Raw genomic sequence first — 113,283 nt, 5'->3', positions numbered from 1 at the left:
ACCATTTCGCCGCCTCCGTCAATAGGCAACAAGATATCCACTCCGCTCGGAAGAGCGGAAGAGGAACGGTAATGCCGTGTCGTGAATGAACCGCTGCCCGGTGTTGTCGGGTGGATGCGGAAGGATTCCGCCCAGTCACCGTTCTGGATCAAGGCTTCTCGCCCCTGAGCTGCGCTCCCAAACACTCGTCGGTTGCCATCGTGCCGTCCAGGTGCCCGCGATGCGGCGCACAGATGCCTGATCTCACCCGAAGGGGATCAACCCAAGAGGGCTCGGACGATGGGCGGTTTCCTCCAACACGGGCGCCGGCGAGGATCGCTATTCAGAGTCCGGGCTGGACGCCAACCCCGTTGCGAGCGGATCGCCGCCGGCATGATCGGATCATCCGAACGCGCGCTGCACGTCGAAGCGGCCGCCGTCGCGCATCAGGAAGTAGCCGGCTCGTGCGAGCTTGTGCGCTACGGCCTTGCGGGCGACGACCTTATGGCATCGACTGGCCTTGCGATCGAACCAGCGCTGGATGGGCGGGCTGAATCGCGTGGCAAAGTTCGCCGCTTCGATCCATGCCCAAGCCAGGTAGCGATTGCCGCACTTGCGGTTGCCGTGGCCTTTCTTCTTGCCGTTGGAAATGCGCTCACTCTTGACCATGCGGCAATACGAAGCATACCCGTTACCCAAGAGTATTACGAGCGCGTCGGTTATCGGTACTGGCCTCGCAAGACATGAGGCTGCCAAAGCTCGCGCAGCGGCTCGCGCCGCTGCGCACCCGTGCGCGTGAAAGTCACGCCGAGCGAGGCGGCTAATGGCGTCGATGGATCGCTTTACAGCATCGAAAGCCGCTTGCGTGCTGTTGTACCCGCACTCCTGCGCAATGTCGGAGAACGTTCGGCCTTCCTTGCGAAGTTCAAGCGCCTTTGCGGCTCGCTCTTTCGCTTCGATGGTTTCCGGCTTCGTTTTCTGGCCGTTTCTTGACTTTCCTGCGGGCATAAAAAAAGCCGCTTTCGCGGCCTCCTGTTGTGGTGTGAGTGATATATTGCATTTTCACAATATGATGCTACAATGCAACGCATGGAAGCGAAACCCATCATCAACGACAAAACCGTCACCGACGCCCTGATAGTTCAGCGCGTTGTCTGGTTGCTTCCCGCGAAAACCGAGGAAAGGCCACACGGGTTGAAGTACCGGCTCTACTGCGGAACGACCGAAGGCGTGTGCATCGTGCGCTACGACAACGAGGCGGGGAAAGGCGATCACCGGCACTACGGCGAACGCGAGGAAATCTACACATTCACAACGCTTGCCGCCCTGATCCAAGACTTCCACGCCGACATTGCCCGACTCACCGGAGAACCCAAACCATGAAAGCCATCATCGATATTGCCACTCGCAGCGAAACCTTCGATCACGCCCTAACCATCGCTCGTCGCGTGGACGCGGGGGAACCCGTGCCCGCAGCGGATTACCGGCTACACTTCGATTCGGCCCGACTGCTGTTCTCCAAGCTCACGCCATCCCGCGTCGAACTGCTCGATACCCTTCGCAAGGTAGGCGCGTGCAGCGTGTACGCTCTGGCGAAGGCCGCGAGCCGCAACTATTCCAACGTGCACAGTGACGTGGCCGCACTGGAAACGCTCGGCTTGATCGAACGCGATGCCGTAGACGCGGTTTTCGTGCCGTTTGATTCGGTGGAAATCCACCTTGGCCGCAACCGGAATGCAGTAGCGGCCTGAATAAGTGCCAGCCCGAAGGCTGGCGGGGGATTACGAACCGGAAGTGCGCGAAGCGGCCCTGGATGCAGTGTTGCGACCGCCGCCCTTCTTGCCGCCAACCTTCGCCTTGATTTTCCCGGTCACTTTCTTCTTCGTAGCCATTGTGTGTTTCCTCACGTCATAGCGGCCCAATCAGGATCAATCCTTGGAGTCGGGTTGTACGGCACTTCTGCCGATGGCAATTCGATTCCAAGCCGTTTGGCGACAAGCGGGCCGTCCAAATACTTGTCGCCAATATCCAAGATTCCAAGCGCGGACAGAAACGCTTCCTTCTGCTCCCGGTTCTGGAAACAAAGACACGCCCAGTATTCCGAATCTGTCGCAGCAACGAATCTCTCTTGCCGCAGGCGGAAATCCAGCTCTTGCTCATTGCTCTTGCTGTTTTCGGAGCGTTGAGCGGTTTTCATCCATGCCCGAAGAACTGGATCGACTCACCGCATCCGCGGCTGGCGCGGCAGCCTCCAGTTCCTTCAGCGCCGCATTGAACTCGTAGCGCGTGTACAGCTCGCGCAGCGTTTCCGTATCGGCGTCGCGCATCACAAGATCGGCCGGCTTTTCCGCCAGCGCGACATCGGTCTTGATGACCGTCAGCGTGCGTGACAGCGGCAACTGCGGGAGTGCCCGGCGCAAGTTCTCGCCGATTTTGCCGCCGACCTTGTCGGCGTTCGCGATCACGCCGTCCAGCGTGCCGTACTCGGCCAGCCATTTCGCCGCCGTCTTCGGTCCGCATTTCTCCACGCCGGGCACGTTGTCGACCGCATCGCCCATCAAGTTAAACGGTGAGTCAAACGAGTTAAACAGTCAAACGGTGCCAGAGACACTTTTGTCGAGACACTTTTGTCGGGGAGAGAAGGTAGGGTTGCGTCGCCTTCGCGTGTTTCGATCTAGATAGGTTTCGCACAAACGTGCTGTTTTCACTGCAACCCCTCGCATTTTCTAGGGTTTCCGCGGCGCCGGCCATTGACACTAGCTTGAGCTAAACAGAATATTGATATGCCGTAGCGGAGAGCGAGGGGCGTCAGCGTGTCGAAGTCCTGGGCCGAATGGGCAGAAGCGCCGCCATGCGACGCCGGGGTCGACGCCTTCGTGCGCGAGAACCAGGCCGACCTGCTGACCTTCTTCCGCGACCGCGGCGCGCAGCCGCAGGATGCCGCCGACCTCGCGCAGGAATCCTGGAACCGGCTGATGCGCTACCGCAGCGATCAGTCGCCCGCGTTGCTGCGCAGCCTGCTCTTCACCATCGCCCACAACGTGCTCAAGAACCATTGGCGCTGGAACGCGCTGCATCAGCTCGAACAGCCCACCGATTTCGCCGAGTTCGATGTGGCGTCCGAAGCGCCCGCCGTGGAGCGCCAGTGGCAGGCGCGGCGCTGCCTGGAATCGCTCGAAGCGGCCGTCGCGCGCTTGCCTGACAAGTGCCGCACGGTGTTCCTGCTCAGCCGCATCGAAGGGCTGAGCAATGCCCAGATCGCCCAGCGCTGCGGCATTTCCGTGAAGATGGTCGAAAAGCATCTCGCCAAAGCGATCCTGCAATGCCGCGCCCAGGTAGGGAACATCGACCCTTGAGTGTTAGTAGCAGCATGAGCCCCGCGCACGACGCCATCCAACAGCAGGCCGCCGACTGGTTAGCCAAGCGCCGCGACGGCGCCCGCAGCGCCGGCGAGGAAGCGGCCTTCGAGGCGTGGCGCCGGCAAAGCGAAGCGCATGCCGGCGCCTACGCCGAGACCGAACGCGCATGGGAGCAGTGGAAAGGGTTGCAGCACTCCGCACGTCTGCGCGAGATGACCGCCGCGGCGATGGCCGCCACGGCGCCGCGCCGACGCCGGACAACCCGCCGCTGGCGGCCGCTGCTGGCGGCGGCAGGTCTGGCGGCCGTGGCCCTGTTCGGCGCCGGCCTCTGGCAACTGCGGACGCCGGCGCCGCCGGCGCTGGTATACCGCACCGGCCTGGGCGAGCAGCGCACCGAACGATTGACCGACGGCACCCGCATCATCCTCAACACCCAGACGGAAGTGTTGGTGCGCTACAGCCGCGAGCGGCGCGAAGTCACGCTGCAACACGGCGAGGCGATGTTCGAGGTCGCGCACGACGCCGACCATCCCTTCACGGTGATCGCGGGCCAAGGCACCGTCACCGACCTGGGTACACAGTTTCAGGTTCGCAACGAAGATGGCATGGCTACGGTCACTCTGTTGCAAGGGAGCGTGGAAGTCGCTGCGCCGGCCGAGCGCAAGCAATTGGCGCCGGGCGAACAGGCCCGGTACGGCGACAACATTGTCGGCATCCGCGTGCGCCAAGTGGATACGAGTTTGGTCGACACGTGGACTCACGGTCGCATGGATTTCAGCGGCCTGCCGCTGGCCAAAGCCGTGGCCGAAGCCAACCGCTATTCCGCGGTCAAGTTGCGCGTGGGAGATCCGCGGCTGGCCGATCTGCCCGTGGGCGGCAGTTTCCGCATTGGCGACAACGCCGCTATCGCCGCGGCATTGGCCAGCGTCTTCCCCGTGCGCGTGGCGCGCAGCGATACGCATGAGATCGTGTTGATGCCGCGTTGAACGGCTTCCTCCCCTGCGAAACCGTTTCCTGCCGCAAACCCCACTTCATTTATTCGAGACGGGATTGAAGAAGAGGTATCGATCTGGACGGCGCGTTGTTTGCGCTCCCCAGCGGGAATGCGCGAGCCTCGTTCGGCGTCGGGTGGCGCGAAGTAGCGTTCGAGCAAAAAAACCTCATCACCGGTAACGGGTCGGTTCCAGAAGTAACAAATTCGGATCGGTACGTTTACAGCGAAATCAGTCTTCCCGTCCTTACGAAATTGTCATTCAACGGCGCCCTTCGCTACGACGATTACAGCACTTTCGGCGGTACGACCAACCCGAAGATCGGGGCGATCTGGAACGTAACACCGAGCCTCGACATCCGGGCAAATTGGGGCAAGAGCTTCAAGGCACCCACACTTACCCAGCAATACGGGGCGTCTAGCGTGGCGGTATACAAAGCGAGTGCAGTCGGAATCGCGGGTGCGCCAAGTGATGCAACAGTGCTCGCCGCAAGCGGAGCGAATCCCGATCTCGCTCCAGAACGGGCCGACGTCACTACCGCTGGCATCGCATTCCACCCACAGTTTCTGCCGGACGCTACCGTCGAACTCGGGTGGTTCGACATCGACTATGTTCGGCCGAGTCCATGCCGCTCGCGCGAGACGAGTACACGCCAACTCGATACCGAGCTTTGCGTGTTGGCGGTTCCAAACCAAAGTACGCGGTAGAGTCGGTCGCGGCAATGCGGTTGAGGCACGCAAGATGCGTTGCATACCAGATGAATGCATCCGCCCCGCTTTGTGTCATCATGCTCTCTGCTGCGCGTTCGCCGTCCAATGTTGGAGCCAAGCTTCGATGTAAAGATGATGCATTAACGCTCCCGTTCTAGACGGTTCTTTCGTGGGCACAGTTGGCAGGGCTGCTTCGATCTGTTTGGGGTCGAGCAATTTCTCCTTCACGAGAATGCCATCCAGAAGCATTTCTCGGATCAGCAAAACGTTTTTGTCGATAACCTCGCGTATCGTCCGTGAAGGGCCGCCTTTGGTGTTCCGTCGAATAACATCCGCCGGCAGGTCGTTGGCGAATGCCAAGCGTGCAACAGCACGGTCCCAGCCGCCAGCCACATTCAGAAACGATTCGACGCGAAGACTGCATTCGACCAGCGGCTGTCCCGTAAGAGGTCGAACGATCGGGGGATCGGTCCGGCAAATAAAAGGCAACTCGTATGGCATTTCCAGTGTCAGGATTGAAATCAACATCAGGTTTCCGATCGAGAGCTGCTCGGCCCTTTGAAGCCACGGATGCACGAAGCGCTGGAGCTCTCGCTCGAATTGCGAAACAGCTTCCGGGGTGAGCATACGACCATGCAAGTATGAGTCGTGAGACGATCGCGACTTTTCATACATGTAGTGACTCCACGGTCCACGCGGTGGCCTTAGAAGACCGGCATATAAGGCGAAACCGAGTACGCGCCACACCGACAAGCGTTGCCGCAGAGCGACATCGTATGCCACCCGAAAGAGGCCGGGCCGAATGCCATGCCGGCGGACGTACTCGGCCGCCGCCAGCAGCGGCTCAGCGCGGCCGAAAACGGCGTCGCCCATTGAGCCCGAGAATATGGCTGTGGCGCCCCGCTGTTGTGCAAGGTTGATCACGCTGCGAAATGAGTTGGGGAAAACGGTGTCAGAGACACTTTCCGGAGACACTTTCCGAAACACTTTCTGATGGTTGCGGAAAGTGCCTCTGACACCGTTTTCCAGACACCGTTTTCCCACGTCGGGCTCGCGCGCCCGCAGGAGCGCTCGCTCGTGCGCGTCGCCGTCGCGTTGCTGCTGCAGGATCCCGGTTTGTTTCGCCACCGAAATCGAGCCGCCGCATACGTTCTCGGCGCTGCGTCAGCCGGGCATTCCCTGCAAACCGCAGAGCGGAATCGAGCCCTGAAGGCGGCTCAACTCAGTCATGACGATATGCCGAGAAAGTCGACTCCTACCCCCTGCTCTCAGCCGGGGTCGGGCCAGGACTTGCGATCGCGCGGCAGCAGGCCGTCTGGATCGTGCACCTCGAACAGGTCGTCGGCCGTCAGCATATCCGGATACACCACCAGGTTGCCGCCGCCCGGTTGCTGCGTCGACGGGAACGCCAGGCCGACCGCACCCGACGCCAGCACCCGGTCGGCCATCTCCCAGGTCGGCGGTTCGATCCGCTGGCGGAACCACAGAATCCTTCCACGCGCAGTCCCAGTCCCGCCACAGCGCGTCCCACGCCGGCGAGTAGCCGGCGCTGAAGTCGACGATGCGGCGGAGCGTGACGCGATAGGCCGCCACGGTGCCGGGCGAGAACAAGCGTTGCGCCTGCCCGTATTCGGCGACGGCAGTCTCCGGCGCGGCCGACAGATACACCGCGTGCGTGCCGGGGCGATTGAAGCGGCCGCCCTTGGCCGCAGCGCCGGCGCCGCTGCGGGGCTGGAACGCCCAGTTCGGCGTCAGCACGCGGTAGTACGCCGCCTCCGGTCCGACGGCAGCGTAGATCATCCGGTGGCGCCAGCCGACAGGTTGATCAGGTAGTCGCGCACGCTCTCGGCGAGGCCGTCGGCCACCAGTTGTTCCGCCGTCCGTCCATCCAATTCCAGCAGCGGCACGTTGCGGAACCAGAACACGGCCCGCTGCCGATCGCCGCCGGTCAGTTCCACCGCGATCGCGAGCACGTTCGCCGCATCGCGCAGGAAATCCTGCAGCTTCTCGGCGTCCGGCGAACGGGTGGTCGTGGTCCGGTGCACCTTCGCCAATTCGGCCAACCGCTGGATCGTAATGTGCAGCGTTTCACTGAAGGCGGACGGGGAAAAATAGGCCGCCCCCGGCTCCCGCAGTTCCTCCAGGAACCGGGCGGCATGGTCGTGGTTCAGGACGGCATTCATAGGCGGATAGCTGGCTATAGAATGACGCAATTATGATGCAATTTTGACGCTTGTCAAGCGAAAACCCCGGAAAACGGGAAAACGAAAAACGAAAACAAAACGAAAACGGTGTCACCATTTCGCCGCCTCCGTCAATAGGCAACAAGATATCCACTCCGCTCGGAAGAGCGGAAGAGGAACGGTAATGCCGTGTCGTGAATGAACCGCTGCCTGGTGTTGTCGGGTGGATGCGGAAGGATTCCGCCCAGTCACCGTTCTGGATCAAGGCTTCTCGCCCCTGAGCTGCGCTCCCAAACACTCGTCGGTTGCCATCGTGCCGTCCAGGTGCCCGCGATGCGGCGCACAGATGCCTGATCTCACCCGAAGGGGATCAACCCAAGAGGGCTCGGACGATGGGCGGTTTCCTCCAACACGGGCGCCGGCGAGGATCGCTATTCAGAGTCCGGGCTGGACGCCAACCCCGTTGCGAGCGGATCGCCGCCGGCATGATCGGATCATCCGAACGCGCGCTGCACGTCGAAGCGGCCGCCGTCGCGCATCAGGAAGTAGCCGGCTCGTGCGAGCTTGTGCGCTACGGCCTTGCGGGCGACGACCTTATGGCATCGACTGGCCTTGCGATCGAACCAGCGCTGGATGGGCGGGCTGAATCGCGTGGCAAAGTTCGCCGCTTCGATCCATGCCCAAGCCAGGTAGCGATTGCCGCACTTGCGGTTGCCGTGGCCTTTCTTCTTGCCGTTGGAAATGCGCTCACTCTTGACCATGCGGCAATACGAAGCATAGTCGCCCACCTCGGCGAAGCGCGCGACGTCTCCGGTTTCCAGCGCGATCGTCATGGACAGAATCGAACCGACGCCCGGTATCGAACGCAATACGCGCTGTTCGCTATGGCGGACGGGCGAGGCGAGGACCCACTTTTCCACCTGCCGAATCTGCTCTTCCACGTGCAACCAGACCTGCAACTGAGCCAGCACGCCATAGCGCACCGACGGATCGGGCAAGGCCCGCTCGATGACTTCGCCCGAGAGCTGGCGCACCGCATTGGCCGAGATGCGCTGTCCGGTATGTCTGGCCCAGCTCGATTGCACCGACAACATCAGACCGACGGCCATGCGCACCAACTGGAAGCGGCGACGCAGCAGGTCGCGAATCGCACGCTGATCGCGCGGGTAGATATACCCTTCGGGCAGAATCCCCAGACGCAACAGATGCGCCAAGTGCCGGGCATCGGATTCGTCACCGCTGTACTTGAGTCCGTCGTACTGCGGCACGGCCGCGGTGTTGGCCAAGTGCACACGATAGCCATGATCCTTCAGGCCATCGACGAGCCAATACCAGTTGTAGGTCGATTCGACAACCAGACCGGCAATCTCCTCTCGAAAAGGCTCCAGCGTTTTGAGGATTGCCGGCAATTCATTGGGTAAGCGGCATTGCCGCAAGGGCCGATCGGTTTCGTCGATCACGGCCAGCACGCTATTGCTGGAATGCAGATCGATGGCTGCGTAAAGTGACATGGCTGCCTCCTGTCGCGGGGGGGATGTTCAGAACTTCGCAAGTCCGAACATACCGCCACGCGCAGGCGGCGGCGACATGAGTCTTCAGAGTCGAGTTTCTTCGATCTCCGCGTATGAAACCTCAGGTTCGGATCAGCGCGGTAGGTTGGGATGAGCGCAGCGAACCCCAACGCGCATAATGGGCCTGGAACGCTTGCGAGCGGCAGGTTTTCGGGGTGGTTGATTGTTGGGGTTCGCTGCGCTCACCGCCAACCTACGGGCCACGGGCCGATCACCTTTACGTTCCGCATCAGCCGCCCACTTGTACGTGGATGCGTATCGTCACGCTCTTGCGCCGCAAACCCGTTCGCGGTTCTCGAGATCGCAGGCGGTCGCCGCGTTCGTGTATCCGTTCGCGCCGAGGATGTCGCGCACGCTGCGGCCTTGGTCGTGCCCGTGTTCGACAAACAGCCAGCCGCCCGGCGCGAGATGGTGCCTTGCCTCGCGCGCGATCGTGCGGATCGCGTCGAGGCCGTCGGCGCCCGACGACAGCGCGAGCGCCGGCTCGAAGCGCAGGTCGCCCACGCCGAGATGCGCGTCGCCGAGCGCGATGTACGGCGGATTGCTGGCGATCAGGTCGAATTCGCGTCCGGCGAGCGCGGCGAACCAATCGCTCTCGACGAACTCGACGTTGGCGATCGCGAGGCGCCGCGCGTTCTCGCGCGCGACCGCGAGCGCGGCGGCGCTGGCGTCGGTCGCGAGCACGCGCGTCCGCGGGCGCGCGTGCGCCAGAGCGAGCGCGATCGCGCCCGAACCCGTGCCGAGATCGGCGATACGCAACGCGGCATGCGGCGGAATCCTTTCGAGCGCGAGTTCGACCAGCAGTTCCGTTTCGGCGCGCGGAACCAGCACGGCGGGCGTGACGAGCAGGTCGAGTCCGAAGAATTCGCGCCGCCCGACGATATAGGCAATCGGCTCGCCGGCCGCGCGGCGCGAAGCGAAACAGCGGAACTGCCCGGCCGGCGCCGCGGCGACCTCGTCGTCGGCGTGCGCGAACAGCCACGCGCGGTCGACGCCGAGCGCATGCTGCAATAGCACTTCCGCTTCGCGTCGGAATTCGCCCGTGCATTCGCCGCCTTCGCCGCGACCGCCCAGCGCAGCGAGGCCATCGGCCAGCAGCGAGCGTACAGTCGCCGCGCTCACGCTTTCTCCGCACCGGGCTGCGCGGCGACGGTCGTCGCCACGCGTTTCGTCTCGGGTCGCGCCTGCCAGTAGCCGCCGCGCGTCCACGCGGTCCAGGCGTCGCGCAGCCAGCCGATCAGCGCATTCGCCAGCCACAGCGCCCAGGCGAGCATCAGCATTTTGTATACCCACAGCGGCAACGAGTACGCGCCCGCCTGCGGCAGCGCGTCGGCGGCCCGGTCGGCGAACCACGTCAGCGTCTGCGCCCCGGAACCGTTGCCGGCGACGTGCATGTCGGGCGCGCCGAGCAGGCCCTGAGGAATCGCCGAAACGAGCGCGACGAGCGCGACGACGGTCAGCGCGGCCAGGGCGACCTGGACGAGATCGAAGCGCCACCACGGTTCGTTCGTCGCGCAGCGTGCGCGCGCATCGAACGCGAACAGCCAGGCGACGACGACGAGCAACGCGATCCACGAAAACGTCGAAAAGCCGAGGCCGAGCAGCAGCCAGTCGCGGAACTTCAGCGACGTGCGCCGCGTGCGCGCCAGCGCCCAGGCGACGGCGATCATGACGACGAGTTCGCCCCAGTACAGCACCGCCGGGCCGACCGCGGGGCCGGACGTGGCGAGCAGCCAGCGATCCGCCGGCAGTTGCTGCGACAACGCGACGTTCGCCGCGGGCAGGCCGAGCGCGACGGCCGGCGTGCGCGCGGCGAAACCGAGCGCGGCGGCATCGCGGAACGCCACTTCGTAGCGCTGCACGCCGGGCTTGACCGGCAGCGCGAGCTTGCCGTCCCGCGCGCGCTGGGCCAGCGTTTCGCCGTCGCGCCGCACGGCGGTGACGTCGGCGCCGGTCGGCAGCGCGATCGTCTGCTCGCCGCCCTCGCTCGCGCGCAGCGTGAAATTCAGCGTGTGCGAGGCGCCGCGCTGGCCCGCCTCGCTCGTCAGCGCCACCGCGTCGATCGCGCGCGTCGCGCCCGCGACCGGCGCGGGTCGCGTGACTTTCACGGTCAGGGTTTCGCCGGGCAGCGGATGGAATTCGAAGTTGCGGTAGTCGTTCGCGTCCTCGTCCGCGTCGAGGCCGACGCCGGGCACGCCGGAAAACTCCGCGTGCCAGGTCGGGCTGACGAGCACGCGCCAGACCTCGGCGCGGTCGGCGAGCGCGGGCGCGGTCAGGGTCAGCGTGTCGGCCTTGTCCAAGGTGCCGCTCCACGCCGCCTCCGCGGCGCCGTCGGCGATCGCGACGGTCGCCGTGGAATTCTGTACTTTTATACCCGGCGTCGACACGTGCTCGCCGGCGAGCACGGGAACGGAGACGGTCATGCCGCCGCTTGCCGGCGACAGGCGTTGCGCCTGCATGCGCACGCTCCAGTCGAGGCCGAGCGACAGCGAGCGCACGACGCGCACGTACGCCGGGAACTGCTGCGCGCCGAGTTCGGGCTTCGCGCCTGCCCCGGCGCGCGCCCGGGCGAGGTTGACGCCGGTGCCGAGCAGGCGGTCGTCCTCGATGCCGCTCGCGGTCCAGCCCTTGCCGCCTTCGAACAGCGCGCGCGCCGGCACGAGGGCGAAATTCAGCGCGAGGCGATCGGCGTGCGCCGCGTAGGCGACCTCGACGCGGTGCACGCCGCGGTCGAGCGCAATCCAGTCGCCGCCGTCGGCGGCACGGGCGACAGGCACGTCGACGCCGTTGTCCACTTTTACACTTTTCAGCGTGGCGCCCGCGTCCGCGCGCGGCAGCGGCACGGCGAGGCGTTCGCCGGCGTGCATCTCGAGCACCGCGGTTATCGCGTCGTCGCCGGCGGACAACTGCATCTGCGCGACGCTCGCGCAGGCCGGCGCGCATTTCGGCGCTTCGGTCAGGCGCGCGCGCAGTTGCTGCAGCAGTTCGTCGGAGGGAAGGTCCTGCGCGCGCGCGGCCGGCGCGGCGCACAGGCATGCCGCGATCGCCAGCGCGGCCACGCCGGCCGCCGCCGTGCGCGACGCCCGCGGCCATTGCGCGCGGCCACGCCATGCGTTCCACGCCAGCCAAGCGAGCAGCGCGACGAGTACGCAGCGCAGCGGCCGCACCAGCCACGGCGGCGCGATGACGAGGCGCACGTTCTGCGCCGGCGCGACCGGCCCGCTCCAACCCAGTTGCGCGGTGCTGCCGAGGCTCCAGTCCGGCTCGCCCGCGCCGGTCTGCATCACGGTGGACCGGCTGTAGTGGTCGATCAGCCGGGACTGCGCGATCCTGCTGCCGGTGACGGCGACGGATTCCAATCCCGCGGAATTGCGTTGCGGGCCGGCATCCATGCGTTTCTCCATGATCTTCGGCGCCGGACTCGGCAGCGGAGTGGCCATCGCCGCGGCCTCATCCTCCAAGGCCGGCGGCGCAGCTGCAGGCGCTTGCGCAGGCATGATCCGATGAAACTTGTGGCGATACAGCGTGCCGTTGTCGGCGGGCGCGCCACCGACCACGCGCTCGGCATCGCCCGCGACGTAGTACGCGTAACCGCCGCCCTCCTCCAATTGCGGATACAACGCATAGCGCACCTGGTCGGCGACGAACGGCAGCGCGACGAGCGCGAGCGCGAGCAGCGCCGTGCGCCGCAGCCATTGCGTGGCGATCTGCAATTTCCCCGCGGGCAGCACGCGCAGGATCAAGCCGAGCGCGAGCACGGCGACCAGCGTCCACAGCGGCGACCCGGACTCCTGGTAGCCGAGCGCGAGATACGCCGTCGCGGCCAGCGCGCCGACGATGCCGAGCAGGCGCCACGCGAGCAGCGCGACGATCGCGGCAACGAACACGTCGAGCAGGGTCCAGCGCGACATCCAGCTGCCTTCGACGCGGTCGGCGCCCGGCGCGGCGAGCAACCGGTAACCGAATGGGAAATGCAGCGTCGCGTCGATGCGGTCGAAGGTCTGCTGCCAACCGGCCGCGGGCAGGTTCGCCACGGCGTCGATGCGGACGCTGCCGGCGAGATCGACGTTCGGCGTGCGCCATTCGACGCCGGACAGCGCCTCGTTCGCGCCGCGCGTGACCAGCAACGCCTCGCCTGCTTTGTCTGCGACGGCCGCGTCGGCGCGTTCGAGCTTGAACGGCGCGGCGACGTCGAGGCGCCAGCCCTGCACCATCGACCCCGCGACGACGTCTTTCGCGTACCAGCCGCCGCCGGCGAAATCGAGCCACGCCTCGCGACGCAGCGTGAGCCGGTTGGCGTCGTCGGGCGACAGGCCGCGCGAGCGTTCCTCGATCGCGAGCTTGTCGCCGTCGCCGAGCGCGAACGCCGGCAGGCCGCGCCACTCGTCCGGCACCTGCGCCTGCTGCGGGTCGACCGACAGCGGCGCGACCGCGTTCGTCGCGCGTAGGCGCGGCGCGGCCTGGTAGCTCCAGATTTCCTGCCGCGGCCATGGCGCGGCGGCGATGCGCGCGACGAACGCGGCGAGCGGCGCGACGGCGCGCGCGTCCAACGCCAGCGTCGCCGCGCCCGGCTGCACCTGCACGTGCAGGCGGCCGTCGTCGTCGAGTCGAGCCGGCCAGTCGCCCACGAGCGCGGTCGCGACGAAGCCTTCGGGCAATACCGGACCCAACGTTTCCTCGCGCGCCTGGCCGGAAACGGCGAAGCGGATCCGGGTGGTCAACGTCGCCGGCACGCCGTCGCTCAATTCGCGGAACACGTGCAGTTCGACGCTGTCCGCCTCGGCCGTGGCGGCGCCGCCACGGCCGAGCGTGAGCGCGTCGCCGTCGCGCTGCACGGGCGCGACCGCGTTGCCGTCGACGCTCAGTGCGACGAGTCCGATCGCGCCCGGCACGCGCAGCGACTGCGGGCGCTCGCGCCAGGCGATCGTGCCGGCGACGTCGTAGTTTCCCGCGCTCAGCCACAACGCCGGCACGCCATCGCGATCGAGCGCCGGCTGCGCCTGGCCGTTGACCCTGACCTGCTGCGGCCAATGCTGCGCATCGCCCGGCAGCGCGACCCACGACGGCGCCTCGACGCGCCAGCGCAGCGCGAACGCGGCGCCGTTCGCGTCGGCGTCGAGCCTGAGGCGGCCCGGCCAGGCGCAGATGCGGCCGTTCGCGTCGTCGGACATCGGCGTGGCGAGGAACGGGCAGGCGCGGAAGTCGAGATCCTTGAGCACCCAGCCGCGCCAGTCGCGCAGCGGCGCGGGAATCGCCGCGTCGTCCGGCGCCGACGTCGCGGCGAACGCGAGATTGCAGATCATCAACGACGCGAAGCAGCGCAGCAGGAATCCGGACACGGAGTTCTCCTCGATCGACGGTCGATGTGGCGTGCAACGTGCGACGACCCGGCGCGGGGTTGCGCATGCGGCGATGATAGCCGGCGGCGCGGCTTCAGGCGCGCGCGGCGAGATCGCAAGCGGCCGCTTCGAGACGCCGCGCATGTTCGGCAGCGTCGATCGACGCAGGCAGCGCGGCGTCGCCCGCGACCAGCGCCGCCGCGCGCTCGAACGGCAGCTTCGCCGTCGCCACGTCGATGCGGCCGAACAGGCCCCACGCGGGCACGCGATGCACGCGCGCGAGTTGCGCGAGGCGATACGGCGCCTTGCCGTCGAGCGAGGTGGCGTCGAACGCGCCCTCGCCGGTGACGACCAGATCGTGCGCGCGCACCAGCGCATCGAGGCCGATTTCGTGGCGCAGGATGTCGAAACCCGAGTCGAGGCGCGCGCCGCAGAACGCCATCAGACCGAATCCGCAGCCGCCCGCCGCGCCCGCGCCGGGAATGCGCGCGAGGTCCACGCCGAGATCGCGCTCGACGATGCGCGCGAGCCGGCGCAGCGCGCGGTCGAGCGTGCGCACCGTCGGCGCATCGGCGCCCTTCTGCGGCGCGAACTGGAACGCCGCGCCACGGCGGCCGAACAAGGGGTTGTCGACGTCGCACGCGGCGAGGATGCGCACGCGCGGGCGCGGCTTCGGCGCGACGATGCGCTGCAACTGCAACAACCCCGCGCCATTCGAATCGATCGCCTCGCCGTGGCGGTCGAGGAATTTCCAGCCGAGCGCCGAAGCCAGACCGACGCCGCCCTCGTTCGTCGCGCTGCCGCCAAGGCCGACGACGATGCGCTTCGCGCCGGCCGCCAGCGCGCGCCGGATCAACACGCCGCTGCCGAACGTCGATGTGCGCGACGCATCGCGCAGGGCTGGCGGCAACTGCGCGAGGCCCGATGCGGCGGCAAGGTCGAGCACCGCGGTCGCGCCGTCGCCGAGCAGGCCCCAGCCGGCGACGCAGGCGCGTCCCGCGGCGTCCGTCGTGCGTGCGCGGCGCCACGCGCCGCCGGTCGCGGACAGCAGCGCACGCGCGAATCCCTCGCCGCCGTCGGCGAGCGCCTGCGTCGTGAAATGCGCGTGCGGCCACGCGCGCTTCAGTCCGCGCACGATCGCGCGCGCGGCCTGCGCGGAAGTCAGCGTGCCCTTGAACTTGTCGGGCATCACGAGCACGCGCAGCGCGGAAGTCGTCATCGCCCGCCCTGTCGCGACGCTCATCCCGCCGTGGCGAAGTCGCGCGCCAGTTCGAGCGCGCCGACGACGCCCGCCCGACCGCCGAGCCGCGCGGGCACGACGAGTTCGTCGAGCCCGATTCCGTATGCGGCGAAGTCGAGATAACCGTTGAGCAGTTCGCACAGGCTCATCCGCACGCGCGCGAACAGATGCGCCTGCATCATCACGCCGCCGCCGAGGATGATCCGCCGCGGCGCGCAGGTGACGAGCAGGTTGACGCACAGCGCGGCGAGATAGCGCGCCTGCAGCGTCCAACCGTGATGTTCGGGCGGCAGGTTCTCAGCGCCGGTGCCCCAACGTTCGCGCAGGGCCGGCCCCGAGGCGAGGCCCTCGATGCAACGGTCGCCGTGGAACGCGCAGACTCCGGCGAACGCCGCGTCCTCGGCGAGCTTGGGCACGTGCATGTGACCGACTTCGGGATGGGCGAAACCGTAGACGATGCGGCCGTTGGCCATGAGCCCCGCGCCGATGCCGGTGCCGACGGTCACGTAGACGACGTCGTCGCAACCGGCGCCCGCGCCGTGGCGCGCTTCGCCGAGCAGGGCGACGTTGACGTCGGTGTCGATCGCCGCCGGCGCGCACGCGCCGCGCGAAATTTCGCCGAGGATGTCCACCCCCTCCCAGCCCGGCTTCGGCGTGCGCGCGATGCGCCCGTACTGCGGCGCGCCGCGGCGCACGTGCACCGGCCCGAACGAGCCGATGCCGACCGCCGCGACCGCGCCGTGGCGCACCCGGGCCTCGACGAAAAAATCGGCGACGCGGGCGAGCGTCTCGTCGGGCGTCGTCGTCGCGAACGAAGCCTCCGCGACCAGGCGGCCGCCGGGCTCGCCGAGCGCGCAGACGAACTTGGTGCCGCCGGCCTCGACGGCGCCGTAAAGGGAATGCGGGGAATTCGACACGGGCATGAATCCGCGAAAATGCTCAGGACGAGTACAACAGTCGCCACGCCTGCGCGAACAGGGCGAGCACGAAACCGGCGAGGAAACTCAGGTAAGCCGCGCGCAGATAGCGGTATTTGTGTTGCGCGAGATAGGTGCCGAGGCTGTAGATGTCGTTCGCCATCGTGAAATACACCGAACCGTCCGTGCGCATCGAGCGCGCGATCTCGGCGAGGAAACGCTCGCGCGGCAGCGCCGCGAAATGGCCCATGAACAGCAGGTTGAAGCCCGCGGGCAATTCCTCGCTCGTCAGCTTGAACGGCCGGTATTTGGGCAACACGGCGACGACGGCGAGCAACAGCGCCAGCAAGGTGAAGGCGTCGAGCATCAGCATCGACCAGCGCAGGTCCGGATCGTTGAACTTGCCCAGGCTCAGGGTCAGCACGATCGAGGAGACGGTGATGACGATGCTCGCCTTGGTGTCCGCCATCACGCTCAGCGAAACGTGGTGCTGCTGCGCCGTGCGCAGAAGCATGTCGCCGGTGTTGCGCTCGGGGATGTCGGCGAACCATTCCTTGCCGCGTTGCGTAGACGAATCGACCATGTCCGTTTCCCACCGCCCCTGGATACCTGCAACAATCGCCGGATGATAGGAACGAAGCCGCGCCTTGGCAATTTCCGCGAACGCGTGCGCCGCGCCGCGCGCGTGCTGACCGCGGCGCTGGCGTCGGTCTTCCTCGCTTCGTGCGCGCAGATCTGGTACGCCACGATCGGCAGCGCCGACAGCGCCCACGACCTCGTCCTGAAGCGCGGCATCGTGTTCGACGCCGGGCACGACCTGAAGCTCGACGTCTACGCCCCGCACGCCGCCGCGGGCGCGCCGGTCGTCGTGTTCTTCTACGGCGGCAGCTGGGAGGAGGGGCGGCGGCGCTGGTACCGTTACGTCGGCGAGGCGCTCGCAAGCCAGGGCATCGTCGCGGTGGTCCCCGACTACCGCAAGTTTCCCGACGTGCGTTTCCCGGCCTTCATGGCCGATGCGGCAAATGCGACAAAGTGGACTTTTGCGCACGCCGCGGAATTCGGCGGCGATGCCGCACGCACCTTCGTCATGGGCCATTCCGCCGGCGGCCACATCGCCGCGCTGCTCGCCTGCGACAAGCGCTACCTCGCCGCGGTCGGCCTCGCCCCGCGCGACCTCGCCGGCATGATCGGCCTCGCCGGCGCCTACGCGTTCCTGCCCTACGTCGACGACGAAGCGGAAATCTTCGGCGACGACGCGAAAGGCCGCTACGATTCGCAACCCATCAACTTCGTCGACGGCGACGAACCGCCGATGCTGCTTTTGCAGGGGCTCGACGACGACGAAGTGACGCCCGACAACGCCGAGGCCATGGCCGAGCGCGCGCAGGCGATGAAGGGCACGGCCGTGCTCAAGCTCTACCGCGGCGCCGACCACGGCGATGTGCTCGTCGCACTCGCGCACGGACTCGAGGGAAAGCCGCTGGTGATGCGCGACCTCCTCGATTTCGTCGCCATGCCGCCGACGCGATAGCTTGCCTTCTCCCATCGGGAGAAGGCGGCGCGAAGCGCCGGATGAGGGAAGGGCCTTCAACTATTGAAAGGCTGTCGTCAATCGTCAGGTATTTCCCTCATCCGCCCTTCGGGCACCTTCTCCCGGTGGGAGAAGGAAAGCAAAAAAGCTAGCGCGCCGGATGCGCCTCCGCCCATTGAGCGAGCGCCTTCGTGCCGACGTGCTCGCGCAGCGCGCCGCAGGTGTCGACGCTTTCGAGCGACTGCGCGAGCTTGCGCTCGCCGCCGATCATGTCCTTGATCCGCGGCGCGAACCATTCGCGCATTTCCTCGCCGGAATCCTTGCCGCAACGCCCCGCGCTCGCGAGCCCGATCGCGAGCGGTTGGTGCGAATCGGGAAGGCGACGGCGCAGCGCGTCGAAGTTGGGCTTGAGCCAGGTCCAGAATCCGGCGCGGTTTTCCTCTTCGCCGACGTGGCTGTAGTAGAGGTACTGGATTTCGCCGACCGCGACCGCCGGCGTCAATCCGTAGTTGCGCACGTCCTCGCCGAGCTTGGCATCGTGCGTCGCGCCGAGCGCGGCGAGCAGCTCGTAGCGCTGCTTGGTCTGCGTGTTGGTCTTCAATTCCTGCTGCACGGCCTTGTAGGCGGCTTCGCCCGAATCCTGCACGGCGACCTTGAGCGCGACGCCGCGGATGTCCGGATCGAGCTTGCCGAGATCGACCTTGCCGCCGTCGAGGCCAAGCGCAGCGCGCGCCTCGCGGTCGAGCTGCGCGCGCAGGTCCTTGTCGCGCACGGTCAGCGCGAGCAGATCGACCAGGCCCAGGCGCAGGCGCGTGGTCGCGTCGCCGTCGTTCGGCCGCTTGTGCAGGCCGAGTTCCTTGAGGCGCGGCGCGTACAGCGATTTCGCATAGGCATCGAGCGCCGGCCGCGTCGTATCGGTGGCGAGATGTTCGCGAATCCATTCGAACGAACCGACCAGCGCGGTGGCGATCTGCGGGCTACTCGATGCGGCCAGTGCCGGCATCGCCTCGAGCACGACCTCGGGGCCGATCGCACCCTGCTCGAACGCGGCGGAAATCGCGTCGGCGTAGACCAGCTGTTCGGCCGGCGCGAGCGTGGCGACCTGGCTCTTCAATGCGCCGAAATCGGCGGCATCGAGCGCGAAGCGGTAGTAGCCCGCGGCATCGGCGTTCGGCATCGTCCATTGCGCACAGCCGCCGGCCAGCGCGAACTCCTTCTTCGGCGCGTCGAGCAGAAAGCACTGCCTGTCGCTCTTGCCGTCGCGGCCGAAGCGGGCGCAGACCGGCGCCTGCCACAGCGGATTGCCTTCGCCGAGCACGCCGTACGGCAGGTAGCGCGACTGGCTCAGCGCGACGGCGCCCTTGCCGGCGTTGCACTTCAGCTCGGCGTGCACGAGCGGCAGGCCCGGCTCGTCGAGGAAGCTGCGCATCGCCTTGCTGAGCGCCTCGCCCTTGCCGCTGACGCGCGCGATCGTCGCGATGAGGTCGTCCGAATTGCCGCTGCCGAACTTGTGCTTGGCGAGATAGTCGCGCATCGCCTCGCGGTAGACGTCCTCGCCTACCCATTCCTCGAACATGCGCAGCACGGCCGCGCCCTTCTGGTAAGTGATGCCGTCGAACGCATTCTCGATGTCGCCCTGGTCCCCGATCGGCTGGCGGATTCGACGCGCGGACAGCTGGCTGTCGCTGTCCATCGCGTGCAGCGTGCCTTCGAGCCGCGACAGGTCGCCGAGGTATTCGGGTTTCAGCGCGACCGTCGCCTTGCCCTGCGCCCAGGTGGCGAACGCCTCGTTGAGCCAGATGTCGTCCCACCACGGCACGGTGACGAGATCGCCGAACCACTGGTGCGCGACCTCGTGCGCGTTGACGTTGAAGCTCGAACGGTAGCTCGACGCCGGCGACTTGGCGTCGATGCGCAGCAGCGCGTCGCGGTAGACGATGAAGCCGGCGTTCTCCATCGCGCCCGCCGAGAAGTCCGGCGCGCCGACGAGATCGAGCTTGTCGAACGGATACGGCTGGTTGGTGTAGTCCTCGTAGTATTTCACCGTTTCGGGAGTCTGGTCGAGGATCCACTTGAGCTGCGGCCCGGTGCCGCGCGGGCCGACGCCGCGCAGCGGGACCGGATCCTTGCGCACGGCGTTCGCCGGAATGGTCGGCCCGTCGACCACATCCCAAGGCCCGACCGCGAGCGCGACGAGGTAAGTCGGCAACGGTTGGGTCCGGGCGAAGGTCAGCGTTTTCCGCTTCTTGTCGTCCGACTCCTTCGCGCCGGTCTGCAGCGTGTTCGCCAGCGCGACTTCGTCTTTCGGTACGGTCAGCGTGATGTCGAACGGGGTCTTGAAGCGCGGTTCGTCGAACGAGGGGAACGCGTAGCGCGCGCTGATCGACTCCATCTGCGTGGTCACGTAGGCGTCGCCGCCGACCTTGACCTTGTAGATGCCCTGCAGCTTGGCGTTGAACGGCGCGGAATAGTCGAAGGCGAGTTCGACGTCCTGCGCGGGCAGCGTGGCGCCGAACGCGACTTCGGCGACGCCGGACCGATCGCGCACGGTCAGCCTGGCGTCGCGCGCATTGCCTTTGGCATCGATGACGACGGCCTTGGCGACGTCGAGCTCGCGCGCGTGCAGCCAGAGGTGATCGGCCGGCTTGGCCAGCCTGACCTTGATGCGCACGCGACCGTCGAAACGATCGGCTTTCGGATCGATCTTCAGATCGAGCGCATACGAAAGCGGTTTCGCCGCGTCGGGCAGCTTGCCGGTCGGCACCGCTTCCGCGCCCGCGGCGTGAAAGGACAACAAGGCCAGTGCGGTCGTGGCTGCGCGGAACCAATGCGTGATGCGCATGTATCGCTCCTGAAATAGGCAAACGCGAACCTAAACATGGCACGCGCGGCCTTGGCAAGCGACGGAAGTCATGCGCGCCGGGACATCGTGCCCGCACAGCGCATGCGGCCTGCCCGCGCTTGAATTTCCCCATGCCGGCCAAATAATAGTCAAAACCTATCGATAGAATGGATTAAATCAATTTTACAAATATCGTGCATCGCACTACAGTGCACGCCATCCCTTCACCACCCACCAAAAAGGAAGCAAGCGATGTCCCTTATCAACACCTCCGTCCAGCCGTTCAAGGCGCAGGCCTTCCACAACGGCAAGTTCGAGGAAGTCACCGAACAGTCCATCAAGGGCAAGTGGTCGGTGTTCATGTTCCTGCCGGCGGCGTTCACGTTCAACTGCCCGACCGAGATCGAAGACTCGGCCGACAACTACGCCGAATTCCAGAAGCTCAACACCGAGGTCTACGTCGTCTCGACCGACACGCACTTCGCGCACAAGGTGTGGCACGAAACCTCGCCGGCCGTCGGCAAGGCGCAGTTCTACCTCGTCGGCGATCCGACCCATGCGCTGTCGAAGGCGTTCGACGTGCTGATCCCGGAAGAAGGCCTGGCCCTGCGCGGCACCTTCGTCATCAATCCGGACGGCGTCATCAAGACCGCCGAGGTTCATTCCAACGAGATCGCCCGCGACGTCAGCGAGACCCTGCGCAAGCTCAAGGCCGCGCAGTACACCGCCGCCCATCCGGGCGAAGTCTGCCCGGCGAAGTGGAAGGAAGGCGCGAAGACGCTGAAGCCGTCGCTGGAGCTGGTCGGCAAGATCTGAGCCGGCGAAGCCCTCTCCCCCGACGGCTTCATCTTCGGGGGAGAGGGTTGGGTGAGGGGGCCTTTGATCTTGATCTTCCGCTCTTGCTCCCGGGTCCCCGTTTGCCGCGGCGAGGACACGTCGGAAAAGCCCGCAGGGATGCGCGCAAGTTCGTTGCACGCACACGGGCGAGGCGGAGCTTTCGCGAGATGCGTTGAAGCGCATCTCGCGCCGCTGAGCGCCGAAGCCATGGATGGCGAAGGACGGCTTTGGCTGCGGAGCCGGAGGCATAGCAGCCAAAGTGCGTTCAACGAATCCCGACATGGCCTCGCGCACCGCCGCAGGCGGCGCGGCATCCGGGGGGGGGTGTTCTCTTTGGTTACTTTCTCTTGCACAGGCAAGAGAAAGTAACCCGCGCGCCGGACGCGCGCGGAAAGGCGAACGGGCGCGGTTGCAGGCTGCAAGGACATTCGTTCAATGGCATCCATGCAGTCTGGATTCCGGCATTCCCTGCCGGAATGACGAGCCAAGAGCAAGAGCTGGATTCCAGCGTTCGCTGGAATGACGAGCGAGAAGCAAAGTCACTGGATTCCCGCCTTCGCGGGAATGACGAACAAAAGGCACAGCCATCATGTTGGACAACGACATCCAATCCCAATTGCGCGAACACTTCGCGAAACTCACGCGCCCGGTCGAAATCCGCGCCGCGTTCGACGCCGGCGAAAAGTCGCAGGAGCTGCGCGAGTTGCTGACCGACATCGCCGGTCTGTCGCCGCGGTTCTCGTTGATCGAGGAAAACAACGGCGGCATGCGCACGCCCTCGTTCGCGCTGACCACGCCGGAGCAGGACATCCACCTGCGCTTCTCCGGCATTCCGATGGGCCACGAGTTCACCTCGCTCGTGCTTGCGCTGCTGCAGGTCGGCGGCCACCCGTCGAAGCTGTCGGACGAAACGATAGCCCAGATCCGCGCGCTCGACGGCGAGTACAAGTTCGAAACCTACGTCTCGCTGAGCTGCCAGAACTGCCCGGACGTGGTGCAGGCGCTGAACCTGATGGCGACGATCAACCCGCGCATCGGCGTGGAGATGATCGAGGGCGGCGCGTTCGAGCAGGAAGTCACCGAGAAGCAGATCCTGTCCGTGCCGGCGATCTTCCTCAACGGCGCGGAATTCGGCCAGGGCCGCATGGGCGTCGAGGAGATCCTCGCCAAGCTCGATACGGGCGCGGATGCGCGCGAAGCCGAGAAGCTCGACGCGCGCGCGCCGTACGACGTGCTCGTCGTCGGCGGCGGCCCCGCCGGCGCCGCGGCGGCGATCTACGCCGCGCGCAAGGGCATCCGCACCGGCGTCGTCGCCGAACGTTTCGGCGGCCAGGTACTCGACACGATGGAGATCGCCAACTACATCTCCGTAGCCCACACCGAGGGCCCGCAATTCGCCGCGGCGCTCGAAGAACACGTCAAGGACTACGAAGTCGACATCATGAATCGCCAACGTGCCGACAAGCTCGTCGCCAACGGCGATCTGGTCGAGGTGAAGCTCGCCAACGGCGCGACGCTGAAGTCGAAGACGATCATCCTCGCCACCGGCGCGCGCTGGCGCAACATGAACGTGCCGGGCGAGAACGAATACCGCACCAAGGGCGTGACGTATTGTCCGCACTGCGACGGCCCGCTGTTCAAGGGCAAGCGCGTCGCCGTGATCGGCGGCGGCAACTCGGGCATCGAGGCGGCGATCGACCTCGCCGGCGTCGTCGCCCACGTGACTGTGCTCGAGTTCGACTCGAAACTGCGCGCCGACGAAGTCCTGCAGCGCAAGCTGCGCAGCCTGGCGAACGTCGAGGTGATCGTCAGCGCGCAGACGACCGAAGTGCTCGGCGACGGCAACAAGGTCACGGGCCTGAAGTACACCGATCGCACGAGCGGCGAGTCGCACGAGATCGAACTCGCGGGTGTGTTCGTGCAGATCGGCCTGCTGCCGAACACGGATTTCCTCAAGGGCACGCTGACGCTGTCGCCGCGCGGCGAAATCGAAGTCGACGCGCACGGCCGCACCTCGCTGCCCGGCGTGTTCGCCGCGGGCGACGCGACGACGACGCCGTTCAAGCAGATCGTCATCGCCGCGGGCGAAGGCGCGAAGGCGGCGCTGTCGGCGTTCGACTATTTGATTCGCGCACCGATCGCCGTCGCAGCCGCGGAAAAAATCGCGGCGTAAGATAGGCTGGTCATGCCGGCATGGATTGCCGGCATCCAGACTGCATGGATGCCATTGTGAATCTGAGGCTGCCCTCCTTGGCACTGGATTCCGGCAGTCCCTGCCGGAATGACTGCCTATGAACCTGCGCGACCTCAGTTACCTCGTCTCGCTCGCCGAGCACAAGCACTTCGGCCGCGCCGCGCAGGCGAGCTTCGTCAGCCAGCCGACGCTGTCGACTCAGATCAAGAAGCTCGAGGACGAACTCGGCGTCGCCCTCGTCGAGCGCACGCCGCGCAAGGTGCTGCTGACCGAGGCGGGGAAGGAAATCGTCGCGCGCGCGCGCGAGGTGCTGACCGAGATCGAACAGATCAAGGCGATCGCGCGGCGCACGGTCGACCCCGAATCGGGCACGCTGCGCCTCGGCATCTTCCCGACGCTCGGCCCCTACCTGCTGCCGCATGTGGTGCCGCAGGCGCGCACGCGTTTTCCGCGGCTCGAACTATTGCTGGTCGAGGAAAAGACCGATGCGCTCCTGAAGCAACTGCGCGAAGGCCGGCTCGATGCGGCGGTGTTGGCCGAACCGATCCACGACGACCAGCTCCACCCCGAGTTCCTGTTCGAGGAACCGTTCCTGCTCGCCGTGCCCGAGCACCACGAACTCGCCAAGCGCAAGACGCTCAAGCTCGACGACCTCTCCGACCAGAGCCTGCTGCTGCTCGAGGACGGCCACTGCCTGCGCGACCAGGCGCTCGAAGTCTGCGAGCTCTCGGGCGCGAGCGAGAAGTCCGGCTTCCGTGCGACCAGCCTGGAGACGCTGCGCCAGATGGTCGCCGCGAACGTCGGCGTCACCCTGCTGCCGACGCTCGCGGTGAAGCCGCCGGTCGCGCGCTCGGAGAACATCCACCTCGTGCAGTTCCGCGGCAACGCGCCGAGCCGGCGCATCGCGATGTTCTGGCGCAAGAGCTCGGCGCTCGCGCCGTTCCTGAAGAAATTCGCCGGCGTGTTCCGCGAATTGCCGCGCACGCTGCTCGATCCGCACACGCTGCCGCAATCCCCCGCGCAGCAGGCGGCAACCAGGCCGCGGGCGTCGCATGCGAGGGCAAGTCGATAGAATTTGCCTATCGAATCCATTGCGACAATCAATTTCACCGAGGCATGCCCTTGCGCTAGGCTCACGGCATCCGCAACGAAAGTTGCGGTCGTCCGTTTCCTCCAGCCATACAGCAAGAGGTGTGTCATGAGCAATCTGAAAGGTTCCAGGACCGAGGACAGCCTGAAAGCCGCGTTCGCAGGCGAATCCCAGGCCAACCGCCGCTATCTCTACTTCGCCTCGAAGGCCGATGTCGAAGGCTACAACGACGTGGCCGCGGTGTTCCGCTCCACCGCCGAAGGCGAGACCGGCCACGCGCACGGCCATCTGGAGTATCTCGAGGCGGTCGGCGATCCCGCCACCGGACTGCCGTTCGGCGGCACCAAAGACAATCTCAAGTCCGCGATCGCCGGCGAGACGCACGAATACACCGACATGTATCCGGGCATGGCCAAGACCGCGCGCGACGAAGGCTTCGGCGAAATCGCCGACTGGTTCGAGACCTTGGCCAAGGCCGAACGCTCGCACGCGAACCGGTTCACCAAGGCACTGAACGAACTCGCCTGAGCCCTGTTTCCCTTCTCCCGTCGGGAGAAGGTGCCCAAAGGGCGGATGAGGGAAAGATCTCCACGCCTGAAACGACGATACAAACCGCAGCGCTCTTCCCTCATCCGGCGTTGCCACGCCATCTTCTCCCGACGGGAGAAGAGAGGCATGCGCCTACGGAACCCCGATGAGCACCGTCCCCACCGCACCGCGCGAAGGCAATCTCGAAGCGCCCACGCGTCATCCGCTGGACTGGAAGAACCCCGAGTTCTACGACCAGGCCGCGATCGACAAGGAGCTCGAGCGCGTCTTCGAAATTTGCCACGGCTGCCGCCGCTGCGTAAGCCTGTGCCAGGCGTTCCCGACCCTGTTCGATCTGGTCGACGAATCGAAAACGATGGAAGTCGACGGCGTCGCCAAGTCCGACTACACGAAAGTCGTCGAGCAGTGCTACCTCTGCGACCTTTGCTACCAGACCAAATGCCCCTACGTGCCGCCGCACGCGTGGAACGTGGACTTCCCGCACCTGATGCTGCGCGCCAAGGCCGCGGCGCACCGGCGCGGCGAAACCAAGCTCGCGGCGAAGATCCTGTCCTCGACGACCGCGGTCGGCAAACTGTCGACGATCCCGGTCGTGGTCGAAGCGGTCAACGCCCTCAATCGCGCGCCCGCTGCGCGCAAGCTTCTCGAGAAATCGCTCGGCGTCGATCGCAACGCGCGCGTGCCCGAGTACACCGCGAACACGGCGCGCAAACGCCTCAAGCATCTCGACGGCGCCGCCGCCACGCAGCCGGCCGGACGTACGCGCGGCAAGGTCGCGATCTTCGCGACCTGCTACTGCAATTATTCGACGCCGCAGCCGGTCGAGGACCTCGCCGCCGTGCTGCGCCACAACGGCGTTGCGGTCAAGCTGATCGAGCGCGAGGTCTGCTGCGGCATGCCGAAGCTCGAACTCGGGGATCTCGCCGCAGTGGAAAAGTATAAAAAGGAAAATATCCCTGCGCTCGCGAATGCCATTCGCGACGGCTGGGACATCAGCGCGACGATCCCGTCGTGCGTGCTGATGTTCAAGCAGGAGCTGCCGCTGATGTTTCCCGACGACGAGGACGTGCTGCTCGTGAAGCGGCACATCTTCGATCCGTTCGAATATCTGTGGCAGCGCCATCAGGCCGGTCTGCTCGACACGCGATTCAAGCAGGGGCTCGGCAAGGTCGCCTACCACGCGCCCTGCCACCAGCGCGTGCAGAACATCGGACCGAAGACGCGCGAGATACTCGGCCTGATTCCCGATAGCGAGATTCAATCGATCGAACGCTGCTCGGGCCACGACGGCACCTACGGCGTCAAGGCGAAGACCTATGCGTTCGCGCGCAAGATCGCCAAGCCCGTCGAGGCGCGCGTCGAACAGATCGCGCCCGCGCACTTCGCCAGCGACTGCCCGATGGCGGCAAGCCACATCGCCCACGGGCTCGGCGACAAGCCCCCCGCGGAAAGCCCGATCGGCCTGCTGCGGCTCGCCTACGGTATCTGACATGCGGAAATTGGCGCAAGAAGACCTGTATACCCTCGAAGCCTACGCGCGCGAACGTCCCGCGTTCCGCGCGCGCGTGCTCGAGCACAAGAAGTCGCGCATCGTGCACGTCGGCGGGCACGTGACCCTCGTATTCGAGGATGCGCTGACGATCCGGTACCAGATCCAGGAGATGCTGCGCGTCGAGCGCATCTTCGAGCCGGCCGGCATCGCCGAGGAACTCGACGCCTACAATCCGTTGATCCCCGACGGCCGCAACCTCAAGGCGACGATGCTGATCGAATATCCCGACGAGAACGAGCGAGCGCGCAAACTCGTCGAACTGCACGGCATCGAGCGCCGCGTCGCCCTGCAAATCGGCGATCTCGCGCCGATCGTCGCGATTGCCGACGAGGACCTCGAACGTAGTACGGACACCAAGACCGCCGCGGTGCATTTCCTGCGTTTCGAACTCGATGCGGCGCACGTCGCAGCGTTTGCCACAAGCGTAGTCGCCATCGCGATCGACCATTCCGCCTATTGCGCGCGCAGCGTGCTTGCGGTGGAGGCACGCACGGCACTGGCGCACGATTTCGACCGGGCATAAATCAAGGAGCGGCCGTCGTCGCGACGACGAGTGCCAGGCGACCGTCGGTATGGAACGGATCGCCGCCGCCGTTGCGCCCGCTGCGCACCGGCTGGAAGCCATCGACCCATGCGCTCATTACGCCGCCCGCGCGCCGGAGGTCGGCGAGCAGCTTGTCGCGCTCCGCATCGATGTCGGCGGAAATATGATGGGTGACATGATCGGTGACGTGGCCATTGGCACGACTGAGGCCGATGCTCGTATCGTAGGTCGCCGCCGCCATCCATTGCGCGGGTCCCGGCGCATCGATCCGCCAGAACCTCACGTGATGGCGCTTCGACGGATTGTTCGCGGCCGGCTGTTCGAAGGCCAGGTCCTGCCGCCTGCCGTGGACGTAGAGGCCGCTCACCGGCGCGTCGATGTACGGCCGGCGTACGATGCTGTCCATCGTGATGCGCAACGAACTCCTGAGCGTGACCGGATCCGCCGGATACCAGCCCGCCTTCGCCATCAGGCGCAACAGGTCGTCCTCGCTGCCGACGAAGGCGAGGTTCAATGGGTCGCCCGGCACGCCTTTCAATGTGAACGAGTGGCTGCCGGCCGCCGCGAGGGCCGGATAGCGGCTGGAGAAATCCGGCAGCGCCAACTCTTCGTCTGCAAGCGCCGGAAACGGACGGCAGCCGCACAAAGCGGCCAGAAACAGCAATGCGCGCGCCATGCACGCGACAATGCGCGACTTCGTCGAATTCTCTTTCGCCATCATCGATTCCGGCACGATGCAAAGGCATCGCGAACCCGCGATGCGGAAGTCTAGAATACGCACTTTGCCACGACACGTGCCGCATCCATGATCCTGCCCCGCCACCGCGTCGCCGATTCGAACATTCCCGGCGCCGGCAAAGGCCTGTTTCTCGACGAGGCCGTCGCGCGCGGGCGCCTGATCACGGCGCCGGACGACATCCGCAAGGTCTATCGCTGGAGCGAAGTCGAGGCGCTGCCGAATTCGCACGAACTGCTCGCCGCGACGGTGCGCTGGTTCGAGGATCGCTACACGGTGACGCCGGAGTGGCCCGACGAGTGCTACATCAACCATTCGTTCGCGCCGAACGGGCTATGGCACTTGGGCTTCGTTTTCGCCTTGCGCGATCTCGACGCGGGCGAAGAGATCACGGTCGACTACCGCCACCTGCTCGCGCCGGGCCAGAAGGAAGACTTCCGCGATTCGGCCAGCGGCGGGGAAATCGTAGGCTATTCCTGGGCGGAAAGCCTGGCGCTGTCGAGCGCGCACCTACACGAGATCGCCGCCGCGCCGCGCTTCGCGCAGACCGCGGCGGACTGCGACTGAGCGCCGATGCGGATCCGGCATCTCCGAGAGAGCGACTACCGCCGCATGCGCTGGAAGAACGGCGGCGGCTGGACGACCGAGCTGTACAGCCATCCCGCGCCCGAAAGCAGCGAAGGATTCGGCTGGCGCGTCAGCATCGCCGAGATCGAAAGCGATGGCGCATTTTCCACTTTTCCACAATGCGACCGCTGGATCGCCCTGCTCGAAGGCAACGGCATGCGCCTGGATTTCGACGGCGCATCTCCGGCCTCGCTCGAACGGCGGCTCGATTTCGTGCATTTCTCCGGCGACGCGAAAACCCATGCCCGCATGATCGACGGCCCGATGCGCGACTTCAACCTGATCGCACGCCGTGATCTTTGGCGCTGCAAGATTCGCCACCGCCCGCTGGTCGGCTCGATGCTGTTCGCCGCGAGCGCGGCCGACCTGTGGTTCGTCTACATGCCCGCCGGTTCTGCCCGGATCGAACGCCGCGGCGACCTGCCACCCATATCGGCAGGCGACTCGCTGTTACTGGAAGCGGACGCGGAATCCGGCAGCGTCGTGGTCGATGGCGGAGGCGAACTCGTCGTGATCCGGCTCTGCGCACTGTAAGAACTGGATTACAAACTGCATCCGCAGTTTGCCCTTCGGGCCGTTCGCTACGCGAATGTTCGCTTCGGCATCCTGCCTTCGCAGTCCCGCTTTCGTGGGAATGACAGAACAAAGCAAACGTGTGGAAGCACGCCGCTACACCACCGCCGCGCCGCCGATCAGCAGCAGCACGAGCACGCCCGCACCGAGGATGCTGAACACCATCTGCTTCGCGCTGCGCCCGCGCGCCCACATGACGATGCCGCTGATGCCCAGCAGCACCATCGCGAGCGCGAAGCTGTCGCTGAGCAAAATCCAGGCGACGCCGCCGCCGACGCCCTTGTGCAGGCGCGAGAGCACGGCGAGCGGGCTCTGCTCGGTGTTGCGCACCTGGATCGTGGCGCTGCCCGGCACGTAGTCCGCGGACCAGGTCGAGCGCGCGTTGCCGCCGGAGAACATCCAGCGCGCAGCAGGACGTGCGCGCGGCGCGGCGCCGTTCTCGCCCGGCGCGGCTTGCGCGGGCGGCGGCTGACCGCGGCCTTCGCCCGGGCCGCCCGGCTGCGCACGCACGCTGTCGATCGGAACATGCCGCACGTCGCGCAGCCAGTCGCGCAGGGCCTCGGGCGAGGCACGCGCGGCGTCGGGCAACTCGAACTCCGTCTTCGAGATTTCGGTCGATTCGCCCTGCGGCAGCTTGAGCACGCCGCGATGGTTCTGGATGAAGCCGGAAAACCCGAACAGGATCGCCGCGATCGCGCCCCAAGCGCCGATCCATAGGTGCAACTGGCGCACGAGGCGGTAAGTGCGGTTGCGCCTCGCCGCCGCGTGGGTATTTACCGAAGACATTGTGTTTGCCATTTCCTTACCTTTTTTCATGCGCTCGTCCCTGATCGCGAGAATCAAAAAGCGGCCATCCATGGCCGCACTTCTCAATACCTCTACTCATCATGCGCTCGTCCCTGATCGCGAGAATCAAAAAGCGGCCATCCATGGCCGCACTTCTCAATACCTCTACTCATCATGCGCTCGTCCCTGATCGCGAGAATCAAAAAGCGGCCATCCATGGCCGCACTTCTCAATACCTCTACTCATCATGCGCTCGTCCCTGATCGCGAGAGTCAAGAAGCGGCCATCCTTGGACGTACTTTTCAATCAAAGCTCGGCCCATCGACGAAGAAGGTTGTGGTAGACGCCGGTCAGTTCGACCATCGAGGGATGATCGAGATGATCGCGGTTGAGCTTCTGGATCGCGCCGTCGAGCTGGAACAGCAGCGTGCGTTCACCGTCGTCACGCACCATGCTCTGGATCCAGAAGAACGAGGCGAGCCGTTCGCCGCGCGTGATCGCCTCGACGCGATGCACGCTCGAGGCGGGATACAGGATCAGGTCGCCGGCCGGCAGCTTGACCTTCTGCTCGCCGAAGGCGTCCTGCACGACCAGTTCGCCGCCGTCGTATTCGTCGGGCGAGGACAGGAACAGCGTCGCCGACAGGTCGGTGCGCACGGCCAGTGCCGGCTTGCCCGCGGCCTGTTCGCTGCGGTCGTAGCGCACTGCGTTGTCGATGTGCGCGCCGAAGCCGTGGCCGACGCCGTAGCGGTTGAACAGCGGGGGGAAGATGCGGTGCGGCAGCGCCGCCGAGAAGAACAGCGTGCTCGCCTTGAGCGCCATGCGCACGGCTTTGCCGAGTTCGATCGCGTCGGGATCGTCCTCAGGCAGTTGCTGGTTGTGCTTGGCTCGCGCGGACTGGTAACCGGCCGTGATGCGCCCGTCCGCCCAGTTGGCGGCGGCGAGCCGCTCGCGGAAACCGCTTACCTGGGTGGGATTCAACACCTGGGGAATGTGCAGCATCATGGTTGCGGTCCTCGCGGACGCCGGTCACGGCGTCCGCGGTCCGTTGCAGTCTCGTCAATACTTCAGGTTCAAGCTCAGGATCGCCGTGCGGCCTGCGCCGGGGTTGACCCAACCGCTGGTCGTCGACACCGTACGCAACTGGGTGAAATATTCCTTGTCGAACAGGTTGCTCACGTTGAGCTGCACGTCGATGTGCTCGTTCACGGCATAGTCCGCCATGAGGTTGCTCACGCCGAAGCCGGGCACCTTGACGCGATTGTAGATCGCCGTGGAGGTCGCGTTGTTCGCCGTCGCCCATACCCACGAGGTGAAGTTGAAGCCGTAGCCGAGCGTGAACCGACGCGTGAATTTGTACGTCGTCCAGACGTTGCCCGAATCGGGCGGCGTGTTCGCGAGCGCATTGCCTTTCTGCGCGTCGACGCCGGTGGTCTGCAGGGTGTAATCCGACACGCTCTGCAGCACCTTGCTGCGCAGGTGCGCGTAGTTGGCGAACACCATCCAGTTCTCGGTGATCGTGCCGGCGATGCCGAACTGCGCGCCGTCGACGCGAGCCTTGCCGTCGAGCTGCTGGTACGGAACGGTCGGATCGCCCGAAGCGACGAGATAGTTGGTGCGGTCGGTGCGGAAGATCGCCGCGGTGAAGGCGAGCCGGTCCTTGAGGAAATCCCATTTCGTGCCGAACTCGTAGGTCAGCGCGGTCTGCGGCGCGACGTTGCAGCTCGTCGAGCAGCTGCCATTGACGGTCGAAGTCGACGGCAGTTTGGAGTTGCCGAGCGCGAGATAGATGCTGCCCGACTCGAGCGGCTTGTAGAGCAGCGTCGCGCGGTACGAGAACAGGTTCTCGTCGTTGACGAGCGGCGTTCCCTGCACGTAAGCACCCAGCGGCGGATCGTTGCCTGCCTTGATCGTCGCCGTGTAGCCGACGTAGGTCGCCTTGTTGTGCTCCTCGCGCGCGCCGAAGCCGAGCAGCCACTGCTCGTTGAACTTGATCGTGTCGAAGGCGTAGACCGCCGCATTGTCGAGCTTCGAGTCCGCCTTGCCCGTGACGAATAGGTTGAACGGCTGCAGGAAGGTGTGGCTCGGAGCGTAGAGCGGCTGCGGCGTCAGCAGGTAGGTGGAACCGTCGGCGTTGTAGTATCCGCGGCCGGTGTTCTGGTGGTACTTCTCCTGCGACACCGCGCCGCCGGCGACGAGCGTGTTGTCGAACGTACCGGTCCTGAACTTCCAGGTCAGGTCGAGCTGATCGGCGAGAATCTTGTTGAACGTGTCGCGCAGGTTGCCGATCGGGCCACCCGGCGTGTAGGTCGGACCGCCGACGCCCTCGAGCGGACTCGCGCCCGTCGCGCCGCACTTGAGCGTGGTTCCGGGCGCCTGCAGGTTGGTGCCGAGCGGGTACTGGCCGGGCGCGAGGCAGACGCGCCCCTCGGCCGCGTCGGTGATGCTGTAGCGGTAGTAGTTCTCCCAGCGCAGCAGGTTGCGGATCTTCAGCTCGTCGCTGAAATCGTGGTCGAGGATCGCCGTGAACGCGTCGTCCTTGATCTTTTCCTTGTCGATGTTGCGGAAGCCGAAGTACTCGTTGCGCGTGACGCCTGGCACCGTCTGGAAATTGCGCAGCGGAATGCCGTACTCGGGGATGTTGCGGTCGTGCTCGTGGTAGTAGCTGAGCGTGAGCCGCGTCGGCGTGCCCTGGCCGATCGTGAACGAAGGCGCGATGCCGTTGCGCGAATAGCTCGTCACGTCGCGGTCCTCCACGCCGTTCTTGTGCACCATCGCGTTGAGGCGGAACGCCATGCCGAGGTCGGGGTCGCCGATCTGGCGGTTGATGTCGGCGGTCGCGCGCTGGTAGTCGGCCATGCCCGCGCCGAGGCTGAAGTTGGCGAAGTTCGCCGCCTGCGGCAGCTTGGAGACGTAGTTGATCGTGCCGCCGAGCGCGCCCGCGCCCGAATAGACGGAACTCACGCCCTGCACGACTTCGACAGCCTGCGTGTCGAAGATGTCGGTGTGCGTGGTATTGGCGCTCTGGCGCACGCCGTCGAGCTGCACGTCGTTGGTCGAAGCGAAACCGCGGATGTTGAGGCTGTCGCCATAGCTGCCGCCCTCGCCCGCGCCGAAGGTGATGCCCGGCACGTTCTGGCGCAGCACGTCGCGCAGCATCAGCGTGCCTTCCTGCTGCATCAGATCGGCCGTGATCACGGTGAGGGTCTGCGCGGTGTCGCGCAGGTTCTCGGTGTACTTGGGCGAGGATGCCTGGTCGCTCTTGTAGGGCACGTACACACCGTTCACGTCAACCTTCTGCAGCTGGACCGCCTTTTTCCGATCCTTCTCGTCCTTGTCCTGATCGGGGTCCATGGCGACATCGGCACCGCTCATCGCCGCCACCGAGCCCGGGCTGCCGGTCGCTTCGGCGGAGTTGCCGTCATCGGCGGGAAAACCCGCGGCCTCGCTGGCCAGGGCAGTTGCGGGAGAAATCAACGCGATCAGCATCGCGGCACAAAGCGGCGTCAGGCCGCACGGACGTTCGGTCATGGATTGCTCCTGTTTATTGTTCGGCAGACGGGCCGGTCCCTCGCATCACGCCATTCGTCTGCCGCCATGCTCGACGGTGCAACGCGGGCTGCTAGGTAAGATCAAAGATACAAATGAGAACCATTCTTATTATGTCATGCAATCGCAGAAAGTAAATACCCGGTCAAGCCTTGGATGAGATCGATGGCGCGGTAAAAGGACTGCGAATAGTCCCTCGCCGGCCGGCGAGGATCGATCGCGTGGGAAAGATGCCGATCTACGCCAAAGCCGGCATCGAATTCCCGTGGCCCGCCGAGCTCCAGGCCGGGCGAATGCAACCTCCGCGATCACGCATCGCGATCGTCGCGCGTATAAATTGCACCGTTTTCCACTTTTACCGGAAACTTGGCGATCGGCTCGTACGCCGGCGGGCACATCGCCGCACCCGTGCGCAGGTCGAAGCGCGCGCCGTGGCGCGGGCATTCGACTTCGAAGCCGTGGATCTCGCCACCGGCGAGTTCACCACCGTCGTGCGTGCAGACGTCCTCGACGGCGTAGAGCTCGCCGTCGATGTTGAACACCGCGATGGCGGTGTCGCCGTCCCAGGCGATCTTGAATTCGCCGGGCAGCAACTCCGATTGCGCGCAGACGCGGATCCAGTTTTCTCGAGTCATTACCTTCTCGTATTCGTCATTCCCGCGCAGGCGGGAATCTTGATTCTGTCTGTCTGCAAGCAATAAAAGAAGAAACTGGATTCCCGCCCGCGCGGGAATGACGGCAAAAGAAAAAGAGCACTCGATCGCTCATAGGTCTTTCACCAACAACTCGAACTTCAAATCATCGCGCTTGGGAATGCCGAAGCGCTCGTCGCCGTACGGGAACGGCTTGTACTTGCCGGTGCGCCGGTAGCCGCGGCGTTCGTACCAGGCGATCAATTCGTCGCGCACCGAGATCACCGTCATCTCCATGCGCGCGCAGCCGAAATCCTCGCGCGCGATGCGCTCCGCCTCGGCCATGACGAGCTTGCCGACGCCGCCGCCCTGCAAGCCCGGTTCGACCGCGAACATGCCGAAGTAGCACGCATCGCCCTGCTTCTCGACGTGGCAGCAGGCCGTAGGAGTGCGATTCATCGCGCCGGTCGGGGGCGACAGCAGCAACACGAGACTGCCGGGCTTGTCGATGATTTCGGCGATGGCGGCCGCATCGACGCGCTGGCCGTCGAGCAGATCGGCCTCGGTGGTCCAGCCCGCACGGCTCGCGTCGCCGCGGTAGGCGGACGTGACGAGCTTTTCGATCGCCGGGATATCGCCGAGCGTGGCGATGCGGAATTCGGCGGCGGCTTCGTTCGGCAGTTCGCGGACGGCGGTCATGCGGAATTCCCTTCGGTCGTGGTCTTTGGCATACCCGCGAGCGCGGCGCGCAGCGTCGCGAACGGCAGCAGCGCGCATTTGCGACGCGACGGATAGTGTGCCAGCGCAGCCAGCGCATTCAAATCGCCGAGCGCCGAATCCGCTTCGATCTCGCCGCGGATCAGCCGCTCGAAGCGCGCTTCGAGGCGCGCGATGCCGTCCGCATCGAGCCGCACGGCCCGTTCGCCGAGCAGCGACGCTGTCGCCTTCGCGATCGCACACGCCTCGCCGCGGAATGCGAACGCCACGATGCGCCCGTCGGCCACGCGCAACTCGACGTGCAACGCATCGCCGCACAGCGGATTGGCGCCGTCGGCCGCATGCGTCGGCGCGTCCAACCTGCCGAACCCGCGCGGCGCTCGGCTATGGTCGAGGACGATGTGCTGGTACAGGTCGGCGGCGGGAGGCGAACTGTCCGTCATGCCGCGATTCTAATACGCCGGCCGCGCGGCGAAGTCGACATGCGGGCAAAGGCAGTCGCACGCGATCGCTTTCGAATCGCCCGCGCTCCGCCATCGCCGCGCCATCGGCAGCCGCCATCCTGGCTCCGGTTATCATCGCTCCATCCACAAGGCTGCCCCACATGAAACGATTCCGCCTGTTCCGATCCGCGCTCGCGGCGATGCTCGCTGCCATGACTCTCGCGGCGACTGCCGCCGAAACCGGAGATGCCCTGCAACGCCAGCTCGATGCGCTCGCGCAACGTGCACAGCCTGGCACGCTAGGCGTTGCCGTGCTCGACCTGCGCAGCGGCCGGTCCTGGCGCGTCAACGCCGACCGCGCCTATCCGATGATGAGCGTATTCAAGGCGCCGCTCGGCGCGGCCGTGCTCGAACGCGTCGATCGCGGCGAACTGTGCCTCGCGCAACTCGTCACGCTGACGCGCAAGGATCTGTACGACACCTGGAGTCCGGTGGTCGGCCGCTTCGCCGGCGAGAGCGCCGTCTTCACGGTGCGTGATCTGCTCGATGCCGCGGTGAGCCAGAGCGACAACGTCGCCGCCGATGCGCTGCTCGGACTCGTCGGAGGCCCCGCCGGCGTGACCACGTTCCTGCGCGCGCACGGCATCGAGGGCATGCGCGTGGATCGCGGCGAGCGCGCCATCGCCCACGACACGAGCGGCCTCGCCGCGCATGCCGACGCGCCGCCGCCCGACGAATCCGCCGCGGCGAAGCTCGCGCGCGAGCGCCGCGGCCATGCGGCGTATCTCGCCGACCCGCGCGACAAGAGCACGCCCGACGCGGCGGCCGATTTCCTGCGCAAGCTCTGGCGCGGCGAACTCGCCTCGCGCGATTCGACCCAACTCCTGATCGAAATGATGACGCACTCGCCGAACGCGCCGGACCGGCTCAAGACCGGCGTTCCTTCGGGCGCACAGCTCGCGCACAAGACCGGCAGTTCCGGCACGTTCGAGGGCGTCACCGCCGCACACAACGACATCGGCATCATCCATTGGCCGGACGGACGCGCCGTGGTCGTCGCGGCCTTCCTTACCGCCTCGCATGCCGTCGAAAAGAAACGCGACGCGATCTTCGCAACGCTCGCGCGCGAAGCGGCGGACGAACGGCAGCCCTGACGATGCACAAAGCTTGAAGAGGAGTTCCGATCGATGAATCCGCAACGACGCGCATTGCTGGGCGGCATCGCCCTGGCCGCATTCGCCGGTGCTCAGGCGGCCCGGGCCGACGAGCCGGCACCACAGCCGGCCGCCGAAGCTCCCGACGTACCGCCCTGGCCGCCGGCCGAGCGCATCCCCTTGTGGCCCGGCGAGGCGCCCGGCATGCCGGCCAAGCCACCGACGCCATCGCTCGTCATGAACGGCACCCGCGGCGCGCGGCAACTCGCGGCCAGCGGCATCGTGCGGCCCGAAATCAACGTGTTCCGCGCATCGCGCCCGGACGGGTCCGCCCTGCTCGTCATTCCCGGCGGCGGTTACGGTTTCGTCTCTTTGCAGAACGAAGGCATCGACGTCGCACACCGCTTCGCGCCGTTCGGTACGAGCGTGTTCGTGCTGACCTATCGCCTGCCGGGAGAAGGCTGGAAGAATCGCAGCCGCGTGCCGCTCGCCGATGCGCAGCGCGCGATGCGGCTGCTGCGCGCGCAGGCATCGGCCTTGCGCATCGATCCCGCACGCATCGGCGTGCTCGGCTTTTCCGCTGGCGGCCATCTCGCCGCGGACCTGGCGACCGCGTTCGACGAATCCTGCTACGCCGCCGTCGACGACGCCGACAGGCTGTCGGCTCGCCCGCGCTTCGTCGGCCTCGGCTACCCGGTCGCAAGCCTGATGCCGGGCGCCGGACATGCCGGATCGCGCGACAATCTGCTCGGTCCGAATGCCTCCGCGACGGAGGTCGCCAAGCACTCGCCCGCCGAACACGTGCGCGGCGATACGCCGCCCGCATTCGTCTTCCACGCCATGGACGACGACGTCGTGCCGGTCGAATCCAGTCTGAGCTGGATCGCGGCATGCCGGCGTGCGCGCGTGCCGATCGAAGCGCATCTGTTCGAGAAAGGCGGACACGGCTTCGGCCTGCACTCGGCGATCGACTCGCCCGCGGCGCAATGGCCCGACCTGTTCTCGGCGTGGATGCGTCAGCGCCAGGCCTGACGCCGTTCCGCGCAATCGGCCGTAGATACGGTCCGCAGGGATGGCAACCGCGCTGGCGCATTGCGTGTTTCATGCGCACAATCGGGCCATGGAAACGCACTACGACACGATCGTCATCGGCAGCGGCATCAGCGGCGGCTGGGCGGCGAAGGAACTCTGCGACCGCGGCCTGAAGACGCTCGTGCTCGAACGCGGCCGCGACGTGCAGCACATCTAAGGACTATCCGACGATGTCGCTGCGCCGCTGGGACATGGATCTGCGCGGCGACAACCCGCGCGCGTGGAACGAGGCCAATCCGCTGATCTCGCGCGCAGCCGGCTACGACGCGACGACCAAACATTTCTTCGTCGAGGACGCCGACCACCCGTACGTGCAGGAGAAGCCGTTCCTCTGGGTGCGCGGCTACCAGGTCGGCGGCAAGTCGCTGATCTGGGGGCGAGCCTGCGCGCGTTGGTCGCCGAGCGATTTCGACGCGCCCAGGCGCCTGGGCTACGGCATCCCCTGGCCGATCGGCTACGACGACGTCGCGCCGTGGTACGGCCACGTCGAGAAGTTCATCGGCGTCTGCGGCACCCACGAGGGCATCGCCACGCTGCCCGACGGCGACTACCTGCCCGCCTACGAACTCAACACCGTCGAACAGCATCTGCGCCGCACGCTCAAGGAGAGGTTCGGCCGCCACTACGTTTCCGGGCGCTGGGCGCACATCACCGACGCGCAGGAAATCCACCGCAAGCAGGGCCGCGCGACCTGCCAGAACCGCAACCTGTGCATGCGCGGTTGTCCGTTCGGCGGTTATTTCAGTTCGAACGCGAGCACGCTGCCGTGGGCGCAGAAAACGGGCAACCTCAGCGTGCGCCCGTTTTCGGTCGTGCACTCGATCCTCTACGACGACGCGACGAAGCAGGCGAGCGGCGTCAAGGTGATCGACGCGAATACGCACGAGGAGCTGGTCTTCAACGCGAAGGTGGTCTTCGTCAACGCGTCGGCGCTGAACTCGACGCTGATCCTGCTCAACTCGAAATCGCATCGCTTCCCGAACGGCCTCGGCAACGACCACGGCGTGCTCGGCAAGTACGTGGGCTTCCACAACTACCGCGCCGGCATGAGCGCGGAGATCGAGGGTTTCGAGGACTCGTACTACGAGGTCTACAAGCCGGCCGAGAACATCATTCCGAACTTCCGCAACGTCGACAAGCAGGACGCCGACTTCCTCGGCGGCTACGTCATCTTCAGCGGCGCGAGCCGGCGCCTGATCGACGACCACGACACCCACGGCGAGACGATCGGCGCGAAGTACAAGGAGGCGATCAGCCGGCCGGGCAAGTGGACGGCCTACATGTACATGCAGGGCGAGACGCTGCCGAACGCCGCGAACCACGTGCGCCTGTCGCCCGACAAGAAGGACCCCTGGGGCATCCCGCAGCTCGTCATCTCGGTCGGCTACGACGACAACGCCGAGCGCATGGTGCGCGATTTCCTCGGCGAAGGCCGCAAGATGCTCGAAGCCGCGGGCTTCGCCAACGTCAGCGCGAACGACAATCACTGGCCGCCCGGCCTCGACATCCACGAGATGGGCGGCGCGCGCATGGGCAGCGATCCCAAGACCTCGATTCTCAATGCGCACAACCAGATGCACCTGTGCCGCAACGTCTTCGTCACCGACGGCGCCTGCATGACGAGCACGGGCAGCCAGAGTCCGTCGATCCTGTACATGGCGCTGACCGCGCGCGCGGCGAACCACGCGGCCGATCAGCTCGAGAAGCACGGGAGGATCGTCTGATGGATCGCCGCGAACTGCTGCGCACGATCGCCGCGCTGACCGGCGCCGCGTTCGTCGGCGGCGATCGCGTTTTTGCGGCCGCCTCCGCTACCGGCGTTTACGCGCCCGCGCAGGTCGCGCTGCTCGACGAAATCGCCGAGACGATCCTGCCGCGCACCGACACGCCCGGCGCGAAGGACGCGCAGGTCGGCGCCTACATCGCGCGCTACTCGGCCGCCTGCTACAACCCGACCGACCTTGCCGTGCTGCGCGCAGGTCTCGTCGACATCGATGCGCGTTCGCACAAGGCCTACGGCATCGACTTCATCCGCTGCACCGGCAAGCAAAAGGAAACGCTGCTGGTCGATATCGATGCGGAAGCCAAACGCCACGCGCGCGAAGCCGGCGACAATCGCGGGCAGCCGCCGCACTGGTTCACGCTGTGCAAGCAACTGACGCTGATGAGCTTCTTCACTTCGGAAGCGGGGGCGACGCGCGTTGCGCGCTATCGCCCGGTTCCGGGCCCGTACAAAGGCGTGGTGCCGTACAAGGGCGAGACGTTCTGGGCGTGGTGATATCGCAATTCATCGGAGACAAAAACGAATGAAGTATTTCTCAGTGTTTTGCGCAGCCGCCTTGAGCTTTGCCGCACACGCCGCCGAATCGGCCAAACCCGACGCGGCCAACACGCTGTCGGCAGAGCAACAGCGCGAAGGCTGGAAGCTGCTGTTCGACGGCAAGTCGACCGCGGGCTGGCATCGCTACAACGACAAGACGATCGGCAAGGCCTGGTCGGTCGACGACGGCAGCCTGCATCTCGACACGAGCAACAAGAAGGGCGGCTGGCAGGCACCCGACGGCGGCGACATCGTCTACGCCGGCGTGTTCGCCAACTTCGATCTCAAGCTCGACTGGAAGATCGCGCCGGCCGGCAACAGCGGCGTGATGTTCTACGTGCAGGAAGGCCCGCAGCACAAGTATCCGTGGCAGACCGGCATCGAATCGCAGGTGCTCGACAACGTCGCCGCCGAGGATGCGAAGTTCGACAAGCATCGCGCCGGCGACCTGTACGACCTGATCGCCGGCAAGCCCGAAGCGGTGCGCCCGGCCGGCGAATGGAACCGCCTCGAAATCATCAGCGACCACGGCCGCTTCGTCGAGAAGCTCAACGGCACCGTCGTGGTCGAGACGACGCTATGGAATGAAAATTGGAAGAAGCTGATCGCCGGCAGCAAGTTCCGCGACATGCCCGGCTTCGGCATGTCGAGCTCCGGCAAGATCGCCTTGCAGGATCACGGCGCGGACGTGTGGTTCCGCAACATCATGATCCGGGCATTGAAGTAGCGGCACGCCTCACGCTGCAAGACTGCGATTGAGTACATCGACGAGGACCACATGCACCGCGCCATTGGACACACAGACATTGCCTCCGCGTAAATCCAAAGGCGCACCAGTGACCGATGTAGCGATCCCGCCGGCTTCCTGCACGAGGATCACGCCGGGCGCCATGTCCCAGGCGTTGAGCGCGCGTTCCCAATAAGCATCCCAACGGCCGGCGGCAACCCAGGCCATGTCGACGGCGCAGGCGCCGGTGCGGCGAATGCCCGAAACTTGCGGAGTGAGCAACGCCATCTCGCGCGCGAACAACGCATGATCCGGCTTGCCTGCGAACGGAATGCCACAGGCCAGCACCGCCTCGATCAGCGCGGCGCGATGGGAAACATGGATGCGCCGGCCATTGAGCCAGGCGCCCTTGCCTTCCTCGGCGACGTACAACTCGTCGATCATCGGCAACCAGGTGACTCCGGCGATCACCTTGCCGTCGCGCGCGAGGGCAACGTTGACTCCCCACAGCGGATTGCCGAACAGGAAATTCGTGGTACCGTCAAGCGGATCGACGATCCACACATGCGAGCCGTCGCCGGCGGCGGAACCGCCTTCCTCGCCGAGAAAGCCGTAGTCCGGACGCGCGGCCTCGAGGATCGCGCGGGCCGCTTTTTCCGCTTCCTCGTCGGCGATCGAGACCAGATCCGCCGGGCCGTTCTTGCTGCGCACGCGGAGATCGGCAAGATTCTCGAAGCGCCGGCGCAAACCGGCGCCGGCCGCCATTGCGGCATCGATCAATGCCTGCAGATCCTGCGAAGGATGGAGCATGTCGTGGTTCCTCAATTCCTCAACTCGGTGCGCCAGAGACTGGTGGCGAGCAGCGTGGCCAGGATCGAACTGCCGATCCAGAACGCGATCGCCGGGCCGAACTGGTAGTGGTGGACGCCGCCGGCCGTGGTCATGCCGCGCTGGATCAGCCAGCCGGACACCTGTTCCTGCAATCCCGCGCCGATATAGCTGAACACGCCGATCACGCCCATCGCCGCGCCGGCCACCTGTTTCGGCGCGATGTCCACCGCGAACAGACCGCCGAACGACGTGACCAGAGCGGTCATGCCCGCGCCGAACAGGATCATGCCGGCGATCAGCACGGGCGTACTGTCCGGGCCGAAAAAAATCAGCAGCAGGCCGAGCAGCTCGAACACACCGAACAACAGATTGACCGGCGGGCGGCGGCCGTCGAAAACCTTGTCCGAGACGACGCCGAAAGCGATCGCGCCGGCGATGCCGGCCGCCGTGTTGATCATCAGCAGCGAACCCGCTTCGGGCAGCGAGTAGCCGCGCGCTTCCTGCAGGTACAGCACGCCCCACGAATTGACCGCGTAGCGGGTCACGTAGGCCAGCGCGCTGGACAGGCACAGAATCCAGATCGCGGGAATCTTCAATATCGACAATTGCAGTTTCAGCACCGACGCGGCATCGCGCGCGGGTACGCCGGACTCCTGCTTCGCCTCGGCGTAGAGTTCGCCTTTCCAGTCGTTGACCGCGGGCAGGCCCAAGGTCTTCGGGCGATCCTGGATCAGCACGAAACAAACCAGCGCAGTGACCACGCCGATCAGGCCCGGCGCCCAGAAACCCCAGCGCCAGCCGAACGCGGCGACCACGCCGCCGACGAACACGAAGGTCAGGCCTTCGCCGATCGAGTGCGCGGTGCTCCACACGCCGTAGGTGCGGCCGCGCTCGCGGTTGGAGAACCAGTTCGTCATCGCCACTACGCAGCCGGGTGCGCCCACACTCTGGAACCAGCCGTTCAATCCCCACAGCAGCACCGCCGCCCATAGCGCCGTGGTCGCCCCCATCGCGAGATTGCACAGCGCGGTCGCGAGGAACGCCGCGCCGAGGAAGCGCTTCATGTTGGCGTGGTCGGCGAGGAATCCGTTGGTCAGCTTGCCGATCGCGTAGGTGTAGAACAGCGCCGAGCCGATCGTGCCCAGATCGGCCGGCGAGAACACGCCGCCGTCGATCAGCGGCTTCTTGACCATGCCCAGCGCCAGCCGGCAGGTGTAGATCAAGCCGTAGCCGAGGGTGATGGCGAGCATCACGCGCAGGCGATGGCGCTTGTACAGCGCCTCAATGCGCGCGGCGTCGGCGATCGGCGGCGCGTCCTCACCCCTGGCGAAGAACTTCAGAACGTTTACCGCCACGATCCTCTCCGGCGCAGTCTGTCAGCGCATCGTCGGGAGCACGAAACTCTGGTCCGTCACGGCGCCGCCCTTCGGCCAGCGCTGGGTGACGACCTTGGTGCGGGTGAAGAAGCGCACGCTGTCGGTTCCGTACTGGTTGAGATCGCCGAAACCGGAACGCTTCCAGCCGCCGAAACTGTGATAGGCCACCGGCACCGGGATCGGCACGTTGATGCCGACCATGCCGACCTCGACCCGGTCGACGAACTCGCGCGCCGCATCGCCGTTGCGCGTGAAGATCGCCACGCCATTGCCGTATTGATGCCGCGACGGCAATTCCAGCGCCTGCTCGAAGCTGTCCGCGCGCACGATCTGCAGCACCGGGCCGAAGATTTCTTCGCGGTACGTCTTCATCTCCGGCCGCACGCGATCGAACAGCGTCGCGCCGAGGAAGAAACCGCCCTCGTGGCCGGGCAGCGAGAAACCGCGGCCGTCGCGCACCAGTTCGGCCCCCTCCTCCACGCCGATGCGGATGTAGTCCTCGATGCGCGCCTTGTGCGCGGCGGTGACGACCGGTCCGTACTGCGCCTGCGGATCTTCCGACGCGCCGATGCGCAGAGCATCGATCGCGACGAGCAGTTTTTCGCGCAACGCATCGGCGGTCTTCTCGCCCACCGGCACGACGACCGGCAGCGCCATGCAGCGCTCGCCGGCCGAGCCGTAGGCGGCGCCGATCACGTCGGCGACGGTCTGGTCGAGATCGGCGTCGGGCAACACGATGCCGTGGTTCTTCGCCCCGCCCATGCACTGCATGCGCTTGCCGTGGCGCGCGCCCTCGGCATACACGGCCTGAGCGATGTCGGACGAACCGACGAAGCTGACCGCGCGGATCTGCGGGTGCCTGAGGATCGCATCGACGGTCTCCTTGTCGCCGTGCACGACGTTGAGCACGCCCTCGGGCAATCCGGCTTCGAGCATCAGCTCGGCAAGCCGCACCGGCACCGACGGGTCGCGCTCGGACGGCTTGAGGATGAACGCGTTGCCGCTGGCGATCGCCGGGCCGAACATCCACATCGGGATCATCGCCGGAAAATTGAACGGCGTGATGCCGGCGACCACGCCGAGCGGCTGGCGCACCGAATACGTGTCAATGCCGGGTCCCGCGCCTTGCGTGTGCTCGCCCTTGAGCAGATGCGGAATGCCGCAGGAAAACTCGATGACTTCGAGCCCGCGCTGAATGTCGCCGCGCGCATCCGACAGCACCTTGCCGTGTTCCGAAGACAGCAGCCGCGCGAGCGAATCCATGTTCGCTTCGAGCAGGCGCTTGAACTCGAACATCACGCGCGCGCGGCGCTGCGGGTTGACCTTGGCCCAATCGCGCTGCGCCTCTGCGGCATTTTCGACCGCGCGGTCGAGCTCCTGCGCGGATGCCAGCGCCACCTTCGCCTGCACGGCGCCGGTGCTCGGATTGAAAACGTCGCCGTAGCGGCCGGATGTGCCGGCGACGCTGTGGCCGCCGACGAAATGTTCGATGCTGCGCATGGTCAGGTTCCCGCGGGTTTCGGAGGCGCGACGATCCAGGCATGGTCCGGATCGTTGCGGAACAGCCAGCGCCGCTCGGGGCCGGCCATCACGTTGAGGTAGTAGAGGTCGTAACCGTGCGCGGCGGCGACCGGGTGGTAGCCGCACGGCACCATGACCACGTTGCCGTCCTCGACGGCGATGGTTTCGTCGATCGAACGGCCATCGGTGTAGACGCGCTGGAACGCGAAGCCCTGTGCCGGATGGATGCGATGGTAGTAGGTCTCTTCGAGTGCCGTCTCGCCGCCGGCCGTCGCGGTGTCGTGCTTGTGCGGCGGATAGCTCGACCAGTGCCCGGCCGGCGTGATCACCTCGACCACGAGCAGGCTGTCGGCGGGTTCGCTTTCCGGCAGGATGTTGCGCACGTAGCGCGTGTTCGTGCCCGATCCGCGCACCTCGCGCGGCATCCGAGCCTCGCCGATCAGGCGCGGTTCGCGCGCCGCCGATCCCGGCGCGGTGCAGACCGCGAGTTCGACCGGCCCGCGCGCCGTCACCGCATACTTCACGCCCGCAGGCACGTAGACCGCGCCCGGCGCGCGATCCTCGAACGGCGACGCGCGTCCGCCGACATTGTCGAATCGCGTTTCGCCGGCAACGATATCGGCCGTGCCGGCGACGAGCACCAGACAGGTTTCGCGCGCGGCATCGAAGCCTTCATGACGCTGCCCGTCGGCCAATCGCGCCAGACGGAAACCGACGTGCTTCCAGCCCGCGCTCTGCGGCGTGATGTCGATGACGATGCCGTCGGCGGCCGGCAAACGCGGGCGAACGCGCAGGCGCGACATCATGCCAGCCCCGCGCGCGCCGCGGCTTCGCGCAGCGTGGACAAGCCCTTCGCCGCATACGGCTTCGGCGGCGCCAATGCCGGGTTCTGCTCCGCCTCGATCACGATCCAGCCGGAGTAGCCTATCGCCTTCAGCTCGCGCATCACCGCGTCGTAGTCGATGCTGCCGTCGCCCGGCACGGTGAACATGCCGGCGAGCACGCCATCGAGGAAACTCGCGCCGTCGCCGCGGCACTTTTCGAACACCGCGCGGCGGATGTCCTTGCAGTGCACGTGCGCGATGCGTTGCGGCCATTCGCGGATCAGGCGCAGGTAGTCGACGCCACCAAGCGTGGCATGGCCGGTGTCGAGCGTCAGCCCGACCGACGCGCCGGTGTTGCGCAGGAACGCGTCGACGTCCTCGCCGCGCTCGACCACGGTGCCGAGGTGATGGTGATAGGCGAACTTCAATCCCTGTGCGGCGATGCAGTCGGCGACTTCGGTCATGCGCGCGCCGAACCGCGCCCAGTCGCCCGCGGCCAGGCGCGGCGTGCCGGTCAGCGCCACGCCGCAGTTGCCGTGCACGGCATTGCTCGTCTCGGCGAACACGAACACGTCGCTGCCCATCGCCTCGAGCAATTGCAGGTGCGGTTGTAGCGCGGCGATTTCCGCCTGCGCGTCCTGCACCAGCAGCGAACCGCTGTACCAGCCGCCGATCAAGTCCAGGCCGTAGCTGCTCAGCAACGGCTTCAACGTGGCGGCATCGCGCGGGAACTTGCCGCCCAGCTCGACGCCCGCAAAGCCGACGTCGCGAATGTCGGCGAGGATGCTGGGCAGCGGCGTGTCGCCGCCCAGTTCGGGCATGTCGTCGTTGGCCCAGGCGATCGGGCTGACGCCGAAACGTATCGTCATGACAGGTCTCTCTTCATGCGCACGCGCTGCTCGTAATCGCGGCGCGCGGCGTTGACTTGGGGGCGGTCGGAAACTTCCGGGACGGCGACGTCCCACCACCAGCCGCCGGCTTCGGTGGTTTTCAGCGGATCGGTATCGATGACCACGACGCAGGAGCGTTCGATGCTACGCGCGCGTTCCATTGCGGCGCGAAGTTCATCCAGCGTGGCCGCGTGTTCGGCGTGCGCGCCGAGGCTGCGCGCGTGCACGGCGAAATCGATCTCGGGCAAGACGGCATGCCGCGCATCGGCGAGCAGGTTATTGAAGCCCGGCGAACCCGTCGCCTGCTGCAGGCGGTTGATGCAGCCATAGCCGCGGTTGTCGAGCAGCACGACGACCAGCTTCACGCCAAGCATCACCGAAGTCGCGAGTTCCGAGTTCATCATCAGATAACTGCCGTCGCCGACCATGACGACGACTTCGCGCCGCGGTTCGGCCAGCTTGACGCCGAGACCACCGGCGATTTCGTAGCCCATGCACGAATAGCCGTATTCGAGGTGGTAGCCGCCGGGCTTGGCCGTGCGCCAGAGCTTGTGCAGCTCGCCGGGCAGGCCGCCCGCCGCGCATACCACCACCGCGTCGTCGCCAACCGCGGCCTGCACCGCGCCGATCACCTGCGCGTCGCTCGGCAGCGTCCGTCCCGGCGCGGCGGCCACGGCGGCGTCGACGTCGGCGTTCCACGCGGCCACGGCGGCGGCATCGCGGGCCCGCACTTCGTCGGCCACGCGCCAACCGCGCAGACGGTCATGCAATGCTTCGATCGTGCGCAGCGCATCGCCGACCACGGGCACGGCGCCGTGCTTGTGCGCGTCGAACGCCTGCACGTTGATCTGGAACAGCGGCTTGTCCGCGAACAAGCTGCGCGAGCCGGTGGTGAAGTCCTGCAGGCGCGTGCCGATGCCGACGACGAGATCGGCTTCGCGCGCCGCGGCGTTCGCCGCGCTCGATCCGGTGACGCCGATCGAACCCAGGGCGCTCGGGTGCTTCCACGCCAGCGCGCCCTTGCCGGCCTGCGTTTCCGCCACCGCGATGCCGGTCGCTTCGGCGAACGCGGCCAGCGCATTTTCCGCGCCGCTGTAAAGCACGCCGCCGCCGCTGACGATCAGCGGGCGCTTCGACGCGCGCATCGCCGCGGCGAGCGCATCGAGTTCGTTCGCATCGGGCATCGCGCGGCGCACGCCCCATACGCGGCGCTCGAAGAAAGCGAGCGGGTAATCGAATGCCTCGGCCTGCACGTCCTGGCAGAACGCGAGCGTGACCGGACCGCAGGCTGCCGGATCGAGCAACGTCGCCAACGCCTTCGGCAACGCATCGAGCAACTGCTCCGGTCGCGTAATGCGGTCGAAGTAGCGCGATACCGGGAGAAAACAGTCGTTGGCCGAGACCGTGCCGTCGCCGAACGCCTCGACCTGCTGCAATACCGGATCGGGGCGGCGACTGGCGTAGACGTCGCCAGGCACGAACAGCACCGGCAGGCGATTGACGTGTGCGAGCGCCGCCGCGGTGACCATGTTCGTCGCACCGGGCCCGATCGACGTGGTGCATACCATCGCGCGCCGCCGGCGCATCTGCTTGGCATAGGCGATCGCCGCGTGCGCCATGCCCTGCTCGTTGTGCGCGCGGAACGTCGGCAACGCGTCGCGGCCGGCATACAAGGCCTCGCCGAGCGCGGCGACGTTGCCGTGGCCGAAGATCGCCCACGCGCCGGCGAAATACGGAACCTCCGCATCGTCGACGACGACGTACTGTGCGCCGAGCCAGCGCACCATCGCCTGCGCGGCGGTCAAACGGATCGTCGTCATCTCATGCCACCTCGCTGCGTCGCACCTGCGCGCGCGCCGCGCGCCAGGCGTCGACGAGAACGCCGAAACGATTGGCCAGGTCGGTCACCGCCGCGTCGTCGTCGATCGCGCCGGACAGCCAGCGCTCGGCGGCGTCAGCGAAAATCGTGCGGCCGACCGCGAACCCCTTGACCACGGGCACGGCCGCCGCGCTCTGGAACGAGGCGATCAATTTCTCTTCCGGCGCGGACAGGCCGAGCAGCACCACGCCGCGGCAATACGGATCGTTCGCGCGGATCGTGCGATCGACGTTCGCCCACGCCGCAGCGTCGTCGCTCGGTTCGAGTTTCCACCAGTCCGGCTTCATGCCCAGATCGTAGAGGCGCTGGATCACGCGCGAAACGGTGTGCGCATCGACCGGGCCGTGGGGCGAAGCGATGACTTCCACGAGCAGTTCGTGGCGCGTCTTGCGCGCGGCGTCCTGCAGGCGCAGCAACTGCCGCTCCTGGCGTTCGCGCAGATCGGCGGGATCGTCGGGGTGGTAAAAGACCAGGCACTTGATGACGTGATTGGCGGGCCAGGTCGCGATCTCGGTGGCGACGTCGGCCGAGCATTCGAATTCGAGCGGGCGCGAACCGGGCAATTCGATCGGGCGTCCGATCCAGTACGGGCGATCGGCCGCGTCTTCGAGTCCGCGCATGCCGTAGCGTCCGTCCAGCAGCACGCCGAAACGGCGGTCGCCTTGCGCCAGCCGATCCACCGCGCGCAGCGCGAGCTTCTTGAACTCGTCGATGCGCGAGCGGTCGGCCCCGGTCTTGTCGCAAATCTCCTCGAACTGGCTGCGATGGTCCATCGCCAATACCGTCAACTCGTCCCAGCGGCCGTTGCGCGTCGTCGCCCAATGCACGTGTTCGAGATCGGCGTCTTCGCGCAGGCGGAACGCATGTGTCGGCGCATCGAGGAATTGACGCAACTCGATCCACGTCGGCATCGCCGGCGCGCAGCCGTGGCGCGAAACGACGATTGCGCCGCAGGCGTTGGCGTATTCGCAGCAGGTCGGCAGCGGCTCGCCACGCAGCCAGCCGCGCAGGAATCCGGCCATGAACGCATCGCCCGCGCCGAGCACGTTGAACACTTCGATCCTGAAGCCGCGGCCGACCACGCCGGCGTCGAGGTCGTCGCCGATCGCGCCGGGAAACGCCACGCAGCCTTTCGCGCCGCGCTTGCACACCAGCAGCGCCGCGGTTTTCGTGCGGATCGCGCGCAGCGCGGCAACCGTGTCGGTGGTGCCGCCGAGAATGTGGATTTCCTCCTCGGTGCCCACGATGAGATCGCAAAGCGGCAGCACCTCTTGCAGGCGCTTGGTGACCGCCTCGTGCGCGACGAAACGATTCTCGCCCTGGTCCTTGCCGGTCAGTCCCCACAGCACCGGCCGGTAGTCGATATCGAACACGACCTTGCCGCCGCTCGCGCGCGCGATCTCGCAAGCACGCACCGATGCTTTGAGGACGTTGTCGCGCGAGAGATGCGTGCCGTTGATCACCACCGCCTTCGCCGAGCGCACGAAGTCCGCGTCGACGTCGTCCGTCGACAAGGCCATGTCGGCGCAGTTCTCGCGGTAGAAGATCAGGGGAAACGTGTCGGGGCCGCTGATGCCGAGGAACACCAGCGCGGTCAGCCGATCGCCATCCTCGCGCACGCCGCGCACGTCGACGCCCTCGCGCGCGAGCTGCTCGCGCAGGAAACGGCCGAAGTGATCGGCGCCGACGCGCGTCAGCAGCGCGGAGCGCAAGCCGAGCCGCGACGCGCCGATCGCCGTGTTGGTCGGACTGCCGCCGGCGTATTTGGCGAACGAAGTCATGTCTTCGAGCCGGCCGCCGATCTGCTCGCCGTACAGATCGATTCCCGAACGCCCGATGGTGATCAGATCCAGTGAATGTTGCGCCTGCATGCCCAGCGTCCCCCGTCATTCCATTGGGCGATCAGGATCGCCCTTTTAGAAAATATATTCCATATTTTTTTAGAACGCAATATTTGTTTCAACTTCGGTTCTATTGCTTCGCCGCGCCGCCGCGGCGAGCGCCGAGCGCCGACGGATTGCGCGCCTTGACCGTTGCGGCGAAGGCGTAGGAAATCACCAGCGCCTGAGCCAGGCACATCGAAGCCGACAACGAACGGAACTTACGGATCTCCGCCTCGCGCACCTGCAGCACCTGCGTGGCGGGCTGCGCGATCGGGCCGACGAGGCTATCGCTGATCGACAGCACCTTGCAGCGTTTTTCCACCGCCCCTTCGATCAGGTGTATCGCTTCCTCGGCATAGGGGTGATAGCTGACCACGAGGAGCAGGTCGTTGCGGGTGAGGCCGTGAAACTGCTGCCGGGTCATGCCGCCCACGCCGTCGATCAGCACCGCGCGCTTGTCGACCTGATGCAGCGAGTAGGCCAAGTAGGCGGCAACGGGATACGAGCGGCGAAACCCGGCCACGTACACCGTGTCGGCTTGCGCGACCAGATCGACGGCCTTGGCGAATGCGGCCTTGTCCACGATTTCCTCGAGATGCTGCAAGGCCATGACGTTGCCCTCGATGAATTCCGCCAGCACCTGCGCCGGCGCGTTGACGCGCTTCCCGTCCACCGTGCGGGAGAATTCGCGCACGCGGTCGCCGTAGCCGAGCGAAGCATTGGACGACAGCAACCCGTTGCGGAATATGCGCTGCATCTGCGCCGCGCCGTCGAAACCGAAGCTCTTGGCGAAACGCACGATCGCCGACGGCTGCACGCCGGTACGTTCCGCCAGCACGGCCAGCGTTTCCAGCGCGACGGCGTTGGGTTCGTCGAGCACGTAGCGCGCGATCTGCTGCAGGCGCTTGCTCAGCGTCTTGTAACGCCCCAGGATCGCCTGGCGCAGTTCTTCGGCGCTGGCCGGAGCGGAATTCAATTCGACCATCGGATTCTCCTTGACGATGAACGAAGCCGAAGATACCGCCGCGAACGTTGCGGGCATCTTGGCACCAAATATTCTATTTCGTATAATTTTTGAAAATTTATTACAAATGACGGTTGCGGAGCCTATTATGAAGCGAATCGGTGTCGCCCTGGTCGGTGCGGGCCGCATGGGCCGGGTGCACGGACTCAATGCCGCCCGGCATCCGGGCCTGCGCCTGAAATACGTGGTCGACCCGCGCGAGGAAACCGCGCGCGCCGCGGCGGCGGAATTCGGCGCGCGGACGGCCGCGCTCGATCAGGCGCTGGCGGACCCCGAATTGCAAGGCGTGCTGGTTTGCAGTTCGACCGACCAGCATCTCGCCCACGCGCTCGCGGCCGTGGCCGCGGGCAAGGCGGTGTTCTGCGAAAAGCCCATCGATCTCGATCTGCGAAAGGTGCGCGAGGCGCAGCCGCACTTCGCCGGCGCGCGCTTCCTGCTCGGCTTCAACCGCCGCTTCGACCCGCACTTCCGCGCCCTCAAGCGCAGGCTCGACGTGCGCGAACTCGGCCGGATCGAATCGCTGCATCTGGTCAACCACGATCCCGCCTCGCCGCCGCCGGGCTTCATCCCGACCAGCGGCGGCCTGTTCAAGGATTTCACCATCCACGACCTCGACATGGCGCGCTGGCTGCTCGGCGAAGAACCCGTGCAGGTGTTCGCGAGCGCCAGTTGCCTGGTCGATCCGGAGATCGGCCGCCTCGGCGACGTGGATACCGCGCGCACCGTGCTCAAGACCGCATCCGGGCGCCTGTGCGTGATTTCCAATACCCGGCGCAGCGGCTGCGGCTACGACCAGCGCATCGAGGCGTTCTGCTCCGGCGGCATGCTCGCGGCCGGCAACGCGCACCGCGACACGCTGCAGACGCTGACCGAAACGGGTGCAACGGCCACGCCGATCCATCCGGACTTCGGCTCGCGCTACCGCGAGGCCTATCGCAACCAGCTGCATCATTTCGCCGATGTGCTGCACGGCACCGAAGTCCCGCAAGTCGGCTACGCCGACGGCATCGCCGCGCTCGCGCTCGCCGAGGCCTGCGAGGAATCCATGCGTCACGGCAAAGTCGTTACTCTTTAAGGAACCACCACCATGCACAAGATCGCACTCGTCGGCGCCGGACGCATCGGCCGCATCCACGCGCGCAACGCCGCGTTCAATCCCCGCATCGAGCTTGCGGGCGTCGTCGACTTCGACCCGAAGGCCGCGCAATCGCTCGCAAGCGAGCATGGCGCGTCCGTGCTCACGCTTGAACAGGCGCTTGGCGACGCGTCGATCGCCGGCGTCGTCATCGCCAGTTCCACCGACACGCACCTCGACTACAGCATGCGCGCGGCCGCAGCGGGCAAGGCCGTGTTCTGCGAAAAACCGATCGACCAGGACCTCGCGCGTGCGCGTGCGGCCGCGGACCGATTGAGCGGCGCGAAGCTGTTCCTCGCCTTCAACCGCCGTTTCGATCCCAACTTCCAGACATTGAAGGCGCGGCTGGATGCCGGCACCGTCGGCGCGCTCGAAAGCCTGCAGATCACCTCGAACGATCCGTCCCCGCCGCCGCCGGCCTACGTCGCCGTCTCCGGCGGCCTGTTCAAGGACATGGCGATCCACGATTTCGACATGGCGCGCTGGCTGCTCGGCGAGGAAGTGAGCGAAGTCTGGGCCGCGGGAAGCTGCCTCGTCGACCCTGCGATCGGCGAACTCGGCGACGTCGACACTGCGCGCGTGGTGCTCAAGACCGCCTCGGGCAAATTGTGCGTGATTTCCAACAGCCGCCGTTCCGGCTTTGGCTACGACCAGCGCATCGAAGCCTACGCATCCAACGGCATGATCCGCGCCGACAACGTCACCGAGAGCACCGTGCAGGCGTGGACCGAAAGCGGCGCCGCCGCCGACCGCTTCCAGAACTTCTTCCTCGACCGTTACGCCGAAGCCTATCGCCGCGAGATGGAGCACTTCGCCGATATTCTCGACGGCACCGCGCCATCGGTCGGCTACGCGGATGGCGTCGCCGCGCTGGCATTGGCCGAAGCCGCGACGCAGTCGGTCAAGACCGGAGAGCTGGTCAAGATCGGCGCCTGAGATGGTCTACCTTCGGCGTTGTCACATGCGATGGCGTCGAAAGCATCACATGCCGTTGCGCCGCCGCTTCGCATAGGTGTCGAACGCCACTGCAAAGACGATGATGATGCCGATCACCACCTGCTGATAGTACGCGGAGACATCGAGCATCACCAGTCCGTTGAGCAGCACGCCGAGCAGCAGCGATCCGATCACGGTGCCGCCGACGCTGCCGGCGCCGCCGAACAGGCTGGTGCCGCCGATAACCACCGCAGCGATGACGCGCAACTCGTAAGACAGCCCCGCCACCGCTTCGGCGGAACCCAGGCGCGCCGAAATCAGGAATCCGGACAGCCCCGACAACAAGCCCATGAGAACGTAGACGCTGACGAGGATCTTCTTCACGTCGACGCCCGACAGACGCGCCGCTTCCGCATTGCCGCCCACGGCATAGACCTGGCGGCCGTAACGCGTGTAGCGCGCGACGACGTGGCCCGCCAGCGCGACCGCGATCAGCAGCCAGACCGGCACCGGAATGCCGAGCAGATAGCCGCGGCCCCACCAGAGATAGCCGCGGTCGAAAATGCCGACCGGGCCGCCGTCGCCGAAGATCAGCGTCATTCCGCGCCAGGCGGTGAGGCCGCCCAGGGTCACGATGAACGGCGGCACGTTCAGGCGCGTGATCCCCCAGCCGTGCAACAGGCCGGCGAGCGCGCCCACGCCGCAGGAAACGCCGAGGCCGACCAGCCACGCCAAAGCGAAATCGCCGCCGAGCTTGCGCACCAGCAGCGCGCCGCACATCGCCGAAAACGCGAGCAGCGAACCGACCGCGAGATCCACGCCGGCGGTCAGGATCACGAACGTCATGCCCACCGCCATGATGCCGTAGATCGACACTTCGGTGAGGATGTTGGCGACGTTGCGCAGCGAAAGGAAACGCGGCTGCATGACCGCGAAGAAAACCACCAGAACGACCAGCACGAGCGCGACGCCGTACTTCTCCGCGAAGGAGAAAAAGTCGAACGATTTGTTGCGGGCTATGGTTGAATCGGCAGGCACGGACATGGCGGATTTCACCGTTGAATCGAAGGGGAAGCCGCAGCGTCCGCGGCGGAAGCCTCGTCCGCACCGAACGCCATCAGGCTCATGAGTTTTTCCTCGCTGGCGTCGGCGGCGGACACGACGCCGGTGATGCGCCCCGCGCGGAAGGTGGCGATGCGATCGCTGATCGCCATGACTTCGGGCAGCTCCGACGAAATCGCGATCACGGCGACGCCTTCGTCGGCCAGCGCGAACAGCGCCTGGTGCACTTCGACCTTGGCGCCGATGTCGATGCCGCGCGTCGGCTCGTCGACGATGAGCACGCCGGGCTTGAGCGCCATGCAGCGCGCGAGCAGCACCTTCTGCTGGTTGCCGCCGGACAGCGTGCCGATCGCGGCCGCGCCGTCGGTCATCTTGATCTTCAGGCGCCGGCGATAGTGTTCGAGCAATTCCCTTTCGCGCGCCTCGTCGATGAATACGCCCCATTTGCGCAGGCGCGCGAGGCTTGGCAGGGTCAGGTTGCTGCGAATCGAGTAACACAGGAAACAGCCCTGCTGCTTGCGGTCCTCGGGCACCAGCGTGATGCCGTTGCGCAGCGCGTCGCGCGGCGACTGCAGGCGTTCCAGCCGCGCGCCGCCGAGATAGATCGCGCCCGATTCGCAGGCGTCCGCGCCGAAGATCACGCGCGCAAGTTCGGTGCGCCCTGCGCCGACCAGGCCGGCGAAGCCGAGGATTTCGCCGCGCCGCACCTCGATCGACATGTCGTGCAGCTTCAGCGCGCTGCCCGCGGTGCTGCGCCGCGTGATCCGCTCGGCTTTCAGCGCGGCGACCGGCGCCTCCGCCGCGGGCCGCGCCGACGTGCGCCGCAGCACCTCGACGTCGCGGCCGACCATGCTGCGCACGAGATCGGCAACGGTCACGTCGGCGACCGCGCCGGAAACCACGTACCTGCCGTCGCGCAGCACGGTGTAGCGGTCGCAGATGTCCTTCACCTCGCCGAGCCGGTGCGAAACGTAGACGACGCTGACGCCGCGGGCTTTGAGAGTGCGCACGATGGCGTGCAGCGTGTCCACCTCGCGCGCGGACAAGGCCGCGGTCGGTTCGTCCATCACGATGAGCTTCGCCTGCAAAGTCAGCGCCTTGGCGATCTCCACCATCTGCTGCCGGCCGACCGAGAGGCGCTTCACTTCGGTTCCGGCATCGAGGTCGAGTCCCATGCCGTCGAGCAGTGCCTGCGCGTCGGCGAACATTTTCTTCCAGTCGATCAGGCCGCCGCGCACCGGCTCGCGGCCGATGCGCATGTTCTCGGCCACCGACAACGCCGGCAGCAGGTTGAACTCCTGGTAGATCGTAACGATGCCGGCATGCTGGCGCTGGCGCGGCGTGTCGCGCGGATGCAGCGCCTGGCCGTCGAACACCATGCTGCCGCCGTCCGCCGCTTGCGCGCCGGCGAGCACTTTCAGCAGCGTCGACTTGCCGGCGCCGTTCTCGCCGAGCAAGGCATGCACCTCGCCGCGCTCGACCGCGAGCCGCACGCCGGCCAGCGCCTTCACTCCGGGGAAGGACTTGTGCAAGTCCTCGACGAGCAGCAGTTCGGAAGTCATGCGGCCGCCCCGCGCGATCGCAAACCGGAAGGCGCCATCATCGCACCTCGCCTATGCGCGCAGCATCGTTGAGATTGTCGCGAAAAATCAGGATCGGCTGGATCGCGACGGTGCGCATCGGCGTCTTGTCGCGGATGTTCGCCACGAGTTCGCCGAGCGCCATGCGAATCTGGCGCCCCGGATCCTGCTCCACCGTGGCCAGCATCTCGCCGCTCTTCACGCGGGCCAGCGCATCGGGCGTCGCGTCGAAGCCGACCACCTTGATGCCAGCGCTGCGCAGCCCCGCCTGGGAAATCGCCTCCAGCGCGCCGAGCGCCATGTCGTCGTTCGCGGCAAGGATGATATCGGGCGGATGCCCGGCCAGCGCGGTGAGGATGTTCTGCGTCACGGTGAGGCCTTGGTCGCGCGCCCAGTTCGCCGGCTGCTCGGCGACGATGCGGTATTTCGGCCCGAGCCGGGCGATCGCCTCGTGCATGCCGCGCGCGCGATCGTCCGCCGAACTGCTGCCGGGCATCCCGAGCAGGAGGACGATGCTCGCGCCATCGGGAAACGTCCTGCCCGCCAGTTCGGCCATCATGCGGCCGCCGGCGACGTTGTCCGCGCCGACGTGCGGCACGGGCTTCGAGGTACCGATCAAACTGCGGTCGACCGTGATGAGCGGAATGTTGTCCGCGATCGCCTCGTCCGCCGCATAGGCCAGCGCGCTCGCATCCTGCGGCGCCATGACGATGCCGGCGACCTCCTGCGTCACCGCGATCTCGATGTTGGCCGTCTGCTCCGGCGAGGAGGATTGTCCGTCGACGATGACGAGGCGAATGCCCAGCCGCTTCGCTTCAAGCCGCGCCTGCTTGGCCATCTCGACGAAGAACGGCTCGGCCATGCTGTGGAAGCTGGCGACGATCTTTTCTCCCTCGGCATGCGCGGCGGCGGCGACCAGGCCCGACGCCAGGAAGATTTTCGCCGCAAGCTTTGCGATGCCCCTTCGCACGCGCGGAAACCGCTTACTTGCCGGCTGCGGCAGGACGATCGAAACAGCGTCGCAATTCACCGTAGTCGTAGAAGAAGCTGCCGGCGGAAATCGGCTCGCAGCCGTCCTTGAACGCGGTTTCCTTCTCGTCGTAGAGCATGCGCACGAGATAGCGCTTGCCGTCGCTGAACACATCCCATTGCACGTTCGCGCCGAGCGGCGCAACGTACGCGCCGCGCCAAGGATTGTTGGCATAATCGAAAAGCTGGTCGACGGCATTCTGCTTCGTGCTGCCGGGCAGCCGCATCAACGCCGCCAGCGGAATGACGTCCTCGGCGTGGGTGAAGCGGAAGACCGCGCCGAGGTTGCCGCGCGCGGCGATCGCATCGTCGACCTTGGCGAAGAAATCGTCGAGCAGCACGCCGGCCATGCGATAAGTGATGTCGCGGCCCTGGAATCCCGGCCCTTTCTCGTAGAAGCTTTGCGCGTCGTCGAACCAGGCGAAAGCGTCGGCGTCTTCACGCGTGACGAAACGCGGCATGTCCCAGTCGCCTTCCCCGCTCATGCCCGGCGCAATCTGATAGAGATCGTAGACGGCGACGGCCGCGCCGAGTTCGTCGACCGGATGCTCCACGCCGCCCTTGTTCTTGCCTTTGTCCTTGGCCGCGTCGGCGAAAGCCAGCTTGCCCGCGACGAGTTCGTCGACGAAGGCGGCCTTGTAGAGGCGTTCGAGCAGGTGGCGCGCCACCCGGTGGATCGGTTCGAGGCCGCGCAGGCGTTTCTCCGCCGCATGCAGCTGCGGATCGTCGGCGAGGTAGGCCTGGTAATCCGCGTTCTTCGCCGATCTGTGGAAATACAGCAGATCCGCGTCCGTGCGCACCGCACCGATGCGCGCGGCAATGACCGGCGACTGCGCCGCCAGGCTTTCGGCGAAATTGCGCGCGCTGTCCACCGCGCGGTCCTTGCCCGAGGAGACGATGTCGATGCGCTCGGAGCGCTCGGCGATGCGCTTGAACAATCCAGGCTGGCGCTGCGCCACGCGCACGGCCATCTCGCGGTGTTCGCGCATGCCGCGCGCCGACAGGTTGCCGTAGCCGAGCTTTTCGTTCGCCGCGAGGATCTCCTTCACCACCGGGCCGAACGCCTCACCCAGCGGCGTGAGCGCACCTTCCGCCTGCGCCTTTTCCCAGAATCCGCAGCGACAGGTCGCCGCTCTTCGCGCTTGTCATCGCGCGCGACCCATGCCGCGCCACGTGCTCGACGAGCACGGGGGCGAATCCCGCGGGCGGCTTCTGATAAGTCGCCGGATCCTGCTGCGGCGCGTAGGGCGTCTTCGTCGAATAGGAAATGTCGCCGCTGTTCGACCCGGCGTTGCCGGCAGGCGCGACCAGTTTCGCGCGCACCTGCTTGACGAAATCGTCGAGCAGGCACCGCTTCGCGCAACCGGGGATGTCCAGATAAACATAATCCGGCGCGTTTTTCCGATCCAACGGTTGCAACTCGCGAATCTGGTCCATCGTCTGCACGCGATAGAAGGCGCGGACGTAACGCGTGCCGGCGGCATCCGAGAGAATCTCGAATCCGAGGGCGCCGCCCGGCGGCGGATCGTCATCCGGATACGACGGAATTTTCCAATGCAGGTCGAGGAAGCCGCCGAGCAGCGCGATGTTGGTGTCGTGTCCGGCGAGGACGGTCAGCTTCGGACCGTTCTCCATCGCCTGGAGCATGTGCGCCATCAACAGCGAGGCGCCGCGCGCCGCGATGTAGGGAGTGCGCGCTTCGTAGACGTACTTGAGCGAGTGGAACTGGAGCAGGCGTTCGATGTCTGCGCGCCCCAGCCGGCCCCAGGCCACGTCCTGCTTCGGCATGCCCTCGAGGTATTCGAGCAGGAAGGTTTGTGCGGCGGTCGAGGCGACATCGAACGGCTCGCCGATCGAAGGCGCGCCGTCTTCCCCGCCCTTCAGCCCGGCCGGCATTTGCGAGATGTCGCACGACTTCGCCTTGCCGTCGGCCTTGCAGAAAGCCTGCGAGCAGCAACCCAGCGCGCGATTGAGCAACGCGAACAGTTCGGCGTGGCGGCGCACTTCCGCCTCCATGCCGCCTGCCGGCATGCGCGCCTGCGCGGCGCGCAATGCTTCGCGGGCATCGAACGGCACGGCCGCCGATTCCAGCGAATGGAACTCGACGTCATCCTTCTTGCTTTTCGGAGCGGTGACGCCGATGTTGCAGCCCAGCGCCATGCCCTCAAGCAGCGCGCGCGCGGTGTCCTGGGTGCGTTGCTTGGCACTGGCCGAGACGGCGATGTCGCGCGCGTCCGGGCATCCCTGCGCCGGCAGCAGGCCGCGCGCGGCCCAGTTCGTGCGATCCCACGCGCCGAGCAGCTTGACCGCGGCGTAACCGTGCGGCGTCAATTCGCCGTAATCGACCGGCCATTTCGGCCATGGCCGGTCGGCCGTGCCGTCCGGCGTCACCTGGGCCTGGGTCGGCGAACGCACGCCATGCCGCATCAGCATGACCACGCGCTCGAGTTTCAATCCGTCGCCGCCATCGGCCTGGACGGAAAACGGAAGCACCGCGGCCAGCGCGCACGACGCGATCAGCTTCACAACGGTCAATCGAAAATTCGCCACCGGCCACCTCTTCACATCGATTCTGACACGGACATCGGCGATCCTCGATCCCGGAGACATCGGCGCATTGCGCCGGCCTCGGTCCGGATCGCCGCCCGCCCTGCCGTCCGTAGCGCGTGGGGCAAGGACTAGAATTTCATCGATATGTCGAAGAACACGCCGCGTCCTGGCAATCCCCAATACAGATCGTCGCCGCTCACCGACTGGTTTCCGGCCCAGCCGGTGATCTTGTGCACGTTGAAGATGTTGTTGATGTCGACGCTCGCGGAGAACCCCTTGGTCCCGAACGGTCCATGCTCGGTACGATAGCCGAACGCGAAATCCGTGCTCAAGTACGAGGGAATCTTCGCGCCGTTGAGGAACACGGTGTCACCGTTCGCGTCGGTCGTATTGTCGTAACCATACTGCGAATTGACGAATTTGGTCATCAGCGAGCCGTAGAATCCCTGGAAGCCGCTGTACAACAGGCCCAGCGCCGAGGTCAGCGTCGGCGCCGCCGCCACCCGCACGCTGGTGTTCTTGTAGGTCGCCTTGTTGTAGCTCGCGTTGGCGTACAGGCTGAAGGTGTTGGTCAGCGCATAGGTGGCTTCCACCTCGAGTCCCTTGTAGATGGCACCGCCGGCATTGACGTAAGTGTTCTGGTTGCCGACATCGGTGGCAACCTGGGTCTCGGTGATGAAGTTGGAGAAATCGATGTAGTAGACGTCGGCGCCGAAGGTGAATTTCTTCGAGGCATAGTTGGTGCCCAGCTGATAATTCATCGTCGTTTCCGGCGACAGCGACTCGTTGCCGTTGGTTTCGATCACCGCAATCGGCGGCGCCAGGAAGCCTTTCGCCGCCTGGGCGTAAGCCGCCCATTCGTCGCTGAATTGCTCGTGCGCGGTGATCGAGGGCAGCACGTCGCTGTAGGTCGATTGCGCGTATAGCGGCGCGGGCGGGGTGGACTTGTTGAGCGGCGCGTCGATGATGCGCGTCACTTCCGAATAGCGCACGCCGGGGCTCACGGTCAAGGTATTCGTCACCTTCCAGTCGTACTGCACGTAAGGCTGGAACGTGTCCGTGCGGTCATTGATCTGATATGAATACTGGTAACCGTACTTGCTCCAGGTCATCTCGCCCGTGGTCAGATCCTTCGGAATCTGGTAGCGCCCGTCGAGATTGCGCTCCAGCCATACGCCGGCCTGCAATTCGCCCGGGCCGAGATCGTGCCCCAATCGCAACACGTCGCCGAACGCGCGGAAACCGGCGTCTGCCGTGTTGCCGGCCACATCGCCCGGTGCCGTGCTGACTTTCTTGCCGGCGGAATTGTAGAACGTCACGCCGACGTGGGTCGGATCGATGTCGGTCGCGTCCTTGGCCTTGTTCGACCAGTGGTCGAACGTGTTGTAGTAGACCTTGTTGTCGACGCTCCAGTCGGCCAGCGTGGTCTTCAGGCCGAGATAGGTGAAGCTCGAATAGTAGGCGGCGTTGTTGTAGCCCCAGTAATTCTGCACGCTCGGATCGTTGCCGAGACCGAAGCGCCAGCCGTAAGTGGCGATCTCGTCCAGGCTCACGCCCTGCACGGTGTTCTGATGCTCGCGGTTATATCCGGTCACGAACGTGAGCGAGGTGTCGTCGCTGAATTCGGTGACTGTCTTGAGGAAGATGTGCTCGCGCTTGTCGTTCGTGCCTTTCAGGTACGTGTCGCTCGCTTCTTTCGAGATGTCGGCGAACAATTTCGTCTTGTCGCTGAGGTTCTCGTCGATATTCGCGCCGACCGCCCAGGTGTTCCAGACGCCGCCGGTGATGTAGGCCGTCACGCCCGGATCGTCGCTGGGATTGCGCGAACGCAGCCCGATCGTGCCGCCGAACGTCGCGTTGCCCAAGGTCGAGGCGCTGCCCGGTCCGCGATCGATTTCGGCTTGGCCCAGAACGTGATTGGTGAAGTAGGCCGACGTCGTATGGTGCAGGTCCGAGGCGTCGCCGAACGGAATCCCGTCGAAGGTGATGTTGAACTGGCCGTCCTGGAAGCCGCGGATGCTCATTCCCTCGTTCTTGCCCATGCCCGGGCCTTCGGGGGAGGTCGTGGTCACGCTCGGCGCGTACTTGATGATGTCGTCGAAATTGGCGTTGAAGCGCAGGCCATCGCGGATGAAACGTTCGTCGATCACCGAGGTCGGCTGGGTGGCCTGCAGCGGCGCCGCGCTCGGTGCCAGCGTATCCACCGTGTTTGCGGAAACCGTGATTTCGCCCAGTTGCGCGCTCTTCTTCTGGTCGGCACCGGCCACCGCGCCGGCCTGAGCGGCGGAGACGCCGCCGGCGGTGTCCTGCGCAGACGCGTTGGCTGAAGCCAGGCCCAGGCTGGCGATGACGCAAAGCGCCAGCGTGTTTCTACGAAGATACTGCATGTTGATCCCTCCCGAGGATGTCGACGGCTGATGGCGATGGAATCCGCCTGTTATGAAACGCGCCATAGCATACGAACAAAATTTCCAATTTGCAATATTTTAGAATTTATATTCTCAAAATGGCCGCCGAACGACTGCAAAAGACCCGGCGGCAACCGCGCATCGGCACCGCGTCCGCCATGATCCGAACCCCCATGGGAGACATGCCATGAAACGCCCCATACTCTTCAGGACATGGCGAGAGCGCGAGCGACACGAAAACGAATCGAGCGGCGTTCAAGCTGCCCAATGCGATTGAAAAATTCTTTTGTCCCGCTTCGCCTGCGCCGGCGTGAAAATTACGCCAGCAGCCTGCGCACCTTGGCGATCGCCGCGACGAACGCATCGATCTCCTCGCGCGTGTTGTAGAACGCGAGCGAGGCGCGCGCCGTCGCCGGCACGCCGTAGAACTGCATCAGCGGATGCGCGCAATGGTGGCCCGAGCGCACGGCGACGCCTTCGTGGTCGAGCAGCGTCGCGAGGTCGTGCGCGTGCACGCCGTCGATCAGGAACGAGAACACCGCGGCCTTCTCCTTCGCCTCGCCGAACAGACGCAGACCCGGCACCGACTTGAGCGCAGCGGTCATATGAGCGGCGAGTTCGCGCTCGATCGCGCCGATCGTGTCGAGGCCGACGCGGTTCACGTAGTCGATCGCCGCGCCGAGGCCGACGAAGCCGGCGATGTTCGGCGTGCCGGCCTCGAACTTGTGCGGCGCGTCGGCGAACGTCGTGCCGTCGAAGCCGACCGTGCGGATCATCTCGCCGCCACCGAAGAACGGCGGCATCTCCGCGAGCAGTTCCTTGCGCGCCCAGAGCACGCCGGTGCCGGTCGGGCCGTACAGCTTGTGTCCGGTCAGCGCGTAGAAATCGCAGCCTAGCGCCTGCACGTCGACGGTCAGGTGCGGCGCGGCCTGCGAGCCGTCGACGAGCAGCGGAATGCCGCGCGAACGGCAAGCCTTCGCCAACTCGCGCACCGGATTGATCGTGCCGAGTACGTTCGACACGTGGGTCACGCCGGCGAGTTTTACGCGCGGAGTGAGGCGCGCGACGAATTCCTCGACGATCAGCTCGCCGCCCTGCGTGATCGGCGCGGCGACCACCTTCGCGCCCGTGCGCGCCGCGACGAGCTGCCACGGCACGATGTTGGCGTGGTGTTCCATCGTCGTGACGAGGATCTCGTCGCCGGGCTGCAGGCGCGGCAGCGCGAAGCCGTAGGCGACCGTGTTGATCGCCTGCGTCGTGCCGCTGGTGAAGATCACCTCGTCGCGCGAACCGGCATTGATGAAGCGCGCGAGCTTGTCGCGCGCACTCTCGTACGCCGACGTCGCCGCCTCGCCGAGCGCGTGCACCGCGCGCGCAACGTTGGCGTTCGTCTCGCGGTAGAAGCGGTCGACCGCATCGATCACCTCGACCGGCTTCTGTGCCGTATTGGCGTTGTCGAAGTAGATCAGCGGTTTGCCGTGCACCTCGCGCGAGAGGATCGGGAAGTCTTTACGGTAGATGTTCGAGTCGGTGTTCATGGTGGTTGCTTGTCATCCCGGCAGGGATTGCCGGGATCCAGACTGCACGGATGCCAATCTGGGAAATCGCAGTTCTATGCCTTCCCTGGAGTCTGGGTTCCGGCAGTCCCTGCCGGAACGACGGCTTCCGACGGCAGTGCCGCCTGCATGCGCTGCGCCAGTCGCTCGCGCAACCCGGCATCGGCGATACCGCTCAGCGCTTCCGCGCAGAACGCCGTCACCATCATGCGTCGCGCTTCGGCGAGCGGAATCCCGCGCGAGCGCAGGTAGAACAGCGCGCGCTCGTCGATCTGGCCGACCGTCGCGCCGTGCGCGGCCTTCACCTCGTCGGCATAGATTTCGAGCACGGGCTGCGTATCGATCTCGGCCTGCGGCGACAGCAGCAGGTTCTTGTTCGACAGTTTCGCATCGCTGCCGTCCGCGCCCGCAGCCACCGTGATCGCGCCGTGGAAAATCCCGCGCGCGCGCTGGTCGGCTACGCCGCGCCAGACGACGTCGCAGACCGTGTCGCGCGCCACGTGGCGTATGTCGAGCTGCGTGTCGGCATGCGCCCGCCCGCGCAGCACGAATACGCCACGCGATTCCAGCCGCGCCTGCTCGTCGGCGAGCTCGACCTGCATGTCCAGGCGCTGCATGCGGCCGCCGAGCAGCACATGCGTCGCGGCCAGCGCCGCTTGCGCACCGAGGCGCACGTCGAGCAGGCGATACAGCGAAACCGACTCGGGCAAATCGCACAGGCTCACGAGTTCCAGGCGTGCGCCGCCGCCGACATCGATGCGCCGGCGCACGGATCCGAGCACGCCGATACCGTCGACGCCGAGATGCTGCTCGATCATGCGTGCGAAGCCGTTGACGACGACCATCGACGTGTTCACCCGCCAACGGCTCGGCTGCGCCGACGGAACGCCGACATAGACGACATGCACCGGCTCGTCGACCTTGCCGTCGATGCGCACCGCGTAGGCGCCGCCGGTCTCGCCGACCGTCACCATCGCGCCGACGTCGGCGAAATCGGAATAACGCTCGGACACCGCGCCGTTGACGACGACGACGCGGCGGCCGCGCGTCTCTTGCCAGTCGAATTGCGCGCGCAGCGTCTCGGGCAATTCGGCCTGCGGGTCGGCGGCGGCGAACGCCTGCTGCGCCAGCGAGCGCAGCGCCATCCTGCTGTAGCGCCACGATTCCTCGCGCGCGCGCGCGTCGCCGCGGCCGAACTCCTCGAGCAGATCGGGCTTTTGCAAAACCGCCGCCATCACGCCGCTCCCGCAAGCTTGCGCTCGGCGATCCACGCGTAGCCGTGTTCCTCGAGCTTGTGCGCGAGGCCCGCGTCGCCCGATTCGACGATGCGCCCGTCGGCGAGCACGTGCACGACGTCGGGCACGATATAGTCGAGCAGGCGCTGATAGTGCGTCACGACGAGGAACGCGCGCTCGGGCGAACGCATCGCGTTGACGCCGTCGGCGACCATCTTGAGCGCATCGATGTCGAGGCCCGAATCGGTCTCGTCGAGAATCGCGAGCCTGGGTTCGAGCAGCGCCATCTGGAAGATCTCGTTGCGCTTCTTCTCGCCGCCCGAGAAGCCTTCGTTGACCGCGCGGTGCAGCAGTTCGTCCTTGAGGTGCAGCACGGCGAGCTTCTCGCGCACTTTCTTCAGGAACTGCATCGAGTCGAGCTCCGGCTCGCCGCGGTGCTTGCGCTGCGCATTGAGCGCGGCGCGCAGGAAATAGGTGTTGTTGACGCCGGGAATCTCGACCGGATACTGGAACGCGAGGAACACGCCTTCGGCCGCGCGTACCTCGGGTTCGAGTTCGAGCAGATTCCTGCCGTCGTAGACGACCGAACCCTGGGTGACCTCATAGCCTTCGCGCCCGGCCAGCACATTGCCGAGCGTCGACTTGCCCGCCCCGTTCGGCCCCATGATCGCGTGCACTTCGCCGGCTTTCACGTCGAGCGAGAGGCCCTTGAGGATTTCCTTGCCCGCGACGCGGACGTGGAGGTTTTCGATTTTCAGCATGTCACTTCTTTCGCTTCTCGAATTCTTCGATGTCGGCCATATCCTTGGGCCGTCCGCTCGCTCGTTTGTTGATGATCAAATCTTCGAGCGCAATCATGGGTACCACGATGCCATCCAGACTTTCGTAGGTACGCCGCGGGTAACATTCCGCAAACTCGCAACCGGAAATCCAGGTCAGCAGATCGATACGGTTCGGCACGCGACCGAGCATCAGCACCGCTTTCGGATTCAGCAAATCCTCGCGCGTGAACTCGCCCTCGAAACCGAATTCCGCGAGCGCCGCCAATGTTCTCTGCGCATTCGCCTCGCTGCGTTCAAGCCAGAAATCCAGAATCCTCGGTCATGCGCACAAAACCGAGCGTGTTCACGGCGGCGCCGCCCACCACCATGTACTTCACGTCATGGGCGTCTAACAACCGTACAAATTCTTTCAAGTCCTCGATCAGTTTCATAACGCTCCGTAATCACGCGCTGGCGCAGGGAAAGGAACAGGTGTGCACGCTGCGCATTGCTGAGATGGGCGTATTCATCGACCAGGCTCGGCTCTTCACCAATCCGGAATTTCCGAGCGACCCGTTCCAATTTTTCTGTTGCGTTCACGGCGCACCCCCGGTTACAGCCAACTTCTTCAACGCCTCGCCTTCGACCCGGCAACCGAGCCATTCCGGCGTCAGCTTCGCGCCAAGCGACTCGTAGAACTCGATCGACGGCTTGTTCCAGTCGAGCACGGACCACTGAAACCGCGCGAGTCCCTCGGCCACGCAGCGCTTCGCCAGATTCACGATCAGCGCCTTGCCGATACCGCGGCCGCGAAACTGCGGGCGCACGAACAGATCCTCGAGATAGATGCCGTGGCGGCCGCGGAACGTCGAGTAGTTGTAGAACCACAGCGAGAATCCGGCGACTTCGCCCTCCCACTCCGCGACTTCGGCAAACACGCGCGGATTCGCGCCGAACAGGTCGCGCGCGATATCGCGCTCCATCGCATCGACTTCGTGGCGCAGCTTTTCGTAATCCGCAAGTTCGCAGATCAGTGCGTGGATCACCGCCGTGTCGTCACGCCGCGCCGAGCGTATCGCGAGGCTTGTTCCCGGACCGTCCATCGCTCAACCCACCGCCCCTTCGAGCGACACTTCGAGCAGCTTCTTCGCCTCGACGGCGAATTCCATCGGCAGCTCCTTGAACACCTGCTTGCAGAAACCGTCGACGATCATCGACACCGCATCTTCCTCGCCGATGCCACGCGAACGGCAGTAGAAAAGCTGGTCGTCGGAAATCTTCGACGTGGTCGCCTCGTGCTCGACGATCGCGACGGGGTTCTTCACCTCGATGTACGGGAACGTGTGCGCGCCGCACTGTTTGCCGATCAGCAGCGAGTCGCACTGCGTATGGTTGCGCGCGCCCTCGGCGCCCTTCTCGACCTTGACCAGGCCACGATACGTGTTCTGCCCGCGCCCCGCGCTGATACCCTTGGAGACGATTTTGGATTTCGTATTGCGGCCGATGTGGATCATCTTCGTGCCGGTGTCGGCCTGCTGGCGGTGATGCGTCAGCGCGACCGAATTGAATTCGCCGACCGAATCGTCGCCGCGCAGCACGCAGCTCGGATACTTCCACGTGATCGCAGATCCCGTCTCGACCTGCGTCCACGAAATCTTCGAGCGCGCGCCGCGGCAGTCGCCGCGCTTGGTGACGAAGTTGTAGATGCCGCCGACGCCGTTCTCGTCGCCCGGATACCAGTTCTGCACGGTCGAATACTTGATGTTCGCATCGTCGAGCGCGACGAGTTCGACCACCGCCGCATGCAACTGGTTCTCGTCGCGCATCGGCGCGGTGCAGCCTTCGAGGTAGGACACGCTCGCGCGCTCCTCGGCGATCAGCAGTGTGCGCTCGAACTGGCCGGTGTCGCGCGCGTTGATGCGGAAGTACGTCGACAGTTCCATCGGGCAGCGCACGCCTTTCGGCACGAACACGAACGAACCGTCGGAGAACACCGCCGAGTTCAGCGCGGCGAAATAGTTGTCTCCCGGCGGCACGACGCTGCCGAGATATTTCCGCACGAGCTCGGGATGTTCGCGCACGGCCTCGCTGATCGAGCAGAAGATCACGCCGGCCTCGGCCAACTCCTTGCGGAACGTCGTGCCGACCGACACCGAGTCGAACACCGCATCGACCGCGACGCCGGCCAAACGCGCGCGCTCGTGCAGCGGCACGCCGAGCTTGTCGTAGGTTTCGAGCAGCTTGGGATCGACCTCGTCCAGCGACTTCGGCCGGTTCTTCGGCTGCGAGTAGTAGCTGATCGCCTGGAAATCGATAGCCTCGATGTCGAGCTTGGCCCAGTGCGGCTCGGTCATCGTCAGCCAGTGGCGATAGGCCTTGAGGCGCCATTCGGTCAGCCATTCGGGCTCGTGCTTGCGCGCGGAGATCGCGCGCACGACGTCCTCGCTCAAGCCCGGCGGCAGGCTTTCGCTTTCGATGTCGGTGACGAAGCCGGCGCTGTAGCGGCGGTTGAGCGCGGCCTCGACGGCCGCGTTGCCGGACGGTGCCTCGTCGCGCTGGCGGAATTCGTTTTCCATCTGGATGAGTTCGGTGGCCATCGGGCTGCCTTGGGGAATTACGCCGTCGCCAGTCGCAACGGAATCGTCGCGCGCCTCGGCGGCGGCGGCCGGCGCATGTCGGCGAGCGTCATCTGCTTGAGCGTCGTCTCGATCACGTCGCTGACGCGCCGCCAGTTGCCGCGCACGCCGCAGTGCGGCTCGTGCCCGCAGGCGCCCGCGTGGGCCGAGCATTCGGTCATGCCGAACGGCCCTTCCATCGCGGCGAGGATGTCGGCCAGGCTGATGCGCTCGGGCGCGCGCGCGAGGCGGTAGCCGCCGTTGACGCCGCGGAACGACTCGACCAGTTCCGCCTGGGCGAGCTGCTTGAGCAACTTCGACACCGTCGGCAGCTCCAGGTGCGCGCGCTCGGCCAGCGCCTGCGCGCTGAGCACGCCCGCGTCCGCGGCCTGCGCCTCGGCGAGCACGGTCATCACCACCGTCGCATAGTCGGTCAATTTGCTGACGCGGAGCATGGATCCGTCGGGTCCGGGATATCGGACTTAAATGGTACTATTTTAATCGTGCTCCAATCAAGACGCCTTGGGTCGGCTGTGCGTGGGTCGGGCTGCGTCTGTCGGCCGGCCCGGGACAGGGCCCGAATCCCTTTCTCGCTCGAAACTGCCTCTGTCCCGTCATTCCCGCGCCGGTCGAACCGGCGAAAAATTCGCGCCACGTGGCGGGCCGATTGACATTAAATATATGTAGATGTAATTTTGACTCATGATCCGAACTCAAGTCCAGTTGCCCGACGATCTGTACCAGGCCACCAAGCGCCTGGCGAGCGAGCAGGAAATGACCCTGGCCGAAGTGGTGCGGCGGGGCCTTGAACACATGCTGCGCATTTACCCGCCGCGCCCGGCGCAGGCCCCGTGGCAGCCGCCCGCGCCGCGCGCGCTCGGCGGGTTCCGTGCCGCCGCGGACGACTGGCGCGAACTGGCCAACGACGTCTGATGCTGTCCGTGGACACCAACCTTCTGCTTTACGCGATCAACCGCGATTGCGCGGAGCACGACGCAGCGGCGCGCTTCCTTGCCGAGTGCGCCGCGCGCGACGACGTGGCCATCTGCGAGCTGGTGCTGATCGAGCTGTACCAGTTGCTGCGCAATCCCGCCGTTCTTGCGCAACCGCTGGGCGCGGCGGACGCCGCGGCGCTGTGTCGGGATTTTCGCCGGAACCCGCGCTGGGCGCTGCTGGAAAACGCGCCGGTGATGGAGCGGGTGTGGACGCTGGCGGCGCAACCCGGCGTTGCGCGTCGCCGCCTGTTCGACGCGCGTCTCGCGCTGACCCTGCGCCATCACGGCGTCGACGAATTCGCCACGCGCAACCTCAAGGATTTCGCCGATTTCGGTTTCGTCCGCGTGTTCGATCCGATCACCGCGCCGTGACGGCCAACGGCCGCCAGCACGCGGGCGCGATCTCGACACGCACACGCCCCGGCAGCGGGGCGACGTGGCGCGGGCGCGGGTCGGTCAAGAAGCGACTCGCACAACCGCGACGCGCTCGGGGCGCAGCGCCCAGACGCTGTTCGGGTCGCCGTGGCATGCGCGCCGCAGCGTCGCGCGCGCCATGCGCGCGCAGGCGAGGGCGAGGACCAGCGCGACGGCATCGACGCAGAAACGATGCCAGTGTCCGCGCGCGAACGCCGCGAACAGGTGTTCGCCCGAGCCGATCCAGTCGGCGAACGGAATCGCGGCCGTGAGTCCGGCACACAGCCACAGCAGTTCGTGTCCGGCGCGCGCCGGCTGGCGCAGCGCGGCCCAGGCGAGGCTGGCGAAGAACACCGCGAAATAAATCCGCGGCGCCCACGCCGCCGGCAGCAGCGCGCCGGCAAGGAAGGTCGCCGACACGCCGGCGACGCAGCCCAGGCACACGCCGAGCGTCAGCGCCGCCATCACGCGCGTGCGCAGCGGCTGTTCGGGCTGCCGGCGCTTGCGCCGCGCCTCGATCCACAACAGATTGCCGCTGTAGAACAGGAACGCGCCGGCGAGACCGAGCGCGAAATACAGCCATTTCACCGCGACCTGGCCGAAGTCGCCGAAGTGCAGCGACTGCAATCCGCGCAGCATCGCCATGCCGGGCGTCATCGTCTTCGGTTCGACCACGGAAACGACCGCGCCGTTGCTCGCATCGAGCGCGACCGCGGCGAGCGTGTTGAGCCGCCGCTGCGCCAGCGTGCCGTACAACGTCGCGCGCGCGTTGGCGTCGCCGAAGTTGACGTAGGACACGCCTTCGACCTGCATCTGCGGCGAGGCTTCGTGGCCACGCGCAAGCAGTTCGCGCAACGGCAGCGACGGCTTGGCTGTCTTCGCCGCGGCGACCTGCGGCGCACCGTAGAAATCGTACTCGACGAGCTTGGTCAGCTTGCCCTCGTAGACCAGAGTCTCGAACGGCAGCAGCAGCACGAGGCCGAGCGTCAGCACCGCGCCGCTCCACGCGAACACGACGTGGAACGGCAGCGACAGCATGCCGATCACGTTGTGCGCGTCCTGCCACAGGCGCTTGATGTTGCTGCCGAGGCGCAGCGCGAACAGGTCCTTGAAGAAGCCCGGCGCATAGATCACCACGCCGCTGACCAGCGCCAGTCCGTACAGGATGCAGACCACGCCGAACAGATAGGTGCCGAAGGTCTTCGGCAAGCCGGCGGTGAAATGCAGGTCGTAGATGAAATCGACGAAGCCTTCGCGTTCGGGCAATTCGCGCAGCTCGCTCGAATCGGCGTCGGCGAACGCAAAGCGGCGCGATTTTCCGCTCGCCGACTCGAACCAATACGCCGACGGCTGCGGACCATGATCGCCGGGCAGCACGAGATAAAGGCTTTCGGCCGCTTGCGGGTGCTCGCGCAGCACCGTGTCGAGCAGAGCCTGCGAACGCGCGACCGAATCGGCCGGCTCGAGCGCGGCGGCGGCGCTGCGATTCCAGTCGCCGAGTTCGTGCGAGAACACGGTGATCGCGCCCGCATAGAACGCGATGAACAGCGCCATGCCGGCGAGGAGGCCGACCCAGGTGTGCAGCCAGAGGAACGCGCGCAGCGTCGCCGCCTTCATGCGGCCACTCCGATCCAGCCTATCGCCTTCAGGCCGTAGAGCAACGCGAAGCAGAGCAGCGTCGCGCCACCGAGCCACAACCATGCGCGCAGGCCGGTCCTGAACACGAAAGCGAGCGACATCGCGCCGATCCAGACCGGAAACGCCATCAGCACCCACGGCAACGCAGTGATCTCCTGCCGGCCCGGCCACGCCAGCGCGATCAGACCGACGAGGCCGACGGTCAGCGGTAGGCCGAGCAGCGCGGCGGCCCACGACTTGGCCTGCATGCCCGAACGTGTCACGACTTCGGCGCCTTGCGCGTTTGCCGCCACGCATCGGCGTACGGCAACAGCACGAGCGCGAGCATGAGCGCGGTCAGCGCCGCGAACACGCCGGCCCAGACGCCGCGCTCGGCGATCGCCGCCGCCGTCGCCAGTGCCGTGCAGGCCCACGCGCCCGCGCGCAGCCCGCGCGCATGCGCACGGGCCGACGGCCACAGGCGCTGGTGCGCGCAGGCGAGATAGAAACCCGACGCGGCGAGCAGCGACAGCAGCAGGCAGGCGGCGATCATGGCAGCGAGGCCGTATCAGAACTTGTAGTCGAGACTGAGCTTGGCCGTGCGCGGCGCGCCGTAGTAGCCGATCTGGTACAGGCTGCCGATGTATTTCTCGTTGCCGAGGTTGTCGACGTTGAGGCGCAGCGTGGCATTGGGCAGGAATTTCCACGCGGCGAAGGCGTTGAGCACCGCGTAGCTGCCCTGGCGCACGGTGAAGCCGTTGGAGCTGTCCACGTTCGCGGTCTTGCCGCGCCAGTTGCCGCCGACGCCGAACGACAACGCCGTGTAGGCGGGCACGCGCGCGCTGAGCAGGACATTGGCGGTGTCGCGCGGAATCCACGGGTTGATCCGCCCGTCGACGACGGTCAGCAATGCCTTGTCGCCGCCGACGTTCAAATGCGTGTAGCCGACGACGAGGTCGACGTAGTCGTTGAGCTTGCCGGAGGCCTCGAATTCCCAACCCTTCGATTCCACGTCTTCGGCGACGTACCAATACTGGAAGGTGTCCACGTCGACGCCGCCGAGCGTGCCCAGACCCTGCTGTTTCGCGTCGAACACCGCCAGCGTGGTCAGCAGGCGCTTGTCGAGCCAGTCGGCCTTGATGCCGGCTTCGTAGTTCACGCCCTTGGTCGGTTTGAGATAGACGTGATTGATGTCGTAGTAGTCCTGCGGCTGGAAGATGTCCGAATAGCTGACGTAGCCGAGCACGTTGTCGCTGAAGTCGTAGGTCAGGCCGCCGTAAGGACTGACCTTGCTCTCGCTTTGCGCGCCGGATGCCTGGTCGTCGCGGCTGAAATCGGCGTAGTTGAAGCCGACGACGGCCTTGAGCTTGTCGGTCAGCGACAACCGCGTCGCGCCGAACACGCGCTTGAGATGCTGGCTCAGCGTGTCGGACAAGGTCTGCTCGCCCCATGCCGGCCTGGGAATCGCGTTGCCGGCATACGGGAATGCCGGCAACGCGCCGAACGCCGCTTCGCCGTAGTCGATCGGATAGTAGTACTGCGGATAATCGCTGTGGGCGAGGCTGGCGCCGAACATCATTTCCTGGTCGCGGCCGAGCCAGTTGAAATGGCCGTTGACGCTGACGTTGCCCAGATGCTGCGTGGTGACATCGTTGCCGCGGTAGGCCCAACCGACCAGGCCCTCGCGCGTCTGTGGATCGAGGCCGGACGGCGCGTAGGCGAAGAACAGCAAGTCGTCTTCTTCGAAGCGCTGGTAGTTGTACGTCGCCTTCAACTGCCAGTTGCTGGAAAGCGCATAGCTGTATTCGACGAAGGCGTTGTTGTTCTGCGTGTTCCAGTACGTCCAGTCCTGCGCGGTCGACGCATTGCGGTTCCATTCGAGCTGGTTGCCGTCGCTGTCGTCGAAGGTCAGCGCGCCCCACATGTTGCCGTGGGTCTTCGCCTTCTGGTAGCTGTAGCCGAAGGTCAGCGTGCCGCGGTCGCCGATCTGGCCGTCGATCACGCCATAGAGGTAATCGCGCTGGTTGTCGAGGCCGCGCAGGTACGAGCCGTCGTCCTCGTGCGCGGCGACGACGCGCCCGGCCCAGGTGCCGCTGGCGGTGAACGGGGTCGAGTAGTCGACCTGCTCGCGCGTGCTGCCCCATGAGCCGTAGCTGATGCCGGCTTCGCCTTGCGCCTGGTTGGTCGGACGCTTGCGCACGTAGTTGATCGTGCCCGAGGCATTGCCGACGCCGGTGAGCAGGCCGTTGGCGCCGCGGATCACTTCGATCTTGTCGTAGCCGTACGAATCCAGCGCGCCCGTGACGATGCCCCAACCGTTCGGCATGCCGACGCCGTCGATCTGGGTGTTCTCGATGTCGAAGCCGCGCGCGGTGTAGTTGGTGCGGTTGGTTTCCCATGCCTCGACGTTGATGCCGGTGGCGAGCTTGAGCGCGTCGTTGACGTCGTCGATGCCGAACGCCTGCAACTGATCCTGCGTCACCACGCTGATCGACTGCGGCGTTTCCTTGACGGCGAGGTCCAGATTGGTCGCGCCGTTGCTCACGCGGTCGGCGCGCTGGGCGACGACGAGGATCTTGTCCAGTTCGGCGGTCGGGGTGTCCGCACCCGTGGATTCGGCGGTTTGTCCGTGGGACTGGCCGGCGATCAGCAGACCAAGGCCCAGCAGGGAAACGCGCGGACTGCCGATACGCCGGCAAAAGGCGCTATGCATGAATGAGGCTCCAGAAAGAAAAAGTACGTTGAGGACGCGGCAACCCGCTGACGCCCAACGAGCGTATCTTAAACGATAATGATTTTCATTAACATATCCACCGGAGATCGTATCGACTCGGGAAACCTGCCGTAACGGACGCAGCCCAATGCCGCACTGGATATGCTTGCCAAACTGCGCCATTCGACGTGGCCACAGGTCTATCGCGACAAGGGCCTGCGCTGGGAAAAAATCGCCAGCATCAAATGTGCTGCCGGCATCGACGCGCTTTACAGCCTGCGCATCACTCAGGCGCGCCGTGCGGTCGCCTATCGTGACGGCGACTTCATCCGCCTGTTGATCATTCCGCCTGACCACGACGCGACTTACGGCAAGAAGTGAACCGCGCGGCATACGGCCGCGAGCGTTCACCTGCTGCAATTCCTGCGCGCCATTCTGCTTGGCTTGCGTCTTGTTGGGCTGGTCGGGCGCCTGGTCGGCCGGCGATGCGGCGTCCTGCGCCAGCGCATGCGATCCGCTCAGCGCGAGGCCAAACCCGATCGCCCTGCTCAGCAGCTTTTTCGGCGTATCGATGTCGGGAACGGGGAAGGGTCGGGAGAAATTCATGGGCAGATCCTTGAACGGGGGAGGACAAGGGCTGCCGATGGGTGGCCGAGCCGGACGATATTAATGGAATGAGAGTAATTCTCAATAACGTGATGAGTACGAATCGTCGGGGCGCGCAGATTGTATGCACAGAAATACTTGACAGAGCTAATTTATGTACATACGATAAGTAAGTATCCCCCGGCAAAGCCGGGGGCTTTATTGATGTGAGCCGCTCAAAGCGGCTTGTGCGGGGACGCTAACGCGGCCCCGCGTTCTTTGGCACCTGTCGGTGCCAACTCAGCGCCACAGATTCAACTGATCCATGCGCTTGTCCTCGTGCTCCTGATTTTGAATGTAGGCTCGTATCTGCGTTTCATCCCGACCTACCGTCGAAACGAAATACCCTCTCGCCCAAAAGTGCTGGCCCTGAAAATTCCGCTTCCGCTCTGCGTACGTACGCGCCAGATGAATCGCGCTCTTGCCCTTGATGTATCCCACCACTTCCGACACCGCATACTTCGGCGGTATCGCCAAAAGCATGTGGACGTGATCCGACATCAGATGGCCTTCTTCTATCCGGCTCTCTCTTTGCCTCGCCAACTGCCGGAACACCTCTCCAAGATGCTTGCGTAGCTCCGCGTACAAACTCTTTCTTCGACACTTCGGGATGAATACCACGTGGTATTTGCACTCCCATTTTGTGTGGCTCAAACTCTCATACTCGTCCATCGGGACTCTCCGTTTCGTGTGCTTGGCGGCTCACGCTCGGAGTGTTTCCGATGAACTCCCGTAAATGTCAAACTGTTACTGCCACCCCGGCAAAGCCGGGGGAACTCCTATAGTTGTTTAGTGAAGATTGAGTTCGACCCGACAAAGGACGCCGCCAATGCCGCTCGGCACGGCGTTTCGCTCGCCGAAGCGCAGCGGATCGAATGGAATTTGCTCGTCGCTCATACGGATGACCGCAAGGACTATCGCGAAGTTCGCATGGTCGGATATGCGCCGATTGGCGAACGTCTGTACTGCGTCGTGTTCACCGATCGCGGCGAAACCCGCCGGATCATCAGTCTTCGCAAAGCCAATGCAAGAGAGGTGAAGAAATATGCTGGTCACTACTAAATCAGGGCGGAAACTGATCCTTCCCACGCCCGAGGAAGATGCCCGAATCAATGCCGGCATCGCCGCCGATCCGGATACCTACGAGCTTTCCGATGCCGAGTTCAAGCGCCTGCGGTCGGTCGGCAGGCCACGCGCCGAAGTGACCAAGGAGCGGATCACGATCCGCTTGTCGCCGGAAGTCTTGCGGCCCTTTCGCAACAGCGGCGAAGGCTGGCAAACCCGAATGGATGCAGCACTTGCCGACTGGCTGAAAACGCATTCGCCGAAGACCGGCAAGCGCCGACCGCAACGCGCGGCAGATTGAAGTGGCCCTCCTGGCCGTTGCAGACGGCTACATCGGCCTGACGCTCTATTTCGTAGCCTTCGTCGACCGCGACCCTACCCGCCGCATCATCAGCCTGCGCAAGGCCAACCGCAAAGAGGTGAAACGCTATGCCGAAACTTAAAGCCGGGACTGTCATCCCCACGGTGGCCCAGGACAGGGCGATTACCGCCGCTGCGCGCCGCGACCCGCATGCCAAGCCCCTGACCGACGCGCAGTGGAAGGCCGCAGCGCCGACGGTTCGCATGGGCCGTCCGCCCAAGGCCGCGCCGAAACAGGCCGTGAAGCTGCGCCTCGATCCGGACGTGCTGGCGGTACTGCGGGCGACCGGCGCAGGCTGGCAGACGCGCGTCAACACCATCCTGCGCGAGCGGTTCGCGCTGTAACGAATCGCCGCGCCTTTCAACTGCCTCCCGCTGCGCGCCGACATGGGCCGGGGTACGACATCCTCGAAGTCGGCGTCCGAGCATTCGTCAGTACCCAGTTCGGAACTGTAGCTGTGCAGGTTGAGCACTTCGATGCCGTCATGCTCGATCAACCAGCCTGTCAATGAGCAAAGTCGAAGGGCTCCGCGCGCGAACGGCACGAAAATTTCAAATCGAGCCGTCAATGCAACGGCGACATGAATACGTCAGCAAGGTTTGCCGCCCTCGCATTGCTTCGCAGGTTTCGACGTCCATCGAAGGTACGGAGTTGGGGCGCTTCGCATCTCCGTCCTTGTAATCCAATTGCAACCCCGCCTAGAACCCTTTGGACATGCCGAAGAAACGTGACAGGCACAGGCCGGTATCCATCGTCATGGAACGCGTGCCGGCGACAATCTCACCGATGCGCCGCTGCGGCGCACCGATTCTCTTGGCCAGCCGGTACCGGCTGATGCTCATCGACTCCAGAAATTCACACATCAGAATTTCACCAGGATGCGGGTAAGCAACTTTGCGCATGATGGTATCTCCTCAGTGGTAATCGACGATTTCGACGCTACTTAGGCCATTGGCTGTCCACATAAAGCAGACTTGCCATTTCCGATTCATCCGGATGCTGTGCTGCCCTGCGCGGTCGCCAATAGGCTTACAACGAGAAGGCGCGCACCTTCAGCCTTAGATTTCCGTCGCGTAGACTTTAAGGTAGAGCAGCATTCCTTGTGCAGAGCTGATTGACGTCTTAAATTTTCCAGCGAATTGGAACTTGAGCATACGTGGCTCGGTGCGCTGACCGGAAAAGAGAGTACGGCCACTCGATGTGCTCTTGAAGTCCCACCACGCTCCCGCAGTCTCCCGAGCATTGTCCGAGTTCAGGATCTCAATCTTTTGTTCCAAAGTCGGATTGTTCCCCGCATTATTCACTACCAGCCGGATGGGTAACCCCAGATCATGAGTGCCGACGTTCGTAATTACCGCGCGGGCGATGACGATTTGTGTTTTTGGGTCGTAAGAAATCGTCTGCATGTTAACGTTGACGTCGGCAGCAACTTCCTCACGGCGCGTGACGTTGCCCTGGATCGACGCGTTCCGCATCGTGTATGTCGGTTGCCCGTTCGGGTCGCTGAACGCGAATATCCGAAAGTCCCCGTCGGCACTGGTGGTTAGGCCATATAAACAGTTAGGGACGCTTGTCCTGGCGGGAAACATACAGAGCAAGGGTAACGCGTTTCCTTGGCGATCCAGATAACGCCAGCAATCCCAATTCAGATTCATTGCGCCGTAATACACCGGCGTCTTCAACACGTGCTCTGGCGGCAACCATGTCGTGCCCCCGTCGAGGGATGCGGTGAATACCGGCCAGAACTGCACATCAGGGTCGGGAGTGCTTTGTGCATAGTAGAACGCTCCCAAAACACCATTCTTGTTGACCCTCAATACCACCATTTTGTTATGCGGTCCACGGGCTGGCTCTGACGAATCAAATGCGTGACCATCGCTGACGATACTCGGCGATGTCCACGTCTTTCCACCATCGGAGGATCGACTGAACGCAATTTGTTGTCGGCCCTCGGTTGCGTCTGCCCAAGCGGCATAGATAGTGTTTCTAAACGGCCCTTCGGTATTGTCGACTGCGATACTCGGGTAGTACTTGCTTACCGTAAACCTTCTGCCGTTTAGTTCCATCTTCCATCGGGCCTTGGCGACCTCAATGGGGGGCTCAAATGACCGCCCGCCATCTATAGAGCGTGCAATCTTAATCATGCTCGTTCCTGTCCCCTGGCTGGCCAGTCCTGCTCCCGTAGTGGAATCAAGCTCCATGTCCAGTTCAGCCCATGAAACGATGTAAGTGCCGTCGGGCAAAACCGTTGGCTCGCCAAGATGAACGATCCCGTCCCGGCCCTGGGCGCTTTTAGTTGGAATGTATGCAGGCGGGTTGAAGTGCTTACCGCCATCGTCCGAGGTATATACGACAATCTCGTCTGGCCTCTGTAGGGCGTCACCTGTCAGTGATTTGCCCCACCCGACGACATATAAGCGTCCATGGTGCGCTGTAGCTCCCCGATCGACAGCCAGGAACGGTCGGTCGAAGAAACGCGCATGCTCAATGCGCGACGGCTTCTCCCAAGTTTGGCCGCCGTCGGTAGACCTCCATATGCTCGCCCCATCAAAACGCGTTCCGAAATTTGTCATTGCGGAGACGAAGACCTCGCCATCAGGGCCGTAAGCACACGCCGGATCAGCCTCTCTCGGCGCGGCGGATGTTCTTAGCGTTTCCTTCCAAGTGCGACCCCCATCCTTGGATCGTCTCACTATGTAGTTCTGCTGTATGAAGTTCCCGGATAGAGATGCTGTCTCGGGTGCCGATGTAATGCCGATCAACTGATTCGGATCGGTTGGATGTGCGCACCACATGCCTGGCTCTTCGCCTACCGTAATGTTCCGACTCTCGTAAGCCATTTCCGGAGAGAAATGAATCTGGCTTGCGTTCGCGTTGAAATTCAGCATCACGCACACTGCGATGAACATGCGGCCCAATTTCGTTCGAGTATGTCTGGGCGATAGAACCGCTTGATCGAGCCGCATACCCGCGCAGCCAGCCACCACAAAAGAAAATGATGCAAACCCTTTCATAGAGTTGAACTCTTTTTCATCGTTTTTGCAGGTAGGATGCGATCTGGCGCTTCTTAGAATCGTTTGGTGATCGCAACACTGACGACGCGGCCGAGCGCGGAGTAGTTCGTTGAATCGTAGTTGACGTAGTAGGGTTGGATCGGCATCAGGAAGGGTGGACGCTGATTGAACACGTTCAGCACCGAGACGTTGAATCCAAGCCCCTTCAGTTGACCTACATCGGCTGCGTAGTCGGCGACCAGGTCGAGCGTTGTCATCGAGTCGCCCTTGACGTTAGGCGTCGTCCTGGTATTCCACACGCCGCCTACCTGGTTGATCGTGGCCGCGAAGGTGAGTGCGGAACGCGACCAGTTTGCCCCCATCCGACCTTTGTACTTTGCCGGATAGGCCACAACGCCGGCCGTGGCAACTGGATGCGTCGGGTCGACGAGTACCCGATGGGCGTCCGTGATCCAGCTACCTCCGGCACTCAGGGACAACAGGCCATCCAGCATGGACGTTGCATATCGGATATCCAGATCAATGCCGCGAACTACCTGGGATGCGGCGTTAATATTCTGGTTGTCAAAAACTGCGACAACACTCGCCGGATCGTAAGGTCGCCCTGATTGATTGACGAAATTGCCAGCCCCCTGAATGAATTGTTGTTGTTGGCTGGCAGTCGGATTGCTAATCAAGTAGCTTGCATAAGCTGGGTCAGCCAATGCTTGACCATACTGCGTGCCTATCGGAAAGGGCAGGGTCACCCGCTGCGTGTAGTCGATATCAAACCAGCCCAGTTCGATACTGCTTTCCGGCACGAACGAAGGACGAATCACCAGTCCCGCCGTGACAACGTCAGCTCGTTCCGGATTGAGGTTGGGATTCCCGCCTTGGACAATCAGCGCAGTTGCAGTGCTCGGTACGCCAGTCAGTCCTAGCGCCGAGGCGGGCAGAAGACCTACGCTGATTTGCTGGTACTGTTGACTTAACGTCGGCGCCTTGAAGCTTTTTCCCCAGCTTGCCTTGACGTCGAGGCTGGAAGACACTTTCCAAATCGCACCGATCTTCGGTGTGGTTGTATCGCCGAAGCTGTTGTAGTTTTCATATCGAATCGCGCCGTCGAGTGCGAGACGGTTGACCAAAGGAATCGCCTTCGATTCGTCTACCAATGGCAGATTGATCTCAGCGTACGCGTAGCGGTTCGCGTCGGAGGCCTTCGGAAACGTCACAAATCCAGTAATCAGATTGGCTTGCTCGAATCGCGTCTCGCGCCAACCGCCGCCGACTGAGGCTCGTGCATCGCCTCCTGGGGCCGCAAAGAGTGCTCCTTCAAATTCGACGTCTGCCGCATTCACATGGTTGTGGAGTTGGTTGCGAACCTGCGATGTTTGCGCGCCGGTGGAAATCAGTCGATAGATGGAACTCAATTGGTCCTCGTCTTCGCCCACCATTCCATGTAGCTGCATGGACCAATCGCCCGGCAGCGTGACCCGAAGCGACGGCGACAGACCACTGATATTGCTGTCGGCCCCATTGACGTAGTAGGTCGAGGTGCTCAAGTATCCGCTCGTCATCGACCTCCTTGTATGGAACGCATCCAGCGTCACCTCGGCGCTCAATCCCAGTTCTTGGTGGCCACTTATCAGAACGCTGTCCTGCGAGAGCTTCGGATAGATTGACAGCAGATCAGGATTAGGGATGTAACTCAGATAGTCACGTTGGTTCGCCAGCACGTTGCCGGTACTGCTGGTCTCGCCCGTCACAAGAAGCCCACCTGATGCCCATGTCTCGCCTCCGACCATGGAGACTTCGGTTTGGCCATAGCCACCATCGGTTGCCCGACCGGTCCGCGCTGTGACTTCCGCGCCGTCGTAGTCCCGCTTCAGGACGATATTGGCAACGCCGCCTACGGCATCGGAGCCGTAGATTGCGCTCGCACCGTCCAGCAGCACTTCCATGCGCTCGATCGCTGCAACAGGGATGGCCGTGATATCTGTGACCTGTTGGCTCCCGTCATAAGGCAGCCGAGCACCATTGAGGAGCGTCAACGTGGCGTCCGGCCCCAGCCCTCTCAGGTTGAGAGCGGAGCCACCGGAGACGTTCTGATTCGCAGTGTCCCCGCCAGCCCCAATGGCTACCCCCGGATTCTGACCGCCACTGAAGTTCTGCGGCAGCGCCCGAATCACGTCGCCGAGATTGTTTTGCCCGGCCAACCGCATGTCGTCCTGAGTGATCATCACCACCGGCGATGACGGCTGCGCGCCCTTGATCCGCGTGCCCGTGACGACGACGTTCTCCAATTTGGCTGGCTCCTCTTGCTGCGGAGCGGATTCGGATTCGGGCTTTTTCGTCGATGGCGCCGCCTTCGGCACGGCCGCAGCTTTTCTGACGATGACCGCGCGCTCGTTGAGATAGCTCGGTTCCAAACCGGTGCCCTTCAACAATCGCGTCAGAACATCGTTCGAGATGAACTGGCCTTGCACGGCCGGCGCCTTGAGGCCTTCGACGAGAGCGGCGTCGAACAGCACCTGCAGGCCGCTCTGGTCGGAAAACGCATTGAGCGCCGTGCCGAGATCGCCGGCGGAAATGCGGTAGGTCTTGACGGCCTGTTCCGCCGCCTGCGCCTGCGCCGCGCCGCCCGTCTCCACACAGGCGGCCGACAACAGCACGGCGAACTTCAAGCACCACGCCGCCGATCCCGATTCGCTTTTTCGCATGGTCATCCCCCAAGGTTGTGTGATCGGGCCGCGGCCCGAACGAATGCAACGGGCCGAATGCGGCCTCGATACACAACACGCAAAGGATCGGCCGCTCCCTACCTCGGCGGCGAAAAATTTTTTGGTATTTGCGAAGCCTCCATGCTCTGTTGCGGCTGGAGCATTTTTCGCTCGAGTGTCGACACGAAAAGCGTTCCGTTCAGATTGCTACTTTTTGCCCCTGCGCGCAGAGGAAGAATTCTTCCACGCGAAGCCTTAGCCCTGCGGCCACTGTTGCGCGGCGTGCAGCACCCGCAGAATCACGACGGCGTGCGCGTCCTCGGCGTAAACCACGACATAGTTGGGCCGGACGACCAGTTCGCGGGTACCGGCGACTCGCCCCGGCCGGTAGAGTTTCGGATGATCTTGCAACTTGGATACCTTGCCCTCGATCTCGTCCTTCAACCGCTGGGCAGCGTCGGGATTGTCGTCGGAAATGTAGTCGACGATGGCAAGAAGGTCGGCTCGTGCCGCCTCACGCCACTCAAGCGCTCGCGCGGTCACGGCGTTTCCGATCGATCCGCGCTTGTACTTCGTCCATCACCTGCCGATGAGGCACGGTAGGCCGCGTATCGGCAAGAGCTTCCTGCACCTTGGTCCGGAACCAAGCGTCATGGGTTTCGGCGTCCGTGGTGAGACCGGCAGGCAAGCCGCCTTCAGCGGCGACACGAGTCAGTAGGATGCGAACCGCATCGGAGACGGTGAGACCGACGCGTGCGAGTTTTTCCACGGCGTCGGCCTTGAGTCGATCGTCGACGCGTACGTGGAGCATTGAGGTTTGAGCGGCCATCTAGCTAGTCCTCTTGAGTCTGATGTTCATGATGTATCTCAATCGAGATACAGTCAAGAATTATTGGATCGCTCCGGGGCCATCGAAGCCCGAGCCAAAGCAAGTGAAGTAAGGTCGGCAAGCAAGGCCGCGTCTATGCCATCGGCGTGTGCAGCGACGCTTAGAGCATTTTCGATTCAAGTGCTTACGACGAAAGCGCCCCCTTCCGCCCCTGCGGGGCACCCCCGATCAGAAGCGCCTCGGGGGCAGGCTCTTCCCACGCGCCTCGCGGGGGAAGGAAAATCAATACGTCCGCGCCTCGCGGGGGAAGGAAAATCAATACAGTCCCCGCTACGCAGGGGAAGGAAAAGATCCAGGCGCAACACGAAAGAATCCTTCCCCTGCGCGTCGCGCGGGGGAAGGTGGCGGCAGCCGGAAGGGGGCGCTCTTACGTCAGCGGTTGAACAAAAAATGCCTTAAAGTTCGGAGCATCAGAGTCAAGGGGCCCGTCGACTCGCGCTTGCATTCAGTAGCCTGCTTCCTTCTGATGGCGGACGGCGAGGATAACCGCCGTCTTGCCGTCGAAATGGTAGAGCGCGACGTAGCCGCTGTTGCCGAAGCCGATCGGCCATTCCCGAAACTCCGGCTCCATGTCCTCGACGGGGCGGCCAACGCGCGGATGCTGAGCGAGCATCTTGACGCCGGCGCGAATGGCTTGGACGGCGCGTTGCGCGGCGTTGGCGTCCTTGGGCGCGAGGAAGCGATAAAGGCGTTGCACGTCGGCAAGCGCCTCGGGCGTCCAAATCAGCTTCGACACTTGGGCGGATCCGCGTCTTCGCCGTTCTCCAGCTTGACCAGCCAAGCGTCGGCGTCTTCCGCCGTGACGTGCCGGCCGCTCGCCTGATAGTGATCCCAGGCGCGCAGAGCATCCCGCTTGAAGGATTCTCGCCGTTCCTCACGCTCGACATACTGCTGGATGGCTTCGCGCATGATCCAATGCGCCGAGCGGCGCCTGACGCTCGCCAAATGCTGCACGCGGCCTTTCAGGGTCTCGTCCAGTTTGAGCGATGTGGCCATCGCAGGTCTCCGATATTCAAAGGTAGTACCTGTCAATACCCTACTACCGCGTGAGGGGCGTGTCCAGAACAACAAATGTCATTTCGCCGCGGGCCGCGACAGCAGCACATCGCCGTTCGCCTGCCTGTCGGCGCGGATCGACCAGATGCCTTGCAGCGCCAGCAGCAGGGATTCCTGGTCGTTGGCCTTGAACGTGCCGCTGATGCGCAGCGGCGCGAGGGACGGGTCGGCGATGCGCAGCTTGGCGCTGGAATAGCGGTTCACTTCCTTGACGAGGTTTTCGAGCGGCTCGTCCTTGAACACGAGCTTGCCCTGCGTCCAGCCGTTGGCGGCATCGAGGTTCACGCTGCCCTTGCTCCAGACCGAGCCGCTGCGGTTGTAGACGAGCTGCTCGCCCGGCACGAGCGTGGCGTGCCGGTCGGTCACGCTGTCGCTGGCGACGGACACCTTGCCTTCGAGCAGCGCGACGACGACGGTGTCGTCGCGGATGCCGGTCTGGAACTCGGTGCCGACCGCGGTGACGCTGACGCCGAGCGTGTCGACGACGAACGGGCGCCGCGCGTCGTGCGCCACCTTGTACTGGGCGCGGCCGCGCTGCAGTTCCACGCGGCGCTCGCTCGAGGTGTAGCGCACGTCGAGGCGGGTGTCGGTGTCGAGCTGCATCGACGTGCCGTCGGCAAGCTGCACGCTGCGCTGCTCGCCCGTGGCGGTGGCGAAGTGTTCGGCGGGAGCATCGCCGTTGCGGAAGAAGTGGAAGATGCCGATGCCGACGGCCGCCGCGATGCCGGCCGCGAGCGCCCAGCCCGCGGTGCGGCGCCAGCCGTGTTGCGGACGCACCGGCCGCAGCGCCTCGCGCGCGGCCTGGCGGATGGCCGCATCGTCGCCCAGCTCGGCGACGCGGCCCATCAGCGTTTCGACGCGGTCGTACGCCGCGGCATGCTGCGGGTCGGCCGTGCGCCAGCGTTCGAAGTCGGCGCGCTCCGCCGCCGCGCAGTCGGGCGCCATCAACCGCGCGAACCAGCGCCGGGCTTCCGCGGCGGCACGATCATTCATCGGAATGCTGGCCATGGCTTTCTTCAATACGCGACAGCGAGGGCATCACCCACCCTTCTCCACTTTCGCCAGACACAGCGTGACCGCCTTGTGAATGTGCTTTTCGACCATCTTCACCGATATGCCGCAATGCTTGGCGATCTGCGCATAGGTCATCCCGTGCAGGCGGTTGAGCAGGAAGACTTGTTTGCATTTGGGCGGCAGATCGAGGATGGCGGTGCGCAGCAGCGCGAGTTCCTCGCGGCCGGCGATGATCCGTTCCTGCGAGGGCTCGGCGGAAACGATGTCGAGACCGTCGAGCTGCACATGATCCGCCGCGTGGTGCGATTTCGTGCGCCGCGCACGGTCGGCGAGCACGCTCGGCGCGATGCGGTACAGCAGGAAGCGCCAGGCGAAAGCCGGCTTGCTGTGCTGGTAGCGCAACAGGCGCATGAAGCAGTCCTGCGCCGCTTCCTCGGCATCCTGCTCGAGCGCGGTGCGGGAACGCAGCCAGCTCAGCAATGCCGGGCGTTCGGCGCGGATGAAACCCTCCATTTGCGCCGAGCACGGCGACGCGCGCCCGTCGCCGTCCGACGATGTCGCGTCGAACAACGCCTCTGCGGATTCGGTAGTCGAACTGTTCGCCATCGTCCACGCCGTCGTTTGAGCGGCATCGCCTCGCGCATTCGTTCTGCGGGCGGGCAGTGTAGATGCCGCGGGGCGCGGCGTTCAACGCGGCCGCAGGACCCGGGGCCGGCCGGCCCGACGACATCGGCGGCGCGATCGCCGCGCTTCTTTCGCCCGAAGCGGGCTGGATCACGGGCCAGCGCATCGAGGCTTCGGGCGGCATGTTCTTATGATCGCAGCGCAGATTGACTGACCGGCCGATACGGCATATCTTGTGTCCGTCAACGGCGCCCCACCCAGCATATTGTTGGGCAGGGCTTAATCGGGAACCCGGTGCGAGGGATCTCTGCGATCATCCGTGATCGCGAAGATCAAAAAGCGGCCATCCGTGGCCGCACTCCTCAATTCCAGGACTGCCCCGCAGCGGTGACCGGGAACGAACGCTGCCACACGCACTGGACCCATGCGGTCTGGGAAGCGGCATCGAAGTAGGTGGGGCGCAAGCCTCGCGCCCGGAAGTCCGAATACCGGCCCGCGATCGTCGTGCGCAAGCGCGGCGTCTGGCTTGCGGACCTTCGCGGGAAGGGTGGCCGGGCACGTTGCATCCGATCGCGTTTTCGGGATTGCAACCGCCCCGTCCCTCTCTTCGAAAGTTCCGTATTCGCTCGCGGGAGCGAAGGCCGGCGGTCGCGGCCTGCTTGGCTGCGCGTCGCCTGCCTCGCTTCCTTCCGCATCACCGGCAAGGAGAGGCACGCATGTCCGACACAGAAATCCTGGCGCCTTCGGCGACGCCGGCTTCATCGCTCCCGATCGCGCCGATCGCAGCGCCGAATCAGGCCGGTTTCGCGCTGACGCCGCCCCACAACGCGCCCGCCGCGATGCGCGTGGCCAAGCGCTCCGGCGCGAGCGAACCGGTCGACCTCAACAAGATCGTGCGCGCGGTGACGCGCTGCGGCGACGGCCTGCGCGACGTCGATCCGATGCGCGTCGCGGTGAAGACGATCACCGGTCTCTACGACGGCGCCTCGACGCGCGAGCTCGACGAACTGTCGATCCGCACGGCCGCATCCCTGATCGCCGAAGAACCCGAATACTCGCTGCTCGCCGCGCGCCTGCTCACCGGCTACGTCGACAAGGAAGTGCAGGCGCTCGGCGTCTACTCGTTCTCGCAGTCGATCCGGATCGGCTTCGACCTGGGCCTGATCAACGAGCGCGTGCTCGCCTTCGTCGAAACCAATGCGCGCAAGCTCAACGACGCGATCGACGCGAGCCTCAGCGCGCGCTTCGAATACTTCGGCTTGCGCACGCTGTACGACCGCTACCTGCTCAAGCATCCGCACAAGCGCCAGGTGATCGAGACGCCGCAGCATTTCTGGATGCGCATCGCCTGCGCGCTGACCCAGACGACCGCCGACGCGATCGAACTGTACCGCCTGTTCGCGACGCTCGACTACGTGCCGAGCTCGCCGACGCTGTTCAACGCGGGCACGCGCCACGAGCAGTTGTCGAGCTGCTTCCTGCTCGATTCGCCGGCCGATTCGCTCGAGGCGATCTACGAGAAGTACAAGGACATCGCGCAGCTGTCGAAATTCTCCGGCGGCATCGGCGTCGCCTGGCACCGCGTGCGCGCGGAAGGCTCGCTGATCCGCTCGACGAACGGTCTTTCCAACGGCATCGTGCCGTGGCTGAAGACGCTCGACTCGTCGGTCGCCGCGGTCAACCAGTGCTTCGCACCGGATACGCGCGTGCACACCGCGAAAGGCGCAAAAGCGATCCGCGACATCCAGCCGGGCGACCTCGTGCTCGGGATTTCCGGTACCTACCGCACCGTCACCGAGCGCCTGGTCTACAACCAGCGTGATGCGATGGTCGCGCTGGACGTCAAGCATTCGATCGAGCCGCTGCACGTCACGGACGGCCATCCGTTCTACGCGATCCGCGGCGTTCCCCTCGAACAATCGGCGCAACGCACGCACGACTGGCTGGCGAAGGGCAAGGTGCGCGCCGCCTGGGTCGAGGCAGGGCAACTCGGCAGAGGCGACTACATCGCCCAGGTCATCCCGACTGAAACCGTGGCGGTCGACGGCTTCGACGAAGACGACGCGCGCCTGTACGGCATCCTGCTCGGCGACGGCCACCTGTCGAAGAACGGCAGTCAGTGGGGGGTTTCCGGCAATCCGGGTATCGATTCACATCTCGACTTCGTGCGCGGCTACCTGCAAGCCCGCGGCATCCACCATTGGGAAACGGCGCGTGGCCGTAACTACGTCCAGATCCATTGGGCGGCCGGCCGCGGCGCCGTGCGCGACGGCACCACGGGACGCATCACCGGCGCCGGCGCGGCGACTCTGCCTTTCGGTCATGCCGACCTGTACGACGCACGGCATCGCAAGCACATCGCGCCCCGCTTCGCGCATCTTCCGCGCCCGCAGGCGTTGGCTCTTCTGCAAGGCCTGATCGAAACCGATGGCACGGTTTCCCGCAACAAGGAAATCAGCTTCACCAACACGTCCTTGCCGCTGATCGAGGGCGTGCGCTACCAGCTGCTGCGCCTTGGCGTACCCTGCGCCGGCCAGTACCGCGAGCGCGCCAATACGCATGCCGGCGCGCGCTCGGACGGGTCGAAAGTGGAATTCAACGGCGTGACGCGCAGCTTCGACCTGCGCATTCCGGCAATCGCCGAGATCGCCGCCCGACTCGGCTGCGCCGCGTTGACGAAGCGCAACTGGATCGAATGGCAAAGTTGCGTGTTCTCGCGCGTGCGCGGCGTCGAGCCGGTAGCGGCCGTGCCGTTCGTGATCGATCTCAAGATCGACGGCGACGAGTCCTACATGACGACGGCCGGGCTTGCCCACAATGGCGGCAAGCGCAAGGGCGCGGCCTGCGTCTATCTCGAACCCTGGCACGCCGACGTCGAGGCCTTCCTCGAACTGCGCGACAACACCGGCGACGAGGCGCGGCGCACGCATCACCTCAATCTCGCCAACTGGGTGCCGGACCTGTTCATGCGCCGCGTCGACGAGGACGGCGCATGGTCGCTGTTCGATCCCGCCGACGTGCCCGACCTGCCCGACTTGTGGGGCCCGGCGTTCGAGCAGGCCTACGCGCAGGCCGAGGCGCAGGGCCTGGCGAAGAAGACGCTCAAGGCGCGCGACCTCTACGCGAAGATGATGCGCACGCTGGCGCAGACCGGCAACGGCTGGATGACCTTCAAGGACGCGTGCAACCGCGCCTGCAACCAGACCGCGAATCCCGACAACCGCGTGCACCTGTCGAACCTGTGCACCGAGATCATCGAAGTCACCGGCGGCGCGGAAACCGCGGTGTGCAATCTCGGCTCGATCAACCTCGCCCGCTGCATCATCGACGGAGCGTTCGATTTCGACAAGCTCGCGCACACCGTGCACGTCGCCGTGCGCCAGCTCGACCGCGTGATCGATCTGAACTTCTACCCGATCGCGACCGCGCGCGCCTCGAACCTGCGCTGGCGCCCGGTCGGCCTCGGCCTGATGGGCCTGCAGGACGTGTTCTTCCAGTTGCGCCTGCCGTTCGACTCGGCGCCCGCACGCGCGCTGTCTGCGCGCATCTCCGAGGAGATCTACTACCACGCACTGCGTGCCTCGCTCGAACTCGCGCGCGAGCACGGCGCGCATGCCGCATTCGCCGAGACGCGCGCCGCGCGCGGCGAATTGCAGTTCGACGCGTGGAACGTGACGCCAAGCGACACCGCGCGCTGGAACGCGCTGCGCGAGGAGATCAAGGCGCACGGCCTGCGCAACTCGCTGCTGATCGCGATCGCGCCGACCGCGACGATCGCCTCGATCGCCGGTTGCTACGAGTGCATCGAGCCGCAATTGTCGAACCTGTTCAAGCGCGAAACGCTGTCCGGAGATTTTCTGCAGGTCAACCGCTACCTCGTCGAGGAATTGAAGCGCCTCGGCCTGTGGACCGCGGAAATTCGCGATGCGATCAAGCTCGCCGAAGGCTCGGTGCAATCGGTTACCGCGTTGCCCGAGGAATTGAAGACCATCTATCGCACGGTCTGGGAACTGCCGATGCGCGCGCTGATCGACATGGCCGCCGAGCGCGGCGCGTTCATCGACCAGAGCCAGTCGCTCAACCTGTTCATCGAGAACCCGAACATCGGCCAGCTCTCGAGCATGTACATGTACGCGTGGAAGAAGGGCCTGAAGACGACGTACTACCTGCGCTCGCGCCCGGCGACGAAGATCGCCAAGGCGACGGTGACCGCGAGCGGCGTCGCACCGAAGAAGACCTATACCGACAGCGAAGCCGTCGTCTGCTCGCTCGAAAACCCCGAGATGTGCGAGGCCTGCCAATAGCTTCCCTTCCCCCTCCGGGGGAAGGTGGCGCGAAGCGCCGGATGAGGGAAGAGCCTCTCAATTTTCCAACGCCACCGAGATTTTGCGAGGCCCTTCCCTCATCCGCCCTTCGGGCACCTTCTCCCGGTGGGAGAAGGGAAGAAAAAGCGCCCTTCGCCCGACATTTTTTGGATAGAACCGTCATGACCCAGTCTTCCCGCCTCCTCGACCCCGGTTTCGCCCTCACCCTGCGGCCGATGCGCTATCCGCAGTTCTACGAGATGTACCGCGCCGCGATCAAGAACACCTGGACGGTCGAGGAGATCGATTTCCAGATCGATCTCAATCACCTCGACAAGCGCATGACGCCAGCCGAGCGCCATCTGATCGAACGCCTCGTCGCGTTCTTCGCCACGGGCGACTCGATCGTCGCCAACAACCTCGTGCTCAACCTCTACAAGCACATCAACGCGCCCGAGGCGCGCATGTACCTGTCGCGCCAACTCTACGAGGAAGCGCTGCACGTGCAGTTTTATCTGACCCTGCTCGACAACTACATCCCGCAGGCCGAGCGCCGCGCGCAGGCGTTCGCCGCGATCGAGAACATCCCCTCGATCCGGCACAAGGGCGAATTCTGCCTGCGCTGGATCGACTCGATCCAGAAGCTCGACCGCGTCGAGTCCGACGCGGACAAGCGTCAGTTCCTGCTCAACCTCACCTGCTTCGCCGCCTGCATCGAAGGGCTGTTCTTCTTCGCCGCGTTCGCCTACGTCTACTTCCTGCGCTCGCGCGGCCTGCTGCCGGGCCTCGCCGCGGGCACCAACTGGGTGTTCCGCGACGAATCCGCGCACATGGCCTTCGCCTTCGAGGTGATCCGCAGCGTGCGCCGCGAGCAGCCCGAACTGTTCGACGAGCAATGGGCGAACGACGTGCGCACGATGCTCGCCGACGCCCTCGCCTGCGAAACGCAGTTCGCCGACGACGTGCTCTCCGGCGGCGTCGTCGGCATGTCGGCGAAGGAAATGCGCCAGTATCTCGAATACGTCGCCGACCAGCGCCTCGTCATGCTCGGCCTCGCTCCCGTCCACGGCGCGAAGAACCCTTTCCCGTTCATGGAACTGCAGGACGTGCAGGAGCTGACCAACTTCTTCGAGCGCCGCGTGTCCGCGTACCAGGTCGGCGTGCAAGGCGAGGTGAGCTTCGACCATGCTTTCTGACTCTCCCAGGCCGGAATCCAGCACGACGGCGGGATGCGCCACTGCGCGCAGGTCATAGCCGTAGCACACGTCGTTGCTGTCGCTGGTCCGTCCACGCATAGGCATTCGCGCTCAGCGTCTGCGACTTGACCTCGCTGGCCGCATCGTAGCCGCCCAGGCTCCAGTTCACGTCCTGCGCCGTGCCCGACAGGTCGTGCGCGAGCGAGCTGAGCCGGCCGATCGCGTCGTAGCCGTAGCTCGTCGCCACTGCGCCGGTGATCCCCGAGCGCAGGCCCTGGGGGTTGTAGGTCGCGGCTGCGCGCTGATGGCGATCCCTGCGGCTGCCGGCACGACGGGTGAAATCGGCGGGATGCGCCAAACCGGAGCGGAGAGCGCAGCAGTGGGAAAGCGCCGATCTCACCGGAAGTGGCTTGCTGGTCATGGAGGGGCTTTTATTTGACGCTGACCCGGGTTTCTCATTTCCTATCGATCCATGTCTAACAGATCGGAAAATATACCTGAATCTCTAACGTGATATAGCATGTGCTCAATCTCATCCCTGAAACCTTGAATAATTTCCGATGAACTATCGGTTGATCCCTCGTGCATTCTGCGCAATCGATCCATGAGCTTTATAAGATTTTCCGACGACTCGAATATTTCGACAATGGAATAAGCAACTCGATGCGCCCCAGGTTCCCCATCAAGATCATACAGAGAAAGATCACCACTGCATTGGTGACTTAAAATATCAGCCACCTCTACGACAAATTTTCCATAATCCTTATTCATTGGCATGACTTTATATGAGACCCAATAGGAGAAGTACAAGTCTTTTCGATAGCGCTTTGGATAGCATTAAGTTCCTTCTTAAATCCTGTTATTTCCCTCTCTACGGAACTCGTATATCCGCCAGCTTCTTTTATCGACTGTAATTTTTCCGTGTGTTCCGCGAGGCGGCGCTCAAGCTTTTGCTGTGACTTCAAAAGCGACTTCAATCCATCCTTCTCCAATTGACGCGCGATTTTCTCTACTGTCTTCGCGCTTGGCTCAAACGCCTTCGCCGCGACTGATGCTTCTTTAAGAATCTTGACCGGTGGCAGTACAGCGGCAAGCTCTAAAGTGGCATCAATCTTATTCCCCGCTCCTAGATTCGACCAACCTTTGTCATAGGCTTGGCTTAATCCTTCCGCACCAAGCACTGTCCAAGCCGAATACAGCGCGGCCCATCCAGCGCAGGAAACCGGCTCGCACCCCTGCGCGCCAGAATCGATCATCTCTCCGACACTTTCACGCCCATCCGGATCGGTGAACTTGAAGGGATTGTTATTGGCATACGCATAGAGATTGATCTGATCCTCATACCCCACCGGATCGGTCTGCAGGAACCGCCCCAGTGTCGGCGCGTAGATGCGCGCCTTGTAGTAGTACATCCCGATCTCGGGAATGCGTATCTGCCCCGTGTAGGCGAACCGCCCTTGATTCCCCGTCCCCGGCACGCCGTAGGGATCGTAGGTGTTGATCGCGAACGAGGCCCCCGCCGAGTCGGCCACCGAGACGATCGAGCCTTGCGGGTTGGCGCGCAAGATGCGCCGCGTCGCCAGCGCCGTGCCTTCGTACCAGATCAAGGGCTCGTCCACCTTGGGGCCATGCACGTAGCGCCGTTGCATCACGTTCGCGCCGTTGTACTCCGCCACCAGCGCGTCGCCGTCGTAGAGGAACTGGGTGACGGTCGATCCGCTCGTGGTCTGGAACAGACGGCCCAGCGGATCGTACACCAAGGTCGCCGTCGATGCGCCCGTCGCGCGCAGCAGCCGGTTCTCGCGGTCGTAGGCGTAGCTCGTGCTGCCGTCCGAGGTCAGGTTGCCGTTGGCGTCGTAGGTCAGGCTCGCCGTGGCGACTGCGCTGTACTGGTTGAGCCCGTTGGTCGTGTAGGCGCGATTGGCGTTGGCGAACCCCGTCCACGCATAGGCATTCGCGCTCAGCGTCTGCGACTTGACCTCGCTGGCCGCATCGTAGCCGCCCAGGCTCCAGTTCACGTCCTGCGCCGTGCCCGACAGGTCGTGCGCGAGCGAGCTGAGCCGGCCGATCGCATCGTAGCCGTAGCTGGTCGCCACTGCGCCGGTGATTCCCGAGCGCAGGCCCTGGGGGTTGTAGGTCAGCGTCGCGATCGTCGTGCTGCCGCTCTCCTGGATCGCCGTCATCCGGTTCATCGCGTCGTAGGTGAAGGCGTGGTAGTTCGCGTCCGGGAACGTCAGCCGCGTGCGGTTGCCCGCCGCGTCGTACTGGTAGCCCAGCGTGCGGCTGGTGCCGCCCATGCTGTTGGTGCTGCCGGTCGGCCGGTCGAACCCGTCCCAGGCCGTGGCGATGCCCTGGCCGCTCAGCGATCCGTACCGCGCATCGGTCTGCCGGCCGCGCAGGTCGTAGCCGTAGCACACGTCGTTCGTGTCGCTGGTCAAGCTGTAGCAGTTGGCCGAGGTTCCCGCGTTGGGGCCGCCGACCGGATCGGGCACGCGCTTCTGGATCACCCGGTTGAGCGCGTCGTAGGCGAACGTCAGCGTGCTCGCATCGCGGCGGCGCCAGCTCGTGCGGTTGCCGTTCGCGTCGTAGCCGTACTGTTCGTAGTCGTTCGCGTTGAGCGAGCCCGCCGTCGCCAGCGCATTGGCCGGCGTGCTCGGGTTGTAGGCCGTGGGCCGCGTCGGGGACGGGAAGGTCCATTTCAGGAGCCGGTCGTCGCCGTCGTATTCGAACTGGGCGCGGTTGCCGTTGGCGTCGATCACGTACTGGGTCTTGCCGTTGTTCGTGTAGCTGTAGGTCGCGTAGGCCTGTTCCAGGCTCGTGCCCACCGCGCGGCGGATTTGCAGGCGCTGGCTGGCGTTGTCGTAGATGTTCTTCGTGATCCGGTCGGCGCCGTCGCTGCCCGACGTGCCGGGCGTGCACGCATCCGCGGGCAGCGCGCCGAACACCGCGGCATTCATGCGCTGCGTCGAGCAGACCGGGCGGTTGCGGTTGTCCCAGGATCGATCGAGCACGCTGTACGTCGTGCTGCCCGACGACACCGCGTCGCGGCTCGGATTGCGCCGCGCGTCGTAGCCGGTTGCCGCCTGCTGCAGCACCGTCAGCGTCGTGCTCGTCGCATTGGGTATGGTGCCGTGTTCGGCCAGCGTCACCTTGTCGTCGGACGCCCGATAGGTATAGCGCGTCGCCAGGCGCAGACCGCCGGCCATCGCGACCGGGCCGATTTCCCAGGTCTTCCGTCCCACCACGTCGTAGCGATAATAGGTTGCATCGTCCGTGCCCGCGAGCGGGCCGTCGACCGACAGCAGGCGGCCGGCATTGTCGTAGCCGTAGGCGGTGGTCAGGACGGTCGCGCCGTCGTAGCGGCGCTGCGCGCTCGGCAGGAACGTGTTGTTCCAGTAATCCGTCTCGGTGCGAATGCTCTGGCTCGCGGCCGAGCCGCAGGCGCTCGTGCTGGGCATCACCCAAGTCGCGATGGCGCGCTGATGGCGATCCCTGCGGCTGCCGACACGACGGGTGAAATCGGCGGAAGGCGCCAAACCGAAGCGGCGAGCGCAGCAGCGGGAAAGCGCCGATCTCACCGGAAGTGGCTTGCTGGTCATGGCATGGAAGGATTTTTATTTGACTCTGACCCGGGTTTTCCCGACCCGGGTTTTCCGGGCGTGACTGGAAAATCGACTACGACCCCGGTGTTCGTTCTCGCTTAAACTGTTTCCGATATTTTTCGGTTACGTCTGCCACTGTTGGCGATATCGGCGTGCATTTTTCATCCTTGCAAGCCGAGATCAGAACACGCCCGGTACTGAATGCCCACTCTAGGGGATCACCATTATATAGTGGTACGAGTAATTTCAAGTCACAGGAACCGTCTAACCTAAGTCTAACTCGCATTTGATCCCACAATCTGCCCTGCCATTTCACTTGTTTCTCGAACTCCATAGCGGAAACCATGTCGGCGAATCCTTCACGGCAGCCTTTCTGTTCGAACACCACAAGAATTGAGTATGGTGTATATACGTCTCGTATTAGCCACGTGTAATCGTATGGATCATTGTTATCGGTCCTTTGAGCATTGCTAATCTCTGCTTGCTCTTGATAAATACACCATGCACGCTGATGTATTTCACATATGCGTGGTAGTGAGGCAGGGGGTTCTGCCTTTTGCTTGGGCGCTGAAGTTGTTTCTGCATTCAGCAGGGCCGGGAGAAACGTAAGCCCTACCATCCATAAAAGTTTTTTGAAGAACATGTCAACAACCCTCTTTATAGGGCTTCGTGCCGTTCGCGCATCGATTCGTATTGGTCGGCGCTTGAAGTATTTCGCGCAAGGTCTGCTGGTTCGCAGGCCCACCATTTTGCTGGAACATGATTCCAGATGCGCCAGGCGCATCTTGTTGAAGCCTCTGGCCGTTCACATCAATTCCACCCTCATATCCATTGTGCGGACCATATTGGTCTCCTGCTCCACCAGCATGCCCTCCAAGCTCATGCGCGATTGCATTTACCGTGGTTGCATTCGGGCCGGACTCGCCGATGGTAATGCGATCACCACCGATGCTATTGGTCTCTGCACGCCCGCTCACGGTAACGCCTTGAGTGTTCGGGACCACGTAGATGACATTGGTTTTGCCTGCCGGATCCGGTCCTTTGCCCATCACAGCTTGAGCTTTAACGGTGACATCCTTTCCATTTAGATTTATTGTCCCAGAAAAATTTCGTGCTATTTCCGCATTGATTTGCTCCGGCGTGATATTCATATGCGCCCCAGGCGCTATGGCGATGATATAGGGCACTGTATAAGTGACTTGATCCGAGGCCGTCCAGAACAGCTGACCCGCTCGCCCATCCGGATCGCCATACTTGTACGGATTGTTATTGGCATATGCGTAGAGATTGATCTGATCCTCATACCCCACCGGATCGGTCTGCAGGAACCGTCCCAGTGTCGGCGCATAGATGCGTGCCTTGTAGTAGTACATCCCGATCTCGGGAATGCGTATCTGCCCCGTGTAGGCGAACCGCCCTTGATTCCCCGCTCCCGGCACGCCGTAGGGGTCATAGGTGTCGATATAGAGCGAAGCGCCATTGGCGTCGGTCACCGAGACGATCGAGCCTTGCGGGTTGGCGCGCAAGATGCGCCGCGTCGCCAGCGCCGTGCCTTCGTACCAGATCAAGGGCTCGTCCACCTTGGGGCCATGCACGTAGCGCCGTTGCATCACGTTCGCGCCGTTGTACTCCGCCACCAGCGCGTCGCCGTCGTAGAGGAACTGGGTGACGGTCGATCCGCTCGTGGTCTGGAACAGACGGCCCAGCGGATCGTACACCAAGGTCGCCGTCGATGCGCCCGTCGCGCGCAGCAGCCGGTTCTCGCGGTCGTAGGCGTAGCTCGTGCTGCCGTCCGAGGTCAGGTTGCCGTTGGCGTCGTAGGTCAGGCTCGCCGTGGCGACTGCGCTGTACTGGTTGAGCCCGTTGGTCGTGTAGGCGCGATTGGCGTTGGCGAACCCCGTCCACGCATAGGCATTCGCGCTCAGCGTCTGCGACTTGACCTCGCTGGCCGCATCGTAGCCGCCCAGGCTCCAGTTCACGTCCTGCGCCGTGCCCGACAGGTCGTGCGCGAGCGAGCTGAGCCGGCCGATCGCATCGTAGCCGTAGCTGGTCGCCACTGCGCCGGTGATTCCCGAGCGCAGGCCCTGGGGGTTGTAGGTCAGCGTCGCGATCGTCGTGCTGCCGCTCTCCTGGATCGCCGTCATCCGGTTCATCGCGTCGTAGGTGAAGGCGTGGTAGTTCGCGTCCGGGAACGTCAGCCGCGTGCGGTTGCCCGCCGCGTCGTACTGGTAGCCCAGCGTGCGGCTGGTGCCGCCCATGCTGTTGGTGCTGCCGGTCGGCCGGTCGAACCCGTCCCAGGCCGTGGCGATGCCCTGGCCGCTCAGCGATCCGTACCGCGCATCGGTCTGCCGGCCGCGCAGGTCGTAGCCGTAGCACACGTCGTTGCTGTCGCTCGCCAGGCTGTAGCAGTTGGCCGAGGTTCCCGCGTTGGGGCCGCCCACCGGATCGGGCACGCGCTTCTGGATCACCCGGTTGAGCGCGTCGTAGGCGAACGTCAGCGTGCTCGCGTCGCGGCGGCGCCAGCTCGTGCGGTTGCCGTTCGCGTCGTAGCCGTACTGTTCGTAGTCGTTCGCGTTGAGCGAGCCCGCCGTCGCCAGCGCATTGGCCGGCGTGCTCGGGTTGTAGGCCGTGGGCCGCGTCGGGGACGGGAAGGTCCATTTCAGGAGCCGGTCGTCGCCGTCGTATTCGAACTGGGCGCGGTTGCCGTTGGCGTCGATCACGTACTGGGTCTTGCCGTTGTTCGTGTAGCTGTAGGTCGCGTAGGCCTGTTCCAGGCTCGTGCCCACCGCGCGGCGGATTTGCAGGCGCTGGCTGGCGTTGTCGTAGATGTTCTTCGTGATCCGGTCGGCGCCGTCGCTGCCCGACGTGCCGGGCGTGCACGCATCCGCGGGCAGCGCGCCGAACACCGCGGCATTCATGCGCTGCGTCGAGCAGACCGGGCGGTTGCGGTTGTCCCAGGATCGATCGAGCACGCTGTACGTCGTGCTGCCCGACGACACCGCGTCGCGGCTCGGATTGCGCCGCGCGTCGTAGCCGGTTGCCGCCTGCTGCAGCACCGTCAGCGTCGTGCTCGTCGCATTGGGTATGGTGCCGTGTTCGGCCAGCGTCACCTTGTCGTCGGACGCCCGATAGGTATAGCGCGTCGCCAGGCGCAGACCGCCGGCCATCGCGACCGGGCCGATTTCCCAGGTCTTCCGTCCCACCACGTCGTAGCGATAATAGGTTGCATCGTCCGTGCCCGCGAGCGGGCCGTCGACCGACAGCAGGCGGCCGGCATTGTCGTAGCCGTAGGCGGTGGTCAGGACGGTCGCGCCGTCGTAGCGGCGCTGCGCGCTCGGCAGGAACGTGTTGTTCCAGTAATCCGTCTCGGTGCGGATGCTCTGGCTCGCGGCCGAGCCGCATGCGCTCGTGCTGGCCACCACCCAGGTCGCGATGGCGCGATAGGGGGCCGCGGGGGTGTAGGCGACGCAGGTCTTGCGCCGCACGCCCGACGCATCGGCCGGATCGGTGCGCTCGGTGAGCAGCCCGTTCGCATTGTAGACATAGTCGGTCTGTCGAGTGAGGGCGTCCTTCGTCCAGACCGGCCGATAGCAGAGCACGCCCGTGCAGGTCGTTGGGTTCACATAGGCCGTCTCGACCAGATTCGGCAGGCCGGAGCCCGGCTTGGCATAGGTCGTGCGCTGGGAGACATTGCCCCAGTCGTCATAAACCACCCCGACCTTGTTCCCCTCCGGATAGGTCACCTGCGTCAGCCGGCTGCTCGAATCGGACGCATAATTGGTTTGCCGACCGATCGAATCCGTCGAGCGCGTGATCACGTTTTTCTGGTCCACTGCGGTAACGTCGTAAGCGACGTTGTACCCGTTGGGCCCGGTCACCGTGACTTTGCTGTAACGGTGGGTGTTGTAGATCACGTCGTTGCTGAGATTGGTGTACGCGTAGGTCCAGGTCACGCCGTCGCGCACGATGCTGCCGACAACGGTCGCACCGGAAAGCGGCGTGATCTGCCTTGCGTCGGCGCTTTCCCCCGGCAGGCGCTCGGTGGCTGTCGTCGTCTCGACATCCGTGCCCAGGCTGTTGGAGCAGTTGCCGCTGCATTGAAAGACGCGACCGGCCAGATCGGTGATCGTGTTGCCCGAATAGGTGAACTGCGCCAGCGTCGTGGCGGGGTCCGCCGTCCGGTAGATTTTCACGACGCTGGGCGTGCCCCAACCGATATCGCTCAGATCGTCGCTCTGATACGTGATCGACAGGGCGTAACCGAGATTGGTGCTGACCGTGATCGGCCGACGCCAAGTCCGGTTGAGCGTATCTCCGGGAAGCGTCGCACTTGCATAGGTATAGGTAACGACCTCGCCGTCGGCATACGCGGCGTTCGATGCGTATTTCTGCATCACCGGATTGGTGGCGGTCCTGGCCACGTAGAGAATGTTGTAGGTAAAGACCGTACCGGTACCCGCCTGCCGATAGCTCTGGCCGTTGATGGTGATGGTCGATCCCGTTCCGGTCACGCTGGAACACGCGCTCAGGCATCGGAAGGACTCGGACGCAAGACCGCCGTCATGCAGCGAAAAGCTCACATCCTCGATATCGGTGCCGTATTTGCCGACGACATAGGGCGCCATGTCCTGAACCCGCTGGAATGTCAGGCGCGGTGCGGCTGGAATCGACAGGACCGGCAGGTTCGCCCGGGCCCGGCCATCGAGGAGATTGAAGCCGTTGGGATCGGGTTCCATCTTCAGCGGGCTGACCACGGCCGGCGGCACCTGCGTCTGCGCCCTTGCCGTGCCGGGCGCAAACCAGCCCGGCATCAGCATGAGCATCATGGCGCCGATCCGCGCGAACAGGCCGGGAAGTGCGCCGGAGCGAGCGGTACCCACCGATGCGCCCGGGCGCACGGCGAGGAGGGCGCCGCCCACGGGTTGCGTGTTCCGGTTCATTTCGCCCCCGAGCCGTCCGCGACCATACATGACTGGCGGCTTGCATCGTCGAGTCCCGTGCACGTGGTCTTCGCCGCGCCGCGAGTATCCGGAAGCGCCGCGTGAGAGCCGCCGCCGGAATCCCGCGTCGCGGCGGATGGTTGATCCGCAGGAGCAAGCGCCGAGCCGGCTGGACAGGTCGCGAGCGCGCCGCCGGCGTCCGATCGATAAACGGTCCGGTTGCCGGCCGGATCGAAACAAGTCGAATGCGCCTGTCCGTTGTTCACCGTGCCGGTATATTGAACCGATTTCAGGCGGCCCAACTCATCGTATTTGTATGTCTGAGTTTCGCCTGCCCATGCATTTGCCATCAGTGCAAGCATGGACGTCGACAACACCACTGCGGTTCGCAAGCACTTCATGTGTCCACCTCCTGTCCCACCCGCGCAGGAGCATCTTCGCCGCTGGCCAGCGGCGTGATCTCTCGCAGGAGTGGACTGGTGAGAACGTTCCGGCGCGCCAACCCGGAAAGAGGGTTGCGGAGGCGGGAAACGATCGTTTGCGGGTCGGATGACTTCTTCGGCGCGAAGGGATCGTTCGCGCCACAAGAATCGAGGCCATTGCCCCTGGACAGGGGAGGCCTGATTGCAAGACGGGCTCTCGCTGCCCTTGCGTGTTCGATTCCCATACACGCCCAATCCTTGCATTGGTTCGCACGATGGACGAACAGACGCTTCCAAAACACCCCTGTGCCGCCGGTGATACGCCGCGCGGATTCGCTTGTCAAGCAGCAGCGCAATACGACGTCGTGACGGAAGATCGTCTTCCGGTCGCGCTGTGCACCTGGCTGACCCTGTTCATCACCGCCAACGGCGCGTGGCTGTGGTGGGACCGGCGGCGCGAATGCCGGCAGCCGCGCCTCGCGGAGCGGCCGGCATGACCGGCACGCGTGCGCTGTGGCTCGTCGCCGCCGGCACCGTCGGCCCGCTTATCGCGCAGGAGGGCGGATCGTGGTGGCTGCTCGCGCTCGGCGCGGCGTCGTTCGACATCATGTGGCTCTGCGTCTGCGCGCAGACGCTCGCCGCGCCGCGGAAAGCCATTTGACCTTGGAAGTATAGACGTCTAGACTTCCATTCGCTGAAGGTGCGGGCGGTCACGCGCCGGCTGAAAAGGGAATCCGGTTCGAATCCGGAGCTGCCCCGCAGCGGTAGGTGGAAACGAAATCGCCAGATGCACTGGATCGATCGGTCCGGGAAGCGGTGAAAGTAGATGGGACCGATCCTCGGTCCCGCGTCCACGAGCCCGAAGACCTGCCTCGGCCGGAAGGTTGATTCCTTCCGCTCCGACTCGGAACTTTCGCGGGAAAGTACGGGCGAATGAGCGCACGCCTTTCCGCGGTCCTGCGCGCATCGTCCCGATTTCCCGTTGACGTTCCGGTTCGCCCGCGGGGGCGAGGGTCGACGCTGCGCACCATCTTCCGCAGGCATCGTCCCCGCGGCGGCGGCCCTGCGACGGCGCCTGCTTTCGTTCCTCATCGTTTGAACCACGTGAGGAATCATCCATGTCACTTGTCACCAATCTCGGTTTTCCGCGCATCGGCCGCAAGCGCGAACTGAAGACCGCTGTCGAAAACCACTGGAAAGGCGCGATCGATGCGGACGCGCTGCAGACGACCGCGCGCGAACTGCGCCAGCGCCACTGGCAACTGCAACGCGAGGCCGGCGCCGACGTCGTTCCGGTCAACGACTTCACCCTGTACGACCACGTGCTCGATACGGCGTGGCTGTTCGGCGCGGTGCCGCGCGAATATCTCGAACTCGCGCAGAACGATCCGCTCGCCGGCTATTTCGCCACGGCGCGCGGCTACAAGGCCGGCGGCCTCGAGTTGCGCGCGCTCGAAATGACCAAGTGGTTCGACACGAACTACCACTATCTCGTGCCGGAACTGAGCCGCGACCAAGCCTTCGCCCTGCGCGGCGACAAGCCCCTCAAGGAATTCCTCGAAGCGCGCGCGCTCGGCCACGACGCGCGCCCGGTGCTGCTCGGCCCGGTCTCGTTCCTGCTGCTGTCGAAGACCGTCGACGGCAGCGACCGCCTCGCCCTGCTCGACCAACTCGTCCCGGTCTACGCCGAACTGCTCGGCAAGCTCGCCGACGCGGGTGCGCAGTGGGTGCAGATCGACGAGCCGTTCCTCGCGCTCGATCTCTGCGACGCCGCGCAGCACGCCTACCGCTACGCCTACGCCGCGCTCGCCGAGGCGCGCACGCCGAAGCTGCTGCTGGCGACGTATTTCTCCGGCCTCGACGAGAACCTGCCGCTGGCGACGTCGCTGCCCACGCACGGCCTGCACGTCGATCTCGTGCGCGCGCCGCAGTTGCTCGATGCCGTGCTCGATCATCTGCCGGACGACCGCGTGCTTTCGCTCGGCGTCGTCGACGGGCGCAACATCTGGCGCACCGACCTGCATGCCGCATCCGCCCTGATCAAGCGCGCGCGCGCCGCGGTCAGCGCGCACCGCCTGCAGATCGCGCCGTCGTGCTCGCTGCTGCACGTGCCGATCGACGCGAGCGCGGAGACCGCGCTCGACATCCATCCATGGCTCGCCTTCGCGCGCGAGAAAATCGCCGAGCTGCGCACGCTCGCCGACGCGGCGGAAGGCGACGCCGCCGCGCTCGCCGCGGTGGCCGCCTCGCGCGAGCTGCAGAAGGGACGGCGCGCATCGAAACTCACCATCAATCCCGCCGTGCGCGAACGCCTGAAACAGGCCACGGCGCAACTGGAACGGCGCGGTTCGGACTACGAGGCGCGCAAGCTCAAGCAGGCGAAGACGCTCGGCCTGCCGACCTATCCGACGACGACGATCGGCTCGTTCCCGCAGACCGCCGAAGTGCGCCACGCGCGCGCCTCGCACCGCGCGGGCAAGCTCAGCGACGCCGATTATCGAAGCTTCCTCGAAAACGAAACGCGCCATGCCGTCAAGGTGCAGGAAGAACTCGACATCGACGTGCTCGTGCACGGCGAGTTCGAACGCAACGACATGGTCGAATACTTCGGCGAGCAGCTAGCCGGCTTCGCCTTCACCAGGCAGGGCTGGGTGCAGAGCTACGGCTCGCGCTGCGTCAAGCCGCCGATCGTCTACGGCGACGTCTCGCGCCCGCGGCCGATGACGGTCGCCTGGTCGCGCTACGCGCAATCGCTGACCCGGCGGCCGATGAAGGGCATGCTGACCGGGCCGGTGACGATCCTGCAATGGTCGTTCGTGCGCGACGACCAGCCGCGCGCGGACACCTGCAGGCAGATCGCGCTGGCGTTGCGCGACGAAGTGACCGACCTCGAGGCGACGGGCATCCGCGTGATCCAGATCGACGAACCCGCGCTGCGCGAAGGCCTGCCGCTGCGCCGCCGCGATTGGGACGCCTACCTCGCCTGGGCGGTCGCCTGCTTCCGCATCGCCGCGGGCGGCGTGCGCGACGAGACGCAGATCCACACGCACATGTGCTACGCCGAGTTCAACGACATCATCGACGCGGTCGCGGCGCTGGACGCCGACGTGATCTCGATCGAAACCTCGCGCTCGCGCATGGAGCTGCTCGATGCGTTCACGAAGTTCCGCTATCCGAGCGGCATCGGTCCGGGCGTGTATGACATCCACTCGCCGCGCGTGCCCGAGTTCGACGACATGCTCGGCCTGCTGCGCAAGGCGCAGGCGCGGCTCAAGCCCGAACAGCTCTGGGTCAATCCGGACTGCGGATTGAAGACGCGCGGCTGGCCCGAAGTGAAGGCGGCGCTGGGCGCGATGGTCGGCGCGGCGAAGGCGTTGCGTCGGGAGGCCTGATCCGCGCACGCAGGGCCGAAGCCGCCGCCTGCCGGGCGAGGGGACGCCTCAGGCCGGCGCACCCATGTCCGCTTCGGCCGAAGGCCCGGCCTCGATCGCGGCCTCGCTGGCCGCCCAGCCTTCGCAGAGGGCGACGGCGGCGCCGATCGAGACGACGACGGCTTCCACGTCCGGCAGTTTCTCGTCCTCGTCCGCCGGCTGCGCGTCCTCGCCCGCGCCCTGCCAGAAACCGACGACGATCTTCTGTTCGGGCGCGATCGACTTGATCCGGCGGCAGAGCAAATCCGCGTCGGCGAGCAGGGTCGGCGGCATCGCCGAAACGACGACGAGGTCGGCGGCTTCCTCGCGCAGCCGGTCCAGCGCGACGTTCGCCTCGCCGCGGCTGGCGGCGAGGCGAACGTCGAAGTGTTCCAGCCGCAGCACGCGGGCCAGCATCAGCGCGGCGATCAGGTCGCGCCCGGCGCGCGCGGGCAGCACGAGCACGCGGTACGCGCGCGGCGACGGCGCGGCCGCGCCGTCGTAATCGTCGTCGGCATCGATCTCCTCGACCAGCGCGCGCAGCGAGCGCGCTAGCGCGCCGCGCTGCTCGGCATCCAGACGCTGCTCGGCGCGGTCGCGTTCGAATGCGCGCACGACCGGCAGCAGCACGCCGTCGTAGAACTCGACCAGCGAGTGCGCGGCGACGAAATCCTCCGCCATCTCGCGTCCGCGCGCGAACGAGCGCGGGCGCAGCAGGCGCCGGTACATCCGCTCGGACGCGGACAACGGCTCCTCCTCGCCGAGCATCACGTTGAGGAAAGACAGGCTCGGCACGTGCCGCCCCATGACGACGAGGCAGACGGTCAGCGGGGTCGACAGCAGCAAGCCGATCGGCCCCCAGATCGTCGTCCAGAACACCGCGGCGACGACGAGCGCGAACGACGACACGCCCGTGCTCGCGCCGTACAGCCACGGCTCGAGCACGTTGCCGGTGACGAGTTCGAGCGCGAGGAACAGGCCGAGCGTCAGCAGCGGCCCCATCCACGACGGCGACACGGCGAGCGAGAGCAGCAGCGGCGGAATCACCGCGATCCACGGGCCGACGTAGGGAATGAAGCGCAGCACCGCCGCGAGCCCTCCCCACAGCAGCGCGTTCGGCACGCCGATGAAGTGCAGGCCCGCCGCGAGCGCGATGCCGTAGATCAGGTTGGTCAGCAGCTGCATGCCGAGATAGCGGCGGATGCGCGAGGTGCCGTCGTCGATCGCGCGCGCGGTCGCGCCGATGCGGCCGTGGCCGACGAGGCGGATGAAGCGCTCCTGCAGGTCGTCGGCCTTGATCGCCATGAACACGACGAGCAGGATGACGAGGAAGGTGGTGCCGAGCGGTCCCATCAGCGGTTCGACGTAGGCCTGCAAGGCTTCGATCGGCGTGCTCTTGCCGGTCTGCACGACGCGCACGTCGAGCGGCGCCTTCTCCCCCGAACCATCGCCGCCCTTGGCCGGCGCGGCCTGCTCGGCGGTCTTCTGCAAGTCCTCGGAAAGATGGGTCAGCTTCGCGAATACGCCGTTGCCGGCCGGCGCGACGTCGCGGATCTTGGCCGCGAGGTTGCCGCGGTAGGCCGGCAACTGGTCGGCCAGCTCGTGCAGCTGCCGCGACAGCACGAACCCGAGTTCGACCAACGCGGCAAGCACGACGATGAGGACGAGGACCGCGGCGGCCGCGCGTCCGATCCAGCGCGCCAGCCAGTTGATCAGCGGCTCGAGCATGAACGCGAACAGGGCCGAGAGCGCGAGCGGCACGAACACGTCGCGGCCGAAATACAGCGTGGCGAAGACCGACACCGCGAGCGCGAGGGCCCACAGTCCCGTCAACGCCTCGGCCACTTCGCGCGAATTCTCCGCAAAGGCGCCGAAGCGCTCGCGCCGGGTTTCTTCCCGATTCTCGGGGGTTGGCGTTGCCATGGCGTGTCTCCCGTACTGCCGCGATCAATCCTCTTGCACCGGCCCGGCGGGGTCCGCGCTGCGGGGCGAAGACGCGGGCCGCTCCGCGCCGGCGGCGTAACGGTCGTAGAGCTTGAACGCCGCCGACGCGAGCATCGCGGCGCCGGCGGTGCGCCACCACAGGCGCGCCGTCGAAAGGATCATGCGCCGCCGCGTGGAGACGATCCAGACGGCGACCGCGCCGCACAACCCCGCCACGGCGACCGCCGTCCACGGCTGACGGCGCACCGCGTCTTCGAGCGCGGGCCGTGCGGTTTCCAGCGACGCGCGCAGGCGGCCGAAGCCCTGCTCGCCGGCCGCTTCGCTCAGGCTCGAGCACAGCGCGTCCCAGAGCGTGCCCGCGCCGCGCCCGTGCGCGCCGGCGAATCCCTCGCGCCGCCACACGGGCGACGACGCCCTGGGCGCGAATGCCGCCGCGAGCGCTGCGCGGCTCGCTTCGAGCGAACGCACGGCGTCGTCGACCTGCGCGCTCACGGGGCCGCCTCGTCCGTCTTGGCACCGCCGCGCGCCGCGCGCAGCAGATCGATATCGCGCTGCAGTTGCTGCATCAGCGCCTCCGACATCGGCGGCGGTCTGCGCGTCAGCGCGAATGCGACGCAGGCGAGCGCGACGAGCAGGCAGACGAGCGGCACGACCCATGCCCGCCAGCTCGCCACGTCGATCCCGTTCGACCAGAGCGCGAGCACGACGGCGGCGCTGACCAGGCCGATCAGGACGAACAGCGCCGCCGCCGCGAACGCCGCGACGCGCCAGACCCAGCAGCGCAGCGACACGGCGCATTCGGCGCGGATCAGTTCCGCGTAGCCGAGCGCGTGCTCGCCGAGGAGATCGAGATGGCGGGCCAGCGTCAAAAGGAATCGGAGCATGGCGCGTCAGCCTCCCTGCCGATATCGGAACGAACGCACCGCGTCGATCCGTTGCGCAGACGCGATGCGCATCAGCGCCGCGCCGCGCCGAGCAGCAGCGCGGCGAACGCGCCGGCGGCCGCCGCGACGAGAACCGCCTGCACGGGCCGTTCGACGATGCGCTGGCGCGTCGCCGCGAAAATTTCCGCCGCCTGCTCGCGCAGGCGTTCGCCCGGGTCGTCCGGCGCAGCTTCGCTCTTCCTGCGGCTCGCGCGCTGCGGGCGGCGCGTCTTCGACGCACCGCGCCGGGACGCGGGACGCGACGCGGAAACGCGCTCCGCGTTGTCCGGCTCCGGGGCGCGATCTTCGCTGCGATCGTCTGTGGTATCTGAGGACATGGGCGACACTCCTGCGAATGGCGGGCGACAGGGCCCGGACAATCCTGCGCAACGGGGCGCACTGCGCATGCGGGCGCGGCAATGCTTTCCATTGCGCAGTGGCGGCATCCGAACGCCTGCCGCCACTGCGCCGATGATGGCAAAAAGCGGCGCGCAATGTAATAGCGGGGCGGCAGCAGCCGTTCAGGCAGCGGCTGCCGGCGCGAGCGCCGCTGCGTTTGCCCGGCCTTCAGAACACCATGTTGAGCGCGAGCGCCGGTGTCGTCGTCGCCGCGGCCGCTCGCGTGCGCGGGATCCTGCGCACGCCGAAGAGCATGCCGACGCGCGCGTTCCAGTTGTATTCGACCGCCGGCGCGAGCGCGAACGAGACGCGCGGCCCGCTGTCGACGCGCACGTCGTCCGCGGCCGCAGCGGGCGCCGAGTGGCCGACGATGCGCATGTTTTGCGCGTGCCGGTAGAGCAGATCCATCGCCAGCACCCAGTTGCGCGTCAGACTGTATTCGAAGGCGAGATCGGCGGTCTGCACGTCGCCCGGCTTCGCCCTGCCGCGGAAACCCTGCGCGGTGCCGTACACGCTGACGTCCTCGATCCCGACGCCGCGCGAGAACGCATCGGCAATATCCAGGCGCGTGCGCAGGATGCGCCCGTTCGGCATCCAGAAATACGTCTGCATGTACCAGCCGAGCGTGGTCGTGCGCGCGCCGCCGCCGAGGCCGTCGCTGCTGCGGCCGCCGAGGCGGTCGAACTTGCCGGCCGGCAGCGTCTGTTGCACGTTGACCGACATGGTCGGCAAACCGCTGTCCGCGTCGAACTGGGTCACGCGCCACTGCGCCTGCACGCTGACGTCGCCGACGCCGACGTGCGAACTGTCAAGGCCGCCGCTCACGCGGTTGTAGCCGAACGTCGGGATCAGGCCGACGGTCAGGCGGTCGGTGAGACCGTAGTTGATGTAGGTCAGCGAACCGAAGCCGTCGGCGTGCGGCGAGATCGCATCGTAGAGGTAAGGCTCGACGAGAAAATGCCCCTGCGGCAGCGTGCCCGCGGACGCGGCCAGCATCGGCCCGGTCCACCAGGCCTCGTCGAGCGACTGGCGCACAAGCGGCGTTTCTTCCGCCGCCGCATCCGCAAAGGCGCCGGCGAGCAATGCCAAGAATCCCACGATACGGACGAACGTCGACGCAAACGTCATGGCCGATTTCTTCACGCGAAGGGGTACCTATGCTGGACGCGGCCGTATCGAGGCGACAGGGTCATTGCGCGGCGATCCGCTGGGGCCAATTGCGCCGACGCCTCATGCGGGTGCATGGCCGCAAGCGCAGCCGCTAAACTGCCGCGCATGACCTCCGCTTCCCGACACGCCGAACTGCGCGACTTCGTCGCCGCGCATTTTCCGCAGCGCGACTTCGCCCTCGCTCCGGCCTCGGCCGACGCGAGTTTCCGCAGCTACTGGCGCGTCGACGCCGGCGGCGAAACGCGCATCGTCATGGACGCGCCGCCCGACAAGGAGAACGTCGCGCCGTGGCTCGACATCGGCGCGCGGCTGCATGCAGCGGGCCTGCATACGCCGGAAGTATTCGCGACCGATCACGCGCGCGGCTTCATCCTGATGGAGGACCTCGGCGACCGCACCTACCTGCCCGAGCTGAGCGCCGCCAGCGCGGACGCGCTCTACGGCGACGCGCTCGATGCGCTGCTGACGATGCAGACGCGCGTGTCGCCGGCCGGCCTGCCGCCGTTCGACGAAGCGCTGCTTCGGTCCGGCATGGAGATCATGCCGGCATGGCTGTTCGATCGCCATCTCGGCTTCGTGCCCGACGATGAGGACGTCGCCACGATCGAAACCGCGTTCACCCTGCTCGTCGCCAATGCGCAAGCACAGCCGCAGGTGTTCGTGCATCGCGACTTCCATAGCCGCAACCTGATGTTGATCCGGGAATTGGGAATCGAGAATCGGGAATCGGAAAGGGCGACTGCGCCGCCAAGTTTTTCCAATCCCGGAATCATTGATTTTCAGGGCGCATTGCACGGCCCGATCGCCTACGACCTCGCATCCTTGCTGCGCGATTGCTACATCGCGTGGCCGCGCGAGCGCGTCGAGGCGTGGATGCGCGGTTACCATCATCGCCTGCGCGCGGCAGGCGTCGTCGACGTCGACGCGGCCACGTTCCGGCGCTGGTTCGACCTGGTCGGGCTGCAACGGCATACGCGCCTGCTCGGCCAGTTCTGCCGGCTCCACTATCGCGACGGCAAGCCGGGCTATCTCAACGACCTGCCGCTGACTCTGCGCTATGTGCTGGACATCGCACGCGGCTATCCTGAACTCGCCGCATTCGCCGACCTGATCGAACGCGCCGTCGGCGACCGCGACATCGCGCGCGCGCGTCCGCAGGAGCGGGCGGCGTGATCGAACGTGCCCTGGTTTTCGCCGCCGGCCGCGGCGAGCGCATGCGCCCGCTGACCGACGCGACGCCGAAGCCGCTGCTCGAAGCCGGCGGCAAGCGGCTGATCGAATACCACCTCGAAAAACTTTCGCGCGCGGGAATCCGCGAAGTGGTGATCAACACCTCGCATCTCGCCGAACAATTTCCCGCCGCGCTCGGCGACGGCACACGCTGGAACCTGCGCATCCGCTACTCCTGCGAGGGCCCGGTGCCGCTCGAAACCGGCGGCGGCATGCGTCGCGCGCTGCCCTGGTTCGGCGACGAACCGTTCCTCGCGGTCAGCGCGGACATCTGGTGCGACTACGACTACGCCCAGCTCGCCGCGCGCGGCCTGCCCGACCGCGACGCCTGGGCGCATCTCGTCATGGTGCCGAATCCGGACTTCCATCCGCGCGGCGATTTCCATCTCGACGGCACGCGCCTCGCCGAAGACGGCCCCGGCGAGCGCCTGACCTTCGCCAACATCGGCGTCTACCGCGCCGCGCTGCTCGCAGACCAGCCCGACGGCGCGTTCAAACTGCTACCGATGTATCAGCGCGCGATGCGCGCGGGCAGGCTCACGGGCGAGCGCTACGACGGAACGTGGCGGAACATCGGCACGCCACGGCAACTCATGCAGTTGGACGCGGCGCTTGCGCGTTAGCGCAGCGGATCTCTTTCTACGCCGCGGTGGCGACGTCGATGCTTCGCATCGCCACGTCGACCATGAAGTCGATTTCCTCCGGCGTGACGATGTAAGGCGGCATGAAATAGATCACGTCGCCGAGCGGCCGCAGCAACACGCCTTGCGCGAGCGCGTGCCGGTACGCGCGCAGGCCGCGGCGTTCTGCGCTCGCGAACGGTGTGCGCGCAGTCTTGTCGCGCACGAGTTCCATCGCGGCGATCATGCCGGTCTGGCGCACCTCGGCCACGTGCGCATGCGCGGCCAGCGGCACGAGCCGCTCGCGCAGGCGCTCCGCAAGCATGCGGTTGCGCTCGATCACGGGCTCATCGCGGAAAATCGCAAGCGTCTCGAGCGCCGCGCGGCAGGCGAGCGCGTTGCCCGTATAGCTGTGCGAATGCAGGAACGCCTTGCCCGCGGCGTACTCGGCGTAGAACGCGTCGTAGACTCGTGACGTCGTCAGCACTGCGGAAAACGGCAGGAAGCCGCCGGTGATGCCTTTCGACAGGCAGAGGAAGTCGGGCGAGATGCCGGCCTGCTCGCAGGCGAACAAAGTGCCGGTGCGGCCGAAGCCGACGGCGATTTCGTCGGCGATCAGATGCACTTCGAATTCGTCGCAGAGGTTGCGCAGGCCGGCGAGGTACGCGGGATGGTACATGCGCATGCCGCCGGCGCACTGCACGAGCGGTTCGACGATCACCGCGCCGACCTCGTGCGCATGGCGTTCGAGTGCGGCGCGCATGTCGGCGAGCTTGCGCAGCGAATGCGCTTCCCGATCCTCGCCCGCTTCGCGCTCGTAGCAGTCGGGGGAGGCGACGAAGATCGGCTCGCTCAGCAAAGGCGCATAGGTCGTGCGGTAGAGCGGCACGTCGGTGACGCCGAGCGCGCCGAGCGTCTCGCCGTGGTAGCCGCCGGTCAATGCGACGAATTTTACTTTGTCGCTTTTTCCACAATTTCGCCAGTAGTGGAAACTCATCTTCAGCGCGATCTCGATCGCGCTCGAGCCGTTGTCGCCGTAGAACACGCGTGCGAGCCGCCGATCTTCCTCGCCCTGCGGGGCCGGGCGGGGTGTCGGCGCGACGCGCAGCAATTCCTCGGCGAGGCGGATGCCGGGTTCGTGGCTGAAGCCTGCGAAGATGACGTGCTCGAGCCGGTCGAGCTGGTCCTTGATCGCCGCACCGATGCGCGGGTTGGCGTGGCCGAACAGATTGGTCCACCACGACGAAACCGCGTCGAGGTAGCGCTTGCCGTCGTGGTCGATCAGCCACGCGCCTTCGCCGCGCGCGATCGGCGTCAGCGGCACGCGCGCGCCGTCCAGGTCGGCATGGTCGCGCATCTGCGTGCACGGATGCCAGAGCACGGCCAGGTCGCGCGCGGCCCAATGCCGGGAATCGGGAACGGGAAATCGGGAATCGGGTGAAGAGGTCATTTTGCTATGATCGGCGGCCCTTTCCTCGCACACAAGACTCGCCGTCCATGCCGACCTCCGCCTTCCTCGATTCCGCGCTCGACGTCGCCAAGCGCGCCGCGCACGCCGCCGCCGAAGTGATCGCGCGCCATTGGCGCGCCGGCGCCGAAGTCGAGATCAAGGCCGACCAGACGCCGGTGACGATCGCCGACCGCGAAGCCGAGGCGGCGATCAAGCGCGTGTTGCGCGCAGCGTTTCCCGACCACGCTTATTTCGGCGAGGAGGAAGGCCGCGAGGGCGAAGGCGATTTCCTCTGGCTGATCGACCCGATCGACGGCACGCGCAGCTTCGTGCGCGGCTACCCGATGTTTTCCACGCAGATCGCGCTGATGCACCGCGGCGAACTCGTGCTCGGCGTGTCGTGCGCGTCGGAATTCGGCGAACTGGCCTGGGCACGCAAGGGCGGCGGCGCCTTCCTCAACGGCAAGCCGATCCGGATTGCGGCGACGAACACCTTCGATGCGCAGACCGCGATCTCGTTCGGCAACGTCAAGACGCTGTCGCGCGGCACGGGCTGGAACGCGCTCGCCGGCCTGATCCGGCGCTGCGGGCGCACGCGCGGCTACGGCGACTTCTACCATTACCACCTGCTCGCGCGCGGCAGTCTCGACCTCGTGATCGAGTCCGACGTCAACATCCTCGACATCGCCGCGCTCGCCGTCATCGTGCGCGAAGCGGGCGGCACGTTCACCGACCTCGCCGGACGCGAATTGACGCTGGCGACGACGAGCGTGCTGGCCGGCACGCCGGCGCTGCACGCGCAGGCGCGGACGCTCGGCCTCGCCTAGCCCGCATTTCTCACGCCCTGTGTCCTCGATCCCGGCACGTCGTGCCGGGATCGCGCGTGTCCCGCACGTCACTTGGTGCCGAACAGGCGGTCGCCGGCATCGCCCAGACCCGGCACGATGTAGCCATGATCGTTGAGGTAGCTGTCGACCGCAGCGGTGTAGATCGGCACGTCGGGATGCGCCTCCTGCAGGGTCTTGATGCCTTCGGGCGCGGCGACGAGGCAGACGAACTTGATCGCCTGCGCGCCACGGTCCTTGATGCGGTCGAGCGCGGCGACGGCGGAATGGCCGGTCGCGAGCATCGGATCGAGCACGATCGCGAGGCGCTCGCCGATATCGAGCGGCAGCTTGCAGTAGTACTCGACCGCTTCGAGCGTGTGCGGGTCGCGGTACAGACCGACGTGGCCGACGCGCGCCGACGGAATCAGGTCGAGCATGCCGTCGAGCAGGCCGTTGCCGGCGCGCAGGATCGAGATCAGGCAAAGCTTCTTCGACGACAGCGTCGGCGCATCGATCGTCGCGAGCGGCGTTTCGATCGTCGTCGTTTCGAGCGGCAGGTCGCGCGTCACCTCGTAAGCGAGCAGCGTCGCGATCTCGCGCAGCAGCTGGCGGAACTCGGCGGTCGACGCCTCCTTGCGCCGCATGAGCGTGAGCTTGTGTTGAACGAGGGGGTGATCGATCACGACGACGTTGGACATTTCTCATGGCCTCAAAGTAGGTGAAGCGTAAGCTTCCCTTCTCCCACCGGGAGAAGGTGGCGCGGCAGCGCCGGATGAGGGAAGAGCGTCGCACATTCTCGCCTCGTTACAACCTTGCGAGGCTTCTCCCTCATCCGCCCTTCGGGCACCTTCTCCCGGTGGGAGAAGGGAAGAACTAAAAAACCGTTCCGTCGCTGACGATATTCAACGGCGGCGCGCCGCCGGGGCGACGCTCGGCGGCGATCTTGCGCCCGGCCGTCCACGTGCCGCCTTCGAGCACGCGCGCGAGAGGCATGGCCGCCGCGTCGAGGCCGAGTTTCGCGCGGAGGCGCTCGGCGAGACGGTCGAGCCCGATCACGGTCAGCGCTCGCCATTCGACAATGGCCGGATGATCGACCGCCAGCGCCTGGGTATACAAATCCGCATCGCGCGCGGCGATCACGCCGAAGTCGATCAGCAGGCCGCCGTTGCGGTATTCGGGCAGCCCGGTCAATTGGTCGAGTCCGGTGACTTCAAGGCCGCCGTCGGCGAGCGGTTCGAGCAGCGAGTACGCCAGCCACTGCGTCAGCTTGTGAAACGGCACGAGACCGTCGGTCGGGTCGCTCGCATCGATGGCCGCGCAGGGATGCTTCCAGCAGTCGCCGAGATCGACGCCGCCGATCGCGAGCCGCCCCGGCCAGACCGGGCCGAGCGCGTGCAGCAGCGTCTCGAGCAGCAGCGTCGCGGGGATTTTTCCATCGACAGCGTGCGCCGCGAGGTAGTCGTAGAGATGGCCCAGTCGCGCAGGTGCGCCAAATACATCGGGATTGATGCACGCCACCGCGCCGAGCCGGCGCAGCAGCTTCACGCGGCCTTCGACGCCAACGAGCGGGTTGTTCGCATCGACTTGGAAACCGCGCTCGACGTCGTCGATCGCGACCTGCATCAGGGCCGCCGCATCGCTGCACAGCGGTTCGCTCTTGTCGGTGGCGAACGCGCCGTTGACGAACATGTCGAAGCTGGCGACGCCGAGGCCTTCCGAGCGCGAAAAGCCCTTGTGGTGCGCCTCATCGTAGTACTCCCACGACGCGCCCGCGCCCGCATCGAGCAGCACGCTCGGGATCGTGAGGTCTATGCCGATGCGCGCGCGTTCCGCGGCATGTTCCGGACCGGACAATCCGCG

Annotated in this window: 105 protein-coding genes, 3 pseudogenes and 2 riboswitches (1 of these 110 only partly in view); of the genes and pseudogenes, 39 read left to right on the top strand and 69 right to left on the bottom strand. The window is 65.5% G+C overall.

Features of this window, described 5'->3' with window-relative positions; all coding sequences use genetic code 11:
* Positions 1-381: 381 nt before the first annotated feature.
* Positions 382-678: a transposase gene (locus QM741_RS10750; RefSeq protein ID WP_415207697.1), complete on the bottom strand. Its 297-nt coding sequence runs from the start codon at positions 676-678 to the stop codon at positions 382-384.
* Positions 679-774: 96 nt separating this feature from the next.
* Here QM741_RS10750 and QM741_RS10745 point away from each other — a divergent pair, with 96 nt between their 5' ends.
* From QM741_RS10745 to QM741_RS10735, 3 genes are all read left to right on the top strand, one after another.
* Positions 775-972 (top strand): hypothetical protein, encoded by a 198-nt coding sequence (locus QM741_RS10745; RefSeq protein WP_415207696.1) that lies wholly within the window; start codon positions 775-777, stop codon positions 970-972.
* A 96-nt stretch (positions 973-1,068) separates the two neighbouring features.
* Positions 1,069-1,362, top strand: coding sequence for a DUF6516 family protein (locus QM741_RS10740; protein WP_415207695.1), 294 nt, complete (start codon positions 1,069-1,071; stop codon positions 1,360-1,362).
* Positions 1,359-1,730 carry a hypothetical protein gene (locus QM741_RS10735; RefSeq protein ID WP_415207694.1) on the top strand — a complete coding sequence of 124 codons (372 nt, stop codon included), beginning with the start codon at positions 1,359-1,361 and terminating at the stop codon, positions 1,728-1,730. Before QM741_RS10740 ends, QM741_RS10735 begins: the two co-directional genes overlap by 4 nt.
* 152 nt (positions 1,731-1,882) lie before the next feature.
* Here QM741_RS10735 and QM741_RS10730 read toward each other — a convergent pair whose 3' ends face one another.
* Complete coding sequence (locus tag QM741_RS10730; protein ID WP_415207693.1) at positions 1,883-2,176, bottom strand: hypothetical protein; 294 nt, start codon at positions 2,174-2,176, stop codon at positions 1,883-1,885.
* 37 nt (positions 2,177-2,213) lie between these two features.
* Positions 2,214-2,540 (bottom strand): annotated as a pseudogene (locus QM741_RS10725) (5'-3' exonuclease); the annotation flags it as partial.
* Positions 2,541-2,792: 252 nt separating this feature from the next.
* Here QM741_RS10725 and QM741_RS10720 point away from each other — a divergent pair.
* From QM741_RS10720 to QM741_RS10710, 3 genes are all read left to right on the top strand, one after another.
* Positions 2,793-3,335, top strand: a complete 543-nt coding sequence (locus QM741_RS10720) for an RNA polymerase sigma factor (RefSeq protein ID WP_415207692.1) — start codon at positions 2,793-2,795, stop codon at positions 3,333-3,335.
* A gap of 14 nt (positions 3,336-3,349) precedes the next feature.
* Positions 3,350-4,324, top strand: a complete 975-nt coding sequence (locus tag QM741_RS10715; protein ID WP_415207691.1) for a FecR family protein — start codon at positions 3,350-3,352, stop codon at positions 4,322-4,324.
* A 95-nt stretch (positions 4,325-4,419) separates the two neighbouring features.
* A complete protein-coding gene (locus tag QM741_RS10710; protein ID WP_415207690.1) occupies positions 4,420-5,037 on the top strand; it encodes a TonB-dependent receptor in 618 nt (205 codons plus the stop codon).
* A 78-nt stretch (positions 5,038-5,115) separates the two neighbouring features.
* On the opposite strand, the gene QM741_RS10705 is transcribed toward QM741_RS10710, so the two are convergent.
* The 10 genes and pseudogenes from QM741_RS10705 to QM741_RS10660 form a co-directional block, all read right to left on the bottom strand.
* The gene (locus QM741_RS10705) at positions 5,116-6,168 is read right to left on the bottom strand and encodes an asparagine synthase-related protein (protein WP_415207689.1); all 1,053 of its coding nucleotides are present in this window, start codon (positions 6,166-6,168) and stop codon (positions 5,116-5,118) included.
* 140 nt (positions 6,169-6,308) lie between these two features.
* A complete protein-coding gene (locus QM741_RS10700) occupies positions 6,309-6,623 on the bottom strand; it encodes an RES family NAD+ phosphorylase (RefSeq protein ID WP_415209111.1) in 315 nt (104 codons plus the stop codon).
* Positions 6,574-6,840: pseudogene (locus tag QM741_RS10695) on the bottom strand (RES domain-containing protein); the annotation flags it as partial. The pseudogene QM741_RS10695 and the gene QM741_RS10700, both read right to left, overlap by 50 nt.
* Positions 6,837-7,223 (bottom strand): hypothetical protein, encoded by a 387-nt coding sequence (locus QM741_RS10690; RefSeq protein WP_415207688.1) that lies wholly within the window; start codon positions 7,221-7,223, stop codon positions 6,837-6,839. The gene QM741_RS10690 and the pseudogene QM741_RS10695, both read right to left, overlap by 4 nt.
* A 494-nt stretch (positions 7,224-7,717) precedes the next feature.
* A complete protein-coding gene (locus QM741_RS10685; protein ID WP_415205730.1) occupies positions 7,718-8,734 on the bottom strand; it encodes an IS110 family transposase in 1,017 nt (338 codons plus the stop codon).
* 321 nt (positions 8,735-9,055) lie between these two features.
* Positions 9,056-9,916 carry a peptide chain release factor N(5)-glutamine methyltransferase gene (gene prmC / locus QM741_RS10680; RefSeq protein WP_415207687.1) on the bottom strand — a complete coding sequence of 287 codons (861 nt, stop codon included), beginning with the start codon at positions 9,914-9,916 and terminating at the stop codon, positions 9,056-9,058.
* Complete coding sequence (locus tag QM741_RS10675) at positions 9,913-14,133, bottom strand: hypothetical protein (protein ID WP_415207686.1); 4,221 nt, start codon at positions 14,131-14,133, stop codon at positions 9,913-9,915. The genes prmC and QM741_RS10675 overlap by 4 nt, the downstream gene beginning before the upstream one ends.
* Before the next feature lie 94 nt (positions 14,134-14,227).
* Positions 14,228-15,352, bottom strand: coding sequence for a glycerate kinase (locus QM741_RS10670; protein ID WP_415207685.1), 1,125 nt, complete (start codon positions 15,350-15,352; stop codon positions 14,228-14,230).
* Positions 15,353-15,372: 20 nt separating this feature from the next.
* Positions 15,373-16,290: an ROK family protein gene (locus QM741_RS10665; RefSeq protein WP_415207684.1), complete on the bottom strand. Its 918-nt coding sequence runs from the start codon at positions 16,288-16,290 to the stop codon at positions 15,373-15,375.
* Between the two features lie 22 nt (positions 16,291-16,312).
* A complete protein-coding gene (locus tag QM741_RS10660; RefSeq protein ID WP_415207683.1) occupies positions 16,313-16,873 on the bottom strand; it encodes a Pycsar system effector family protein in 561 nt (186 codons plus the stop codon).
* Positions 16,874-16,915: 42 nt separating this feature from the next.
* Here QM741_RS10660 and QM741_RS10655 point away from each other — a divergent pair, with 42 nt between their 5' ends.
* Positions 16,916-17,821 (top strand): alpha/beta hydrolase, encoded by a 906-nt coding sequence (locus QM741_RS10655; protein ID WP_415207682.1) that lies wholly within the window; start codon positions 16,916-16,918, stop codon positions 17,819-17,821.
* A 148-nt stretch (positions 17,822-17,969) separates the two neighbouring features.
* Here the strand turns inward: QM741_RS10655 and QM741_RS10650 are convergent, their stop codons facing one another.
* Complete coding sequence (locus QM741_RS10650) at positions 17,970-20,663, bottom strand: M1 family metallopeptidase (RefSeq protein ID WP_415207681.1); 2,694 nt, start codon at positions 20,661-20,663, stop codon at positions 17,970-17,972.
* 252 nt (positions 20,664-20,915) lie between these two features.
* Here QM741_RS10650 and ahpC point away from each other — a divergent pair, with 252 nt between their 5' ends.
* The 6 genes from ahpC (at position 20,916) to QM741_RS10620 (ending at position 27,408) form a co-directional block, all read left to right on the top strand.
* The gene (ahpC, locus tag QM741_RS10645; RefSeq protein WP_415207680.1) at positions 20,916-21,479 is read left to right on the top strand and encodes an alkyl hydroperoxide reductase subunit C; all 564 of its coding nucleotides are present in this window, start codon (positions 20,916-20,918) and stop codon (positions 21,477-21,479) included.
* A 610-nt stretch (positions 21,480-22,089) separates the two neighbouring features.
* Entirely contained in the window at positions 22,090-23,673 is a 1,584-nt protein-coding gene (ahpF, locus tag QM741_RS10640; protein WP_415207679.1) for an alkyl hydroperoxide reductase subunit F, read from the top strand.
* A 118-nt stretch (positions 23,674-23,791) separates the two neighbouring features.
* Positions 23,792-24,766 (top strand): DNA-binding transcriptional regulator OxyR, encoded by a 975-nt coding sequence (oxyR, locus tag QM741_RS10635; protein WP_415207678.1) that lies wholly within the window; start codon positions 23,792-23,794, stop codon positions 24,764-24,766.
* Positions 24,767-24,892: 126 nt separating this feature from the next.
* Positions 24,893-25,312, top strand: a complete 420-nt coding sequence (locus tag QM741_RS10630; RefSeq protein WP_415207677.1) for a rubrerythrin family protein — start codon at positions 24,893-24,895, stop codon at positions 25,310-25,312.
* A 166-nt stretch (positions 25,313-25,478) separates the two neighbouring features.
* Entirely contained in the window at positions 25,479-26,822 is a 1,344-nt protein-coding gene (locus tag QM741_RS10625) for a heterodisulfide reductase-related iron-sulfur binding cluster (protein WP_415207676.1), read from the top strand.
* 1 nt (position 26,823) lies between these two features.
* Positions 26,824-27,408, top strand: a complete 585-nt coding sequence (locus QM741_RS10620) for a DUF3501 family protein (RefSeq protein ID WP_415207675.1) — start codon at positions 26,824-26,826, stop codon at positions 27,406-27,408.
* Position 27,409: 1 nt separating this feature from the next.
* On the opposite strand, the gene QM741_RS10615 is transcribed toward QM741_RS10620, so the two are convergent.
* Positions 27,410-28,147, bottom strand: coding sequence for an LssY C-terminal domain-containing protein (locus QM741_RS10615; RefSeq protein ID WP_415207674.1), 738 nt, complete (start codon positions 28,145-28,147; stop codon positions 27,410-27,412).
* Positions 28,148-28,234: 87 nt separating this feature from the next.
* Between QM741_RS10615 and QM741_RS10610 the strand changes: the two genes are divergently transcribed.
* Together QM741_RS10610 and QM741_RS10605 are read left to right on the top strand one after the other, a co-directional pair.
* The gene (locus QM741_RS10610) at positions 28,235-28,732 is read left to right on the top strand and encodes an SET domain-containing protein-lysine N-methyltransferase (protein ID WP_415207673.1); all 498 of its coding nucleotides are present in this window, start codon (positions 28,235-28,237) and stop codon (positions 28,730-28,732) included.
* Between the two features lie 6 nt (positions 28,733-28,738).
* Positions 28,739-29,326, top strand: a complete 588-nt coding sequence (locus QM741_RS10605) for a HutD family protein (protein ID WP_415207672.1) — start codon at positions 28,739-28,741, stop codon at positions 29,324-29,326.
* A 135-nt stretch (positions 29,327-29,461) separates the two neighbouring features.
* On the opposite strand, the gene QM741_RS10600 is transcribed toward QM741_RS10605, so the two are convergent.
* The 6 genes from QM741_RS10600 to sufU all read right to left on the bottom strand — a co-directional run bounded on the left by QM741_RS10600 (position 29,462) and on the right by sufU (position 35,492).
* The gene (locus QM741_RS10600) at positions 29,462-30,151 is read right to left on the bottom strand and encodes a PepSY-associated TM helix domain-containing protein (RefSeq protein WP_415207671.1); all 690 of its coding nucleotides are present in this window, start codon (positions 30,149-30,151) and stop codon (positions 29,462-29,464) included.
* Between the two features lie 306 nt (positions 30,152-30,457).
* Complete coding sequence (locus tag QM741_RS10595) at positions 30,458-31,156, bottom strand: Fe2+-dependent dioxygenase (protein WP_415207670.1); 699 nt, start codon at positions 31,154-31,156, stop codon at positions 30,458-30,460.
* A 54-nt stretch (positions 31,157-31,210) separates the two neighbouring features.
* On the bottom strand, positions 31,211-33,682 hold the full coding sequence (locus QM741_RS10590) for a TonB-dependent receptor (protein ID WP_415207669.1): 2,472 nt from the start codon (positions 33,680-33,682) through the stop codon (positions 31,211-31,213).
* Between the two features lie 326 nt (positions 33,683-34,008).
* A complete protein-coding gene (locus tag QM741_RS10585; RefSeq protein WP_415207668.1) occupies positions 34,009-34,335 on the bottom strand; it encodes a non-heme iron oxygenase ferredoxin subunit in 327 nt (108 codons plus the stop codon).
* Between the two features lie 129 nt (positions 34,336-34,464).
* Positions 34,465-35,031 (bottom strand): GNAT family N-acetyltransferase, encoded by a 567-nt coding sequence (locus QM741_RS10580; protein WP_415207667.1) that lies wholly within the window; start codon positions 35,029-35,031, stop codon positions 34,465-34,467.
* On the bottom strand, positions 35,028-35,492 hold the full coding sequence (gene sufU, locus QM741_RS10575) for a Fe-S cluster assembly sulfur transfer protein SufU (protein WP_415207666.1): 465 nt from the start codon (positions 35,490-35,492) through the stop codon (positions 35,028-35,030). Before sufU ends, QM741_RS10580 begins: the two co-directional genes overlap by 4 nt.
* A gap of 161 nt (positions 35,493-35,653) precedes the next feature.
* On the opposite strand from sufU, the gene bla reads away from it, so the two are divergent.
* The 6 genes from bla (at position 35,654) to QM741_RS10545 (ending at position 40,785) form a co-directional block, all read left to right on the top strand.
* Positions 35,654-36,646, top strand: a complete 993-nt coding sequence (gene bla / locus QM741_RS10570) for a class A beta-lactamase (RefSeq protein WP_415207665.1) — start codon at positions 35,654-35,656, stop codon at positions 36,644-36,646.
* 33 nt (positions 36,647-36,679) lie between these two features.
* Positions 36,680-37,678 (top strand): alpha/beta hydrolase, encoded by a 999-nt coding sequence (locus tag QM741_RS10565; protein WP_415207664.1) that lies wholly within the window; start codon positions 36,680-36,682, stop codon positions 37,676-37,678.
* Positions 37,679-37,766: 88 nt separating this feature from the next.
* Positions 37,767-37,895 carry an NAD(P)-binding protein gene (locus QM741_RS10560; RefSeq protein WP_415207663.1) on the top strand — a complete coding sequence of 43 codons (129 nt, stop codon included), beginning with the start codon at positions 37,767-37,769 and terminating at the stop codon, positions 37,893-37,895.
* Positions 37,896-37,908: 13 nt separating this feature from the next.
* On the top strand, positions 37,909-39,462 hold the full coding sequence (locus QM741_RS10555) for a GMC oxidoreductase (RefSeq protein WP_415207662.1): 1,554 nt from the start codon (positions 37,909-37,911) through the stop codon (positions 39,460-39,462).
* Entirely contained in the window at positions 39,462-40,016 is a 555-nt protein-coding gene (locus QM741_RS10550) for a gluconate 2-dehydrogenase subunit 3 family protein (protein ID WP_415207661.1), read from the top strand. The genes QM741_RS10555 and QM741_RS10550 overlap by 1 nt, the downstream gene beginning before the upstream one ends.
* 61 nt (positions 40,017-40,077) lie before the next feature.
* Positions 40,078-40,785, top strand: coding sequence for a DUF1080 domain-containing protein (locus QM741_RS10545; protein ID WP_415207660.1), 708 nt, complete (start codon positions 40,078-40,080; stop codon positions 40,783-40,785).
* A gap of 9 nt (positions 40,786-40,794) precedes the next feature.
* On the opposite strand, the gene QM741_RS10540 is transcribed toward QM741_RS10545, so the two are convergent.
* The 8 genes from QM741_RS10540 to QM741_RS10505 all read right to left on the bottom strand — a co-directional run bounded on the left by QM741_RS10540 (position 40,795) and on the right by QM741_RS10505 (position 51,031).
* Positions 40,795-41,595, bottom strand: a complete 801-nt coding sequence (locus QM741_RS10540; protein ID WP_415207659.1) for an inositol monophosphatase family protein — start codon at positions 41,593-41,595, stop codon at positions 40,795-40,797.
* An 11-nt stretch (positions 41,596-41,606) separates the two neighbouring features.
* Positions 41,607-42,971 carry an MFS transporter gene (locus QM741_RS10535; RefSeq protein WP_415207658.1) on the bottom strand — a complete coding sequence of 455 codons (1,365 nt, stop codon included), beginning with the start codon at positions 42,969-42,971 and terminating at the stop codon, positions 41,607-41,609.
* A 21-nt stretch (positions 42,972-42,992) separates the two neighbouring features.
* Positions 42,993-44,492: a CoA-acylating methylmalonate-semialdehyde dehydrogenase gene (locus QM741_RS10530; RefSeq protein WP_415207657.1), complete on the bottom strand. Its 1,500-nt coding sequence runs from the start codon at positions 44,490-44,492 to the stop codon at positions 42,993-42,995.
* A gap of 2 nt (positions 44,493-44,494) precedes the next feature.
* Complete coding sequence (iolB, locus tag QM741_RS10525; RefSeq protein WP_415207656.1) at positions 44,495-45,316, bottom strand: 5-deoxy-glucuronate isomerase; 822 nt, start codon at positions 45,314-45,316, stop codon at positions 44,495-44,497.
* Positions 45,316-46,206, bottom strand: coding sequence for a myo-inosose-2 dehydratase (gene iolE, locus QM741_RS10520; RefSeq protein WP_415207655.1), 891 nt, complete (start codon positions 46,204-46,206; stop codon positions 45,316-45,318). The genes iolB and iolE overlap by 1 nt, the downstream gene beginning before the upstream one ends.
* Positions 46,203-48,047, bottom strand: a complete 1,845-nt coding sequence (iolD, locus tag QM741_RS10515; RefSeq protein ID WP_415207654.1) for a 3D-(3,5/4)-trihydroxycyclohexane-1,2-dione acylhydrolase (decyclizing) — start codon at positions 48,045-48,047, stop codon at positions 46,203-46,205. The genes iolE and iolD overlap by 4 nt, the downstream gene beginning before the upstream one ends.
* Before the next feature lies 1 nt (position 48,048).
* Positions 48,049-49,977, bottom strand: a complete 1,929-nt coding sequence (locus tag QM741_RS10510; RefSeq protein WP_415207653.1) for a bifunctional 5-dehydro-2-deoxygluconokinase/5-dehydro-2-deoxyphosphogluconate aldolase — start codon at positions 49,975-49,977, stop codon at positions 48,049-48,051.
* A gap of 100 nt (positions 49,978-50,077) precedes the next feature.
* Positions 50,078-51,031, bottom strand: coding sequence for a MurR/RpiR family transcriptional regulator (locus QM741_RS10505; protein WP_415207652.1), 954 nt, complete (start codon positions 51,029-51,031; stop codon positions 50,078-50,080).
* A gap of 70 nt (positions 51,032-51,101) precedes the next feature.
* Here QM741_RS10505 and iolG (QM741_RS10500) point away from each other — a divergent pair, with 70 nt between their 5' ends.
* Both iolG (QM741_RS10500) and iolG (QM741_RS10495) read left to right on the top strand, forming a co-directional pair.
* Positions 51,102-52,088 (top strand): inositol 2-dehydrogenase, encoded by a 987-nt coding sequence (gene iolG / locus QM741_RS10500; protein WP_415207651.1) that lies wholly within the window; start codon positions 51,102-51,104, stop codon positions 52,086-52,088.
* 12 nt (positions 52,089-52,100) lie between these two features.
* Complete coding sequence (gene iolG, locus QM741_RS10495; RefSeq protein ID WP_415207650.1) at positions 52,101-53,084, top strand: inositol 2-dehydrogenase; 984 nt, start codon at positions 52,101-52,103, stop codon at positions 53,082-53,084.
* A gap of 45 nt (positions 53,085-53,129) precedes the next feature.
* On the opposite strand, the gene QM741_RS10490 is transcribed toward iolG (QM741_RS10495), so the two are convergent.
* From QM741_RS10490 to QM741_RS10425, 14 genes are all read right to left on the bottom strand, one after another.
* Entirely contained in the window at positions 53,130-54,128 is a 999-nt protein-coding gene (locus QM741_RS10490) for an ABC transporter permease (RefSeq protein ID WP_415207649.1), read from the bottom strand.
* 8 nt (positions 54,129-54,136) lie between these two features.
* Positions 54,137-55,708, bottom strand: a complete 1,572-nt coding sequence (locus QM741_RS10485) for a sugar ABC transporter ATP-binding protein (RefSeq protein ID WP_415207648.1) — start codon at positions 55,706-55,708, stop codon at positions 54,137-54,139.
* Between the two features lie 37 nt (positions 55,709-55,745).
* Positions 55,746-56,696 (bottom strand): substrate-binding domain-containing protein, encoded by a 951-nt coding sequence (locus tag QM741_RS10480; protein ID WP_415207647.1) that lies wholly within the window; start codon positions 56,694-56,696, stop codon positions 55,746-55,748.
* 13 nt (positions 56,697-56,709) lie between these two features.
* Positions 56,710-57,807: a histidine-type phosphatase gene (locus tag QM741_RS10475; RefSeq protein ID WP_415207646.1), complete on the bottom strand. Its 1,098-nt coding sequence runs from the start codon at positions 57,805-57,807 to the stop codon at positions 56,710-56,712.
* Between the two features lie 13 nt (positions 57,808-57,820).
* Positions 57,821-59,281, bottom strand: a complete 1,461-nt coding sequence (locus QM741_RS10470; protein WP_415209110.1) for a histidine-type phosphatase — start codon at positions 59,279-59,281, stop codon at positions 57,821-57,823.
* 152 nt (positions 59,282-59,433) lie between these two features.
* On the bottom strand, positions 59,434-61,692 hold the full coding sequence (locus QM741_RS10465; RefSeq protein ID WP_415207645.1) for a TonB-dependent receptor: 2,259 nt from the start codon (positions 61,690-61,692) through the stop codon (positions 59,434-59,436).
* A 338-nt stretch (positions 61,693-62,030) separates the two neighbouring features.
* The gene (locus QM741_RS10460) at positions 62,031-63,251 is read right to left on the bottom strand and encodes an aminotransferase class V-fold PLP-dependent enzyme (RefSeq protein WP_415207644.1); all 1,221 of its coding nucleotides are present in this window, start codon (positions 63,249-63,251) and stop codon (positions 62,031-62,033) included.
* Between the two features lie 74 nt (positions 63,252-63,325).
* The gene (gene sufD, locus QM741_RS10455; protein ID WP_415207643.1) at positions 63,326-64,504 is read right to left on the bottom strand and encodes a Fe-S cluster assembly protein SufD; all 1,179 of its coding nucleotides are present in this window, start codon (positions 64,502-64,504) and stop codon (positions 63,326-63,328) included.
* Positions 64,504-65,265: a Fe-S cluster assembly ATPase SufC gene (gene sufC / locus QM741_RS10450; protein ID WP_415207642.1), complete on the bottom strand. Its 762-nt coding sequence runs from the start codon at positions 65,263-65,265 to the stop codon at positions 64,504-64,506. Before sufC ends, sufD begins: the two co-directional genes overlap by 1 nt.
* Position 65,266: 1 nt before the next feature.
* Positions 65,267-65,551 (bottom strand): hypothetical protein, encoded by a 285-nt coding sequence (locus QM741_RS10445; RefSeq protein WP_415207641.1) that lies wholly within the window; start codon positions 65,549-65,551, stop codon positions 65,267-65,269.
* Between the two features lie 28 nt (positions 65,552-65,579).
* Positions 65,580-65,717 carry a hypothetical protein gene (locus tag QM741_RS10440; RefSeq protein ID WP_415207640.1) on the bottom strand — a complete coding sequence of 46 codons (138 nt, stop codon included), beginning with the start codon at positions 65,715-65,717 and terminating at the stop codon, positions 65,580-65,582.
* A gap of 144 nt (positions 65,718-65,861) precedes the next feature.
* Positions 65,862-66,368 carry a GNAT family N-acetyltransferase gene (locus QM741_RS10435; protein ID WP_415207639.1) on the bottom strand — a complete coding sequence of 169 codons (507 nt, stop codon included), beginning with the start codon at positions 66,366-66,368 and terminating at the stop codon, positions 65,862-65,864.
* Positions 66,369-66,371: 3 nt separating this feature from the next.
* Entirely contained in the window at positions 66,372-67,841 is a 1,470-nt protein-coding gene (gene sufB / locus QM741_RS10430; RefSeq protein WP_415209109.1) for a Fe-S cluster assembly protein SufB, read from the bottom strand.
* A gap of 38 nt (positions 67,842-67,879) precedes the next feature.
* Complete coding sequence (locus QM741_RS10425) at positions 67,880-68,335, bottom strand: SUF system Fe-S cluster assembly regulator (RefSeq protein WP_415207638.1); 456 nt, start codon at positions 68,333-68,335, stop codon at positions 67,880-67,882.
* Positions 68,336-68,582: 247 nt separating this feature from the next.
* On the opposite strand from QM741_RS10425, the gene QM741_RS10420 reads away from it, so the two are divergent.
* Together QM741_RS10420 and QM741_RS10415 are read left to right on the top strand one after the other, a co-directional pair.
* Positions 68,583-68,813 (top strand): hypothetical protein, encoded by a 231-nt coding sequence (locus QM741_RS10420; protein ID WP_415207637.1) that lies wholly within the window; start codon positions 68,583-68,585, stop codon positions 68,811-68,813.
* On the top strand, positions 68,813-69,247 hold the full coding sequence (locus tag QM741_RS10415; RefSeq protein ID WP_415207636.1) for a TA system VapC family ribonuclease toxin: 435 nt from the start codon (positions 68,813-68,815) through the stop codon (positions 69,245-69,247). Before QM741_RS10420 ends, QM741_RS10415 begins: the two co-directional genes overlap by 1 nt.
* Before the next feature lie 84 nt (positions 69,248-69,331).
* Here QM741_RS10415 and QM741_RS10410 read toward each other — a convergent pair whose 3' ends face one another.
* The 4 genes from QM741_RS10410 to QM741_RS10395 are packed head-to-tail and all read right to left on the bottom strand — an operon-like array spanning position 69,332 to position 73,619.
* Complete coding sequence (locus QM741_RS10410) at positions 69,332-70,906, bottom strand: PepSY-associated TM helix domain-containing protein (RefSeq protein WP_415207635.1); 1,575 nt, start codon at positions 70,904-70,906, stop codon at positions 69,332-69,334.
* Positions 70,903-71,175, bottom strand: a complete 273-nt coding sequence (locus QM741_RS10405; RefSeq protein WP_415209108.1) for a hypothetical protein — start codon at positions 71,173-71,175, stop codon at positions 70,903-70,905. The genes QM741_RS10410 and QM741_RS10405 overlap by 4 nt, the downstream gene beginning before the upstream one ends.
* A gap of 11 nt (positions 71,176-71,186) precedes the next feature.
* The gene (locus QM741_RS10400; RefSeq protein WP_415207634.1) at positions 71,187-71,459 is read right to left on the bottom strand and encodes a hypothetical protein; all 273 of its coding nucleotides are present in this window, start codon (positions 71,457-71,459) and stop codon (positions 71,187-71,189) included.
* Between the two features lie 15 nt (positions 71,460-71,474).
* Complete coding sequence (locus QM741_RS10395) at positions 71,475-73,619, bottom strand: TonB-dependent siderophore receptor (RefSeq protein ID WP_415207633.1); 2,145 nt, start codon at positions 73,617-73,619, stop codon at positions 71,475-71,477.
* A 162-nt stretch (positions 73,620-73,781) separates the two neighbouring features.
* Between QM741_RS10395 and QM741_RS10390 the strand changes: the two genes are divergently transcribed.
* A complete protein-coding gene (locus QM741_RS10390; protein WP_415207632.1) occupies positions 73,782-74,000 on the top strand; it encodes a hypothetical protein in 219 nt (72 codons plus the stop codon).
* A gap of 504 nt (positions 74,001-74,504) precedes the next feature.
* Here QM741_RS10390 and tnpA read toward each other — a convergent pair.
* Positions 74,505-74,936, bottom strand: coding sequence for an IS200/IS605 family transposase (gene tnpA / locus QM741_RS10385; protein WP_415207631.1), 432 nt, complete (start codon positions 74,934-74,936; stop codon positions 74,505-74,507).
* 120 nt (positions 74,937-75,056) lie between these two features.
* Between tnpA and QM741_RS10380 the strand changes: the two genes are divergently transcribed.
* From QM741_RS10380 to QM741_RS10365, 4 genes are read left to right on the top strand one after another with little or no spacing between them, the layout of a single operon-like run.
* Complete coding sequence (locus tag QM741_RS10380; protein WP_415207630.1) at positions 75,057-75,326, top strand: BrnT family toxin; 270 nt, start codon at positions 75,057-75,059, stop codon at positions 75,324-75,326.
* Positions 75,310-75,630 (top strand): BrnA antitoxin family protein, encoded by a 321-nt coding sequence (locus QM741_RS10375; protein ID WP_415207629.1) that lies wholly within the window; start codon positions 75,310-75,312, stop codon positions 75,628-75,630. The genes QM741_RS10380 and QM741_RS10375 overlap by 17 nt, the downstream gene beginning before the upstream one ends.
* A gap of 1 nt (position 75,631) precedes the next feature.
* Complete coding sequence (locus QM741_RS10370) at positions 75,632-75,772, top strand: hypothetical protein (protein ID WP_415207628.1); 141 nt, start codon at positions 75,632-75,634, stop codon at positions 75,770-75,772.
* Positions 75,759-76,034 (top strand): BrnA antitoxin family protein, encoded by a 276-nt coding sequence (locus QM741_RS10365; protein WP_415207627.1) that lies wholly within the window; start codon positions 75,759-75,761, stop codon positions 76,032-76,034. Before QM741_RS10370 ends, QM741_RS10365 begins: the two co-directional genes overlap by 14 nt.
* Positions 76,035-76,388: 354 nt before the next feature.
* Here QM741_RS10365 and QM741_RS10360 read toward each other — a convergent pair whose 3' ends face one another.
* From QM741_RS10360 to QM741_RS10320, 9 genes are all read right to left on the bottom strand, one after another.
* Positions 76,389-76,592, bottom strand: coding sequence for a HigA family addiction module antitoxin (locus QM741_RS10360; RefSeq protein ID WP_415207626.1), 204 nt, complete (start codon positions 76,590-76,592; stop codon positions 76,389-76,391).
* A 156-nt stretch (positions 76,593-76,748) separates the two neighbouring features.
* Entirely contained in the window at positions 76,749-78,704 is a 1,956-nt protein-coding gene (locus tag QM741_RS10355) for a sialidase family protein (protein WP_415207625.1), read from the bottom strand.
* A gap of 53 nt (positions 78,705-78,757) precedes the next feature.
* Complete coding sequence (locus QM741_RS10350) at positions 78,758-81,403, bottom strand: TonB-dependent receptor domain-containing protein (RefSeq protein WP_415207624.1); 2,646 nt, start codon at positions 81,401-81,403, stop codon at positions 78,758-78,760.
* Positions 81,404-81,658: 255 nt separating this feature from the next.
* Positions 81,659-81,946, bottom strand: a complete 288-nt coding sequence (locus QM741_RS10345; RefSeq protein ID WP_415207623.1) for a type II toxin-antitoxin system RelE/ParE family toxin — start codon at positions 81,944-81,946, stop codon at positions 81,659-81,661.
* Positions 81,927-82,232 carry a type II toxin-antitoxin system RelB/DinJ family antitoxin gene (locus QM741_RS10340; RefSeq protein ID WP_415207622.1) on the bottom strand — a complete coding sequence of 102 codons (306 nt, stop codon included), beginning with the start codon at positions 82,230-82,232 and terminating at the stop codon, positions 81,927-81,929. Before QM741_RS10340 ends, QM741_RS10345 begins: the two co-directional genes overlap by 20 nt.
* Before the next feature lie 505 nt (positions 82,233-82,737).
* Positions 82,738-83,028: a type II toxin-antitoxin system RelE/ParE family toxin gene (locus QM741_RS10335; protein ID WP_415207621.1), complete on the bottom strand. Its 291-nt coding sequence runs from the start codon at positions 83,026-83,028 to the stop codon at positions 82,738-82,740.
* Positions 83,016-83,288, bottom strand: coding sequence for a CopG family ribbon-helix-helix protein (locus QM741_RS10330; protein WP_415207620.1), 273 nt, complete (start codon positions 83,286-83,288; stop codon positions 83,016-83,018). The genes QM741_RS10335 and QM741_RS10330 overlap by 13 nt, the downstream gene beginning before the upstream one ends.
* 78 nt (positions 83,289-83,366) lie before the next feature.
* The gene (locus QM741_RS10325; RefSeq protein ID WP_415207619.1) at positions 83,367-84,356 is read right to left on the bottom strand and encodes a FecR family protein; all 990 of its coding nucleotides are present in this window, start codon (positions 84,354-84,356) and stop codon (positions 83,367-83,369) included.
* Positions 84,357-84,386: 30 nt separating this feature from the next.
* Entirely contained in the window at positions 84,387-84,968 is a 582-nt protein-coding gene (locus QM741_RS10320) for an RNA polymerase sigma factor (protein ID WP_415207618.1), read from the bottom strand.
* A gap of 107 nt (positions 84,969-85,075) precedes the next feature.
* On the opposite strand from QM741_RS10320, the pseudogene QM741_RS10315 reads away from it, so the two are divergent.
* From QM741_RS10315 to QM741_RS10305, 3 genes and pseudogenes are all read left to right on the top strand, one after another.
* Positions 85,076-85,180, top strand: a pseudogene (locus QM741_RS10315) (short-chain dehydrogenase); the annotation flags it as partial.
* Positions 85,181-85,215: 35 nt separating this feature from the next.
* Positions 85,216-85,498, top strand: a riboswitch (cobalamin riboswitch).
* 327 nt (positions 85,499-85,825) lie between these two features.
* A complete protein-coding gene (locus QM741_RS10310; protein ID WP_415209107.1) occupies positions 85,826-89,290 on the top strand; it encodes a ribonucleoside-diphosphate reductase subunit alpha in 3,465 nt (1,154 codons plus the stop codon).
* Between the two features lie 182 nt (positions 89,291-89,472).
* Positions 89,473-90,486: a ribonucleotide-diphosphate reductase subunit beta gene (locus QM741_RS10305; protein WP_415207617.1), complete on the top strand. Its 1,014-nt coding sequence runs from the start codon at positions 89,473-89,475 to the stop codon at positions 90,484-90,486.
* Positions 90,487-90,538: 52 nt separating this feature from the next.
* Here QM741_RS10305 and QM741_RS10300 read toward each other — a convergent pair whose 3' ends face one another.
* The 4 genes from QM741_RS10300 to QM741_RS10285 form a co-directional block, all read right to left on the bottom strand.
* Positions 90,539-90,844 (bottom strand): hypothetical protein, encoded by a 306-nt coding sequence (locus QM741_RS10300; protein WP_415207616.1) that lies wholly within the window; start codon positions 90,842-90,844, stop codon positions 90,539-90,541.
* 409 nt (positions 90,845-91,253) lie between these two features.
* Positions 91,254-93,944 (bottom strand): RHS repeat-associated core domain-containing protein, encoded by a 2,691-nt coding sequence (locus QM741_RS10295; RefSeq protein ID WP_415207615.1) that lies wholly within the window; start codon positions 93,942-93,944, stop codon positions 91,254-91,256.
* A gap of 788 nt (positions 93,945-94,732) precedes the next feature.
* Positions 94,733-99,028, bottom strand: coding sequence for an RHS repeat domain-containing protein (locus tag QM741_RS10290; RefSeq protein ID WP_415207614.1), 4,296 nt, complete (start codon positions 99,026-99,028; stop codon positions 94,733-94,735).
* Positions 99,025-99,429: a hypothetical protein gene (locus QM741_RS10285; RefSeq protein ID WP_415207613.1), complete on the bottom strand. Its 405-nt coding sequence runs from the start codon at positions 99,427-99,429 to the stop codon at positions 99,025-99,027. Before QM741_RS10285 ends, QM741_RS10290 begins: the two co-directional genes overlap by 4 nt.
* Before the next feature lie 296 nt (positions 99,430-99,725).
* On the opposite strand from QM741_RS10285, the gene QM741_RS10280 reads away from it, so the two are divergent.
* From QM741_RS10280 to metE, 3 genes are all read left to right on the top strand, one after another.
* The gene (locus QM741_RS10280) at positions 99,726-99,947 is read left to right on the top strand and encodes a hypothetical protein (protein WP_415207612.1); all 222 of its coding nucleotides are present in this window, start codon (positions 99,726-99,728) and stop codon (positions 99,945-99,947) included.
* The gene (locus QM741_RS10275; RefSeq protein ID WP_415207611.1) at positions 99,944-100,111 is read left to right on the top strand and encodes a hypothetical protein; all 168 of its coding nucleotides are present in this window, start codon (positions 99,944-99,946) and stop codon (positions 100,109-100,111) included. The genes QM741_RS10280 and QM741_RS10275 overlap by 4 nt, the downstream gene beginning before the upstream one ends.
* 20 nt (positions 100,112-100,131) lie before the next feature.
* A riboswitch (cobalamin riboswitch) is annotated at positions 100,132-100,340 on the top strand.
* A 228-nt stretch (positions 100,341-100,568) separates the two neighbouring features.
* Complete coding sequence (gene metE, locus QM741_RS10270; RefSeq protein ID WP_415207610.1) at positions 100,569-102,842, top strand: 5-methyltetrahydropteroyltriglutamate--homocysteine S-methyltransferase; 2,274 nt, start codon at positions 100,569-100,571, stop codon at positions 102,840-102,842.
* Positions 102,843-102,890: 48 nt separating this feature from the next.
* On the opposite strand, the gene QM741_RS10265 is transcribed toward metE, so the two are convergent.
* The 5 genes from QM741_RS10265 to QM741_RS10245 form a co-directional block, all read right to left on the bottom strand.
* Positions 102,891-104,783 carry an AI-2E family transporter gene (locus QM741_RS10265; protein ID WP_415207609.1) on the bottom strand — a complete coding sequence of 631 codons (1,893 nt, stop codon included), beginning with the start codon at positions 104,781-104,783 and terminating at the stop codon, positions 102,891-102,893.
* Between the two features lie 24 nt (positions 104,784-104,807).
* Positions 104,808-105,296: a hypothetical protein gene (locus tag QM741_RS10260; protein ID WP_415207608.1), complete on the bottom strand. Its 489-nt coding sequence runs from the start codon at positions 105,294-105,296 to the stop codon at positions 104,808-104,810.
* On the bottom strand, positions 105,293-105,688 hold the full coding sequence (locus tag QM741_RS10255; RefSeq protein ID WP_415207607.1) for a phage holin family protein: 396 nt from the start codon (positions 105,686-105,688) through the stop codon (positions 105,293-105,295). The genes QM741_RS10260 and QM741_RS10255 overlap by 4 nt, the downstream gene beginning before the upstream one ends.
* Positions 105,689-105,759: 71 nt before the next feature.
* Positions 105,760-106,065: a hypothetical protein gene (locus QM741_RS10250; protein WP_415207606.1), complete on the bottom strand. Its 306-nt coding sequence runs from the start codon at positions 106,063-106,065 to the stop codon at positions 105,760-105,762.
* Positions 106,066-106,294: 229 nt separating this feature from the next.
* Positions 106,295-107,254 (bottom strand): transporter, encoded by a 960-nt coding sequence (locus QM741_RS10245; RefSeq protein ID WP_415207605.1) that lies wholly within the window; start codon positions 107,252-107,254, stop codon positions 106,295-106,297.
* Between the two features lie 147 nt (positions 107,255-107,401).
* Here QM741_RS10245 and QM741_RS10240 point away from each other — a divergent pair, with 147 nt between their 5' ends.
* Together QM741_RS10240 and murU are read left to right on the top strand one after the other, a co-directional pair.
* Positions 107,402-108,469 carry an aminoglycoside phosphotransferase family protein gene (locus QM741_RS10240; protein ID WP_415207604.1) on the top strand — a complete coding sequence of 356 codons (1,068 nt, stop codon included), beginning with the start codon at positions 107,402-107,404 and terminating at the stop codon, positions 108,467-108,469.
* Positions 108,469-109,149 carry an N-acetylmuramate alpha-1-phosphate uridylyltransferase MurU gene (murU, locus tag QM741_RS10235; RefSeq protein WP_415209106.1) on the top strand — a complete coding sequence of 227 codons (681 nt, stop codon included), beginning with the start codon at positions 108,469-108,471 and terminating at the stop codon, positions 109,147-109,149. The genes QM741_RS10240 and murU overlap by 1 nt, the downstream gene beginning before the upstream one ends.
* A 16-nt stretch (positions 109,150-109,165) precedes the next feature.
* Here murU and bioA read toward each other — a convergent pair whose 3' ends face one another.
* Positions 109,166-110,596, bottom strand: coding sequence for an adenosylmethionine--8-amino-7-oxononanoate transaminase (bioA, locus tag QM741_RS10230; RefSeq protein WP_415207603.1), 1,431 nt, complete (start codon positions 110,594-110,596; stop codon positions 109,166-109,168).
* A 47-nt stretch (positions 110,597-110,643) separates the two neighbouring features.
* Between bioA and QM741_RS10225 the strand changes: the two genes are divergently transcribed.
* Positions 110,644-111,423, top strand: coding sequence for an inositol monophosphatase family protein (locus QM741_RS10225; protein WP_415207602.1), 780 nt, complete (start codon positions 110,644-110,646; stop codon positions 111,421-111,423).
* Positions 111,424-111,491: 68 nt separating this feature from the next.
* On the opposite strand, the gene upp is transcribed toward QM741_RS10225, so the two are convergent.
* Both upp and QM741_RS10215 read right to left on the bottom strand, forming a co-directional pair.
* Positions 111,492-112,121 (bottom strand): uracil phosphoribosyltransferase, encoded by a 630-nt coding sequence (gene upp / locus QM741_RS10220; protein ID WP_415207601.1) that lies wholly within the window; start codon positions 112,119-112,121, stop codon positions 111,492-111,494.
* Positions 112,122-112,296: 175 nt separating this feature from the next.
* Positions 112,297-113,283 carry the 3' portion of a URC4/urg3 family protein gene (locus QM741_RS10215; protein ID WP_415207600.1) on the bottom strand. 225 nt of this gene lie beyond the right edge of the window, so the window shows 987 of its 1,212 coding nt (coding positions 226-1,212); its start codon lies off the right edge, out of view; the stop codon is at positions 112,297-112,299.

Origin of the sequence: Rudaea sp., assembly GCF_047601565.1 — a bacterium.
Classification (GTDB): domain Bacteria; phylum Pseudomonadota; class Gammaproteobacteria; order Xanthomonadales; family Rhodanobacteraceae; genus Rudaea.
This window is presented reverse-complemented; position numbering and strand designations above follow the sequence as displayed.

What these genes read in the sequence shown, in the direction of transcription:
- QM741_RS10485 (WP_415207648.1), bottom strand. Translation starts at nt 55,708, where the DNA reads ATGACTTCCGAACTGCTGCTCGTCGAGGACTTGCACAAGTCCTTCCCC.
- QM741_RS10510 (WP_415207653.1), bottom strand. Translation starts at nt 49,977, where the DNA reads ATGCAGGCGCAACATTCACTGGATCTGATCACCATCGGGCGTTCGGGA.
- QM741_RS10610 (WP_415207673.1), top strand. Translation starts at nt 28,235, where the DNA reads ATGATCCTGCCCCGCCACCGCGTCGCCGATTCGAACATTCCCGGCGCC.
- QM741_RS10620 (WP_415207675.1), top strand. Translation starts at nt 26,824, where the DNA reads ATGCGGAAATTGGCGCAAGAAGACCTGTATACCCTCGAAGCCTACGCG.
- QM741_RS10555 (WP_415207662.1), top strand. Translation starts at nt 37,909, where the DNA reads ATGTCGCTGCGCCGCTGGGACATGGATCTGCGCGGCGACAACCCGCGC.
- QM741_RS10440 (WP_415207640.1), bottom strand. Translation starts at nt 65,717, where the DNA reads ATGAAACTGATCGAGGACTTGAAAGAATTTGTACGGTTGTTAGACGCC.
- iolD (WP_415207654.1), bottom strand. Translation starts at nt 48,047, where the DNA reads ATGACGACGATCCGTTTGACCGCCGCGCAGGCGATGGTGCGCTGGCTC.
- QM741_RS10400 (WP_415207634.1), bottom strand. Translation starts at nt 71,459, where the DNA reads ATGATCGCCGCCTGCCTGCTGCTGTCGCTGCTCGCCGCGTCGGGTTTC.
- QM741_RS10435 (WP_415207639.1), bottom strand. Translation starts at nt 66,368, where the DNA reads ATGGACGGTCCGGGAACAAGCCTCGCGATACGCTCGGCGCGGCGTGAC.
- QM741_RS10585 (WP_415207668.1), bottom strand. Translation starts at nt 34,335, where the DNA reads ATGACTCGAGAAAACTGGATCCGCGTCTGCGCGCAATCGGAGTTGCTG.
- iolG (WP_415207651.1), top strand. Translation starts at nt 51,102, where the DNA reads ATGAAGCGAATCGGTGTCGCCCTGGTCGGTGCGGGCCGCATGGGCCGG.
- upp (WP_415207601.1), bottom strand. Translation starts at nt 112,121, where the DNA reads ATGTCCAACGTCGTCGTGATCGATCACCCCCTCGTTCAACACAAGCTC.
- QM741_RS10355 (WP_415207625.1), bottom strand. Translation starts at nt 78,704, where the DNA reads ATGAAAGGGTTTGCATCATTTTCTTTTGTGGTGGCTGGCTGCGCGGGT.
- QM741_RS10340 (WP_415207622.1), bottom strand. Translation starts at nt 82,232, where the DNA reads ATGGCCGCTCAAACCTCAATGCTCCACGTACGCGTCGACGATCGACTC.
- QM741_RS10660 (WP_415207683.1), bottom strand. Translation starts at nt 16,873, where the DNA reads ATGGTCGATTCGTCTACGCAACGCGGCAAGGAATGGTTCGCCGACATC.
- QM741_RS10415 (WP_415207636.1), top strand. Translation starts at nt 68,813, where the DNA reads ATGCTGTCCGTGGACACCAACCTTCTGCTTTACGCGATCAACCGCGAT.
- ahpC (WP_415207680.1), top strand. Translation starts at nt 20,916, where the DNA reads ATGTCCCTTATCAACACCTCCGTCCAGCCGTTCAAGGCGCAGGCCTTC.
- QM741_RS10245 (WP_415207605.1), bottom strand. Translation starts at nt 107,254, where the DNA reads ATGACGTTTGCGTCGACGTTCGTCCGTATCGTGGGATTCTTGGCATTG.
- sufD (WP_415207643.1), bottom strand. Translation starts at nt 64,504, where the DNA reads ATGGCGGCGGTTTTGCAAAAGCCCGATCTGCTCGAGGAGTTCGGCCGC.
- QM741_RS10590 (WP_415207669.1), bottom strand. Translation starts at nt 33,682, where the DNA reads ATGACCGAACGTCCGTGCGGCCTGACGCCGCTTTGTGCCGCGATGCTG.
- QM741_RS10425 (WP_415207638.1), bottom strand. Translation starts at nt 68,335, where the DNA reads ATGCTCCGCGTCAGCAAATTGACCGACTATGCGACGGTGGTGATGACC.
- QM741_RS10285 (WP_415207613.1), bottom strand. Translation starts at nt 99,429, where the DNA reads ATGAAGTGCTTGCGAACCGCAGTGGTGTTGTCGACGTCCATGCTTGCA.
- QM741_RS10505 (WP_415207652.1), bottom strand. Translation starts at nt 51,031, where the DNA reads ATGCCCGCAACGTTCGCGGCGGTATCTTCGGCTTCGTTCATCGTCAAG.
- QM741_RS10225 (WP_415207602.1), top strand. Translation starts at nt 110,644, where the DNA reads ATGCCGACCTCCGCCTTCCTCGATTCCGCGCTCGACGTCGCCAAGCGC.
- QM741_RS10565 (WP_415207664.1), top strand. Translation starts at nt 36,680, where the DNA reads ATGAATCCGCAACGACGCGCATTGCTGGGCGGCATCGCCCTGGCCGCA.
- QM741_RS10600 (WP_415207671.1), bottom strand. Translation starts at nt 30,151, where the DNA reads ATGTCTTCGGTAAATACCCACGCGGCGGCGAGGCGCAACCGCACTTAC.
- QM741_RS10320 (WP_415207618.1), bottom strand. Translation starts at nt 84,968, where the DNA reads ATGGCGAACAGTTCGACTACCGAATCCGCAGAGGCGTTGTTCGACGCG.
- QM741_RS10460 (WP_415207644.1), bottom strand. Translation starts at nt 63,251, where the DNA reads ATGAACACCGACTCGAACATCTACCGTAAAGACTTCCCGATCCTCTCG.
- bioA (WP_415207603.1), bottom strand. Translation starts at nt 110,596, where the DNA reads ATGACCTCTTCACCCGATTCCCGATTTCCCGTTCCCGATTCCCGGCAT.
- QM741_RS10595 (WP_415207670.1), bottom strand. Translation starts at nt 31,156, where the DNA reads ATGATGCTGCACATTCCCCAGGTGTTGAATCCCACCCAGGTAAGCGGT.
- QM741_RS10395 (WP_415207633.1), bottom strand. Translation starts at nt 73,619, where the DNA reads ATGCATAGCGCCTTTTGCCGGCGTATCGGCAGTCCGCGCGTTTCCCTG.
- QM741_RS10540 (WP_415207659.1), bottom strand. Translation starts at nt 41,595, where the DNA reads ATGCTCCATCCTTCGCAGGATCTGCAGGCATTGATCGATGCCGCAATG.
- QM741_RS10390 (WP_415207632.1), top strand. Translation starts at nt 73,782, where the DNA reads ATGCTTGCCAAACTGCGCCATTCGACGTGGCCACAGGTCTATCGCGAC.
- QM741_RS10625 (WP_415207676.1), top strand. Translation starts at nt 25,479, where the DNA reads ATGAGCACCGTCCCCACCGCACCGCGCGAAGGCAATCTCGAAGCGCCC.
- bla (WP_415207665.1), top strand. Translation starts at nt 35,654, where the DNA reads ATGAAACGATTCCGCCTGTTCCGATCCGCGCTCGCGGCGATGCTCGCT.
- QM741_RS10605 (WP_415207672.1), top strand. Translation starts at nt 28,739, where the DNA reads ATGCGGATCCGGCATCTCCGAGAGAGCGACTACCGCCGCATGCGCTGG.
- QM741_RS10405 (WP_415209108.1), bottom strand. Translation starts at nt 71,175, where the DNA reads ATGCAGGCCAAGTCGTGGGCCGCCGCGCTGCTCGGCCTACCGCTGACC.
- QM741_RS10630 (WP_415207677.1), top strand. Translation starts at nt 24,893, where the DNA reads ATGAGCAATCTGAAAGGTTCCAGGACCGAGGACAGCCTGAAAGCCGCG.
- QM741_RS10330 (WP_415207620.1), bottom strand. Translation starts at nt 83,288, where the DNA reads ATGGCCACATCGCTCAAACTGGACGAGACCCTGAAAGGCCGCGTGCAG.
- iolG (WP_415207650.1), top strand. Translation starts at nt 52,101, where the DNA reads ATGCACAAGATCGCACTCGTCGGCGCCGGACGCATCGGCCGCATCCAC.
- QM741_RS10490 (WP_415207649.1), bottom strand. Translation starts at nt 54,128, where the DNA reads ATGTCCGTGCCTGCCGATTCAACCATAGCCCGCAACAAATCGTTCGAC.
- QM741_RS10375 (WP_415207629.1), top strand. Translation starts at nt 75,310, where the DNA reads ATGCTGGTCACTACTAAATCAGGGCGGAAACTGATCCTTCCCACGCCC.
- QM741_RS10310 (WP_415209107.1), top strand. Translation starts at nt 85,826, where the DNA reads ATGCGCGTGGCCAAGCGCTCCGGCGCGAGCGAACCGGTCGACCTCAAC.
- QM741_RS10735 (WP_415207694.1), top strand. Translation starts at nt 1,359, where the DNA reads ATGAAAGCCATCATCGATATTGCCACTCGCAGCGAAACCTTCGATCAC.
- QM741_RS10255 (WP_415207607.1), bottom strand. Translation starts at nt 105,688, where the DNA reads ATGCTCCGATTCCTTTTGACGCTGGCCCGCCATCTCGATCTCCTCGGC.
- QM741_RS10740 (WP_415207695.1), top strand. Translation starts at nt 1,069, where the DNA reads ATGGAAGCGAAACCCATCATCAACGACAAAACCGTCACCGACGCCCTG.
- QM741_RS10305 (WP_415207617.1), top strand. Translation starts at nt 89,473, where the DNA reads ATGACCCAGTCTTCCCGCCTCCTCGACCCCGGTTTCGCCCTCACCCTG.
- QM741_RS10550 (WP_415207661.1), top strand. Translation starts at nt 39,462, where the DNA reads ATGGATCGCCGCGAACTGCTGCGCACGATCGCCGCGCTGACCGGCGCC.
- metE (WP_415207610.1), top strand. Translation starts at nt 100,569, where the DNA reads ATGTCACTTGTCACCAATCTCGGTTTTCCGCGCATCGGCCGCAAGCGC.
- QM741_RS10280 (WP_415207612.1), top strand. Translation starts at nt 99,726, where the DNA reads ATGGACGAACAGACGCTTCCAAAACACCCCTGTGCCGCCGGTGATACG.
- QM741_RS10655 (WP_415207682.1), top strand. Translation starts at nt 16,916, where the DNA reads ATGATAGGAACGAAGCCGCGCCTTGGCAATTTCCGCGAACGCGTGCGC.
- QM741_RS10350 (WP_415207624.1), bottom strand. Translation starts at nt 81,403, where the DNA reads ATGCGAAAAAGCGAATCGGGATCGGCGGCGTGGTGCTTGAAGTTCGCC.
- sufC (WP_415207642.1), bottom strand. Translation starts at nt 65,265, where the DNA reads ATGCTGAAAATCGAAAACCTCCACGTCCGCGTCGCGGGCAAGGAAATC.
- QM741_RS10530 (WP_415207657.1), bottom strand. Translation starts at nt 44,492, where the DNA reads ATGCGCAGCATCGAACATTTCGTCGGCGGCCACAGCGTCGCCGGCACA.
- QM741_RS10295 (WP_415207615.1), bottom strand. Translation starts at nt 93,944, where the DNA reads ATGCCCAGCACGAGCGCCTGCGGCTCGGCCGCGAGCCAGAGCATTCGC.
- oxyR (WP_415207678.1), top strand. Translation starts at nt 23,792, where the DNA reads ATGAACCTGCGCGACCTCAGTTACCTCGTCTCGCTCGCCGAGCACAAG.
- QM741_RS10325 (WP_415207619.1), bottom strand. Translation starts at nt 84,356, where the DNA reads ATGGCCAGCATTCCGATGAATGATCGTGCCGCCGCGGAAGCCCGGCGC.
- QM741_RS10420 (WP_415207637.1), top strand. Translation starts at nt 68,583, where the DNA reads ATGATCCGAACTCAAGTCCAGTTGCCCGACGATCTGTACCAGGCCACC.
- sufB (WP_415209109.1), bottom strand. Translation starts at nt 67,841, where the DNA reads ATGGAAAACGAATTCCGCCAGCGCGACGAGGCACCGTCCGGCAACGCG.
- QM741_RS10275 (WP_415207611.1), top strand. Translation starts at nt 99,944, where the DNA reads ATGACCGGCACGCGTGCGCTGTGGCTCGTCGCCGCCGGCACCGTCGGC.
- iolB (WP_415207656.1), bottom strand. Translation starts at nt 45,316, where the DNA reads ATGTCGCGCCTGCGCGTTCGCCCGCGTTTGCCGGCCGCCGACGGCATC.
- sufU (WP_415207666.1), bottom strand. Translation starts at nt 35,492, where the DNA reads ATGACGGACAGTTCGCCTCCCGCCGCCGACCTGTACCAGCACATCGTC.
- tnpA (WP_415207631.1), bottom strand. Translation starts at nt 74,936, where the DNA reads ATGGACGAGTATGAGAGTTTGAGCCACACAAAATGGGAGTGCAAATAC.
- QM741_RS10560 (WP_415207663.1), top strand. Translation starts at nt 37,767, where the DNA reads ATGGAAACGCACTACGACACGATCGTCATCGGCAGCGGCATCAGCGGC.
- QM741_RS10250 (WP_415207606.1), bottom strand. Translation starts at nt 106,065, where the DNA reads ATGTCCTCAGATACCACAGACGATCGCAGCGAAGATCGCGCCCCGGAG.
- QM741_RS10240 (WP_415207604.1), top strand. Translation starts at nt 107,402, where the DNA reads ATGACCTCCGCTTCCCGACACGCCGAACTGCGCGACTTCGTCGCCGCG.
- QM741_RS10410 (WP_415207635.1), bottom strand. Translation starts at nt 70,906, where the DNA reads ATGAAGGCGGCGACGCTGCGCGCGTTCCTCTGGCTGCACACCTGGGTC.
- QM741_RS10690 (WP_415207688.1), bottom strand. Translation starts at nt 7,223, where the DNA reads ATGAATGCCGTCCTGAACCACGACCATGCCGCCCGGTTCCTGGAGGAA.
- QM741_RS10615 (WP_415207674.1), bottom strand. Translation starts at nt 28,147, where the DNA reads ATGGCGAAAGAGAATTCGACGAAGTCGCGCATTGTCGCGTGCATGGCG.
- QM741_RS10685 (WP_415205730.1), bottom strand. Translation starts at nt 8,734, where the DNA reads ATGTCACTTTACGCAGCCATCGATCTGCATTCCAGCAATAGCGTGCTG.
- iolE (WP_415207655.1), bottom strand. Translation starts at nt 46,206, where the DNA reads ATGACGATACGTTTCGGCGTCAGCCCGATCGCCTGGGCCAACGACGAC.
- QM741_RS10360 (WP_415207626.1), bottom strand. Translation starts at nt 76,592, where the DNA reads ATGCGCAAAGTTGCTTACCCGCATCCTGGTGAAATTCTGATGTGTGAA.
- QM741_RS10730 (WP_415207693.1), bottom strand. Translation starts at nt 2,176, where the DNA reads ATGAAAACCGCTCAACGCTCCGAAAACAGCAAGAGCAATGAGCAAGAG.
- QM741_RS10265 (WP_415207609.1), bottom strand. Translation starts at nt 104,783, where the DNA reads ATGGCAACGCCAACCCCCGAGAATCGGGAAGAAACCCGGCGCGAGCGC.
- QM741_RS10365 (WP_415207627.1), top strand. Translation starts at nt 75,759, where the DNA reads ATGCCGAAACTTAAAGCCGGGACTGTCATCCCCACGGTGGCCCAGGAC.
- ahpF (WP_415207679.1), top strand. Translation starts at nt 22,090, where the DNA reads ATGTTGGACAACGACATCCAATCCCAATTGCGCGAACACTTCGCGAAA.
- QM741_RS10670 (WP_415207685.1), bottom strand. Translation starts at nt 15,352, where the DNA reads ATGACGACTTCCGCGCTGCGCGTGCTCGTGATGCCCGACAAGTTCAAG.
- QM741_RS10650 (WP_415207681.1), bottom strand. Translation starts at nt 20,663, where the DNA reads ATGCGCATCACGCATTGGTTCCGCGCAGCCACGACCGCACTGGCCTTG.
- QM741_RS10465 (WP_415207645.1), bottom strand. Translation starts at nt 61,692, where the DNA reads ATGCAGTATCTTCGTAGAAACACGCTGGCGCTTTGCGTCATCGCCAGC.
- QM741_RS10715 (WP_415207691.1), top strand. Translation starts at nt 3,350, where the DNA reads ATGAGCCCCGCGCACGACGCCATCCAACAGCAGGCCGCCGACTGGTTA.
- QM741_RS10290 (WP_415207614.1), bottom strand. Translation starts at nt 99,028, where the DNA reads ATGAACCGGAACACGCAACCCGTGGGCGGCGCCCTCCTCGCCGTGCGC.
- QM741_RS10580 (WP_415207667.1), bottom strand. Translation starts at nt 35,031, where the DNA reads ATGACCGCCGTCCGCGAACTGCCGAACGAAGCCGCCGCCGAATTCCGC.